116 protein-coding genes (2 of these 116 cut by a window edge) are annotated in these 115343 nt (G+C 39.7%); 35 read left to right on the top strand and 81 right to left on the bottom strand.

Annotation, left to right across the window (positions count from 1 at the left end; all coding sequences use genetic code 11):
* The 7 genes from PaeCFBP13512_RS07345 to leuB form a co-directional block, all read right to left on the bottom strand.
* On the bottom strand, positions 1-54 hold the beginning of the coding sequence (locus PaeCFBP13512_RS07345; RefSeq protein ID WP_069327267.1) for an aldolase catalytic domain-containing protein. 918 nt of this gene lie to the left of the window's left edge; 54 of the gene's 972 nt are visible here — the first part of the coding sequence; its start codon is at positions 52-54; its stop codon lies beyond the left edge, outside the window.
* 113 nt (positions 55-167) lie between these two features.
* Positions 168-1502 carry a hypothetical protein gene (locus PaeCFBP13512_RS07340; RefSeq protein ID WP_137222234.1) on the bottom strand — a complete coding sequence of 445 codons (1335 nt, stop codon included), beginning with the start codon at positions 1500-1502 and terminating at the stop codon, positions 168-170.
* Positions 1499-2662 (bottom strand): DUF58 domain-containing protein, encoded by a 1164-nt coding sequence (locus PaeCFBP13512_RS07335; protein ID WP_137222232.1) that lies wholly within the window; start codon positions 2660-2662, stop codon positions 1499-1501. The genes PaeCFBP13512_RS07340 and PaeCFBP13512_RS07335 overlap by 4 nt, the downstream gene beginning before the upstream one ends.
* The gene (locus PaeCFBP13512_RS07330) at positions 2663-3661 is read right to left on the bottom strand and encodes an AAA family ATPase (protein WP_137222230.1); all 999 of its coding nucleotides are present in this window, start codon (positions 3659-3661) and stop codon (positions 2663-2665) included.
* Between the two features lie 126 nt (positions 3662-3787).
* Positions 3788-4192 carry a hypothetical protein gene (locus tag PaeCFBP13512_RS07325; RefSeq protein ID WP_137222228.1) on the bottom strand — a complete coding sequence of 135 codons (405 nt, stop codon included), beginning with the start codon at positions 4190-4192 and terminating at the stop codon, positions 3788-3790.
* A gap of 182 nt (positions 4193-4374) precedes the next feature.
* Complete coding sequence (locus PaeCFBP13512_RS07320; RefSeq protein ID WP_069327262.1) at positions 4375-4923, bottom strand: peroxiredoxin; 549 nt, start codon at positions 4921-4923, stop codon at positions 4375-4377.
* A gap of 265 nt (positions 4924-5188) precedes the next feature.
* On the bottom strand, positions 5189-6283 hold the full coding sequence (leuB, locus tag PaeCFBP13512_RS07315) for a 3-isopropylmalate dehydrogenase (RefSeq protein ID WP_137222225.1): 1095 nt from the start codon (positions 6281-6283) through the stop codon (positions 5189-5191).
* Between the two features lie 377 nt (positions 6284-6660).
* Here leuB and PaeCFBP13512_RS07310 point away from each other — a divergent pair, with 377 nt between their 5' ends.
* Positions 6661-7641: an aldo/keto reductase gene (locus PaeCFBP13512_RS07310; protein WP_069327260.1), complete on the top strand. Its 981-nt coding sequence runs from the start codon at positions 6661-6663 to the stop codon at positions 7639-7641.
* 296 nt (positions 7642-7937) lie between these two features.
* Here PaeCFBP13512_RS07310 and PaeCFBP13512_RS07305 read toward each other — a convergent pair whose 3' ends face one another.
* From PaeCFBP13512_RS07305 to PaeCFBP13512_RS07245, 13 genes are all read right to left on the bottom strand, one after another.
* Positions 7938-9017, bottom strand: coding sequence for a hypothetical protein (locus PaeCFBP13512_RS07305; protein ID WP_137222223.1), 1080 nt, complete (start codon positions 9015-9017; stop codon positions 7938-7940).
* Positions 9018-9208: 191 nt separating this feature from the next.
* Positions 9209-10753, bottom strand: a complete 1545-nt coding sequence (locus PaeCFBP13512_RS07300) for a 2-isopropylmalate synthase (RefSeq protein WP_069327258.1) — start codon at positions 10751-10753, stop codon at positions 9209-9211.
* 146 nt (positions 10754-10899) lie between these two features.
* Positions 10900-11892 (bottom strand): ketol-acid reductoisomerase, encoded by a 993-nt coding sequence (ilvC, locus tag PaeCFBP13512_RS07295; protein WP_069327257.1) that lies wholly within the window; start codon positions 11890-11892, stop codon positions 10900-10902.
* Positions 11893-12064: 172 nt separating this feature from the next.
* Positions 12065-12553 (bottom strand): acetolactate synthase small subunit, encoded by a 489-nt coding sequence (ilvN, locus tag PaeCFBP13512_RS07290; protein ID WP_069327256.1) that lies wholly within the window; start codon positions 12551-12553, stop codon positions 12065-12067.
* Positions 12550-14298 (bottom strand): biosynthetic-type acetolactate synthase large subunit, encoded by a 1749-nt coding sequence (gene ilvB / locus PaeCFBP13512_RS07285; RefSeq protein WP_137222220.1) that lies wholly within the window; start codon positions 14296-14298, stop codon positions 12550-12552. The genes ilvN and ilvB overlap by 4 nt, the downstream gene beginning before the upstream one ends.
* Positions 14299-15268: 970 nt before the next feature.
* Positions 15269-16231, bottom strand: a complete 963-nt coding sequence (locus tag PaeCFBP13512_RS07280; RefSeq protein ID WP_069327254.1) for an ABC transporter permease — start codon at positions 16229-16231, stop codon at positions 15269-15271.
* A complete protein-coding gene (locus PaeCFBP13512_RS07275) occupies positions 16231-17310 on the bottom strand; it encodes an ABC transporter permease (protein ID WP_069327253.1) in 1080 nt (359 codons plus the stop codon). The genes PaeCFBP13512_RS07280 and PaeCFBP13512_RS07275 overlap by 1 nt, the downstream gene beginning before the upstream one ends.
* Positions 17303-18841, bottom strand: a complete 1539-nt coding sequence (locus tag PaeCFBP13512_RS07270; RefSeq protein ID WP_069327252.1) for an ABC transporter ATP-binding protein — start codon at positions 18839-18841, stop codon at positions 17303-17305. Before PaeCFBP13512_RS07270 ends, PaeCFBP13512_RS07275 begins: the two co-directional genes overlap by 8 nt.
* A gap of 202 nt (positions 18842-19043) precedes the next feature.
* Positions 19044-20081, bottom strand: coding sequence for a BMP family lipoprotein (locus PaeCFBP13512_RS07265; protein ID WP_137222218.1), 1038 nt, complete (start codon positions 20079-20081; stop codon positions 19044-19046).
* A gap of 408 nt (positions 20082-20489) precedes the next feature.
* Positions 20490-20849 carry a 50S ribosomal protein L20 gene (gene rplT, locus PaeCFBP13512_RS07260; protein WP_069327250.1) on the bottom strand — a complete coding sequence of 120 codons (360 nt, stop codon included), beginning with the start codon at positions 20847-20849 and terminating at the stop codon, positions 20490-20492.
* Between the two features lie 26 nt (positions 20850-20875).
* Positions 20876-21076 (bottom strand): 50S ribosomal protein L35, encoded by a 201-nt coding sequence (gene rpmI / locus PaeCFBP13512_RS07255; protein ID WP_069327249.1) that lies wholly within the window; start codon positions 21074-21076, stop codon positions 20876-20878.
* A 15-nt stretch (positions 21077-21091) separates the two neighbouring features.
* A complete protein-coding gene (gene infC, locus PaeCFBP13512_RS07250) occupies positions 21092-21586 on the bottom strand; it encodes a translation initiation factor IF-3 (protein ID WP_069327248.1) in 495 nt (164 codons plus the stop codon).
* 455 nt (positions 21587-22041) lie between these two features.
* Positions 22042-23289: a glycosyltransferase family 2 protein gene (locus PaeCFBP13512_RS07245; RefSeq protein ID WP_069327247.1), complete on the bottom strand. Its 1248-nt coding sequence runs from the start codon at positions 23287-23289 to the stop codon at positions 22042-22044.
* Positions 23290-23985: 696 nt separating this feature from the next.
* Between PaeCFBP13512_RS07245 and PaeCFBP13512_RS07240 the strand changes: the two genes are divergently transcribed.
* A complete protein-coding gene (locus PaeCFBP13512_RS07240; RefSeq protein WP_069327246.1) occupies positions 23986-24513 on the top strand; it encodes a phosphatase PAP2 family protein in 528 nt (175 codons plus the stop codon).
* A gap of 119 nt (positions 24514-24632) precedes the next feature.
* Positions 24633-25766 (top strand): MGDG synthase family glycosyltransferase, encoded by a 1134-nt coding sequence (locus tag PaeCFBP13512_RS07235; RefSeq protein WP_069327245.1) that lies wholly within the window; start codon positions 24633-24635, stop codon positions 25764-25766.
* Positions 25767-25803: 37 nt separating this feature from the next.
* Here the strand turns inward: PaeCFBP13512_RS07235 and trmB are convergent, their stop codons facing one another.
* Complete coding sequence (trmB, locus tag PaeCFBP13512_RS07230) at positions 25804-26511, bottom strand: tRNA (guanosine(46)-N7)-methyltransferase TrmB (protein ID WP_137222215.1); 708 nt, start codon at positions 26509-26511, stop codon at positions 25804-25806.
* Positions 26512-26980: 469 nt separating this feature from the next.
* On the opposite strand from trmB, the gene PaeCFBP13512_RS07225 reads away from it, so the two are divergent.
* From PaeCFBP13512_RS07225 to PaeCFBP13512_RS07205, 5 genes are all read left to right on the top strand, one after another.
* Positions 26981-27937, top strand: coding sequence for a TIGR01212 family radical SAM protein (locus PaeCFBP13512_RS07225; RefSeq protein WP_137222213.1), 957 nt, complete (start codon positions 26981-26983; stop codon positions 27935-27937).
* Position 27938: 1 nt separating this feature from the next.
* On the top strand, positions 27939-28532 hold the full coding sequence (locus PaeCFBP13512_RS07220; protein WP_137222211.1) for a class I SAM-dependent methyltransferase: 594 nt from the start codon (positions 27939-27941) through the stop codon (positions 28530-28532).
* A gap of 54 nt (positions 28533-28586) precedes the next feature.
* Positions 28587-28976, top strand: coding sequence for a VOC family protein (locus PaeCFBP13512_RS07215; protein WP_137222208.1), 390 nt, complete (start codon positions 28587-28589; stop codon positions 28974-28976).
* An 85-nt stretch (positions 28977-29061) separates the two neighbouring features.
* A complete protein-coding gene (locus tag PaeCFBP13512_RS07210; protein WP_137222206.1) occupies positions 29062-30030 on the top strand; it encodes a type I phosphomannose isomerase catalytic subunit in 969 nt (322 codons plus the stop codon).
* A 154-nt stretch (positions 30031-30184) separates the two neighbouring features.
* Positions 30185-31141: an alpha/beta fold hydrolase gene (locus PaeCFBP13512_RS07205; RefSeq protein ID WP_137222204.1), complete on the top strand. Its 957-nt coding sequence runs from the start codon at positions 30185-30187 to the stop codon at positions 31139-31141.
* A 56-nt stretch (positions 31142-31197) separates the two neighbouring features.
* Here PaeCFBP13512_RS07205 and PaeCFBP13512_RS07200 read toward each other — a convergent pair whose 3' ends face one another.
* The 20 genes from PaeCFBP13512_RS07200 to PaeCFBP13512_RS07115 all read right to left on the bottom strand — a co-directional run bounded on the left by PaeCFBP13512_RS07200 (position 31198) and on the right by PaeCFBP13512_RS07115 (position 45865).
* Positions 31198-31836: a LysE family translocator gene (locus PaeCFBP13512_RS07200; RefSeq protein WP_137222201.1), complete on the bottom strand. Its 639-nt coding sequence runs from the start codon at positions 31834-31836 to the stop codon at positions 31198-31200.
* A 178-nt stretch (positions 31837-32014) separates the two neighbouring features.
* On the bottom strand, positions 32015-33415 hold the full coding sequence (locus PaeCFBP13512_RS07195) for a phytase (RefSeq protein WP_241669306.1): 1401 nt from the start codon (positions 33413-33415) through the stop codon (positions 32015-32017).
* Between the two features lie 126 nt (positions 33416-33541).
* Positions 33542-34006 carry a GNAT family N-acetyltransferase gene (locus PaeCFBP13512_RS07190; protein WP_137222199.1) on the bottom strand — a complete coding sequence of 155 codons (465 nt, stop codon included), beginning with the start codon at positions 34004-34006 and terminating at the stop codon, positions 33542-33544.
* Positions 34007-34025: 19 nt separating this feature from the next.
* A complete protein-coding gene (locus tag PaeCFBP13512_RS07185; RefSeq protein ID WP_137222197.1) occupies positions 34026-34331 on the bottom strand; it encodes an antibiotic biosynthesis monooxygenase family protein in 306 nt (101 codons plus the stop codon).
* A 165-nt stretch (positions 34332-34496) separates the two neighbouring features.
* Entirely contained in the window at positions 34497-35234 is a 738-nt protein-coding gene (locus tag PaeCFBP13512_RS07180) for a Bax inhibitor-1/YccA family protein (RefSeq protein ID WP_137222195.1), read from the bottom strand.
* Positions 35235-35321: 87 nt separating this feature from the next.
* A complete protein-coding gene (locus PaeCFBP13512_RS07175) occupies positions 35322-36050 on the bottom strand; it encodes a hypothetical protein (RefSeq protein WP_137222193.1) in 729 nt (242 codons plus the stop codon).
* A complete protein-coding gene (locus tag PaeCFBP13512_RS07170) occupies positions 36047-36541 on the bottom strand; it encodes an NUDIX hydrolase (protein WP_069327234.1) in 495 nt (164 codons plus the stop codon). The genes PaeCFBP13512_RS07175 and PaeCFBP13512_RS07170 overlap by 4 nt, the downstream gene beginning before the upstream one ends.
* A 13-nt stretch (positions 36542-36554) precedes the next feature.
* Complete coding sequence (locus PaeCFBP13512_RS07165; RefSeq protein WP_069327233.1) at positions 36555-37325, bottom strand: hypothetical protein; 771 nt, start codon at positions 37323-37325, stop codon at positions 36555-36557.
* Positions 37326-37352: 27 nt separating this feature from the next.
* The gene (gene msrA, locus PaeCFBP13512_RS07160; protein ID WP_069327232.1) at positions 37353-37883 is read right to left on the bottom strand and encodes a peptide-methionine (S)-S-oxide reductase MsrA; all 531 of its coding nucleotides are present in this window, start codon (positions 37881-37883) and stop codon (positions 37353-37355) included.
* Positions 37884-38054: 171 nt separating this feature from the next.
* The gene (locus PaeCFBP13512_RS23575; RefSeq protein ID WP_273593517.1) at positions 38055-38177 is read right to left on the bottom strand and encodes a hypothetical protein; all 123 of its coding nucleotides are present in this window, start codon (positions 38175-38177) and stop codon (positions 38055-38057) included.
* 141 nt (positions 38178-38318) lie between these two features.
* On the bottom strand, positions 38319-38630 hold the full coding sequence (locus PaeCFBP13512_RS07155; protein WP_137222191.1) for a hypothetical protein: 312 nt from the start codon (positions 38628-38630) through the stop codon (positions 38319-38321).
* Positions 38631-38661: 31 nt separating this feature from the next.
* The gene (locus tag PaeCFBP13512_RS07150; RefSeq protein WP_137222189.1) at positions 38662-39093 is read right to left on the bottom strand and encodes a GNAT family N-acetyltransferase; all 432 of its coding nucleotides are present in this window, start codon (positions 39091-39093) and stop codon (positions 38662-38664) included.
* Between the two features lie 96 nt (positions 39094-39189).
* Positions 39190-39690 carry a DinB family protein gene (locus PaeCFBP13512_RS07145; protein WP_137222187.1) on the bottom strand — a complete coding sequence of 167 codons (501 nt, stop codon included), beginning with the start codon at positions 39688-39690 and terminating at the stop codon, positions 39190-39192.
* Positions 39691-39729: 39 nt separating this feature from the next.
* Positions 39730-39885 carry a hypothetical protein gene (locus PaeCFBP13512_RS23195; protein WP_161594234.1) on the bottom strand — a complete coding sequence of 52 codons (156 nt, stop codon included), beginning with the start codon at positions 39883-39885 and terminating at the stop codon, positions 39730-39732.
* Positions 39886-40053: 168 nt separating this feature from the next.
* Positions 40054-40767, bottom strand: a complete 714-nt coding sequence (locus tag PaeCFBP13512_RS07140) for a DUF4309 domain-containing protein (RefSeq protein ID WP_137222185.1) — start codon at positions 40765-40767, stop codon at positions 40054-40056.
* Positions 40768-40871: 104 nt separating this feature from the next.
* Positions 40872-41942: a hypothetical protein gene (locus PaeCFBP13512_RS07135; RefSeq protein ID WP_137222183.1), complete on the bottom strand. Its 1071-nt coding sequence runs from the start codon at positions 41940-41942 to the stop codon at positions 40872-40874.
* A complete protein-coding gene (locus tag PaeCFBP13512_RS07130) occupies positions 41939-43777 on the bottom strand; it encodes an HSP90 family protein (RefSeq protein WP_137222181.1) in 1839 nt (612 codons plus the stop codon). The genes PaeCFBP13512_RS07135 and PaeCFBP13512_RS07130 overlap by 4 nt, the downstream gene beginning before the upstream one ends.
* A gap of 23 nt (positions 43778-43800) precedes the next feature.
* Complete coding sequence (locus PaeCFBP13512_RS07125) at positions 43801-44238, bottom strand: DUF7716 domain-containing protein (RefSeq protein ID WP_069327225.1); 438 nt, start codon at positions 44236-44238, stop codon at positions 43801-43803.
* A gap of 30 nt (positions 44239-44268) precedes the next feature.
* Positions 44269-44895 carry a hypothetical protein gene (locus PaeCFBP13512_RS07120; protein WP_137222179.1) on the bottom strand — a complete coding sequence of 209 codons (627 nt, stop codon included), beginning with the start codon at positions 44893-44895 and terminating at the stop codon, positions 44269-44271.
* A gap of 298 nt (positions 44896-45193) precedes the next feature.
* Positions 45194-45865: an HD domain-containing protein gene (locus PaeCFBP13512_RS07115; RefSeq protein WP_137222177.1), complete on the bottom strand. Its 672-nt coding sequence runs from the start codon at positions 45863-45865 to the stop codon at positions 45194-45196.
* A 317-nt stretch (positions 45866-46182) separates the two neighbouring features.
* Here PaeCFBP13512_RS07115 and PaeCFBP13512_RS07110 point away from each other — a divergent pair, with 317 nt between their 5' ends.
* The gene (locus PaeCFBP13512_RS07110) at positions 46183-47091 is read left to right on the top strand and encodes a methyl-accepting chemotaxis protein (RefSeq protein WP_441343322.1); all 909 of its coding nucleotides are present in this window, start codon (positions 46183-46185) and stop codon (positions 47089-47091) included.
* Between the two features lie 172 nt (positions 47092-47263).
* Here PaeCFBP13512_RS07110 and PaeCFBP13512_RS23570 read toward each other — a convergent pair whose 3' ends face one another.
* From PaeCFBP13512_RS23570 to PaeCFBP13512_RS07095, 4 genes are all read right to left on the bottom strand, one after another.
* Positions 47264-47395: a hypothetical protein gene (locus PaeCFBP13512_RS23570; protein WP_275094484.1), complete on the bottom strand. Its 132-nt coding sequence runs from the start codon at positions 47393-47395 to the stop codon at positions 47264-47266.
* 65 nt (positions 47396-47460) lie between these two features.
* Positions 47461-48255, bottom strand: coding sequence for a protein phosphatase 2C domain-containing protein (locus tag PaeCFBP13512_RS07105; RefSeq protein ID WP_137222175.1), 795 nt, complete (start codon positions 48253-48255; stop codon positions 47461-47463).
* Between the two features lie 14 nt (positions 48256-48269).
* Positions 48270-48920 carry a DUF3885 domain-containing protein gene (locus tag PaeCFBP13512_RS07100; protein ID WP_137222173.1) on the bottom strand — a complete coding sequence of 217 codons (651 nt, stop codon included), beginning with the start codon at positions 48918-48920 and terminating at the stop codon, positions 48270-48272.
* Positions 48921-48928: 8 nt separating this feature from the next.
* Positions 48929-49399 (bottom strand): VOC family protein, encoded by a 471-nt coding sequence (locus tag PaeCFBP13512_RS07095; protein WP_137222171.1) that lies wholly within the window; start codon positions 49397-49399, stop codon positions 48929-48931.
* A gap of 129 nt (positions 49400-49528) precedes the next feature.
* Between PaeCFBP13512_RS07095 and PaeCFBP13512_RS07090 the strand changes: the two genes are divergently transcribed.
* Positions 49529-50065 (top strand): hypothetical protein, encoded by a 537-nt coding sequence (locus PaeCFBP13512_RS07090; protein ID WP_137222169.1) that lies wholly within the window; start codon positions 49529-49531, stop codon positions 50063-50065.
* Positions 50066-50223: 158 nt separating this feature from the next.
* On the opposite strand, the gene PaeCFBP13512_RS07085 is transcribed toward PaeCFBP13512_RS07090, so the two are convergent.
* The 4 genes from PaeCFBP13512_RS07085 to recQ all read right to left on the bottom strand — a co-directional run bounded on the left by PaeCFBP13512_RS07085 (position 50224) and on the right by recQ (position 55666).
* Entirely contained in the window at positions 50224-51993 is a 1770-nt protein-coding gene (locus PaeCFBP13512_RS07085) for a B12-binding domain-containing radical SAM protein (protein WP_137222167.1), read from the bottom strand.
* On the bottom strand, positions 51990-52715 hold the full coding sequence (locus PaeCFBP13512_RS07080) for a thioesterase II family protein (RefSeq protein ID WP_161594233.1): 726 nt from the start codon (positions 52713-52715) through the stop codon (positions 51990-51992). Before PaeCFBP13512_RS07080 ends, PaeCFBP13512_RS07085 begins: the two co-directional genes overlap by 4 nt.
* Positions 52716-52793: 78 nt before the next feature.
* Positions 52794-53618 (bottom strand): hypothetical protein, encoded by an 825-nt coding sequence (locus PaeCFBP13512_RS07075; RefSeq protein ID WP_137222163.1) that lies wholly within the window; start codon positions 53616-53618, stop codon positions 52794-52796.
* Positions 53619-53782: 164 nt separating this feature from the next.
* A complete protein-coding gene (gene recQ, locus PaeCFBP13512_RS07070; protein WP_137222161.1) occupies positions 53783-55666 on the bottom strand; it encodes a DNA helicase RecQ in 1884 nt (627 codons plus the stop codon).
* A gap of 168 nt (positions 55667-55834) precedes the next feature.
* Between recQ and PaeCFBP13512_RS07065 the strand changes: the two genes are divergently transcribed.
* From PaeCFBP13512_RS07065 to PaeCFBP13512_RS07045, 5 genes are all read left to right on the top strand, one after another.
* The gene (locus tag PaeCFBP13512_RS07065; protein ID WP_161594232.1) at positions 55835-57499 is read left to right on the top strand and encodes an AraC family transcriptional regulator; all 1665 of its coding nucleotides are present in this window, start codon (positions 55835-55837) and stop codon (positions 57497-57499) included.
* A gap of 86 nt (positions 57500-57585) precedes the next feature.
* On the top strand, positions 57586-58566 hold the full coding sequence (locus PaeCFBP13512_RS07060; RefSeq protein ID WP_137222500.1) for an ABC transporter substrate-binding protein: 981 nt from the start codon (positions 57586-57588) through the stop codon (positions 58564-58566).
* An 18-nt stretch (positions 58567-58584) separates the two neighbouring features.
* Positions 58585-59592, top strand: a complete 1008-nt coding sequence (locus tag PaeCFBP13512_RS07055; protein ID WP_137222157.1) for a FecCD family ABC transporter permease — start codon at positions 58585-58587, stop codon at positions 59590-59592.
* Positions 59585-60610, top strand: coding sequence for a FecCD family ABC transporter permease (locus PaeCFBP13512_RS07050; protein WP_137222155.1), 1026 nt, complete (start codon positions 59585-59587; stop codon positions 60608-60610). The genes PaeCFBP13512_RS07055 and PaeCFBP13512_RS07050 overlap by 8 nt, the downstream gene beginning before the upstream one ends.
* Positions 60611-60651: 41 nt before the next feature.
* Positions 60652-62262 (top strand): alpha/beta hydrolase, encoded by a 1611-nt coding sequence (locus tag PaeCFBP13512_RS07045; protein WP_137222153.1) that lies wholly within the window; start codon positions 60652-60654, stop codon positions 62260-62262.
* A 73-nt stretch (positions 62263-62335) separates the two neighbouring features.
* Here PaeCFBP13512_RS07045 and PaeCFBP13512_RS07040 read toward each other — a convergent pair whose 3' ends face one another.
* Both PaeCFBP13512_RS07040 and PaeCFBP13512_RS07035 read right to left on the bottom strand, forming a co-directional pair.
* A complete protein-coding gene (locus PaeCFBP13512_RS07040) occupies positions 62336-63262 on the bottom strand; it encodes an alpha/beta hydrolase (RefSeq protein WP_137222151.1) in 927 nt (308 codons plus the stop codon).
* A gap of 39 nt (positions 63263-63301) precedes the next feature.
* Positions 63302-64219, bottom strand: coding sequence for a LysR family transcriptional regulator (locus PaeCFBP13512_RS07035; RefSeq protein WP_137222150.1), 918 nt, complete (start codon positions 64217-64219; stop codon positions 63302-63304).
* 112 nt (positions 64220-64331) lie between these two features.
* On the opposite strand from PaeCFBP13512_RS07035, the gene PaeCFBP13512_RS07030 reads away from it, so the two are divergent.
* Positions 64332-65645: an APC family permease gene (locus PaeCFBP13512_RS07030; protein ID WP_137222148.1), complete on the top strand. Its 1314-nt coding sequence runs from the start codon at positions 64332-64334 to the stop codon at positions 65643-65645.
* A gap of 123 nt (positions 65646-65768) precedes the next feature.
* On the opposite strand, the gene PaeCFBP13512_RS07025 is transcribed toward PaeCFBP13512_RS07030, so the two are convergent.
* Complete coding sequence (locus PaeCFBP13512_RS07025; protein WP_137222146.1) at positions 65769-67733, bottom strand: fibronectin type III domain-containing protein; 1965 nt, start codon at positions 67731-67733, stop codon at positions 65769-65771.
* A 243-nt stretch (positions 67734-67976) separates the two neighbouring features.
* On the opposite strand from PaeCFBP13512_RS07025, the gene PaeCFBP13512_RS07020 reads away from it, so the two are divergent.
* The 7 genes from PaeCFBP13512_RS07020 to PaeCFBP13512_RS06990 all read left to right on the top strand — a co-directional run bounded on the left by PaeCFBP13512_RS07020 (position 67977) and on the right by PaeCFBP13512_RS06990 (position 74449).
* Positions 67977-68723: a hypothetical protein gene (locus PaeCFBP13512_RS07020; protein WP_193555941.1), complete on the top strand. Its 747-nt coding sequence runs from the start codon at positions 67977-67979 to the stop codon at positions 68721-68723.
* A gap of 200 nt (positions 68724-68923) precedes the next feature.
* Positions 68924-69667, top strand: a complete 744-nt coding sequence (locus tag PaeCFBP13512_RS07015; protein WP_137222144.1) for a response regulator transcription factor — start codon at positions 68924-68926, stop codon at positions 69665-69667.
* A complete protein-coding gene (locus PaeCFBP13512_RS07010; protein WP_069327204.1) occupies positions 69667-71028 on the top strand; it encodes a sensor histidine kinase in 1362 nt (453 codons plus the stop codon). The genes PaeCFBP13512_RS07015 and PaeCFBP13512_RS07010 overlap by 1 nt, the downstream gene beginning before the upstream one ends.
* A 37-nt stretch (positions 71029-71065) precedes the next feature.
* Entirely contained in the window at positions 71066-72094 is a 1029-nt protein-coding gene (locus PaeCFBP13512_RS07005) for an RluA family pseudouridine synthase (RefSeq protein ID WP_137222142.1), read from the top strand.
* Positions 72095-72207: 113 nt separating this feature from the next.
* The gene (locus tag PaeCFBP13512_RS07000) at positions 72208-72723 is read left to right on the top strand and encodes a hypothetical protein (protein WP_137222140.1); all 516 of its coding nucleotides are present in this window, start codon (positions 72208-72210) and stop codon (positions 72721-72723) included.
* A 391-nt stretch (positions 72724-73114) separates the two neighbouring features.
* Positions 73115-73936: an adenosylmethionine decarboxylase gene (gene speD / locus PaeCFBP13512_RS06995; RefSeq protein WP_069327202.1), complete on the top strand. Its 822-nt coding sequence runs from the start codon at positions 73115-73117 to the stop codon at positions 73934-73936.
* A 6-nt stretch (positions 73937-73942) separates the two neighbouring features.
* Positions 73943-74449, top strand: a complete 507-nt coding sequence (locus PaeCFBP13512_RS06990) for a DUF6985 domain-containing protein (protein WP_137222138.1) — start codon at positions 73943-73945, stop codon at positions 74447-74449.
* A 96-nt stretch (positions 74450-74545) separates the two neighbouring features.
* Here the strand turns inward: PaeCFBP13512_RS06990 and PaeCFBP13512_RS06985 are convergent, their stop codons facing one another.
* Positions 74546-75202: a cyclodeaminase/cyclohydrolase family protein gene (locus PaeCFBP13512_RS06985; RefSeq protein WP_161594231.1), complete on the bottom strand. Its 657-nt coding sequence runs from the start codon at positions 75200-75202 to the stop codon at positions 74546-74548.
* Positions 75203-75478: 276 nt separating this feature from the next.
* On the opposite strand from PaeCFBP13512_RS06985, the gene PaeCFBP13512_RS06980 reads away from it, so the two are divergent.
* A complete protein-coding gene (locus tag PaeCFBP13512_RS06980) occupies positions 75479-76465 on the top strand; it encodes a Gfo/Idh/MocA family protein (protein WP_069327200.1) in 987 nt (328 codons plus the stop codon).
* Between the two features lie 80 nt (positions 76466-76545).
* Here the strand turns inward: PaeCFBP13512_RS06980 and PaeCFBP13512_RS06975 are convergent, their stop codons facing one another.
* The 4 genes from PaeCFBP13512_RS06975 to PaeCFBP13512_RS06960 all read right to left on the bottom strand — a co-directional run bounded on the left by PaeCFBP13512_RS06975 (position 76546) and on the right by PaeCFBP13512_RS06960 (position 79028).
* Complete coding sequence (locus tag PaeCFBP13512_RS06975) at positions 76546-77289, bottom strand: HAD family hydrolase (protein WP_137222134.1); 744 nt, start codon at positions 77287-77289, stop codon at positions 76546-76548.
* Positions 77286-77723, bottom strand: coding sequence for an HD domain-containing protein (locus PaeCFBP13512_RS06970; RefSeq protein ID WP_069327198.1), 438 nt, complete (start codon positions 77721-77723; stop codon positions 77286-77288). The genes PaeCFBP13512_RS06975 and PaeCFBP13512_RS06970 overlap by 4 nt, the downstream gene beginning before the upstream one ends.
* A 101-nt stretch (positions 77724-77824) precedes the next feature.
* Entirely contained in the window at positions 77825-78532 is a 708-nt protein-coding gene (locus PaeCFBP13512_RS06965) for a DUF4241 domain-containing protein (protein ID WP_083243431.1), read from the bottom strand.
* Between the two features lie 94 nt (positions 78533-78626).
* Entirely contained in the window at positions 78627-79028 is a 402-nt protein-coding gene (locus PaeCFBP13512_RS06960) for a hypothetical protein (protein ID WP_137222132.1), read from the bottom strand.
* 29 nt (positions 79029-79057) lie between these two features.
* Between PaeCFBP13512_RS06960 and PaeCFBP13512_RS06955 the strand changes: the two genes are divergently transcribed.
* Both PaeCFBP13512_RS06955 and PaeCFBP13512_RS06950 read left to right on the top strand, forming a co-directional pair.
* Complete coding sequence (locus PaeCFBP13512_RS06955) at positions 79058-79783, top strand: threonine/serine exporter family protein (protein WP_137222498.1); 726 nt, start codon at positions 79058-79060, stop codon at positions 79781-79783.
* A gap of 29 nt (positions 79784-79812) precedes the next feature.
* Complete coding sequence (locus tag PaeCFBP13512_RS06950; protein ID WP_069327196.1) at positions 79813-80235, top strand: threonine/serine exporter family protein; 423 nt, start codon at positions 79813-79815, stop codon at positions 80233-80235.
* 65 nt (positions 80236-80300) lie between these two features.
* On the opposite strand, the gene PaeCFBP13512_RS06945 is transcribed toward PaeCFBP13512_RS06950, so the two are convergent.
* From PaeCFBP13512_RS06945 to PaeCFBP13512_RS06935, 3 genes are read right to left on the bottom strand one after another with little or no spacing between them, the layout of a single operon-like run.
* Positions 80301-80672 carry a hypothetical protein gene (locus PaeCFBP13512_RS06945; RefSeq protein WP_069327195.1) on the bottom strand — a complete coding sequence of 124 codons (372 nt, stop codon included), beginning with the start codon at positions 80670-80672 and terminating at the stop codon, positions 80301-80303.
* 24 nt (positions 80673-80696) lie between these two features.
* Entirely contained in the window at positions 80697-81197 is a 501-nt protein-coding gene (locus tag PaeCFBP13512_RS06940) for a hypothetical protein (RefSeq protein ID WP_069327194.1), read from the bottom strand.
* Positions 81198-81206: 9 nt separating this feature from the next.
* Positions 81207-82175, bottom strand: a complete 969-nt coding sequence (locus PaeCFBP13512_RS06935; protein ID WP_137222130.1) for a DUF4261 domain-containing protein — start codon at positions 82173-82175, stop codon at positions 81207-81209.
* Positions 82176-82397: 222 nt separating this feature from the next.
* Here PaeCFBP13512_RS06935 and PaeCFBP13512_RS06930 point away from each other — a divergent pair, with 222 nt between their 5' ends.
* A complete protein-coding gene (locus tag PaeCFBP13512_RS06930; RefSeq protein WP_069327192.1) occupies positions 82398-82904 on the top strand; it encodes a DinB family protein in 507 nt (168 codons plus the stop codon).
* 224 nt (positions 82905-83128) lie between these two features.
* Positions 83129-84217: a M24 family metallopeptidase gene (locus PaeCFBP13512_RS06925; protein WP_137222128.1), complete on the top strand. Its 1089-nt coding sequence runs from the start codon at positions 83129-83131 to the stop codon at positions 84215-84217.
* 155 nt (positions 84218-84372) lie between these two features.
* Here PaeCFBP13512_RS06925 and PaeCFBP13512_RS06920 read toward each other — a convergent pair whose 3' ends face one another.
* Both PaeCFBP13512_RS06920 and PaeCFBP13512_RS06915 read right to left on the bottom strand, forming a co-directional pair.
* Positions 84373-85128: a queuosine precursor transporter gene (locus tag PaeCFBP13512_RS06920; RefSeq protein ID WP_137222126.1), complete on the bottom strand. Its 756-nt coding sequence runs from the start codon at positions 85126-85128 to the stop codon at positions 84373-84375.
* A 302-nt stretch (positions 85129-85430) separates the two neighbouring features.
* Positions 85431-86828 (bottom strand): L-cystine transporter, encoded by a 1398-nt coding sequence (locus tag PaeCFBP13512_RS06915; protein WP_137222124.1) that lies wholly within the window; start codon positions 86826-86828, stop codon positions 85431-85433.
* Positions 86829-87339: 511 nt separating this feature from the next.
* Between PaeCFBP13512_RS06915 and PaeCFBP13512_RS06910 the strand changes: the two genes are divergently transcribed.
* The 3 genes from PaeCFBP13512_RS06910 to PaeCFBP13512_RS06900 all read left to right on the top strand — a co-directional run bounded on the left by PaeCFBP13512_RS06910 (position 87340) and on the right by PaeCFBP13512_RS06900 (position 91469).
* Complete coding sequence (locus PaeCFBP13512_RS06910; RefSeq protein WP_137222122.1) at positions 87340-89031, top strand: methyl-accepting chemotaxis protein; 1692 nt, start codon at positions 87340-87342, stop codon at positions 89029-89031.
* Between the two features lie 608 nt (positions 89032-89639).
* A complete protein-coding gene (locus tag PaeCFBP13512_RS06905; protein WP_137222120.1) occupies positions 89640-90641 on the top strand; it encodes a lipoate--protein ligase in 1002 nt (333 codons plus the stop codon).
* 30 nt (positions 90642-90671) lie between these two features.
* Positions 90672-91469: a Cof-type HAD-IIB family hydrolase gene (locus PaeCFBP13512_RS06900; protein ID WP_069327186.1), complete on the top strand. Its 798-nt coding sequence runs from the start codon at positions 90672-90674 to the stop codon at positions 91467-91469.
* A gap of 111 nt (positions 91470-91580) precedes the next feature.
* Here PaeCFBP13512_RS06900 and PaeCFBP13512_RS06895 read toward each other — a convergent pair whose 3' ends face one another.
* The 11 genes from PaeCFBP13512_RS06895 to cysT all read right to left on the bottom strand — a co-directional run bounded on the left by PaeCFBP13512_RS06895 (position 91581) and on the right by cysT (position 102220).
* On the bottom strand, positions 91581-92501 hold the full coding sequence (locus PaeCFBP13512_RS06895) for a response regulator (RefSeq protein WP_069327185.1): 921 nt from the start codon (positions 92499-92501) through the stop codon (positions 91581-91583).
* A 1-nt stretch (position 92502) separates the two neighbouring features.
* Positions 92503-93870 carry a sensor histidine kinase gene (locus PaeCFBP13512_RS06890; RefSeq protein WP_241669305.1) on the bottom strand — a complete coding sequence of 456 codons (1368 nt, stop codon included), beginning with the start codon at positions 93868-93870 and terminating at the stop codon, positions 92503-92505.
* A gap of 158 nt (positions 93871-94028) precedes the next feature.
* On the bottom strand, positions 94029-94679 hold the full coding sequence (locus tag PaeCFBP13512_RS06885; RefSeq protein ID WP_069327184.1) for an amino acid ABC transporter permease: 651 nt from the start codon (positions 94677-94679) through the stop codon (positions 94029-94031).
* Between the two features lie 71 nt (positions 94680-94750).
* Positions 94751-95404: an amino acid ABC transporter permease gene (locus tag PaeCFBP13512_RS06880; RefSeq protein ID WP_069327183.1), complete on the bottom strand. Its 654-nt coding sequence runs from the start codon at positions 95402-95404 to the stop codon at positions 94751-94753.
* A gap of 115 nt (positions 95405-95519) precedes the next feature.
* Positions 95520-96362, bottom strand: a complete 843-nt coding sequence (locus PaeCFBP13512_RS06875) for a glutamate ABC transporter substrate-binding protein (protein WP_241669304.1) — start codon at positions 96360-96362, stop codon at positions 95520-95522.
* Between the two features lie 49 nt (positions 96363-96411).
* Positions 96412-97140 (bottom strand): amino acid ABC transporter ATP-binding protein, encoded by a 729-nt coding sequence (locus PaeCFBP13512_RS06870; protein WP_069327181.1) that lies wholly within the window; start codon positions 97138-97140, stop codon positions 96412-96414.
* A 233-nt stretch (positions 97141-97373) separates the two neighbouring features.
* Positions 97374-98183 (bottom strand): MBL fold metallo-hydrolase, encoded by an 810-nt coding sequence (locus tag PaeCFBP13512_RS06865; RefSeq protein WP_137222118.1) that lies wholly within the window; start codon positions 98181-98183, stop codon positions 97374-97376.
* Between the two features lie 221 nt (positions 98184-98404).
* A complete protein-coding gene (locus PaeCFBP13512_RS06860) occupies positions 98405-99469 on the bottom strand; it encodes a sulfate ABC transporter substrate-binding protein (RefSeq protein ID WP_441343324.1) in 1065 nt (354 codons plus the stop codon).
* 71 nt (positions 99470-99540) lie between these two features.
* Complete coding sequence (locus PaeCFBP13512_RS06855; RefSeq protein ID WP_069327179.1) at positions 99541-100605, bottom strand: sulfate/molybdate ABC transporter ATP-binding protein; 1065 nt, start codon at positions 100603-100605, stop codon at positions 99541-99543.
* 2 nt (positions 100606-100607) lie between these two features.
* Complete coding sequence (locus PaeCFBP13512_RS06850) at positions 100608-101405, bottom strand: sulfate ABC transporter permease subunit (RefSeq protein WP_069327178.1); 798 nt, start codon at positions 101403-101405, stop codon at positions 100608-100610.
* Positions 101405-102220, bottom strand: coding sequence for a sulfate ABC transporter permease subunit CysT (gene cysT / locus PaeCFBP13512_RS06845; RefSeq protein WP_069327177.1), 816 nt, complete (start codon positions 102218-102220; stop codon positions 101405-101407). Before cysT ends, PaeCFBP13512_RS06850 begins: the two co-directional genes overlap by 1 nt.
* Before the next feature lie 304 nt (positions 102221-102524).
* Between cysT and PaeCFBP13512_RS06840 the strand changes: the two genes are divergently transcribed.
* Positions 102525-102926, top strand: coding sequence for a secondary thiamine-phosphate synthase enzyme YjbQ (locus PaeCFBP13512_RS06840; protein WP_069327176.1), 402 nt, complete (start codon positions 102525-102527; stop codon positions 102924-102926).
* Between the two features lie 195 nt (positions 102927-103121).
* Here the strand turns inward: PaeCFBP13512_RS06840 and PaeCFBP13512_RS06835 are convergent, their stop codons facing one another.
* The 3 genes from PaeCFBP13512_RS06835 to PaeCFBP13512_RS06825 all read right to left on the bottom strand — a co-directional run bounded on the left by PaeCFBP13512_RS06835 (position 103122) and on the right by PaeCFBP13512_RS06825 (position 105932).
* Positions 103122-103703, bottom strand: a complete 582-nt coding sequence (locus PaeCFBP13512_RS06835; protein ID WP_069327175.1) for a TetR/AcrR family transcriptional regulator — start codon at positions 103701-103703, stop codon at positions 103122-103124.
* 38 nt (positions 103704-103741) lie between these two features.
* A complete protein-coding gene (locus PaeCFBP13512_RS06830) occupies positions 103742-104383 on the bottom strand; it encodes a YigZ family protein (RefSeq protein WP_137222116.1) in 642 nt (213 codons plus the stop codon).
* Positions 104384-104576: 193 nt separating this feature from the next.
* Positions 104577-105932 carry a glucose-6-phosphate isomerase gene (locus tag PaeCFBP13512_RS06825; protein ID WP_069327173.1) on the bottom strand — a complete coding sequence of 452 codons (1356 nt, stop codon included), beginning with the start codon at positions 105930-105932 and terminating at the stop codon, positions 104577-104579.
* Positions 105933-106057: 125 nt separating this feature from the next.
* Between PaeCFBP13512_RS06825 and PaeCFBP13512_RS06820 the strand changes: the two genes are divergently transcribed.
* Positions 106058-106954 carry an NAD(P)-dependent oxidoreductase gene (locus PaeCFBP13512_RS06820; RefSeq protein WP_137222114.1) on the top strand — a complete coding sequence of 299 codons (897 nt, stop codon included), beginning with the start codon at positions 106058-106060 and terminating at the stop codon, positions 106952-106954.
* 167 nt (positions 106955-107121) lie between these two features.
* Here the strand turns inward: PaeCFBP13512_RS06820 and ppnP are convergent, their stop codons facing one another.
* Together ppnP and tkt are read right to left on the bottom strand one after the other, a co-directional pair.
* Positions 107122-107433: a pyrimidine/purine nucleoside phosphorylase gene (ppnP, locus tag PaeCFBP13512_RS06815; RefSeq protein ID WP_137222112.1), complete on the bottom strand. Its 312-nt coding sequence runs from the start codon at positions 107431-107433 to the stop codon at positions 107122-107124.
* 105 nt (positions 107434-107538) lie between these two features.
* Positions 107539-109599 (bottom strand): transketolase, encoded by a 2061-nt coding sequence (gene tkt, locus PaeCFBP13512_RS06810; RefSeq protein WP_137222110.1) that lies wholly within the window; start codon positions 109597-109599, stop codon positions 107539-107541.
* Positions 109600-109998: 399 nt separating this feature from the next.
* Between tkt and PaeCFBP13512_RS06805 the strand changes: the two genes are divergently transcribed.
* The gene (locus PaeCFBP13512_RS06805) at positions 109999-110445 is read left to right on the top strand and encodes a hypothetical protein (RefSeq protein ID WP_241669303.1); all 447 of its coding nucleotides are present in this window, start codon (positions 109999-110001) and stop codon (positions 110443-110445) included.
* A 202-nt stretch (positions 110446-110647) separates the two neighbouring features.
* Here PaeCFBP13512_RS06805 and purU read toward each other — a convergent pair whose 3' ends face one another.
* Positions 110648-111547, bottom strand: coding sequence for a formyltetrahydrofolate deformylase (purU, locus tag PaeCFBP13512_RS06800; RefSeq protein ID WP_137222108.1), 900 nt, complete (start codon positions 111545-111547; stop codon positions 110648-110650).
* Between the two features lie 148 nt (positions 111548-111695).
* Entirely contained in the window at positions 111696-112817 is a 1122-nt protein-coding gene (locus PaeCFBP13512_RS06795; RefSeq protein ID WP_137222106.1) for a deoxyribonuclease IV, read from the bottom strand.
* Between the two features lie 370 nt (positions 112818-113187).
* Here PaeCFBP13512_RS06795 and PaeCFBP13512_RS06790 point away from each other — a divergent pair, with 370 nt between their 5' ends.
* Entirely contained in the window at positions 113188-114090 is a 903-nt protein-coding gene (locus PaeCFBP13512_RS06790; RefSeq protein WP_137222104.1) for a TIGR01777 family oxidoreductase, read from the top strand.
* 220 nt (positions 114091-114310) lie between these two features.
* On the opposite strand, the gene PaeCFBP13512_RS06785 is transcribed toward PaeCFBP13512_RS06790, so the two are convergent.
* Positions 114311-115343, bottom strand: partial view of a DUF6382 domain-containing protein gene (locus tag PaeCFBP13512_RS06785; RefSeq protein WP_137222102.1) — the 3' portion only. 848 nt of this gene lie beyond the right edge of the window; only the last 1033 of its 1881 coding nucleotides appear in the window; its start codon lies beyond the right edge, outside the window; the stop codon is at positions 114311-114313.

Here is a 115343-nt window from a genome sequence, read left to right as displayed (position 1 = left end):
CAGACCTCCATCACGAATCGTACAGTCTACAATTTTGCTTGGATTAAGTTTCATTGTTAATCTCCTTTCAGCCTTTTCATTCTCTCCATGATACTGTAAGCATCCTTTAAAAGTAAAGAATTTTCTAACACGCTTTAAAGCTTCACATGAATAAATTCATTAAATATTCAATCTTTTTTCTCCCAGACTTTCAGTTCTTCGGCATCTATAGACTTAGCGCCATAACGAATCTGATTGTACCAACGAATCAATACAGATATACGCTGTTCAGAATCCATCGATGTCTCTTTTTTATTTAAATGAATCATTTTGCGTCCAAGTATAGTCGGTGTATCGCCTTGATGTTGATCTAGACCTTGTTTGAGTCCACGACGAATCAATTTCTCATAATGATAACGAACTCGCTCAGCAGGATCGTCCGGTACTTTTCTTTTCAAAGGAATGCGTAAAGGCGATGGTTTGGAATGAATCTTCTCTGTCTGATCTACATATCCAGCAGATGGTTCCTCAGCCGGTAAAGGAATAGCACTTTCGATCCCCAGAATACGCAATAACCATCGCCAGAGTGGTGGGCCATACTTACGAATTAGACGATATATAAATAGCCCTACGCCAATCATAAAAGCGGCTAACGCAGCAATCATAATGATCTGAGCGATTCGTTCAATCCAAGCAGGGTCCAGAATAGATGGGCTTTGCTCAGGTAGATCCATTGGTGGTAACAAAGGTGGCGGGTTCATCGGCTCAATCATTTGACTAGATATAACTGTTTCATTAGATTGAAAAAGAGAAAGTATCTTCTGCCACAACCAGCTCAGCATCATAGATAATTGTGTACTGCCCCCAATAATAGCAATGACTCCTATTAAGATCCATGTCCAGCGCCGACTTCGACGGATAACCAACTGTAATGCTGCGATTGGAAATCCATCTTCCCATACCGAATAGTTAATCTGACGTGCACCACACCGCATAAGAATAGCAAATAAATGAACCATACCTGCGATATAAATAGAAAAGTGCGCAGATGACAGATCACCCGCTGAACCTGTAATCACATAAAATATCCATGCTACGATCAGCAAAATCAATTGTAATGTTAATGGAAATAACCGATCCCAATCGCCCATCACCAGCATATTGCCCCGGAATAATCCGACGACTAATAGACTTATGCTGGCTATCCCTATAGATGTCCAACTTACATGATTTAGTATCATCCAACATACCAAGGCTCCTATAATGATCCATACTACAGACCAGCTTATCGTTTTCCATTGAACAGCAGATCGTCTGACAGCGATACGTAATGTCATACCTAGCCCCCCTGCACATAGAAGCCACAATGCCCATAAAACCGGTTGATCGGTATGAAATAAATATCCATCTAGCAGAACAAGAATAGGAAAGCATGCCGCTACTTCTGCCAGCATATAAGCAAGAGGTTGCCAGTGACTAGAGATCGAATAACCTACTGCTTTGGAAGAATCCTGAGTTGTCATCCGCTCACCTTCCTGCTTGGTTTATCGTATACACTCTGATTCCAGTGGGACTTCTTCAACTGCTCTATATCAGGTACATTCAAAATACTAACTGTTGACCCCGCCTGCTCTAATATCGTAATCGCCTCCTTGATCGATTGAGATACATGTGGAGTGACGATTAAAATATCCATTTTGTGGATCGGTTCATTTTCCTGACTCGATTGGGGTACAAAAGATTGTAAAAATTCATGAAATGGCTGTCTGCTTTTTAATTGTACTTCTGCCATACATTGAAGTAATGCAGATAATTGTTCACTACCATAAGCAGGTAGAATCCGGGCATCTTGCTCATCTTCTGTCGCTATAATCGCATTGTGTCCAAATCCTGCTTTCATTCCTTTACCAATGAGATCAGCAGCAATCGTTGCACAACAACTCAAACCGTACTCTGCTACCATCGGTTCTGTTACGACTCTCCACATCTGTTCATTGATTTCAATATTGAATAGAATCATGACTTCTGGATCAGCACTATACCCTTGACGATATACTTGTAACTGACCTGTACGTGCTGTCGCTTTCCAGTGAATCTGATTCATCGGATCACCTGAACTGTATTCTCGCACTCCTGTAATCAAAAAAGGATCTTCATTTGTCCAGCGTCTCACTTCGACTTCTCCTTGCCAGCTTCGATAAGCTTCTGGCATGTCATCTATCGCTGTATAAGCAGGATAGACAGTCATACGGGTCTCAATACGTAGTGGACGATTGGCACGAGCAAGTCCAAATACATCGCCGGCACTCATTAAAGCGCTATCCATATGAAAAACACCACGTTGTCGGCAAGTAATCTGATGTGTGCGTGTAATACGTGTCTGCGCAGATAAGCTAAACAGACTGGTATGATTCTGGTATAGCGTGCCTTCACTGATCGCTGTCTCTGCTTGATGTCCAAATTGGAACCCCGCAGGTAAAATTGATTCTAATCGGAGCCAGGGTACAGGAATACGGCGCTTATTTTGAATAATCTCAATCATCTCAATATCATCGCCCACATGACAGTGACTTCGAGATAATTTGCGTTCATAGTCAATCTGCCGAAGAGATCGTCTGCCTAGGACTAGAGCTTGAAGCAATACAACGACTCCAGCAATCAGAAGTAGCCAGAAAAACTCCATTTACTTCACTCTACTTTCCAGATTAGCTTCAGTCGGTACAACTTCAGTTTCCAAAATCGATTGAATCAATACATGTGCTTTATTTTTATCATTTTGATGTCTATTTTTGAATACGAGACGATGAGACAATACCGGCGAAGCCATTGTCTGAATATCATCAGGCAATACATAATCTCTACCTTGTATAGCCGCATAGGCTTGAGCAGCTCGCAGTAAGGCTTGTGTTGCCCGCGGACTAGCCCCTAGAGCAATCTCTTGATGCCCACGGGTTGCTTCTGCAATACGAACAATATAGCTTAACAGGTCATGGTGAATAGTCACTGTCTGACATTGCTCTCTGGCTTCAATAATTTGCTCACGACTGACTTGTTCGAAAGTAGTCATTTCACCAGATTCTATAGCTACTTCTTTGTTCACTAATGAAGATGATGCTGTTCGACGCAAAATCTCAACACCTTCTTCTGCTGAAGGATAACCCATCGACATTTTCAACATAAATCGATCCATCTGTGCTTCGGGTAATGGAAACGTTCCTTGATTATCGACCGGATTCTGAGTGGCAATCACCATAAAAGGATGTTCTAGTTTCATTGTCTCTCCATCGACACTAATCTGCTGTTCTTCCATACATTCCAGTAGACTGGATTGAGTACGTGGTGTTGCACGATTGATCTCATCCGCCAGTACAATATTGGCAAATAAAGGCCCTGCTCGAAACGTGAATTCGCTTTCTTTTTGATTGAAAAAGTGAATTCCTGTAAGGTCAGAAGGTAACAAATCCGGTGTAAACTGAATCCGCTGAAAGTGACAACTCATCGCTGACGCTAGTGTTTTGGCAAGCATCGTTTTACCTGTGCCTGGCACATCTTCCATCAATACATGACCGGAAGCAAATAAAGCCGTGAGTAGCAATTGAATCTCATGATCTTTCCCTACGATCACTTTACCTACTTGTTGTTGAAGTCGATTCGCTAAATGTTGAACTGTATATGTATCCATCGTATTGATCTTCCTTTCTCTACTTATCTCGTTTTATCATACCTTGATTTGGATGAAATGCAAAAAAGAGAAGCTTGATATCGCTTCTCCTTTTTAATATATTCAATTATGGCTTACATCTATAACTTACTTGTGTTGAAGACGAGAGCGACGTAGACTCATGACAGCAAGGCGTCTTTTCAGATCACGTTCCCATTTTTCATCATTGATCTTTTTGGCTACAGCAAGCAAATCCAGCCCCATATCGATCTGACTTTGAACCATAGTCATAGGATCATCTTCTTCCATATTCACGCAGTTCTCGAACATGGTCGCTTCATCTTCCATAACATAGTCCTGAAAATCGATCTCAGGTGTACCGTCTCCATGCGCATACTCAGCCAAAATCTCATATTCACTTTCTACTTTGTAGTGAACTTCAACACGCTCACATACAGGACATACGAGTAGGGGAACATTATGAACCTGGGTTCGAAAATGTTTTAACGTCCCTTTCGTACCTATCATACTGCCGCCACAGCAAAAGCTCATGTTGCTCACCCTCCATACATTATTCTATGATTTTCAACCTTACCCCAATATCATCAAAATAATTGATTGTGAATGATTATTAACCAGCTTGTGTCCATTCTACACTTTTTTGGGAGAAGACAAAACCCCCCCATTCGTAGAATATACGAATGAAGGGGCAAAATAGATTACTTTTTCTTATATTAAGAAGTAACTAAAGTTTTTTGTCCTGGTTTCCAGTTCATAGGGCATAGTCCACCGGATTGTAGAGCTTGCAATACGCGAAGAGTTTCTTCTACGCTACGGCCTACATCGTTATGGTTAACTACTTCATATTTCAATTCGCCTTCTGGATCGATGATGAATAGACCGCGAAGTGCTACGCCTTCTTCTTCGATCAATACGCCATAATCAGAAGCAACTTTTTTCGTAATATCGGAAGCCAATGGGAAGTTCAATTGACCTAGACCATTGTTTTCTGGAGCAGTGCTAATCCAAGCTTTGTGACTGTGAATAGAGTCAGTACTTACACCAACAATTTCAGTATCCAATGCTCTGAATTCTTCTGCTGCATCACTAAGTGCAGTGATTTCTGTAGGGCATACAAAAGTGAAATCTAGTGGATAGAAGAAAAATACCAACCATTTACCTTTGTAATCGGACAATTGAACGCGTCCAAAATCTTTACCGTCACCAGAAACGGTCTCCATGTTAAAATCTGGTGCTTGTTTACCTACTAAACGATCTGCCATAATCCAGTATTCCTCCTTTTATATAAGAAAAGCTAACAAACACTTTTCTTTCCTATCATTATCATAACTCTAAAACGCTATGACAAGAATGTTATCATCGACCTAAATCAAAGTCAAGATTAGAAGAGATACTTTATTATAATAATTCTAAATAAGGATTTTTTCGTACAATTTAATGTCTTCTGGCTCTAGCGAAGAGAGCTTTATTCACACTTTGATCACATTTTGCAACTTCATTCTGCTTATACAAATCATAAAAGGTAGATTATGCTTTTTGCATGGCTGCTACGATCAAATCACCCATTTGTGAAGTGGATAATGCTTGGCTCTTATCAACAGCAATATCAGCTGTACGATGACCTTCATCTAATACTTTAGCTACTGCTGCTTCAATAGCATCTGCTGCTTCTGCATAGTTAAAGGTTAGACGGAACATCAACGCTACAGACAAAATAGTTGCAATCGGATTCGCTAATCCTTGTCCTGCGATATCAGGTGCTGATCCGTGTACCGGCTCATACAATCCAAAGCTACCTGCATCTGTGCTATCTCCCATAGACGCAGAAGCTAACATTCCGATCGATCCTGTCAACATAGCTGCTTCATCACTCAAAATATCACCAAACATATTTTCAGTCACGATCACATCAAAACTAGATGGACGACGAAGCAATTGCATCGCACAGTTATCAACCAATACGTGCTCTAGTTCTACATCTGGATAGTCAGGAGCAATCCGGTTAACTGTCTCACGCCATAGACGAGACGTTTCAAGTACATTGGCTTTATCTACAGAAGCTAGTTTCTTGCGACGTTTTTGAGCAATTTCAAAAGCTTGACGTGTGATCCGTTCAATCTCAGTTACATTATATACACATGTATCTACAGCTTCTTCCCCATGCTCACCTTGTCTTCTTAGCTTCTCTCCAAAATAAATGCCGCCTGTTAATTCACGAACAACCATCAAGTCTGTTCCTTCAAGCACTTCTGGCTTGAGTGTAGATGCTTCTTTCAGACAATCGAATACAACTGCTGGACGTAAGTTAGAAAATAGTCCCAAAGCTTTGCGAATACCTAGAAGACCTGTTTCTGGACGAAGTTCTTTAGAGTTGTTATCCCATTTCGGTCCACCGACAGCTCCAAGCAATACAGCGTCTGCGCTTTTACAAATTGCTAGTGTTTCTTCTGGAAGTGGTGTTCCTTTTTCATCTATTGCGATTCCGCCAAATAAAGCATGTTCCGTTTCAAAAGAATATCCGTATAGTTCTTCTGCTTTTTTTAATACTTTTTCAGCTTCTGCTACAACTTCTGGTCCGATACCGTCACCGGCAATTACTGCGATTTTTTTTACGTCTGTCATATTAGAAGTCTCCTTTTATGTTGAGTTCGTTCATTTCACCTATACACAGTTTTATCATACATGTCAGGTCTTAGCCAAGATATACAAACTATGACCTTCATAGGCAAATCCTATAAGCTTCTTTTCATAGATAGATTGATAGATTTTACTACGGCATAAATCGATATCAAATGATCTGTAATTAGATGGATAAGCTATCTGACAAACCATTGATATACTCTTCTTCACTTCCGTATTATTATATGCTATAGCAACATAGGAATTTGTACCAAATATTGGATAAGGAAATTTGCTGTTCACAGATACAAGGTCTAAAATAATACAAGAGCGCATTTGGTTATGCAGTTCAATATTTTAAAAACAGAGGAGTGCATATTATGGATTATTCATATCTTGGTAAGTCAGGGTTAAAGGTCAGCCGTATTTGTTTGGGCACGATGAATTTTGGACCTGTTACAGATGAGAAAGAATCATTCCGAATTATGGACGCTGCTCTTGATGCAGGCATCAACTTTTTTGATACTGCCAATGTATACGGATTTAAAGTAGGTGTTGGAACAACAGAAGAGATTATCGGACGTTGGTTCAAACAAGGCGGTAATCGTCGTGAGAAAGTGGTGCTAGCTACTAAAGTATATGGCACAATGCATAAAGATTTAGATGGCCCTAATAGCGATGGTGGATTATCAGCTTACAAAATTCGTCGTCATCTTGAAGGTTCTCTCAAACGCTTACAAACCGATCATGTTGAATTGTATCAAATGCACCATATTGATACCAATGTAAGTTGGGATGAATTATGGGGTGCATTCGAAGTCGCTGTTCAACAAGGTAAAATCGGTTATGTCGGTTCAAGTAACTTTGCAGCATGGCATATTGCAATCGCTCAAAAAGCTGCTGAAAACCGTAATTTCTTAGGTTTAATTTCAGAGCAACATAAATATAGTCTATTATGTCGTCAACCTGAATTGGAAGTTCTTCCTGCTGCTCATGCGCTTGGATTGGGCGTTATTCCTTGGAGTCCACTCGATGGCGGATTATTGGGACGTAATGCACTACAAAAAATCGAAGGTTCACGCAGTGGTGGAGATGCCAAAAGAGTGGATCAACATAAAGAACAACTAGAGCAATACGCTGAACTATGTAAAGAACTAGGCGAGCCTCAAGATGTGGTCGCTTTAGCATGGGTTCTTGCTAATCCAGCAGTAACTGCTCCAATTATCGGACCACGTACAGCAGAACAGTTTGAAAGTTCTTTACGTATTATCGATGTGAAGCTAGATGAAGCTACAATGACTCGTCTGGATGAAATTTTCCCGGGTCCAGGTGGAGCAGCTCCTAAAGCATACGCTTGGTAAATCTTGCTTTTCAACATAAAGTAATTGTTTTTAATATACATGTATGATGATATAAAGGCAGTAATAACAACTACTCTCTCAAACTAGATCATCCTAAGATGAATGCAATTATTTCTTTTGGATGATTTAGATGATGCAGAAAATCATCATTGTGTAGACAGTTATTCGGTAAATCATTATTTTGATCAAAAAAAGCTCTTCCTAAGTGTCTGCAAAGACAAAGGAAGAGCTTTTTTGTTATTATTTATACGAATCTATCGGATGACTCTCATACACCATTTTGGATTTGATATATTTTATAATGTTTCTACCAAAATACCTAGCGGTGTAGACGAAGCACCTGCAATCATCAGAGCAAACGTATATTTACTATTTCCGGGAGGAGCATTAACCGTATAGACAGGACATGCTTGTGTGTTGGTACGCATTAAAGGCACACCGTAAGTCTGCCCATCTTTACGAACAGCACCACCATAACTACCACCACGTGGATTCAGTGAAATTTTGATCGTACGTGCTTGTGAAGACGGGTTATTTACAGGAACAGTGACATTGTATACAGCTCCGAATTGAGCACGATTATCAAGAGAAGTAGGTAATTCACTATTAACCGCTGTAAATAATTGATCCGCAGGCAATGTTCCATCTTTTTTCAACTTGGTAGCCGTTGGATAAATAACACGTGCTGATCCTACTGTATATACAGGTGTGATCGCATTGGTTTCTGAGAAATTCCAACTGCCACGCGGATGCGCTTGTGGTGCAAGCGGTAACGGAGCTGACTTAATTAATGTCAGATCATAGGCTGTATCACGCGAAGCGACTGTACGTACTTCGTAACTGATCTGCCCGCTATCTGTACTTTCAACCGTAAAGTCATACATAAATCCAAGCAATTTACCCGGTGGTACAATAAAGCTTTCGATTAAGCCTGATTGCAACTGTTTAATCAATGGATTTTCAGCAGTACGTTGATCTGCTGTTCCTCCAAGTGTCGCTCTTGAAATACAAGTACCAATATCACTGATCCAATTTACATCATCTCCACCAACTCGATACTCACGAGCAATCGATGTGATTCGAAGAGCGCCATGATTTGCTTTATTTTCAAGCGTAATACCCACTTTAACTGGATCTTTAAGCACATTGTAATGCCATGCAAAAATGCGATGTTGTACTGTTTTGTTATTCGTCTGCACAACATCATGCCATAATGTACCATGACGTACAGGAAAATTGGCTTCACTCAATGTCTCAGGATTATCACTTACCATTAAACGGCGAGTGCCTCCCTTGGTTGCAGAAGCAATATCATACTGAACAATTCCGGTGGTATCTACTACTTCGATAGGCAAGTCTTTACCTTGACAAGTCATACTGTATTCCTCCTCTGATTGAATATGATTTGAACTGGGCGACTGACTACATTTCTACTTCTCACTCTACTTCTGCTAAATAAATAACCACACTGTCATTTACAACAGTGTGGTTAAAAGGTCTTTCATTATATAAAGTAAAAAATAACAGTCTTTTTACAACCTAAATCATTATTTTTTGTAAATCTTTTTTAGATCATCGAAATATTATCACGTCTACCGTATGTTTTACGCTTTTCGACAAGACGATTCAAAGAGTCTACATAAGCACGTGCGCTGGCTTCTAGAATATCTGTACTCACGCCACGACCTTGCGCAGTAATACCATCTTGAGTAAGTGCTACATGAACTTCACCCAGTGCGTCTTTACCTTGCGTTACCCCTTTGATCGAGTAATCTGCTAGCTTCACTTCTTCTTGTGAAGCTTTATCAATAGCGTTGTAGATCGAATCCACAGAACCGTTACCGCTAGATTCTTCTTCACGCACTTCACCATCGGATGTCGACAAACGGATCTTCGCTGTTGGAGAACCTTCACTATCAAAGGAAACAAACAACGAATCCAATTGGAACAATTCAGGTGCATCTGCAAGACGTTCTTCTAACAAGGCGAATAGATCATCATCCGAGATTTCTTTTTTCTTATCTGCCAAAATTTTAAATTTAGCAAATGCTTCATTCAATGCTTCTTCTTCCAAGTTATAACCGAGTTCAATCAAATGTTCACGGAATGCATGACGACCTGAGTGTTTACCCATCACTAACTTGGTTGCTTTAAAGCCTATCGTTTCTGGACTCATAATTTCATAGGTTGTTTTCTCTTTCAACATACCATCTTGATGAATACCAGATTCATGGGCAAATGCATTAGCTCCAACAATAGCTTTATTCCCCGGGACGACCATACCTGTCAATTTGCTCACCAAACGACTTGTACGTGCGATTTCCGAAAGGGTCAAGCTTGTTTTGGCATTAAAGAAATCCTGACGTGTTTCCAGTGCCATCGCTACTTCTTCTAACGATGTATTACCAGCACGTTCACCGATCCCATTAATCGTACCTTCAATCTGATCCGCACCATTCAAAATTGCGGCTAATGCATTCGCTGTTGCCATACCTAGATCATCATGACAGTGAGCGCTCAATTGTACTTTTTCGATATTAGGTACATTTTCTTTCAGATGTTTGAAAATATTACCGTATTCATAAGGTGTCAAAAAGCCGACCGTATCTGGAATATTTACCACATAAGCGCCTTCTTCGACCGCCATCGTTACCATTTCCACCATAAAGTCATACTCTGTACGTCCTGCATCTTCCAATGAAAATTCCACTTTGTCAAAATACTGACGTGCATAGCGAATAGCTGAACGTGCTGTATCTTTAACCTGTTCTTTTTCCATACGAAGCTTATACTGACGGTGAATCGGTGAAGTCGCCAAGAACAGATGTAGGCACGGATCTTGCGCACCTTTCAGTGCCTCGCGTACCGCATCGATATCTTGTTCTCTAGCTCGTGACAGACCAATAATACTTGCATTTTTGACTGCACGTGCTACAGCATTAACCGCTGCCAAATCTCCAGGCGATGCTGCCGGGAATCCAGCTTCTATCCGATCGACACCCAACTTTTCGAGTTGATAAGCAATCTCTACTTTCTCGCGAGTATTCAAGTTCACTCCCGGCGATTGTTCTCCATCTCTCAATGTGGTATCAAAAATATAAATTTTGCGCATCATCGCACCTCCTTGTTTTTTTGAAAAAAATACCGGTATGCAGTAAGGCATATATATTCCTATTCCCTACTACATACCGGTCTTTACTCTACTTTTTACTTCAATACAACCGTCATAGACAGTCTAACGTTATAGATTAAAATTCTTTATTTTTTGATCCAGTGCATCATACCGCGAAGTTCTTTACCTACTACTTCTAGTTGGTGCTCGGATTCGTTACGACGAGTCGCTGTCAAGAATGCACGACCGGATTGGTTTTCAAGCATAAAGTCACGAGCGAATTTACCTTGTTGGATATCAGACAATACTTCTTTCATTGCTTTTTTCGTGTCTTCAGTAACAATACGAGGACCTGTTACATAGTCACCATATTCTGCTGTGTTACTGATGGAATCACGCATTGTGGACAAGCCACCTTCATACATCAAGTCAACGATCAATTTCAATTCATGCAGACACTCGAAGTATGCCATTTCAGGAGCATAACCCGCTTCTGTCAATGTTTCGAATCCAGCTTTAACCAATGCACTTACACCACCACATAATACTGCTTGCTCACCGAACAAATCAGTTTCTGTTTCTTCACGGAATGAAGTTTCGATAACGCCTGCACGTGTACAACCGATACCTTTAGCATAAGCTAGACCGATTTCTTTAGCAGAACCTGTAGCATCTTGATGAATAGCGATTAGGCCAGGTACTCCAAATCCTTCTTCATATGTACGACGTACCATGTGTCCTGGAGATTTAGGAGCGATTAGCAATACATCGTTACCTTCTGGAGCTATGATTTGTCCAAAGTGAACATTGAATCCGTGAGCAAATAGTAATGCAGCATCAGGTTTCAAGTTTGCTTCGATGTCGCTTTTGTATACACTTGCTTGTGTTTCATCAGGCATCAAAATTTGTACAAGGTCTGCACGTTTTGTTGCCTCTGCTACAGATAGTACTTCAAAACCATCATTTTTTGCTTTGTCAAAAGATTTACCTTCACGAAGACCAATAACTACAGACAATCCGCTGTCACGCAAGTTTTGTGCGTGAGCATGTCCTTGACTTCCGTATCCGATAATTGCGATTGTTTTACCTTTCAATACGTTCAATTCTGCATCATTTTCGTAGTAAGTTGTTATAGCCATTTTTTTCTTCCTCCTCTAATGTATGAAGCTGGTTTTCGGTATAGACCGATAGTACATAGTACGCAACCCTCTGACAAGAGCGGGTATTTCAAAAGACAACCCTATCCAAATTGTATTTTATCTAGCAGTTATCTTTTCAAATTACCCGCTCTTGCCGGAAAAAATAAATCTTTTATACGTTACCGCGTATCATCGCTGTCGCGCCTGTGCGGGAAAGTTCACGAATACCATAAGGCTTCAGTAATTCAAGCATAGCATCAATTTTATGCGTATCGCCTACAACTTGAACCATAAGGCTATTTGGACCGATATCGACAACAGATGCACGGAACGTTTCCACAACACCCATAATTTCTGGACGTTCTGCTGGCTCTGATTTTACTTTAATCAATGCCAGTTCACGTGTAACCATTGGTTTTGAGCTAAGGTCAATAACTTTGATAACATCGATAATTTTGTATAGTTGCTTTTCAATCTGTTCTAGTGTTTTCTCGCCGCCTGTAGTCACAATAACCATACGTGACAAGCCCACTTCTTCCGATTGACCTACAGTGATACTTTCGATATTGAATCCCCGACGGCCAAAGAGTCCTGAGACTCTTTGAAGAACGCCGGGCTGATCATTTACTAAAACTGCGATAGTATGCTTCATGATATTCATTCTTCATCCCCCATTAACATTTGATCAATGGTAGATCCCTGAGTAACCATTGGATACACGTTCTCATGTTTGTTGACTACAAACTCAACAACGACAGGACCCGGTGTATCCATAGCTTCTTTCCAAGCTGCTTGTGCTTCTTCTTTATTCGTAGCCCGTAGACCTTTTACGCCATATGCTTCTGCTAATTTCACAAAATCAGGGCTTCCTGCAAGATCGATATGACTGTAACGGTTATCATAGATCAATTCTTGCCACTGACGAACCATACCCAACACCTGATTGTTCAAAATAACAATTTTGACTGGAATATTATTGATCGCGCAAATTGCTAATTCTTGAGAACACATCTGCATACCACCATCACCGTTGATCGAAATAACCAGACGTTCTGGATTAGCCATCTGTGCACCAATTGCTGAAGGGAAACCAAAGCCCATTGTTCCAAGTCCACCGGACGTTACCCATGAACGAGGTTGGTTAAAGCGATAATACTGTGCAGACCACATTTGATGCTGTCCTACATCGGTTGTTACGATCGCTTCACCATTCGTTGTATCATTTAACATTTCTACAACCCATTGTGGCTTCAACACTTCTTCTGAATCATCATAGCGGAAAGGTTTGTCTTTTTTCCAGCCTGCTACTTTTGCACGCCAGTCATCTGCTTTTGCTGCATGAGGTACATTAACATTGAGCATTTCCAATACGGTTTTCACATCGCCTACGATAGGAATATCAACGGCTACGTTTTTACCGATTTCAGCAGGATCAATATCGATATGAACAATTTTGGCATGTGGTGCAAATCCATCTAATTTACCTGTTACTCGATCATCGAAGCGTGCTCCGATATTAATCAGTAAGTCAGATTGTTGAATTGCATTATTAGCAGTATAAGTTCCGTGCATCCCGGGCATTCCGATCCATAGATCATTACCACTCGGGAATCCACCTAGACCTAGCAAAGTTGTAGTAATCGGGATACCTGTGGCTGTAATGAACTTGAACAATTCTTCATGACCACCAGAGTAGACAACTCCACCACCTGCAAGAACCAATGGACGCTCTGCTTCAGTAATCGCTTGATGCAATTTATCCAATTGTAATTTGTTAGGCGTAACTCTTGGATTATAACCACGCATAGCTACCGGTTCTGTATGTGGCTTGAATAATGCTTTTGCCGCAGATACATCTTTCGGAATATCGATCAATACTGGACCTTTACGACCTGTATTGGCAATATGGAAAGCTTCATGAATCACTCTTGGCAAGTCTTCTACATCACGTACAAGATAACTATGCTTGGTGATTGGCATTGTAATCCCTGTAATATCTGCTTCTTGGAAAGCATCCGTACCGATCAATGTAGTAGCTACGTTACCGGTAATCACAACCAATGGTGTTGAATCCATATACGCTGTTGCAATACCTGTTACCAGATTCGTTGCTCCTGGACCCGAAGTAGCGATACACACGCCAACTTTACCACTAGCACGAGCATAACCATCTGCTGCATGAATAGCACCTTGCTCATGACGTGTTAGTAAATGTTTGAAATCTTCAAATCCATGCATAGCATCATAAATATATAATACAGCTCCACCAGGATAGCCAAAGACACAATCTACACCTTCAAGTAGTAAGCTGCGAAGTAACATTTCCGAACCTGTAATCACTTCCGGTTTCATCCATTTCTCACGTAATTCTTCTGTTGACTGCACATTAGGTATTTTCGTGCTCATTAGTCATCCTCCTCCCAAAAATTCACATCAATCTTACATTGGCAAATGAACGATATCCCTTATGCTGCTTGGGATGAACAGTACAGATTTTCTGTTATAACTGGAAGAAAGACATCAAAAAAGCCTTTCGCCGCCTCAAACAGAAAAATCTGTTATTGAGGGACGAAAGGCTAAGCTTCCGTGGTACCACCCATATTTGCGCACAGCTTCACAGCATAAGTACGCCTCATAAAGTAAAGTAGATTAAGACTTTACTTGTCGTCTGTAACGTAGACCTTACGATTTTCCCTAATAATCATATGGGTAAGATACAAATCAATGCGATTTATAACTATTGCATATGCCTTTCAGGAAAACAGCTCCGAGGTGAGCTCGTATATAAGGGATTCTGATGAAGCTTACACCAAATGCTTCACTCTCTGGACAAAAGAGCCCTTAAAACTTCGTCCTCTTCATTGCCGATACATAGTATTCAATGATTACTGCCGCTTACGCTTGTCAGCGACTCAAATGATTTAGGAATATTATATGACTCATTTTCGATAGAGTCAACACTTCTTTTTTGTCATTCTTTACAATCCGATTTTGACATATCATTTGTTACATACTTAAGAAAAGTAATTATAGCAAGCTTTATAGCATTTTTATAAAACCTATTATACCTAGTAACTAACTATGTATTATGTCACTTAAGAACAAACGTATTAAATAGTGTAAAAGAAATCTTTGTCTAATAAGCACTAAAAGTTGGAAAAAATGCTGTTTAACTTGCTTGAGAGTTAGAATGCCTATGTATCTCCTTTTTCTTTTTCTGCTCCTTTAATTGCTCACAATGATCTATATAAAATTCAATCTTTTATTTTAAATATCTTTTATTGCATACAAGATAGAGATAAAAAAAGCCGAAGTTCGGAAAAATCCAAACTTCGACTTGATTCAATTATCTAAAGATAACCGTTTAATGATCTTATTAACGTTTACTTGGATCATACGGCTGTCCGAGTGCAGAAGGTGCACTTGAACGTCCTACTGCTGCAACCAATACAATAATCGTTAATACGTATGGCAACATGTAGATTACTTCTTGCGGAATGCTCTGTGTCCAGGCAAATAGCTGCACATAGTTACGCACCGCTTGAGCAAGACCAAAGAATACAGCCGCTCCAAATGCTCCCCATGGATTCCATTTACCAAAGATCATCGCTGCAATCGCAATATAACCTTGCCCCGAAATCGTATTATGCGAAAATGTACCTGTGGTTGTGAGTGTAATTGTTGCTCCACCGATCCCAGCAAGCGCTCCACTTAGCATAACTCCGATATAACGTAACCGATTTACTTTGATCCCTACGGTATCTGCTGCACTTGGATGTTCCCCAACAGAACGTAGACGTAGACCAAATGGTGTTTTGTACAAAACAAAGTAAGTCACAATCACAGCTACTACTGCTAAATAAGTGGTAGGATACGCATGGAAAAACACATCACCAATCAATGGAATCGTAGATAGATAAGGAATATTCACTTTATCAAATCCAGAGATCAATCCCGTTTCACCCGCACCGTCAAATAACAATTTAACCATATACAATGTACTACCTGCCGCTAAAAAGTTAATAACGATACCACTGATAACCTGATCAGCTTTGAATGTGATCGAAGCAACCGCATGGATAAGAGAAACTAAAATTCCAAATACCATCGCTGCCAACACACCGACACAAGCAGCACCGAAGCCGCTTAATCCTGCATCTTGAGCATAAAAACCTGCTACCCCCGCTGCAAATGCACCAAAAATCATCAAACCTTCTAACCCTAGATTGGTTACCCCAGATTTCTCTGAAAAGATACCGCCTAAAGATGTAAAGATAAGTGCTGTAGCAAAGACTAGCGTCGTATTAATAAGCTGTCCAATAATAGTCAACACGTCCATTACAACACCTTCTCTTTCTTACGTTTTGCATAAAAAGGTTTTAAGACCCAACGTACAATGCCTTGTGCTGCAATAAAGAAAATAATCGCTCCGATAACAATACGAACAATCTCTGGTGGAACATCAGCGCTAAAGCTCATACCTGCTGAACCATACGTTAAAGTACCAAACAGAATTGAACCTAAAATAATACCAAATGGATTATTCAAACCAATAAGAGCAACTGCAATTCCATCAAATCCAGTACCTGGCGAACTTGCCATCACCGATTGATATTGGAATACGCCCAATACTTCAAAAGAACCGGCAAGACCAGCAAACATACCACTGATAAACATCGCTTTTACAATATTACGATTCACGTTCATCCCTGCATATTTGGAAGCATCCTGGTTGAAACCAACAGCACGAAGTTCGTACCCTTGTTTTGTTTTCCACATAAATACATAAAAGAATACAGCCGCAGCCAAAGCAATGGCTGTTCCCCAGTGTACACGAGCATTACCCATCATTTCAGATAACCACATGATCGCAATCGATGCACTTGGTTGAATATCTTCAGAACGGTTTTGCCCTTGTAACAACATAAAGTGATTAATCACAAAGTTGGCTAGATACAGACCGATCCAGTTCAACATAATACATGAGATAACTTCGTTTACTCCCCGAACCGCTTTGAGGAAACCAGCGATAGCCGCCCATAGCCCTCCGAAGATAGCTCCTGCGATAATCGCAAGCGGTGCATGAATATAAGCAGGAAGACCGTGTAATTGAACAGCAACCACTGTAGCAGCTGTCATTCCAATCAGAAACTGTCCTTCTCCGCCGATATTAAATAGCCCTGCACGTGCTGCAAAAGCAAAAGCCATACCTGTCATAATCAAAGGCGTCATTTCACGAATAGCTTCACCGAAATCATACGGATCACCGTATACACGGGTCAGCAATGCAGAATAAGCATCAATCGGATTGTATCCACCAATCAACATCACAATCGCACCCAAAATGAGTCCCATAATAATCGCTACAATTGGTAATACAAACGAATCTTTGGTTATAGCTTTGAGAATATTATTCATGTGCTGCACCTCTCTTCGCGGTGCTTCCTGCCATCATCAAGCCTAATTCCTGATCATTGGTTTTCTCTGGTAGCACTTCGCCTACAATTTGTCCTTCATAAATAACAGCGATGCGATCAGATACATTAATAATTTCATCCAATTCAAAAGAGATCAATAATACAGCTTTACCTTGATCACGTTGTGCAATCAATTGTTGTTGAACAAATTCAATCGCACCTACGTCCAGACCACGAGTAGGCTGAGCAGCAATCATTAATGTAGGATTTTTATCAATTTCACGCGCAATAATAGCTTTCTGCTGATTACCACCGGATAGTGAACGTGCATGAGTAGCAATACTTGGTGTACGCACATCAAAGCGTTCAACTAAACGTGTAGCATGCTTATCAATCGCATCAAAGTTCAAAAATCCACCTTTGTTAAATGGAGGCTTATAGTACGTTTCCAGTACCATATTCTCACTTACAGAAAAATCGAGTACCAGACCATGTTTGTGACGATCTTCTGGAATATGAGATACGCCTGATTCTGTAATTTTACGAGGAGACATATTCGTAATGTCTTGACCTAGTAATTTTACCGTACCACCATCCACATGTCTTAGACCCGTAAGTGCTTCAATCAGTTCACTTTGACCATTACCATCTACTCCAGCAATCCCTAGAATTTCTCCAGCTCTTACTTGTAGATTCAAGCCTTGTAATACCGCAGTACCTTCTTTGTTGTTAGAAACGATATTTGCCATTTCCAATACTACAGATCCAGGTTCAGCCGGCTTTTTGTCAACTTTGAACGTAACATTACGACCGACCATTTTCTCAGCTAATTCTTGTGGAGTCGTTTCTGACTTTTTGACAGTATCGACTACTTTACCACGACGAATAATGGTTACATTGTCGGCAATTTGCATAATTTCTTTAAGCTTATGTGTAATCAGAATAATCGATTTGCCTTCAGCCACAAGACGCTTCATAATCTCCATTAATTCTGAAATTTCTTGAGGGGTCAAAACGGCTGTGGGTTCATCGAAAATCAAAATTTCTGCACCACGATATAATGTTTTCAGTATTTCTACCCGTTGCTGCATACCTACTGAAATATCATGGATTTTGGCATTTGGATTAACTTGTAGACCATATTGTTCGGAAAGCTGGCGAATCTCTTCGGTCGCTTTTTTATAATTGATTCGGGTTCCTTTTTTCGGTTCTGAACCCAGAATGATATTCTCAGTAACTGTAAATGGTTGAACGAGTTTGAAGTGCTGATGCACCATACCAATCCCGAGCTCAATCGCTCTGTTAGGACTGTCAATGATCACAGGTTCTCCATTAACTTCGATACTACCTTCTTCAGGCTGATATAAACCAAATACAATATTCATCAATGTTGATTTACCTGCACCATTTTCACCTAGCAGAGCATGAATTTCTCCCTTGTGCAGCTTAAAACTAATAGAATCATTGGCAATAATACCAGGAAAGACTTTTGTTATTTGTTTCAACTCTACCACAGGGGTTGCTGCACCCATGAGATCACCCTTATAAGCGTATTGATTGGCATAGACTTATGATTAAAGTCTATTACCGAAAGCTAAAAACATCGTATTTTCCCAAACGACAATCAACATTATACTGAGCCATCCGGCTGTAAACGTGACAACAAGGCTAGTATCTGCTAACCAGCCTTGTTGTTTGTTATTTATTTAAGAACATTCCATCATGAAAAAGAAATTACTCGCTAGGAACAGTCAATTCGCCGCTAACAATTTTAGCTTTGTATTCATCAGCCAATTTGATTACATCAGCAGGAACGTTTTTGGAAGAAGTATCTGCTAAGCCTACGCCATCCTCTTTAAGTCCCAATACTTCTGTACCACCAGCAAATGTACCGTCTACGACTTCTTTAGATACTTTCTCTACAGCAACGTCTACACGTTTAACCATAGAAGTTAAAGTCACTTTATCACCAAATTCTAGTGATTGGTCTTTATCTACACCGATAACCCATGCTGTTTGACCAGAGTTAGAACGGGAAGCTGCTTCATTAAATACGCCTGTACCTGTACCACCAGCAGCATGGAAAATGATATCCGCGCCATCGTTATACATTGTAGCTGCTGCTGCTTTACCTAGATCAGGCTTATCAAATGCACCTGTGTAGTTTACAAGCAATTCAGCATCAGGGTTTACTGCTTTAATACCTGCTTTAAAACCAACTTCGAATTTTTTGATCAATGGACTATCTACCCCACCGACAAATCCGATTTTGTTGGATTTTGTCATTTTACCTGCTACAACACCTACTAAGAAGGAACCTTCGTTTTCAGAGAATGTTACAGATTTAACGTTAGGAGCATCAACTACACTATCAATAATAGCTAATTTTGCATCTGGGTTTTGTTTAGCTACAGTAGCAATACCATCTGCTAAGCTAAAACCAATTCCCCAAGTTAAGCTGTAATCGCCTTTTACAAATTGATTCAAGTTAGGAATATAATCCTGATCGGATTTACTTTGCAGATATTTCACTTCTGCTCCGCTTTCAGTTTTTACTTTTTCAAGAGCTTCCCAAGCAGATTGGTTAAATGATTTATCATTTACGCCACCTACGTCAGTTACCATACCAATTTTAACATCGCTTTTTGCTGCTCCGCCTGTAGCATCGCCACTCCCTGCGTTGTCAGTACTGTTGCTTTTGTTCCCACAAGCTGCTAGTACCAATGAAAATGCTAGCAACATAATGAGTGAAAGTTTGTACGCCTTCTTCATGAATCTTTTTCCCCCTTAGAAGTATAAGCTATGATCTGCTGCCTCTCTGTCTGGATACGAACATTTTTACCCTTATCGAGCTCAATATTCGTTATAGGTGCAGATTTAACAGTCGATGAACAAATTATACAATCAAGTGGTAAGAAAATCTACTATTTAAATTACTATTGGTTAATTAATTTACGATTTTATTTTCTGAAAGCGCTTTATTATGTAAAAATATACTATTTAATGTTAATCTCGTGTAACATTATCGTTCATAGTCTTTACACGTTTTACGTTTTAATGCGTTAAACTGCTATTTATGTGTTATGTTTTATTACTATGTATACTTTTTAGAATAATTTGCGTATAAAAAGAGCCACCGGATCATCCGACGGCTCTTTATGCAACACAGAAGAATAAATCTTATGCGTTAATTTTTTCTTTAGCTACAGTAGCCAATGAGTTAAACGCGTTAACATCATTTACAGCCAATTCAGCTAACATTTTACGGTTAATATCAACACCAGCCAATTTAAGACCGTGCATCAATTTGTTGTAAGACAATCCGTTGATACGTGCTGCTGCGTTAATACGAACGATCCACAATCTGCGGAAGTTACGTTTTGTCTGACGACGGTCACGGTAAGCATACACCAAAGATTTGTTAACTTGCTCTTTTGCTGTTTTAAAAATACGGTGTTTGGAACCGAAGTAACCTTTTGCTAATTTAAGAATTTTCTTATGTCTGCGACGTGTGACGAATCCGCCCTTCACTCTTGCCATATCAGTAAACCTCCCAGTAAATTAAATTATTTAAGATTAGATAATTGTTGTTTCAAACGTTTTACATCGCCGCTAGACATCAACGGGTTTGTTCCCAAAACGCGTTTTTGACGTTTGGATTTGTGAGAAAGCAAGTGGTTTTTAAACGCTTTATAACGTTTGATTTTACCTGTTCCTGTAATTTTGAAGCGTCCTTTTAAACTACTATGAGTTTTCATTTTAGGCATTTTAATATCCCCCTTTTAATTTTTCGGCGCCAAGATCATGATCATGCTACGGCCTTCTAATTTTGGTTGGCGCTCAACTGTGCAAAGTTCTTCAACTTCAACTTTTACACGATCCAATATTTTTTGACCAATACTTGCATGTGTAATTTCGCGACCGCGGAAGCGGACCGAGCATTTCACTTTGTCGCCATCTTTTAAGAATTTTACAACATTGCGGAGTTTAGTTTGATAATCATGCTCCTCAATGTTAGCACGGAACCATACTTCTTTAAGATCAACGATCTTTTGGTTTTTACGTGCTTCTTTTTCTTTCTTCTGTTGCTCATAACGGAATTTACCGTAGTCCATAATGCGACATACAGGTGGTTTCGCTTGTGGAGCTACATTTACAAGATCCATGTTCAAATCGATTGCCATCTGCAATGCTTCACGAGTAGGCGTAATTCCGATCTGTTCACCTTCAGCACCAACCAGGCGTACTTCTTTAACCCGGATTTCGTCATTGATCATATGTTCTTTACTAATAACTTTCCACCTCCATATTATGATCGTGCAACTATAATAAATATACAAATTAAAAAGGGATGCAGGTCTAGTCACCCGCATCCCTTGATCAGCTAATATCCATAACAAGACAAATCTTGTCAATAAATCTCAGATCAATGAACCAGCCGACTATTATCGGGCAGGTGAGAAGCAAAGCTTCTACTTTATATATTCTCAATCACGTACTAAAATATTGTATCATATCTATTTGATATATACAACCCTTTTTATAAAATAAATTAAATGCCTATCAAACATACATTTAGACTCATCGTATTCATCACATTCTATTACATAAACCATCTATCTAATTATAGTAGAAATTATGTTATAGGCCATGTATAAACAAAAGACCGATATAACAACTTAGCTGTTATATCGGTCTTTTTTAATTGTAGCTATATTGCATTACATGGTTATTAACCTTGTTTGCTTTGTACTTCTTCCAAACGTACAACACGCGTATGTTGAGTGTGACTCCATTGCTTGTTGTTTTGTGTGAAGAAAGCATAGAACGTAATTGGCCACCAAGATAGACCGTAGATTGGGAATAACAACAAGTATAGATATACTTTCCAAGACTTCACTTTTTCTAATGCCATTGCAAGAATAAAAGTAACAACATTGGCACCAATTGCTGTAATAGCTACCCACATTGGCAAGTAGTTATAGATTGTAGCGATATGTGGTCCACCTAGAATAGCTGTATCAATCCACATTGCCGCAGTCATTAAGAATGTAACTAAAACAATATATACGTTGACACTATACAGTGCCAAGTCGAATTTGATAATACTCATTTCTTTTACACTTTTCCATAGTAGCGGGAAGAAATAACGACGAGCTACTGTAAAGTGACCTTGCATCCAACGCAAACGTTGACGAGAAGAAGCTTTGAATGTTAACGGCTTTTCATCAAATACTTTTGCATCATAGCTAAAACGTGGGTAAATTCCTTTTTCTGCACAACGCATTGTAAATTCTAAATCTTCTACAAGACTTGTTGCACCCCAGCCGATTTCTTTCAATAGTTCATTTTCAAAACACATTCCTGTACCACCAAGGAAGTTCGCCATATTTAAATTATGACGAGACAATTGCCATAGACGGTTGATGTACCAGTAAGATACGCCATAAGCAGCAGTGATCCAAGAATCTTCTGGATTCTTTGTATCAATATAACCTTGAATAACGCGTGCACCTTCACACATGTCGTTGTTCATTTCTGTCAAGAATCTGTGGTCTGCCAAGTTATCAGCATCAAACATAACGATACCATCATACTGACGAGGCATACTCCACAATTCTCTTAGCATCCACTCGATCGCGTATCCTTTACCGCGTTCTGCTGGATTAGTACGTACACAAGCATTCATTCCGTGACTACGTACGATATCTGCTGTACCATCTGTACAGTTATCACAGATAACAAACACATCATATAATTCAGCCGGATAATCCATATTTTTCAGATTTTCCATTAGTGCTCCAATAACGGTTTCCTCATTATGCGCTGCAACAAGTACCGCGAATGATTTCTGTGGAGCATGATCCGGTCTTTTTTTCCTTTTAACAATTCCAAATAGCGAGAATGAAAACTGATATACACCGATAACTGCCAGCATAACCTGGAGCACGATAAATATAGCATCAATAACGTTTCCCATAATAACTGTGAACCTCCTTAAATTTTAAAACCCCAATATAACAAATTCACTCTTTTTCTCTAGATCACTAATTTCAAGACGTCACATTTTAAATTTAATTTTTAGCATGAGTCGCTTTAAAACTTTTCACCCCAGATGATTATACTATGACGAACATTAAAGTTATGTTACAAAACGATTACAAGCGACATTAAGATTTTGCACATTTTTTGTGGATTTGTCAAAATTCTAAAAGAGGGTATACGGTTAAAAACCATGGAATTACGACCAGTTATATGCAATAAATGTTACAGAACAAGGTTTAACGCCATTTTATGCCTGTTTATGTTCTATTTGCTTATTTTTATTGCTAATGGTGTTTGATTTGTATGAGGATCAATAATGGAGCTATAGTGACTTTGAAGCTTGTGGTTGTATTTCTTTGAATTTTTAAACGTATTTAATTAGGTTGAACCATCTTATTGATAACGATTTACATATTGGTTGAACTCGATGTGAATGACTTTAGCCATTCTCGGGTAAGGGTAATAAGAAATACTTTTGGATTATTTTGCAAATCAGGTTTAAACTATTGGGTAACTTACAAAAGTTGTATCTATTTTAACACTCTGTTAACGTTATAAAGCTTGAAAAGCGCACTGAATAAAAATATGATGAATATAAGCCGAAAATTGGCAATTAATACGGGGGTCTCTCATGCGTCATTTTCTTATTCGCCTACAAACGATGGAGCAACACATTTTCAGATGGTTTAACTCAAGACTTCATAATAAGTTTTTAAATCTTTTCTTTTATTACTTAACAAATCTAGGCGGAGCGACATTCACCATTATAGCTACTCTGGCGGTATGGCAATTTGCACCCGCACCTTGGGGCCGCGCAGGACTTCAAGCTGCTGTAGCATTAGCCATTAGCCATGTCCCTGTAGCTATCGTCAAAAAGCTGTACCCACGTATTCGTCCTTATCTGGCTATCCCAGAAACGATTACGTTCCGCAATCCATTAACAGACCATTCGTTTCCATCAGGACATACGACAGCGATCTTTTCTGTTACCGTTCCATTTATGTTGACAGATCCACTCATGATTCTGTTGCTGTTGCCATTCGCACTGATTGTTGCTGTATCACGTATGTACTTGGGATTACATTATCCTTCAGATGTACTGGTGGGAGCTGCGATCGGAACATCGGTAGCGATGGGTACATTTGCATTATGGCCATAAAAAAGCTATTCTAGCAATATTACCGGATTGTTACAGTAGTGTTACAGAGAAGGATTAATACTTATCCTTCCTCTACTCCATTTTATTAGAGAATACCTTGCAGAAAAGGTGAATTGGACGTGTCAAAATATAGAGTGCTGCTTTTGTCGGAAGGTTTTGGTTCGGGTCACACACAGGCTGCTTATGCATTAGCGAGTAGCTTACGCAAAATCTCGCCGAATATTCAGACTAAGGTACTGGAACTCGGTAGTTTCCTTAATCCTAAAGTGGCTCCATTGATCCTAACCGCATACAAAAAAACGGTCATCTCGCAACCAAGACTTGTGCGTATGATGTATCGTAGCCAATACAAAAAATCGATCAATCGGCTAGCTACGCTAGCTTTGCATCGTCTTTTCTATACACATACTCATAATGTTGTTCGGCAGTTAAAGCCAGATGTGATTGTATGTACGCATCCGATTCCCGGAGCAGTGATTTCACGGCTTAAACGTTTGGGACTGCGTACCCCATTATGTATGGTCATTACAGATTACGATGCTCATGGAACATGGGTGAGTCCAGAAGTGAACCGTTATCTAGTCTCTACACCTGATGTACGTTCCAAATTAATACAGCGTGGTGTACCTATTCAGAAAATTGAAGTCTCTGGTATTCCTGTCCACCCTAAGTTCTGGGAACATACAGGCAAAGTCGAATTTCAACAGAAGTTTGGACTCAAAAATATGCCGACTGTGTTAGTGATGAGCGGTGGTTGGGGATTGATGAGCGATGATGTGGTCAATGCGTACCTCACCAGCTTCAGTGATAAGATCCAATTTATTTTTTGTTTTGGTAACAATGATAAAGCGTATCGCAAAGCTGAGCAGAATGTAAACTTTAATCATCCTAATATTCATTTAATTCGATACACCAATGAAATTGATCAATTGATGGAAGTTTCGGATCTTCTTGTAACCAAACCGGGAGGAATGACATGTACAGAAGGATTAGCCAAAGCGATCCCGATGTTATTCTATAATCCTTTACCCGGACAAGAAGAAAAAAATTCTCAGTATTTCACGCAACAAGGTTGGGGAGAACCGATTACATCGATTGATGTGGTTACCGAATGGATGGAATTGTTGATCAATGATTATGATGCTGTGGTAGAACAACGTAAGCAAAATATAGCTCAGATTGATCGTTATAATCCAACGCAAAGTGCCCATAGTATTGCTGAAATGGTAGAAAAAAGTAAGGTCTTATCCTAAGTCGATGGATAAGACCTTACTTTTTTTGTGGTACAAATCAATATTTATCTAAACGCATCGCTTGATATTCACGCAGGACTTCTTCACCGATCAGTACTTCACAACGATGAATATTCATGCCTTTACCCATAAATTTAGCTTCGTATTCTGTCATCACATGCTCTTCATTGATCCCATCGCGATGAAGATTCAGACTCAAATTAGTCATTTGTAGACCATAATCTGCAAATGAATTCAAAGAGAACTCAAACAATGTTTCAGAATCGGTTTTGAAATGAATTTCACCACGAGCATTTAACAATTTACAATACATTTCCAAAAAGCGTGGATGTGTTAAGCGACGACGACCGTGCTTCTTTTTCGGCCATGGATCACTAAAATTAAGATAGATTCGCTCGATCTCACCCGGTGCAAAAACCTCTTCAATCTTCTCAATATTCGCGCGAGCTAGCTGAATCGTTGTGGGTTCACCACGCTCTGCTTCTTCCCAAGCTATTCTTGTTTTTTCACTGGCACGGCGTACCAATTCATCGTACATATCAAATCCAATATAATTGACGTTTGGATGCTTAACGCTCATCTGGCTAACAAATCTTCCTTTACCCATGCCAAATTCAACATGAATCGGTAGATCATTATCGAAACGTTCTTGCCATTTTCCTTTATATTGTTCAGGATTCAGCACGACTAAATCTTCCTGCTGCTCCAATCCTTCACGTATTCCTTTTCTACCTCGTAAACGCATGTCGTTCCTCCGATTTCAATGGTGTATATAGTTATCCTACTACTAAGGCATTATTGTGACGAAGAAATGAGAAAAAGTAAAGCATTTATCTGCATATCTATCTGTAAATAGGAAAAAAGGATCTTCCTTCTCTGCAAGCAGATTAGAAAATCCTTTTCTCTATATTTGGAATTGGGGTCCAACAAATTTAGCAATCATAGTCTACCATTTTTTGCTCAAAAATTAAATGGTTTGTTGTAATAAACTATGAAAAAATAAAGCTTTTAAGTTGTTTCTAACAATGATTACCCCTTTTTTAGTCGAATGAAGCGAGCCTTACTTTTAAAACATTTATTTTGTAGATAATATTTGGAAGTTCGTCACCTGCCGCTATCTTTTAAATAAAAATGTTTGTTACAATATAATCTGAATTAGACGTATGATTCATACTTTAAATATCGTAATCAAGAACGATCGAAGGAGCTTCACTATGCTTACAACTCAAGCTACCTCCACTCCCTTATTATGGAGTGATAAAAGGTTCCATACGTGGAATACCGAAATGCGTGAACAATTTGGAAATAAAGTATTCAAAGTCACATTAGATGCTGGATTTACCTGTCCCAATCGTGATGGATCAATCGCCAAAGGGGGTTGCACATTCTGTAGCGCTCGCGGTTCAGGAGATTTTGCAGGCAGTCGTCGTGATGATCTGGTCACTCAATTTAATCATATTCGTGATCGTCAGCATCAGAAATGGCCTCATGCTCAGTATATTGGTTATTTTCAGGCGTATACAAATACATATGCTCCTGTCGAACAATTACGTGAGTACTTTGAAATTATTTTGCAGCAACCAGGTGTGGTCGGATTATCAATAGCGACTCGTCCTGATTGTCTACCTGATGATGTAGTCGATTATTTGGCTGAATTGAATGAACGTACTTATCTATGGGTCGAAATGGGATTACAAACGATTCATGAGTCTACTTCAGAGCTAATCAATCGTGCTCATGATAGCCAATGTTATGAAGAAGCGGTCGCCAAGTTACGTGCTCGTGGTATTCGTGTCTGTGCTCATATTATATACGGACTGCCTCAAGAAACGCATGAGATGATGTTAGATACAGGTCGTGCTGTAGCCCAAATGGATGTACAAGGTATCAAAATTCACCTGCTCCATCTTATGCGCAAAACACCGATGGTTAAGCAGTATGAAGCGGGATTATTACGCTTTTTGGAAAAAGACGAATATATTAAGTTGATCGTAGATACCCTTGAAATTTTACCACCAGAGATGATCGTGCATCGTCTTACAGGAGACGCACCTCGTGATCTATTGATCGGTCCGATGTGGAGTTTGCGAAAATGGGAAGTGCTTAACGGGATTGATGATGAATTGAAGCAACGGGACACATGGCAAAGCAAATATTGGAGAGCACTTTGATATGGGATTTCTATCTGTTTTAAGTTATGCTCATAAATTAGTATTGGAACGTCTGGATGCTCATTCAGGTTATGCGATTGATGCGACTGCTGGCACAGGTGTAGACACGCTGATGCTTGCTAAAGCCGCTGGAAGACGTGGACAGGTATTTAGCTTTGATATTCAACAAGATGCACTGGATCGTACACAGGAGCGTTTAGATAAGGAAGACCAAGCTAAGCTTGCTTCTGTGCAATTGATTCTGGATAGTCATGCTACAATGAGCCAGTATATTCCTGAAGCTCAGCATGGTAAGATTCAAGTGATCATGTTTAATCTTGGGTATCTGCCTACAGGGGATCTGAGTATTATTACTGAACCAGATTCAACATTGACGGCTTTGGCTTCTGCTTTTGACTTATTAGCTATTCGGGGAATACTCACGATTGTTCTCTATCCCGGACATGCTGGCGGAGCAGAAGAAGCAGAGGCTGTGCAAGCTTGGGCTTCTTCTCTGCCTGTCGCTGTAGCACAATCGATTATTTATCGACAATTGCAACGGCAAGATGCACCTTATCTCATTGCGATTGAGAAAAAAGGATCATCAACACCATGAATAAGTATCCACTGCTGTATTGGAAGTAACATTATATTGAAGGAGTGAGTATTGATGGCTGTACGCAAACTAGAGCATGTAGGTATTATGGTAAAATCGATCGAGGTGTCGATTGCTTTTTATGAAGATGTTATAGGTTTGAAACATCTCGAAAATGCTGGACATATCGATGAGCATATCAAACTCGCTTTTCTTGCTTTTCCAGATCAATCGCAAACGGAAATCGAATTGGTTGAAGGATACACAGGTGAGCTCGCTAATGAAGGCAAAGTACACCATGTGGCTTTTGCAGTAGATGATATTGAACAAGAATATGTACGAATTCAAGCCTTAAATTTGCAAGAATTAGATGCAGAGATTACCACTCTTCCTAATGGCAGTCGCTACTTTTTCTTTAGTGGTCCTGATGGAGAGCGTCTGGAATTTTTCCAATCGTCACGTTAAGATAGAAACAGACCGCTTGGAGACACAGACGGCATGGGATACATAGAACAGTTGTATACCTATTACACTTGAAGGAGAGATAATAATGACTAATCCATACCCGCTTCAATTTCAACCGGAATTTAAAGAACGTGTGTGGGGCGGACGTGCCCTTGAACAATTTGGCTGGGATATTCCTGAAGGCGTGATCGGTGAAGGCTGGATGATCGCAGATCACCCGAATGGTACCACTTCTGTTATCGGTGGCGAATTAGATGGTGTAAGCTTAACTGAACTTGGACAACGATTCGGACGCGATTGGTTCGGCACCAAAGGTGTATCTGAAGTCAACGGACGTTTTCCATTATTGATCAAACTATTGGATTGTAATGACGACCTTTCTGTTCAGGTTCATCCTACAGATGATTATGCAGGGCTTCCTAAAGGGGAACTCGGCAAAACAGAAATGTGGTATGTGCTTGCGGCGAAGCCGGGTGCTAAGATCATTTACGGTCTTAAAGAAGGCGTGACTCGTGAATCCTTAGCAGAAGCGATTGAGAATAATAAAATTACAGATACATTGCAAGAGGTTTCGGTAGAAGCAGGCGATACATTCTATATTCCTGCCGGTACTGTACATGCTTTGTGCGCAGGAGTACTGGTTGCTGAAATCCAACAAAATTCAGATACAACGTATCGTTTATACGATTATGATCGTCCTGGATTAGATGGTAAACCTCGTGAACTCCATATTGAAGATTCACTCAATGTCATCGCTTATGAAGGCGCTGGCGCAACGACGATGAAAACAGATGGTCTTACAGCTGGAGAATGGTTAGAACTCGCTGCTTCTCCTTACTTTATTGTTGAAAAAGGGGTCGTAGATGGTGCTTGGTCATTATCAACAACCGCAGAAAGTTTTACTATTCTAGTCATCGCTGATGGTGAAGGTTCGATTGCATGGGGCAATGAAAGTGTCCCTGTCAAAGGTGGACAATGTTTCTTATTACCTGCTAATCTAGGCGACTACACATTAGATGGTCATTGCACGGTTATTCGTTCTTATTTGCCTTAAAAAGACAGAACAGTTCTAGTTAGCTTTGATTCAATAATGGGAATAAATGGTTAACATTAGTTAGATTATAAGTTCGAAATGAGACAACAATAGACCTGTACAGACCTACATCAATCATGTAGATTTGTACAGGTTATTTGCAAGGAGGAATACGATGCTAGAGCGTACATTTAAAATGACTGATCCTGAAAATGTAGCTGTCCATGTATATGAATGGCTTCCAGAAGATGATGAGAATCACCGACCTTTACGCGGAATTGTTCAGATTACTCATGGCATGTCTGAAACTGCCAAACGATACAAACGATTTGCAGAATCGCTAACTGAGCAAGGATTTATAGTCTATGCTCATGATCAACGTGGACATGGATTAACGGCTTCAGGGCCTGAATATTTAGGCGATCCAGGAGATAACGGATTTTATTGGATGACTCAGAATGTGATGCAATTATCTGAATGGATTCGAGATCATCATCCGAATATGCCTCTTTTCATTATGGGACATAGTATGGGTTCTTTTATTATTCAAAAGGTGATGTATGAGCAACCTGATCTGTATGATGGATTTATGTTGTCCGGTACAAATGGAAAGCGTAATCTACTCCGTGTAGGTAAGCAGATTGCTCATCTTCAGCAACGACTGCGTGGACAAGTACATCGTAGTCTATTGTTAAATATCATTGTGTTTGCTTCATACAATAAAGGGCTCCCACGTCCACGTAAAACGTTTGATTGGTTATCACGTGATCCTGAAGAAGTATCTTTATTTATGAATGATCCACTTTGTGGGAAGTTACCTTCTGTTCGTTTTTATGTTCACTTTTTTGAATTGTTGTTAGAGATTCATCAACCCGATCATATGAAGCGTATTCCACCGAATAAGCCTGTGTATTTATTTAGCGGTGAACGTGATCCTGTCGGACAATATGGTAAAGGGGTCAAGCAGTTGTATCAACAATATCTTCAGTTGGGGTTAGAAGATGTGAAGCTCGATTTGTATCCAGACAGCCGACATGAGACGCTAAATGATACCAATCGTGATGAAGTGACTGCAAATGTGATTCATTGGCTAAACGCACACCTATCTACTCAATCCGTGACATCCAAATAAAGCCATCTCTCCTATGTAGGTAGAGACGGCTTTATTTTTTTCAAAATGATAAAGAATTACGATGAAACATTACGCGAAGTACGTAACAGATTCAGACCTAATAATATAAAAATACTACCTGTAATCTTGTTCATATATGTAGAGATACGACTGGATTGAAGACGCTTTGCCATTTTACTAGAAAACAGAACCAATAACATACACCATAGTATTCCGGTCGTGCTAAAAGTAAGTCCGAGCAGGATAAAAGGAACCGCTCCATACGTCTGTTCAGGGCTGACAAATTGAGGGATAAACGCTAAATAAAACAGCGCAACTTTGGGATTCAGTACATTGGTCATCATGCCTTGCAAATACACTTTACGATTGCTTTGTGACTCTACAGCTTGCATCGATGGTTTATCTTCGTGCCGAGCCATAATCGAACGAACACCCAACCAGATCAGATAGGCAGCCCCAATCCATTTAACAATATTAAAAGCAAGCGCAGATTGCATAAGAATAAGAGAAAGTCCAAGACCCGCAAGTAATGTATGTACTAATGAACCTGAGACAATACCATATACTGACATGATCCCTGCCTTTTTCCCTTGAAAAATACTACGACTTAAAATATAAATCGTATCACTGCCCGGTGTTATATTGAGCAAAATACTAGACAAAATAAAAATCCAATAATGTTCGATTCCCCACACGGTTCCTCACTCCTATCTTTTTTATATCTGAAGATTATATCTGCTTTGAAGTGAAATGGGTATAGATAATATATAAAAAATACAGACAACAGCATCTTAAAAGATACTTTTGTCTGTATGTGTAGAAATAAAGCCTACAACTATTTAATAAATCAGTGTATGGCGATACATGTATACCTTATTGACGATTTTCTAATTTTCGTGGATCAGGGCTAGTGTTGGTCGTCATCTCTACACCTTCATGTAGACCTGCATCAATCGACTGCCATGGTACAAGCTTGAAGTTTTGATTAAGCTTTTTGCCATTTTGCAAATTCTCATCATCTTGAGCAATAAATACACCATACGGATACTGGCTACCCATATTCGCACCTAATACATCAATACCATCGGTTTCTGTCGTGCCATCGATACCTTTACCATCGTTAATCGTAAAGTTAGCGATGTATGCATTGTTATTCTGGCGATCATAGACAGCATACGTGTTATTACCTTGACTTGAAGCCATCAAGTAACCTGTTCCATCTGCACCATAATAAAGGGTTAACCCTTCGATATCATCATGGAGACGACGACCATCTGCAACATCAACTGTGCCTAAAGCTTTGGTACCACCATCAGGTTCTGCACTGTATTTCCAGATCGCTGCATCTTCTTCAGCAATATATAATGTGCCATATTCATCATCAGCAACCATACCTTCTGATTGCGTATCCAGCTTGAATTGACGTACCAATGATCCTTTTACTTTGCCTTTACCATTATCCATTAATTCATATTGTTCGAATTCGCCTTCTTTACCCAAAACAAGCGCATAGTATTTGTTTGTTTTTACACTATGGTACAAGCTAAATCCGTATACTTCACCCATTTTGGATTTGATTGGTGTAGCAAGGATATTTTGAAGTGCGCCTGTTTGACCATTAAACGAAAAGATATCAATCGTATTGCTTGAACGATTGGTCGCACCAACAATATCCACTTTTTTACCGTTCAATGGAAAATCGTAACGAAGGTCGGTATTGTTCATTTTACCTGTAGGATAAGATTGTAACTCTTTGCCTTTCAGATCATAGACCAACATGCCTCCGCCTTTGTTCGTAGCAATAATCTTGCTGTTGGCTGCGTTGGATGGATCAAGCCAGATCGCTGGATCATCTGCTGCATCTTCACCTGACTCTACAGCAGCTGTCTCGCCTGTAGGCTGAACCGAAAATACAGGGATAGCATCAGCAGGATCATTGAATTTGGCATTTTCAGCAGTGATCATTGTCAGCAAGCTTTGTGGAATATAGGTAGCTCCCTGTTGTAAATGAGCAGCTTGTTCCAATACGCCACTTTTGCCAGCCAGTCGGTATTTCTTCTCACCCACTGTAATCGAACCTGTAATTCCATTTTTCAATTGGAAAAAGGCTGCTTTATCTTCTCCGTCCCAGTACATTTTGCCACCGATAGCCTCGATCGATTGTCTAAGCGGAACGGATGAACCTTCTGCTGCATGTACCAGCGGACTCGCTACCGCTGCTGTAATACTGATTCCTGCCATCAATAAAGCCGTTTTACCTATGTTCTTCAACATTTCATCTGCTCCTTGTCGCGATTACGCTATGTATGGCGTGTCATACCCATCGATTTAAATATAGGCGATGATTGTTAGCGTGGAGTCTGTATTGTGTAAAGTTCAGGTAAAGCGCTAGAATAGTATTTATTTATCCAAATCAAGCTTTTTCTCATAGCATAAACTAATACCATCATCTTTATAATCCGCAAAGACAGGAATACGATAATAACCATTGCGTTCGTAAAAAGCTGTCGCTTCAAATTGTTCTGCACCTGTCTCCAAGCGAATCCATTGACAACCCTGTTCAATCGCTCTCTGCTCTAATGCTTGTAGCATTTTACCAGCAATCCCTTGTCTACGATATGTAGAGTCGACGAAAAATCGTTTCAATTCTACACTGTCTGCATCCAATGAACGAATAGCACCACAACCTGCCGGTGTATCATCTACATAAGCCACCATAAAAGTAGTTTTAAGGGTATCAGGATGATCCAGATCAATTGTATAAATATTTTCTTCATCATACCGCTGTAGTAGATCTTTATCTAATGCCAGAATTAATCTTCTCAAATGCTGATCAGTAGGCAGAACTTGTTCTATACGAACCATAGATATAACACTCCTTTGATTATAGGGATTGAGAAGATTCTACGGTTTTATAATGATGTACCGTCGGGAATGGATCATAGTAATGATGAAGTAATTGCTTCCACTCCTGATATTCTGCTGATCCGCGGAATCCTTCAGTATGATCGGCTAGTGTCTGCCAACGGACTAACAATATGTATTGATTGTCAACTTCAAGGTAACATTGTAACTCATGTGATATGTACCCTTTCATACCAGATATAATCTGAGAAGCTTGACGGAAACTTTGCTCAAAATCTTCGGTTTGACCTGCTTTTACTTGTAAAATAGCTACCTCTAATATCATCACATCACTCCTCCATATCTTTTCCTTATAGCACTATATAAATAATTGGGCACTACCCATAATGGGTTTGATTTAGTATAAAGGTGTTCGCTCTTTCATTCAACTGAACAATACAAAAAGTCTTGCTCCTACGATCAGGAACAAGACTTTAGATTTACCTACCCGTTAGTTACGACTATTCAGCTTAGATAACAAACGTAGAATTTCCATATACAACCAGATCAAGGTCACCATTAGACCAAAGGCTGCATACCATTCCATATACTTAGGTGCACCTGATTGAGCTTCAGTCTCAATGAAGTGAAAGTCTAGCAATAAGTTCAGTGCAGCAATCGCTACGATAAATAAGCTAATCCCGATGCCGATCCAACCGGTTTCATGAATAAACGGTACACTGATTCCAAAAAATCCTAAAATAATATCAATTAGATAAACAAGTGCAATTGAAGCCGTACAAATCACGATGCCAAGTGTAAATCCTGGTGTGACTTTGATAATACGTAATGTATAAATAGCTAGCATCAAGAATAATGTCCCTACCGTAATCAGAATCGCATTGATAACAATTCCCGGATAACTATAATCGGTCCACGCCGAGATTGCCCCTAACATTAATCCATTCAAAATCACATATAAAGGTGCTGTTACAAAGGCTGCTCTTTTGAAAAAAATAGTAATTAGCGAAGTCACCAGACTACCGATCAAACCTACGATCAGAAAACCAGTCACATCTTGTCCTTGATAATACAAATACCATGTGTACACTGCTGCAACCATTAGCAAAGCAAGAAGTACCATTGTTTTTCCAACAGTACCGCCAACCGTCATTGCTCCTGCTTTAAAATCACTTTCTTTAAAATCCGAAAATGCTTTTTCACTAAGTGCTGGATTGTTTAACGCCATACGATCATCTCTTTTCTGTCTAAAATATAAATAACCCCTCTACATCATCGTTCTACGGATGACTTGTCCATTATAGGTGGGAATGATTCATTTGGACAACCCCACCCATTTGGCACGTAACACAAATACTTCTTTGTTATTTTTGATCGTTTCAGCTAGATTGCTACTTGTCATAGTGTGTTGACCATCATTGTTGACACGCATAGAAAGATCAACCGTCGTGTTGATCGGAATTGATCGCTGATCCAACAAGGTACTCGACATGGATGTAGAAGCATGTACTGGAAGATATGTATACTCTAAGCTGGTAGAATTTAATCCCACTTGAATCATAATCACAACCGTCTCATGGCGATCATCTTCTCTTTTAGAATAAGAATGAATCGACATTTCTTTTTCTCCGTCTGGAATAGCAAAATTGTTATACAGCATTTGTTCTTTGAACTGTCCATTACGATAATGATCGATCCATGTTCGCACGGTACTTACTTTTTGCTGATTTATATTCACTTTCGCGATAACGATATTATCCCATGTCTGTGCTTGTAACTTTTGATATTCAGCATCGGTATTCGGTACAACATGTAATTGGATCATTTTCTGTTGTTTTTTCGCTTTTTTTGTAGCTTCTTTGGCTTCATACTGTTCGATCAGATCTGTGGTTAATCCTTTTTCTGAAGTGGGTGCCTCAGTAGTATTGGTTACAGGTCGATCAGGTGTTCGAATGACTTTAGCTGTTACCGGTTGTGTGGGAGTAGACTGATTTTCACATCCAACCAATACAATAAGCAACAATACGATAATGGTTTTTTTCAATCGTTTGGATTCCTTTCGGTGACAGCATCACGATCACTTCCTAGAAATGATTGCGTAAAAGATTGAATAATAGGACGATCAGGTGGATTGATCATCTGTGGTAATACAAAAAGGTCAAAAAATTGTAATTCTTGGACTTCAGAACATTGCGCTTGAAGTGAACCTGTATACTCTCTACATACGTAAGCTGCTACAACATTATAGACTTCATCCCCATGCGGATATTGATAATATAGATCAGGGCCGGAGAAAATATCCAGTAGCTGCAAATGCACAGCTACCAAACCTGTTTCTTCTTCTAGTTCTCGCTTAGCGACTTGTTCTAATGTCTCGCCAAGTTCCATACTTCCACCGGGTAATCCCCAGCAATGATTATCTACACGCTTTTGCAAAAGGATCTGTTGTTGATCATTTACTAATATAACAGTAGCACCAGCCATAATAAGAGGTCTGCTTCCTACAACTGCTCTTAGTTCAGTGATATAGCTCATCCACCTTTGCTCCTTATTGAACAGCTATAATTTGCTGTTTGGTCTGTCGTGCTATTTCTCTGCCTTCTTCATCCAGCGAAGCATCTAACATCGCAAACCATGTATCAATATCCATTTTATCTTTGCGAGCTGTTAAAATAATTTTGGCGGCTTCCATCGTATGAGGTAACATAGGCACTCCACGCATATATAAGAACGTATCATCTGTAATATGAAGTTGCTTATGGATATCAACTAATTCATTTAATACTTTAAATGCACGATCATATTCCTTAGCATCTGCAAGTGCACGGCAAGCATAGTACATCATCTGCGGAATAGGTACACCTTCATCATTTTCAGCGTGTGCACGTAATTCTTTGGCTTGTGTATAAGCTTCCATGCCCTGATCGATTTTACCTGCCAGAATAGCCGAAGTCATTAAATTAAACCAATCATTGATATCTCCATACTCATTGCATAACCATTCAAATGTAGCTCGTGCTTGTTCATATTGCTCTAATCGAAAATAAGACAAAGCAGTCAAACCATACGCTTCTTTCACCACATACGTATCTAGAGAGGAACGATAAGGTTCAACTTCTTGCAAAACTTCACTAAATTTCTCTTGTTGAAACAATTCACGCAACCGATCCATTTCTTGAAATTCAGGATTGGCTAGATTCACTTTCTGTGGTTCTGTAGCAGACTCTGTTGGAGAAGTGGAAGTCTTTGGTGTAGACTCTTCATGAGATTCATTCGTGTCATCTGACTTTTTACCAAACAGTGAACGTAACTTTTTCATTATCTATTCTCCTCTACTCTTGCTATTTTAAGACTGTTGCCAGTTGCTATCAATAAATTCGTCCCGACCGGATTGCTCACGATCTTCTTTATAATGTTTTGGATTCTTTTTGTGATAATCTTGATGATATTCTTCAGCAGGATAGAACACAGATGCAGGCAAAATTTCAGTGACAATCGGTTGTGTAAATCGACCACTTGCTGCCAGTTCTACTTTGGACTGAAGTGCTAATTCTTGCTGTTCTTCATTATGATAAAAAATAGCGGTACGATACTGTGTTCCACGATCTTGGAACTGTCCGCCATCATCGGTTGGATCGGTCTGTGGCCAGTACAATTCTAACAATTTCTCGTAAGCAAATAATGACGGATCAAATGTAATTTCAACGACTTCATAATGACCGGTATTGCCTGTTTTGACTTGTTCGTACGTTGGATTTTTGATATGCCCACCTGTATATCCAGATACGATTCCATGAATACCTGGTAATTCTTCGAATGGAGTAACCATGCACCAGAAACATCCTCCGGCAAATGTAGCTTTTTGTAATTCTGACATGTACATAATCCCCTTCTGTGTATGAGTAGGTTAAATATATCTTCATTATACGTATGTTTAGAAAGCATTACAAAAGCCGCAATACTTAGATGATCACTCATCTATGCTTGCGGCTGATTCTCAAAAAAATCATATGGCTTATCGATTGATAAGACGATTATAGACTACCTGCTATTTCTGTTCAGGAATATAGACGACAAACCCGCTATCTTCACAAAACACATCACTGAATTGATATACCTGTTTGTTATCGACAAACAACCATTCCAGCACTCTACGGATGACTTGCAGCATGATAGTCCCCTCTCTTCATTTCAACTTCGCCAATGTGGCTTATCGTCATTTTAAGGGGGAGAACTATCGTTGTCAATCCAGATTTGTGTAAATAAAAATAGAAAATATCAACGCAGTGTAAACGCTCTAATATATACAGCTTTATGAGGAAGATATATCAAAGTAATGACCAAATATTCCTAACGATTTGATCGTCAAATTTCCTTTATTGGTCGAGTATTCATCTGTCGTTTTTTTATAAAGAAACAAATGACGTTCTGTTTTGTCTTTCCATTCAATCGCTTGTCCATTAATACTACAATCTCTCGTTACTGTATCACTTGTACACTTTAGATTGTATTGAGTGGCTAACCATTGATTATAAGACTTTTCACTTGGGACAGTAGCCACCATACTCAAAATCAGTGCAAAAAAGATCAATATCAAAATCCATTTTTTTCTTTGTTTCGGCAAAACAGAATCAGCTCCTATACATGTGAGAACATTATAATACTTTGTAATGAGTACGATGTGGATCATGAGAATCTGGCTTAAATCCTAGCGCTAGATAGAACTGACTGGCTTGCTCACTATCTGCACGCAGTACCAGTATATTATAGAACTTGTTTGCTTCAGAAGTCACTTTTTGCACCAATTGCGTACCAATTCCTAGATGACGATAGTCTGGATGAACATACAATCGGCGTACACGACCTGTAGATTGATCGGAAAAAGGATCTTGATTCAGTCCAATGACACCGACAATCTGCTCTTGTTCGTGGGCAATATACAGTGCTTCGCCTTGACCTGAAAATGTATTTTCTCCTGACTGATATTCGTTAACCAACCGACGGATATGTCTAAATCCTTCTTGTTCACTTTGGAGCACCAAAGGTTCAAGTTCCTCTACTTTCAATTCTTTAATCACAGAGATCATCGTATGTATAACCTACTTTCCTTATCAAATAAATGCAAATAGATCATATCCCTGTATGACAGTAGGAATATGATCTGTATGAATATACTATGTTATTTAACTATGTTCAACTTTGGACTTTTTACTTTGGTTAATCATCGTCTCAATGCGTTCATTACCAAGAATCTGACGGAAATGATGAATCATATGTTCAATATAATCCGCAGCTAACCAGTCGAGTGTCGCACTTTCACCGGAAGGCAAAATACCTTCTTTGGTATAATCTTCTTCTGGAATCTGTGCCAGTACAGTAGCAATCTGAACATTACGATTGATCCAGAGCTGAATCACATCATATGGATCATAACTATTATGATAATCATTCAGTTCTACCCAGCGATCTTGATCATATCCTTCCAGTGGAATCGGATAATCCGACAGAGCTATTTTGACAAAGCGTATATAATTATTCGCAGCCGAATCACACAAGTGACCCACAATTTCTTTTTTAGACCATTTGGCAGGATGCGCTTTGGCGCTGAATTCGTCTTGAGGAATACGATTCAATTCGGTCTGAAAATGCAACACCAGATTCTGAAGTCGTTGACTATAATTCATTTAAAATCCTCCTTTGACAAAATAAGATCCTTTTTGAGCTTAACGAATATGCACGCCAAAATAATACTGACTGTTGTTATCTTTATTCCATGTTGCAGAAAGTGCATACTGCACATCATCATCAGACTTTTCAGGTAGTGAATACTGTCCAGATTGATTTAGTCCTACTGGAAAGTACTCCCCATTTTTTACCATGTATAATTCTATTTTAGCAGGCTTCATTGGAAAGTCGACTTTTATTTGAGATCGAGGGGCAATTGAAATCGACTGACTCTTTATCTGTTGATTTAACAATTTATAATCAAAACAAAAAGACACTCGTAAAGAGTGCCTTTCTATATCTATATGTTGCTTATTTGTGTATTACTGAATCTCTTCATACAACCGAACATATTGTATCTTTTGAGTTTGAGTATGATACGAAAAGACAAGAAAATACTTAGGAATATCTTGATTGGTCAGTTGATATGTAGCTTCTGCTGTATAAGCTACATCTTTAGACGTATCATTTTTTTCATCAGGCTTACCCAATTCAGTGATAATAGTATCCATTTTCAACTTTTTATAAGCGTCTGCACTAGATGTGAGTTCCACTATTTTGTCTTTTCCATCGAAAGCCACATCGAATGTACCATAACTCAACATTGGAACATCCGTATCACCTAATTCTGGCTTCCCTTTTAATTGAAATAATGTCTCACGGCTTGATCCTAATGCTAGACCTTTAGGCAAATCAGGCAATGTGCCTTCTTTAGCAGCTTTGAGAATTGTTGTTCCTGAAAAGGGATCTGTATCGTCTGTATCTTCACTTTGTGTTGACTGTTCGGGAATAGTCTCTTCTGAAGATTGTGGCTCTGCTGTCGCCGGTGTAGACGCTGTGACCGACGGTTCTACAATATTATTGTCAGATGGAGTCGTGGATCCAGAAGTTGTAGGTGTTGCTTGTTGCTGAGAATTACCACACCCTGCTACGATCATCAAGCCTACGATCAATAGACTGATTTTCCATAGACCTGATGATATCTGCAATCGACTCCATTGTTGGTTATCGTTATTTTTACGTGTAGACCTATTCATTCTCTGTTCTCTCCTCTTTGTCAATGATTCGTTAGGTTTAGTATATAGAGAACATGTATCTGCAATACGAACGAATGTATCTAACTTGTAAATAATAGCCTGATTTATAATTGCTGAATCAACGTCGTATAATAGCTGTTACCATTGCGCTGATCTAATCGCCCTGCTGTTTCTAGTGCCATTTGTTCTAGACGACTCGCTATAGCTGGCAAATCATTAGCTTCTTCTGGATAGGGATAGCCAGCTGGTAATTTGACAGATGTCACATTGCCATCAGCAACCAGACGCTTGAACAGGACAACCGCATACGCATTAAACATCATCTTATCACGCGGATTCTCATGATCCAAAGATAATCCAACCCATTGTTCAAATACTTCCAAAGCCTGCAAAAGATCGATATTTAACAGGTAATACATATGCTCACCTGAATGAAGTACAAAGTCACGATTGCCTTTGATCAGGCGATAGCCTTGTTTTTGATATTTCTCTGCTTCTTCTAATTTGCCCAGACGATACAATGGCATTAACACTTTCGATAATGTCAGATGAGGAACTTCGCCACATGTCATTCGACCTCTCAAAATAGGTCTAGCTGTGCGAATAATCTGCTCGTCATTGCCTTTCATCACTTCAAACTCTACAAATTGATGTTGTTCACATGCTTCACAATCGCTCATCTCATCACGATCCATCGCTTTGGTCTTATCCAAAAATTGTTGAGCTTCTTCTACTTCACCATAATCTTTGAGTAGTGAAAAGCGATAGTAATAATAAGAACGCTCACTGTATCCGAATTGTTCGTAACGTCTACGCATATCAGCTAGCAATTCTTCAATTTGTGCCCGGTTAATTTCTGGAAACGAAGCAATCGAATCTAGAATCCATTTGTAAGACCATAATAATGTAAAATCATCGTATTCATCCGGTTGTTGATCAAATTGTCCAAGTAACCATGAGAATGCAACCAGTGCTTTCATCGGATGACCGCTAAAAGTACATGTTTCTACTAATTCTTCACGTGCACTATAGCCCTGTTCAACATCACCAAGACTATCTGCAATCCGAATCGCTTCTTCTAATAAAGCAATCTTGGCTCGTCCATTTGGTAAACTATAAGCTTGATCCATAATATCTTCAAAATCTGGATTTATCTGTTCTGGTTGATGATTCATTCCGTATGTCCTCCTTGATCGTTATTCGCCGATAATCCCCAATCCAAAAAGCGAACAATTCCTTGATTTAATACTTGCATCTCTTGTCTGTTCATCGGGTAATGTCCCATCATTAATGCATTTACATATAACATCTCAATAGCCACAACGATCATACTTTCGTTTTTGGCTTGGAAAATACGTTCTACGACCGAATTGTTAATATTCAGATACAGTGTCGAATAAGCAGATTCTTGTAGCGAAGAACTTAAGCTCTGCAAGACCGAAGTTAATGCTAGCGGACTGACTGATTTGGATGTTTCAATCGAGCGCAGATCAGAAGCTTCTTGCGACAAAGTAAATAATGCTGGCAAATCTTCCGGCTTGAACCGTTTAAGTTGAATCTGACAGCGGAATCGTTGCAAAGCCACATCCGCATAGCGAACAGCTTCATAATACTGCTTACGTTCATCTGCGGTAATATCGGTAAAAGCAAGCGACACATCTTCTGGAATCAAGCGCTCTGTCTGCGCTTCTGCACACACTTCAGGAAGTAAAGCAATCAGTTCGGCATCATACACATAACCACCATTGACCACTAACAATGATTGAGCAGAAGCCACATGTGTAATCTGACGATATTCATCCAGACTTGTCGTATAATACATCTTCTGTCCATCTGCCATTAATTCATGCACTTTACGGCGACCGTATGTTGTCTCAAAAGGCAACCAGCGATAGATAATCTGGAAAAAGGATGTATCTTCAACCGCCAGAGCTTTCATCGATAATGCATGTAATTGAATAATCCGTTGCAGTCGATCAGGATCGTATTCAGCCATCCGTAACAATTCAGCACGAATACTATCTCCTAACTCCTGACGTACTTGTTCCAGCTTCTCATTTTCATAAAAATGTTCACGAGATGCTGTCGGCTGTAACTCATCGGTCCAGATGATACTTTTCACAAAAAACGCCCAGTCTGGCAAAATGTTTTCTGCTTTTTCTGACACCAACATATATTTGAGATACACACGATTGGATTTTTTAACATTCAGATTGACCGAGTGTGGCAAAATAAACGCAATCCCACCTGTGCGTCCAGAAGCAGTCTTCAAAGGGATATAATCTTGAAACTTCTCTCCTAGTAAACGTTGTCCCAATTGCAATACTTCTTCACGATGCCCACGTGCTCGCTCTGGATCATCTAACCATAACGGACGCTGATCGTTCACAATACGCTGAGTCTGTTCATCACGGAATGTAATCGGGTATGGCAATAGCGCACCATAATCATAGATCCATTGTTGTAACAACTCCGATTCATAATACATTTCACAATCAGGCTTACAACGTAAATATACTTTGGTTCCTGGAGATAACTCTGTCTCTAACTCACGAATATGATATGTACCATCTGGATTACCACGCCATTCTAGTGCTTTGCCACCTTTGGCAGATTGAGTCACCATCACAATCTCATCACTGACCATAAAACAAGATAACAATCCAATCCCGAATCGTCCGATAAATGAGGTCTCTTGTGTAAACGCATCTGCTCCACCACGCTTAGACGATTGACCGATCATTGCCAAAAACTCATGCACATCTTCTCTAGTTAAGCCAATTCCATCGTCTTCGATCATCAATGTCGACCCAGCACCTGTACCGGTTAATTCAAGATGGATACTTCCTTGATACGTAGGATCTTGCTGAGAACGAGCGGTTACAGCATCAACTGCATTCTGCAATACTTCACGTAAAAACACTTTGGGATTACTATACAAATGATTGGATAAAATATTGATCATTCCACTAAGATTTACTTGAAACCGATATGTATCTGATTCACTCATACCATACAACTCCTTCAATAATATTAATGATTATCCATTCTAGCGACCACGTCATCATATTCTAGAAAAGCATCGTATTCATAATAATAATTAATCGCAATCACCATCATTTCAGGTGTTGGTGTCTGCCCGGTATTGCTCAAAATATCAATAATATCTTCAAACGTCGCTAATTCTAACCATGTCTGTATCGCATGATCATCTACCCAATCCGGAAAAATATCCTCACGAGCGTTGGTAATGGTTCCACCTTGATACTCCAATTCATTGAGCCAATCTTCATTAAAATAATAAATAGGTGTAGCCAGCGGATTCTGTTCCCATTTCTTCACATTGAGATATAACCATTGATTTTCAATCTTATTCATCACAGGCAACAGCTCTACAAAATGATCAAATTGAGCATGCTGTAATTCTCCTTTTTCATGCAAATCAACGATGTGCTGTTGATGTGGATTCATAGAATATTCCTCCTCTTTGGGCAAATAGCATCACACCATACTATGGGTATGTTCGTACTTATGCTGTAACTTGTGTAACGCTTTGACGATTCCATCTCTATTTTTAGCGTCTTTCATATACTTGGGTAATCGATAAGACGCATGACGCTTAATATACAGAGAAGGCTTAACCCGTAGATCAGCCGAAATATAATCAATCAGATAATTTAAATGTTCATGATTGAGTGCCCAGATTAATTTGCCCCGATAATGGGTCAGCAAATATAGGTTCAGTTGAAACAATGGATCTTTCCCATCTCTAATCTCAAATCCCAAAGAATATCGGTTGGATGTTTTCTTGTTGAGAGGTACTTGATTAGTGGTCTGACAATACGGACAGCGAATATGTACATTTTTATGATGATGCTGTCCTTTATCTGTGACTGACTCATTAAACCAGCGCTCACAAAAGGTACATACACCGCTTGCTGTATAATCATAGTCTATTTGATACGTTTGACTATAAAAACAATGAGAACATTGCATTTCGATTGATTCATTATCGGTGATAGAGGCAGGGCCTGCACATTTGGGGCACTCTACCAGTACAGGTTTGCCATGATGTAATGAATACCAGAAACTATATGGTTCTCCTAATTCATCAAAAAAACGTTTCATGTTGCATCTCTCCTTGGTGTAGTATTTCTTGTAGATTGATCTCTTTAACTATCCATCTCCCAAGAATAATATCAGCTAGAAGTAGGTATTGTAACAAAGTAGCACTTCAGTAAATACACATAGAATTTAATATCAATTTTCGGTAAGATCTTACTTTCCAGTATACCGTTTCATAAAGAACAGAACAACCGAGCGACATCAGTAGTGTACATGATCTTTTGCCTATATCGTTGTGTATACAAAAAGACCTGTGAAAGGTTATTCTCTTTGCACAAGTCTTTGTATAGGATGTCTACATTTAGATTTCGCCATTCCATTCTTTATAAAAACGATCTACATACTCTTGCATATAGCGGTGACGCTCTTCGGCTATAATACGGGCAGCAGGCGTATTGATCTTATCTTTTAATTTGAGTAATTTTTCATGAAAATGATTGATCGCTGTACTCTTCTCATTGCGATATTGTTCAGGTGTCATGGATGTACGTACCGGAATAGCTGGATCATGAATCGGACGACCCGTATGCCCTGAATACACAAAGACACGCGCAATAGACATCGCTCCAATCGCATCCAAGCGATCCGCATCTTGTACAATCTGTCCTTCCAGTGTACGCACAGGAGGATTATTTCCTCCGTTGTAAGACATCGTAGCAATAATATCCACAATATGTTCTGTATCTTGTTCATCGATTGGTTGAGTCTCTAACCAGTCGGTCACTTTACGCATACCTGCTTCTTTGGAATCATTTAACTTCTCATCAGCTACATCATGAAGTAAAGCCGCCATTACTGTAATGAATCGATTAGCTCCTTCAGCCGCTGTAATCCGTTCTGTCATTTGTACCACCCTATGGATATGCCACCAATCATGACCACTGGTATCTTCACCAAGAACAGATTGCACAAATTGTGCTGTGTCCTGAATGATTTGCTCTTGTGCTTGTTGATTCTGATCTGCTGTTGTCATTATATATGTAACGTCCTTTCGCTATCTAGATAATAAAGATGACTTGACCGAGAATGAAGTATACATGACTTTATATAAACTGTATATCACTACACTATTTTATCTTGCTCCAATAATTCCTCCAAATCAAACGATATGTCATTCTTTTAATGAAATATATGATTTAAATGCTCATTAAACATTTAGAAACGGTCGATATTATAATAAATATAAATTTTTTACCTCTATCCAAAAATAATACCTACTTATAATCGTATCTACTTTTAAAAAAAAGAATAGCTGAATTGGATGATTTTATTTGTGAGAGGGAGTTACTTGTGCAAAATTACAATCAAGAAACAATGGATACTTTAGTCGTCAAAGCTTTGGAAAATAACCTTGCTATTATTCGGTTTGATGTTCATCGACGTGTAGCTTATGTAAATGATATTTTTGCGCGGACGATGGGATATACACGCGAAGAAATGCAAGGTATGGAGCATCAAAGATTTTGTTTTCCTGCATTTGCAAATAGTCCACAGTACGAATTGTTTTGGAAAAGCCTGTTGTCTGGAGAAAGTTTTCAAAATAAAATCGAGCGTATGGATGCTCAAGGTCAGCCGATCTGGCTAGAAGCTACGTATATGCCTATTTTTGAAGATAGTACCCGGAAAGTGATCGGGGTCTCCAAGATTGCTACTAATATCACTCAAAGACAAAATCATATGACTCATGTAGTGACTGAACTGCAACATATGGCGGATAGTATGAGCGAACGTGCGAATAAAGGGATTCAACGTAGTCAAGAACTGCTACAAAGTATCAACAAAATTGCAGATGTCTCTGCTGAAAATAAACATACACTCGTTAATCTTCAACAACAAGCACAATCGATTCAAGGAGTTGTACAGACGATTCGTGAGATTTCTTCTCAGACTCATTTACTTGCGCTCAATGCAGCGATTGAAGCGGCTCATGCTGGTGAATTTGGACGTGGATTCGATGTGGTTGCCAAAGAAGTTCGTAAGTTATCAACCATGGTTGAAAAATCAATTATTGAAGTACGTGATAGTGTAGATTCAATTACTCAAGAGATTGAGAAAATCGCTAAAGGCACAAATGAAGCACAATCAACTGTAGAACAAAGCCAACAACAGATTCAAGTAGCGATGAGTGACTTCACTAAAATTTCGTCAGCTGCGCAAGAATTAGATATTCAAGCACGCGAAGTATCTGTCATCATTTAATAAGAGTACAAGCCCTTGGCAGTATAAGGATGGCTTTTTCTGGTCTAATTTAAAATCATTTTGTACAAAATAATATAGCTCACGTTAAAAAGACCGTTCAATTATAGCAACGGTCTTTCATTTTATAACCAAACAGCAAGTACTCCACCTCACTCTAAGATTCAAACTATACTTAATTCGGATTTTGCTGTGGTTCTTCTTCGATTTTCTGCTGTTTCTTAACAGTCATTAGCTGACGTTTACGCTCATTGTCTTCTACTTCTGCTTGATATAGATACACAATTCCCGCTGCTCGTTTGTTCATCACAATCTCCATTCTTGCTCGCTAGTATAGTTGAGAATGTAGTAATCACTGAATCTTATCTTCATTTAGGGCATATCTGATGGCATCTGTGGAGCTTGAGAATTGCTATACTCCCAGCTTATGATGGTGGCGCTATCTTTTCCGCGTTGGGTATGAATATGGTCTAAGATCGACTGCATATTCGGCTTGAGCTTATCATCATTGACCAATGCTTGATACAGATGTTCAGGACGTTGAAAATACTGATCAGGCGTATCGAATACACCGTCAGTCATTAAGACGATAATATTATGCCCTGCTCGCAGTTGTCTTTTGCCAATCGTGTAACAAGGAACTTCCAGATCGAACGTATTGACCTGTCCGATCCATTCGTAGAATTGCCGTTGATTAAGACCATACTGTCCCCAGTGAGCTAGATCGGGATGAAGCAAATACGCTATACAATCGCCTACCGAGAACCACCATAGATACGATTCTTTTTGCAAAACAATTAGACAAGACGTTTCTCCGGTGACCTGCTGACAAGCTTGGCGAAATGCAACACTTGAGAACAAGTCCACAATATACTTTTCAAATACGTCTAATACATCAGGATGCTCTAATATCAATTGAAGTTTAGCTTCATCCTGTTGCAATGTCTGTACAATCAATGCTGCACTGGTTGCTGTCTGATGAGCATCTAGCAGAACAGCTAATTTGACAGAACCATCTTCACTTTGCATGATGAATAAACCATCTTCATTTTTATTCGCCCCTGCTTCTGTGTGGCCACCGTACCATCCTATATGTATCCCTTGTTGCTCTATCGTCGTTGGCGTATCTAAAAAAGTTCGCTCACTTCCGATCCATGTATAGCTCATAAATACCTCCTTTTTTATATACCAAAAACCTGATTCATCTTTTCCAAATCATAAGGTAAAAGCCAATCATAATATTGGTGATACAAGCGCTGTAATGACTCTTGTTGCATACCTACAATATCCAATCCACGATCATCGTACATATGGAAAATGATTTGGTGCTTGGGTTCTATAAAAAATACTCTTTCTACTAAAGAAGCTTCTCGCTCTGGAAAATCAGTATAACCAATTGCTTTCAAAATACCTGCATAATCAAGATCACCAATCGTACACCATACATATTTACTTTGAATATATCCCATTAATTCTGCTGTATCTTCATCATAATCAGGTTGTTCAGAGTGAATACTAACCTGTGAAACATATTCTGGTTGTAGATAATTTTCTAACACCTGAACTTCATTGCGCTCAATATGCTCAATATCCGATAATGCAGTCTGATAGGTAAAAGTCATTACACATACTTGTTCACTTTCAGCAAATACAGCTTCAAATAAAGAGATAGCACGCTGCTCAAGTTGTTCAAAATAAGTCGGATCATCAATCCCCCGATAAGGTACTCCTAATTCAAACCGTAATCCTAAAGGAAAGTTATAAAACAAAGGCACTTCTAACTTCATTTGCGGAAAAGTCTGCTCTAACCATTGATTAAAATCATGATTCATAAATGCGCTCACTCTTTACCGCGCTTGGACTGCAATTCTTCCCATTCATGCAAATACATCATCTGTTCTTGATCCGATGTGTCTAATTCGATAGGACAGATAAATTCTAATAAGTTGCCATCAGGATCATCGAAATAAATAGCGGTATGCGCTTGAGGTCTATTCGGTAATACAATCGGCGCAATCGGTTGAAAACCAAATACTTCACGTACAGCGATTCCTTTGGCTTCTAACCATTCTTTGGCTTGCTTGATATCTTCATAATCGACGCGAAATGCAATATGACGCAAAGAAGGATGATATGGAGTATTGACCTGTTCACCTTCCCATAAGCCTAACCAACTGACCCCTTTTTCGATCCATACAAAACTCAAACTTTCGCCATGATGAGCGATTTCTAGCCCTAACTTTTCATAAAAAGCGAGCGATCTATTCATATCTTTGACAGGTAACAAGGCTTCGTACAATCCTTTAATCATGATAATCCTCCATTCATATAGGTGATATTCAACTTCTATCTACCATTCTACCTCAATATTAAAACTTGTCTAATTTCACAAAATAGGGTTATATACAAATATATCCGTTTACGATGAGGGGGCATTTTGATGAAATCCAATTCATATACCACTGTACCTTATGGACAAGAACCTGTGATTGAAAAAAGCAAAGGCACGCTAATCTACTACGACTCGTTTGAACATACAACAGATGACGATCTCAATCTGGCACTACGCACGATGGATCATATGCAGTTCACACGCTTGGTGCTCTATCCACTGCATGAACTGACGGTTAAACGCATGTCCAAAGAACCGGTATCCGCTTATTACAAACGTGAAGATCGGCTTCATGCCTGGAAAAGAGAAACTGGTCGTAAAAGTATTACGGTTGAAAATTGGGACGGTAAACGTAAAAAGTACACCCCGATCGAAGCGGCATTACGTACATTAGTCGATCACTATCAATCGCCTTATTTTCTACTGATGACTCCTGAGATGGCGAACTTATTTGCATCGTTTTCTTCATTTGAAGAATGGATCAGCAAACTCAAAATCGTTTTGACCGAACAACCCAAAACACTACATCCACGGATGGAAAAGTATAGCAAGCGTTGGGTAGTGGCAGGAGTCGAACCGGAGTAATCGCTTTCAATACATCTATGGCTAAACCATCCTTACGGGTGGTTTTTTATTATTGATAACGATATGTACGATCAAAAATAATAAAAAGATGCTACGTGTCATTGATACACGAGCATCCTTTTATTATCTTATTAAGATGAATATTGGACTACTATATCTTACATTGCTGCCCCTTTAGGCGATAAAGCAGTGGTGAAGAATATTGGTTTTTGCTGTTCATTCTGTTGATACGCTACCAGTAACAGACTGCGTCCTTCGCTAGCTGATAACGGTTCGCCAGCAAGAATTTTATCCAGACGGAATGGTAATTCTTCCATGACTGTATGCTTGTGAAGTTCTTTGTCATTCAATTTCAATTCGACAAACTCGGTTGAAAAGTCTTCCGGTTGTTGAATCGCATGTCTGATATGGCTAGACATCTGGTCTTTGTTCATCGTAAAGTCCCACCAGATTTTGCGTGGTTTGTATTTGTGATTAAGGAAGTAGTCTAACTTCATCAGTCCCAGTACAACATCCATCCGCGGGGTCTGACGATCCATTAAGAATGCTTGTAAATGGGTAAATAAATCTTCCAGCTGATGACCGATCTTTTGCCAGCCTTGTGCTTCCCAGTAATTCCCGAACTCTTGGAAAAAGTCGAATGGCGACTGGAATTCGTTATATAGCAGATAGTTCAGCGTATAATCCATCCGATGTGCATTCCAGTACTTCTCTAACACATCTTCCAGACGCTTCAAGCGCACGATATCGTCAAACGTCAGCTTATCGCTACTCAAAATCTCATACGGTGCATGATCCATGTACGTGTACTGATATTTCTCGGCATCGATCCGAAGCCCTGTTCCCCGTAACATTTTGAGGAATCCTAATTGCAATTCTTCCGGACCTAATGCAAACACATCGTTAAATGTTTTGCGGAATGTATCGTAATCTTCGAGTGGCAATCCTGCGATTAAATCCAGATGCTGATCGATATTACCTGACTCTTTGATCTTCGTTACGGTACGACTGAGCTTGGTAAAGTTCTGACGACGCTTCACCAATTCGTTGGTTGGATCATTGGTCGATTGCACACCAATCTCAAAGCGGAATACACCTGGAGGTGCATGTTCTGCCAGATAATCCAACACTTCTGGACGCATAATATCTGCGGTAATTTCAAATTGGAAGGTACATCCATTATGATTAGCAATTAAGAACTCAAACATTTCCATCGCATAGTCACGCTTAATATTAAAGGTACGATCGACGAACTTGATTAATTTGGCTCCTTGTTCGATCAAGTACAGAATATCGCTTTTGGTACGTTCGATATCAAAGTACCGTACACCCACTTCAATACTCGATAAACAAAATTGACAGCTAAATGGACACCCACGACTCGTTTCAAAATAAACAACACGCTTCGCAAGTTCAGGTACATCTTCGACAAAGCGGTACGGGGAAGGCAATTCATTCAGATCAAGCTTCGGACGACCGGGCATCATAATCAGTTCTTCACCTTTACGATAAGCAACTCCATAGACAAAGTGATACTTGCCTGCGCCTTCGATCTCTTGCAGTAAATGATGGAACGTTTCTTCGCCTTCACCAATTACGATAAAGTCGATATTGTTCACACGCTTCATCCAGTATTCAGTATCATAAGACACTTCGGGACCACCGAGCACAATCTTCACTTCTGGCATTACTTTTTTGAGAATATCGATCACTTTAATCGTTTCTTCAATATTCCAGATGTAACAAGAGAATCCGATTACATCAGGCTTACGTTGAAATAAATCAGATACAATATTCATCACTGGATCTTTGATTGTAAATTCAGCAAGTTCAATATCAAAGTCCTTCTCACTAAAGGCTTTGAGACAACGAATCGCCAGTGATGTATGGATATACTTGGCGTTCAATGTGGATAATACGACTTTCATAGCGATAAGCTCCTCTCATGCTCTAACAAAATCATTCGGATATCGGCAAGCACCTGTTCTGCGCAAGTATTAATAAAGAAATGTCCACCATCATAAGATTTAAATGTCGCATCAAGCGATGAATACTCACTCCATGCTTCGATATCTATCGTTGTCATTTGATCCTGTTTCCCGGTCAACACTATGATCGGAAATGGAAATACTTTATACTGCCTGTCATAGCGATATTGCTCTACAAGGCTAAAATCTGCACGCAATACAGGAATAATCATCTCCAATAATTCCTTATGTTCCAGTATAACATCCGGTATTCCGCCGAGGGTAATGACTTTTTCAATAAACGCTTGATCGGGTAGCTTACTCCATTGTTTTTCACTACGGATATGGGGAGCAACTCTGCCTGAAAATAGACTTGTTACCGGATAACGTCCTGTTTCGGTATACACTTTATGTATCATTTCAAAAGCAAGAATACTGCCCATACTATGCCCGAAAAAGGCAAATGGACGATGGTCTTGAAAATAAGGTTGTATATGTTGCCAGATATCATTCACGATACTTTGTGTATCGCTAACTAAAGGCTCAGATATTCGTGCTCCATGACCGGGAAGTTCTATCGGGATCAATTCAATCTGCGGTTGCAATGACTTTTTCCATGAATTATAAATATAGGCGTTGCCACCTGCATAAGCTAACGTAAATAAACGAATTGCATTATTCATGTGTATACCTCCATAAGGTTGTTTGGATATCGCGATGCAGTGAGTTGGCATACTGATGTTGAATGTAGATCACATCTGCTATAAGCAGCCCAGTACCCATCCTTCTAATAGACTTAGTTGATCCTCTGCTGGGCTTAATGTAGGCAATGCAAGATAAGGTGCTAACGTATCTTCTTGATCACGTTCGCGCATCCACTCTGCAATATAATAAGCATCCCGTTCATGTTCACTGTAAGTCGAAACATTGAATAGATGAGGTTCTGTTATCATTCTTCTTTTATATAACGATGGATAGCCTTCGACGATCACATGATGGTGTTCCGGTATTATTTTACCATTAAATGGCCAGAAGTGGATGTTCATTCCATGTCTTTTTTGCCAGTATCGTAGCCGATAGATCCATGGTAATCCAGTATGGGTGGAATAAGAGACTGCACCTTGCATCCCTGAGACCCGATCCAGATCGACGACACTTTTGGTAGAAGGTACAAATTCGCGTTCAACTAATCGCTTAGCGGTCGAATTGGTGTAATGAGCTTGGTCTTTACTTTGCTTCATTGTAAGTCTGGTTGTCTGCCATGTCTGATTGCTCCATTTGAGAAAATCATCCCACTGATTCAATTCTAGTTGTTGCAACACAGATAAAGGATAGGATAGCCCATGATCGATCCCAATAATCATTCGTTCTTGGCTAGAGAGTAGCTGATTCCGTAGCCAGAAATAGACTTCTTCTCTCGACCACAAACGTTCTTTGTCTGAAGCTGAATGCTGAGCAGTAGATGGATAGACTAAAGACGCAGCTGATCCTTGACTGGATTGCACTACCGCTAATCCTTTAATTTTGGATCTGGGCTTATCTGCGCCGGAGTAATCTATTCCGATATATTTGTCAAATAAAGGCATGTCTATTCCTCCGAATCATTGATTCTACGATGTATTTTAAATTATGTCGTTTTAGTACATATATATATAGCAAAAAACCGATACTTGTTACGATTAAGCTCTTTTCAATATACGTTGTGAAAAGAAACTGAACCAGACAGAGTATCGGTTGTTGGATGTTTAATTTAGAATTCTTCCATATCGTAACGCCCTTGATCAAGTTCCAAACTTTCCTTCTGGAAAAAAGCAAGGAATGGTTCACCATACTTACGGAATTTCACTTCACCGACACCTTTAATCTCCAGCATTTCGCCTTCGCTTTGTGGTTCGACGACACTCATTTCACGTAAAGTAGCATCATTGAAAATGATATAAGACGGTACACCTTCACGTGATGCCAGTTCACGGCGAATGAGGCGCAATTGCTCGAAGATCGTCTCATTCACTGCTGAAGCATCATTATTACGGCTTGTTGTACGGCTACGGCTAGAACTTGAACTGCTAGAAGCAGAAGCCGCCATTGGACGTGGCGCACGTTGCATCACTTTACGCTGTCCTTTAAGAACTTCGGCTGCGATCGGTTGTAATTTCACCACTGGATATTGTCCTTCTGTTAGGAGTAGATACCCTTCTGCCGCCAGTACATTGATACGTTCTGAGATTTCTTTTTCCGACAAATGGGACATTAATCCATGGGTGGGCAATTGATCGAACTGGTATTGCAGTACTTTTTTATTGCGTGAACCTTTAAGGACTTGCGCAACCACAGATACACCGAATCGCTCACGTAAACGATGGATACACGAGAATATTTTCTGCGCATCTATCGTCATATCGACTAACTCGCGCGCATCCCGGCAAGAACTGCATTGTCCGCAAGGTTCACCGGAATGTTCTTCATGAAAGTAATCAAGCATCGCATTACGCAGACATTTGGTCGTATAGCAGTAATCCACCATCTGTTGCATTTTGCGATAATCGTTATGCTTGCGATCCCCTTCATGCATATTTTGTTCGAGTAGAAATTTCTGTGTCATGATATCTTGCGGGCTAAATAGCAAAATACATTCACTAGGATCGCCATCACGACCAGCACGACCGGCTTCTTGAATATAAGCTTCCATATTTTTGGGCATATTATAATGAATAACATACCGAACGTTAGACTTATCAATACCCATTCCGAATGCATTGGTAGCGACGATCACACGAATATCATCATAAATAAAAGCTTCCTGACTCTGATCCCGTTCATCATCGCTCATTCCTGCATGATAACGTCCAGCCGCTACACCACTACTAAGCAGACGACTGTACAGATCATCTACATCTTTACGAGTAGCTGCATAAATAATACCGGATTCATTATCATGAGACTTGGCATAATCAATGACAAAATCACGACGCTGTGTACCACGCATAACCGCCATTGCTAGATTATCTCGACCCAGCCCTGTGATAAAAACTTGCGGATCATCTAATCTCAATAAACGCAAAATATCGTCACGTACTTCCGGTGTAGCTGTTGCTGTAAAAGCAGCTACGATCGGACGCTGTGGCAATTGATTCACAAAAGGCGAAATTTCAAGATAACTGGTACGAAAATCATGACCCCACTGAGATACACAGTGTGCTTCATCAACAGCGATACATGTAATATTCACACCGTTCATTTCTTCACGGAACCAATCCAGTTCTAATCGCTCAGGTGCTACATATAGTAACTTCAGGTCTCCACGACGTGAAGCACGAATCCGTTCATTCACTTCTTTACCTGTTAACGTACTATTAATATAAGCCGCAGGAATCCCTGCTGCTGTCAGAGCATCGACCTGATCTTTCATTAATGAGATCAGCGGTGAGATCACTAGTGTTACTCCATCATTGACCATCGCTGGAATCTGATAACAGATCGATTTACCGCCACCTGTTGGCATAATTCCAAGGGTATCTTGACGTTGTAACAGACTATTTACTATCTTCCGTTGACCTTCTCTAAAGTCTTCATATCCAAAATACTTCTGTAACAAAGTCTGTGCTTCCTGCATCACAGGCGCTTGCACGCTCATTGCCAAAACTCCTTATCCTGATTCTGTAGTGATGATATAACTTTCTTCTGCTTCAAATCTATCCTTCTATTTTAACAGAGAATTCATGATAATTCTCAGCAACTTATACAATCTGATATAATAATCATGATAATGATTATCATTTTCATATGTAAAGGAGAATCAACATTGAACTTTCCAGATTCACTATCGTTAACAGCTCCACCACATCCTTATCTATTACAACTGCATCATGCAGATATTCATCATATACAGCCTCATTCTTCATTAGCTTTGACACAGATTATGGCGACACATCTCACCATTCTTGTGCTGATTGAAGGAGAATGTGTGTTGAAACGTGAAAATCATCCTTATCCTATGAGACAAGATACCGTCTATATCTGTCATGCTGGAAGTACATTTGCTTTATCTTCAGAACATCTCCATACACATGTAGCCATGCTCCATATCGAACTGTATTTTCCACATCCAGACGATGCGAAGCAATTACTATCAGCTCGTGATATACAATCTCTTTCTTTACCCGAAGAAGCTACATTTCTATATGCTAGTGCGAAATGTCAGCAGATCTGCTCTGCTTTTCGTTCGACTCATGCGTTACATCGCTGGCGAGCACAGATCGATGCGACTGAATTGCTATTTGAAATGGTGACGGCGGTCCATGCCAATCCAGTGTATCACTCACAACCTGAAGATGGGCTGGTACGTGCTCGCAACTATATAGCAGAACATCCTGAACAGACGCTGACTTTGGAACAATTAAGTCAGATCGCTGGATTGAGTGCCAAGCATTTCTCTGATGTTTTCAAAAAAACATACGGGCAAAGTGCGCATGACTATATAACAGAAATTCGGCTTACGAAAGCCAAACAACTTATGCTTCGTTCAGGTTACAAGCTCAAAGATATCGCTCATGAAGTTGGTTATCGAGATGAGTTTTATTTTAGCCGTGTATTTAAAAAAGAAACCGGAGTCTCTCCTTCACAATACATAAACAAGCGGAAGCAAAAAGTAGCCGCTTATGCTTGTGTTTCTACACTTGGGTACTTGTTGCCACTTGATATTGTGCCGTATGCCGCACCTTTACATCCGAAATGGTCAGGCTATTATTTAGAACGATATGGTGCAGATATCCCTTATCATCTGGAATATGGTCATGCAGATCCGCAGGATCATGCTGTAATGAGGCGAATCGAAGAAGTGAACCCTGATTGGATACTATGCTCCCATGCTATTCAACCATGGGAATATCATCGGTTAAGTCAATATGCCAAAGTGATAACATTGCCTCAAGAACAACAAGGATCATGGCGAACAGGATTGTATGAACTAGCTGATCTATTCGATATGCATACAGAAGCAAAGCAATGGATTCATACCTTCGATCAGCGTACGGCTCATGCCCGCTCTTTACTCACACGTTCAGATGGTTCCAGACCTTCTGTGCTATTTGTTCGTATGCTTCGTGAGCAGTTATACAGTCTAGGTTCAGCAGGATTATTAGATTATGTTTATCACGAATTGGGGGTACAGCGTCCTCAAGATGCACCTACAGACAATAATGAAGACGACTTAGTGACATGGGAACAGCTACAAGCAAGCGATGTAGAACACATCTGTATTTTAATTCGTCAAGACTCGGAGACCTTAGAACACTGGCATCGGTTACGTCAATCTTCCCGATGGCTGGATCTTCCTGCTGTTCGTCAACATCGATTGCATATTCTAAGTTCCAGTCCATGGCGTGAATATTCTCCGATAGCTTTAACCAGAATACGTGAAGAACTGATCCAGTATCTGTCCGCCAAAAGTCCATGTACGATCCGCTAATTGTCTATGGAAAAGAAGAAACATAACCTCTATCATAGCTATTGAGAATCTTTCTCACTGATAACGAGGGGAGTTATACTATTATGATGAAAAAAATATCTATATCTATACTTATGATGGTCATGTTTGTGTTATTGGCCGCATGTGGCAATAGTGCCAACACCACAGCAACACCAGCAGGAGCGAACGCTACAACAGCTTCTACCGATGCCACTTCTACAGCTACACGAACGATAACGTATCTGAATCAGTCATATACGATTCCAGCCCAAGCCAAACGAATAGTGATTACAGGTTCTTTGGAAGCGATGGAAGATTCGATTTTACTTGATATTCATCCAGTTGGGGCTATTTCTATTTCTGGAAAATTCCCGCCTTTATTCGCTTCGATTACAGATCAAGCTGAATCGATAGGTGAAAAAGTTGATCCTAACTTTGAAAAGATTTTGTCACTCAAACCAGATATTATTCTGGGAACGACCAAATTCGATCCTGCGGTACTGGAAAAATTAAAACAGATCGCACCGACTATTCCATATTCGCATGTCGCTACCAATTGGGAAGCGAACTTGAATCTTTTGGGTGACATTAGTGGCAAGCAACAACAAGCTACTCAAGAAATTAATGAATACAAAGCCAACTTAGAAAAGGCTAAAACATCCTTACAACCTACACTACAAGATAAGCAAGTCTTGCTCGTTCGTATCCGTGAAGGATCGGTCTGCTTGTATGGCCCTGACTTGTATTTTAATCCTGTATTGTACAGTGATCTAGGATTGGCTATTCCAACTGAAGTTTCATCTGCACAATCACAAGAAGCGATATCGATCGAACAATTTGCTCAGATGAATCCAGATGTATTGTTTATCCAATTCTCTGAAGACGAGAATCCAGATGCTACAGGCGCACTGGAAGATTTGCAGAATAACCCGATTTTCCAAAGTATTCAAGCGGTTAAAGATGGCAATGTATTTGTCAATGTAGTCGATCCACTGGCTCAAGGTGGAACTGCCTATAGCAAAATTCAATTTCTGCAAGCATTTGTCGACAAGTTACAATCCAAATAAGAAAGTAATGAATCTAATATGTATAAAATAAACAAACTACCGGCAGTGATTTTCACACTTGCTCCGGTAGTTACTATTTTAATGATGATCTTATCTGTTCTATATGGAGCCAAAAATATCTCATCACTGGATGTCTGGAATGCTATATTTCATTTCGATGCTGGTAATGTAGATCATCAGATTATACGTCATTCTCGATTACCTCGAGCCATCGGTGCACTATTGATCGGGGCTTTTCTAGCGATGTCTGGAGCGGTTATGCAGGGTATTACTCGTAATGATCTGGCTTCCCCATCGTTACTCGGTGTACTTGATGGGTCTGTATTTGCGATTACATTATGTATGATCTTTGCTCCTTCTGTGCATGGAAGCAGTCTGATTGTCGTATCTATGCTGGGTTCAGCCTTTGGTATGTTGCTGGTATTCGGGATGTCCTCATTGATTCCAGGCGCACAATCACCAATTGTACTCGCGATTCTTGGAACATTGACCGGTATGTTTTTGAATGGATTGGCTGATGCGATAGCAATGTACTTTCATGTGGCTCAACGAATCAGTTATTGGTATAACGCTCGCTTGTATCAGATTGATCCTGAACTGATTCAGTTGTCGATTCCATTTGCTATCGTAGGTTTCGTTATCATTCTGTTACTCGCTCGCTCAATTTCGGCACTATCGCTGGGTGATGAGATCTCTAAAGGTCTCGGGCAACGGGTCAAACTCGTTAAATTTGCTGCTTTTATCGCTGTTGCTTTGCTATCTGGTATCTCTGTCGCTTTAGCTGGAAAAATTGCATTTATCGGACTAATCGTTCCTCATATCGCTAAAATGATCGGCGGTACTGATTATCGACGTATTATTCCACTATCCGGCGTTCTTGGAGGTATTTTTCTTGCTTGTTGTGATATTTTATCTCGATTTGTGAATTATCCATTTGAGACACCGATTGGTGTGATCACCGCTTTGTTCGGTGTTCCTTTTTTCCTGTATTTGATTCGTCGCAAAGGAGGAAAAAGCCATGGATAAGTTCGCTCAAAAACGGTATCTCATCCTAATGGGTGTAGGTATAATAGCGATCTTGCTTATGATCTGTATCGGGCTAACGTATGGTGAAATGAAACTCTCACTGATCGATGTTATATCGACTTTGTTTCATACATCAAACGATCCTTCTTATACCGTAGTCATTTTTCAATTTCGCTTGCCTCGTATTGTATTAGGGTTGTTGATCGGTATCTCGCTGGGTATCGCAGGTACGGTTGTTCAAAGTCTAACTCGTAATCCACTGGCTGATCCGGGGATTCTAGGTATTAATGCAGGAGCCGGCATGTTTATTGTGCTATTTATGTTTTTGCTTCGCGATCAGATTGATCTGACAGGCAATCTAGCGATTATGCTTATGCCTTTATTCGGGATTGCAGGCGGTCTTTTGTCTGCACTGCTTATCTTTTTGCTAGCCAAAGATCAAAATGGGTTAAATCCGCAACGACTTATTCTGGTCGGCATAGCGATCACCACTGGATTCTCGGCGATTACTTTATATGCTTCACTCAAAATGGACCCGCAAGATTTTGAAAAAGCGGCTTCATGGTTATCAGGTAGTCTGAACTCTGCCAATTGGTTATTTGTGATCTCTCTACTTCCCTGGATGATGATATTGCTTCCATGGTTACTGTATCAGACACGTCTACTGGATGTGATGCGTCTGGGTGATCATACCTTGTTAAGTCTAGGAATCCCTTTGCGTCAAAAGCGAACGATATTGATGTTTATCAGCGTAGGGCTTGTCGCCTCAGGTGTGGCTGTGTCTGGAAGTATTGGCTTTGTAGGCTTGATTGCTCCGCATATGGCAACTCAACTTGTTGGACTGGCTCATCGGCGTGCGCTTCCACTTAGTGGTGTGATCGGAGCATTATTAGTATTAATTGCGGACTTTATCGGACGGACGTTATTTTCACCTGCTCAATTGCCTGTCGGGATTGTGCTTTCTATTATTGGAGCTCCTTACTTTGTCTGGTTGTTAAGTCGGCGGCGTAAAGTCTAAGACCACCTTCATAAATTCATCATAGAAAGGAATACGACGCTATGAAACATAAAGATGAACTTGATATTCTAGGACGCAAAGTGACGGTATACTTGCCTCCTTCGTACCATTTGTCTGAACGTCATTATCCTGTCGTGTATGTGCATGATGGCGGTCAACTGATCGCTAACTGTCAGAACTATCTAGATCGTTTATTTCGCGAAGGATTACTTACCGAATTGATTTTAGTAGGAGTACATACAGATCGACGTACGTATGAATATACGCCATGGGTTGCCCCTGCGTTAAAGCCCTCCTTCCCTGATTTTGGTGGGCAAGGTAAGGTCTATATCCATGAACTTGCAGATCAGGTCAAGCCTCATTTGGATCAGCGATATCGTACTTTGCCAGAAGCTGAATCTACCGGGATGATTGGCGGTTCTTTGGGAGGATTGGTGACCATGTGTACGGCGTACTGGAGAGCTGATGTATTCGGTCGTCTGGGTATGCTTTCTCCTTCTTGCTGGTACAAAGGGTTAATGGACTATATCGAAGCACAACCTGCGCCTGCTTCACAGTCCAGATTATATATATCTGTAGGCAATCGTGAAGGATTTTATAAGCACAATGAGCAACAAGCGATGGTCAAAAATATTCTGCGGGTATGTCAATTATGGCAAGATAAACGTTTCCCTGATCAGCACCTTTTGTTAGATATTGAGGACGGTGGTACACATGATCTTATGTTTATGACGCAATATTTTGTCAAAGCATTACAGTTTCTTTTTCCTCAATCTTCCGATCATTCTGTTATGTATTCGGCTTCTTCTGCTACTGCTCTAGCACAACAGCTTACACCGTCTGATCGCTACGCTATACCGGGAACAACTACTTTTGTGATGCGTTCCAAGCAGACAGGATTAGAGTATCAGATTTTTGTCTATCTGCCCGTAAAACCTCCTTCTGCTGAAGGGTATGCGGTTCTTTATACGGTGGATGGAAATGCTTATTTCGGGTCGATTGCAGAAGCGATGCGGTTGCAGACACGTCACCCACGCGGACTACTCTCAGGCATGATTGTCAGTATTGGTTATGTCACAGATGAACCTTTTGTATCTGAACGTCGCTTTCGTGATCTGACGGTACCTGATATTCAATCTGGCTTACGACCGGATGGCACACCATGGCCTTGCAATGGAGGAGCCGATGATTTTCTAGACTTTATTGAACAAGAATTAATGTCTGAGATTCAGCGCCGTTATCCAGTAAATCCGCAAAATCAGGGATTATTTGGACATTCATTAGGCGGATTCTTTACCTTATATACATTGATCACACGTCCATCCTTATTCCAGACGTATATTGCAGGAAGCCCTTCCTTCTGGTGGAAAGATCGCATTTTATTTGATCTATTGCCTGCACTGGAGAATACTTTTGCCGAACAAAACGTGAACATCCATCTTATGCTGGCGATAGGAACAGATGAGCATCAAAGTATGCTTGATGATACTCGCTTATTTTATGAAAAGATAAAGCCTTACCAAAACACACATGATATTCGTCTAAAACATATCGTATTTGAGGGTGAAGGGCATATGTCCGTGTTGCATCCTTTGATCAGTCCGATGATTCGATTTATGTTTGCTCAAGAAGGCGTTAAGCTTTATATCTAGATATGTATAGTATACAAAGAAAGCAGACCTGATCGATGTCAGGTCTGCTTTTGATCATCATATGAATCTTGTGTTAACGGTAAATCATCGTCGCTACATCGTGTAAGGATTGTCTGGCTGCGATACTGATTCCGGCTAATTGGAAAAACCCATGATTCACACCTAGGTAACGACGACAATGTGCTTGTACATCTGCCTCTAACAATTTACGATAAAAGGTTTCATTTTCAAATAATAACGGATCAAATTCAGCAGTTAACATATACGTTTCTGGCAGTCCGGTCAGATTCTCTGCATATAATGGACTGACTTCTGGATGATCCAAAGGTAAATCTCCAAAATAAGCTTCATATCCACTAATTAACACATCTCTTGTTATGATATAATCATTGCCATATTGTGCATACGTGGTGCTTGTACCGCTTGCGTCCAGCATAGGATAGATTAGAATCTGACGCTGAGGCAACCAATCACCCTGTTCTTTCAATCGTAAACAGGTCACAAGTGCCAAATGTCCACCTGCACTATCACCAGCGATTGTGATTCGATCTGTATCTCCGCCCCACTCTGCTAGATGTTCACGAATAATATGCACAGCGTGTAGCGCATCATCATGTGCTGTTGGATATGTATGTTCTGGCGCTAATCGATAATCCACTGCAATCACCAACGATTGACTCTCTAGCGCCAATTGACGCATCTGCTGATCATGTGTCTCCAAGTCTCCACTGACAAAACATCCACCATGATAATAGATCAATACCGGTAGATTAGACTGATCGACGGATTGATAGATGCGGAAAGTAATCTCATCTATCTTAATATCGTGAACTGCGTAAATATCTGCTTTGTCTCCTGCTAAAGCAATTGTACTCAGATATCCTGCACGACGTTCTTCGATACTTTGATGAAGAACCGAAGGACGACCTGCTTCTACAAACTCTTCTACCAGTGTACGTATCCCTTTTTCCAAATGATCTAAATGTTCTACTTTATGCATAATTGATTACTCTCCTTCATAATTCGAAATCATCTGTATTTAACTTGTATGAATAAAAGCCTCTTCTTGCCAGCTCTCTGCATGACGATGAACGATCTCCAAGAAAGCATCTAAAGCAGGCGATTGCCACTTTTTCAAATGATAACTCAGTTGTGTATATACTTGTTGTTCACGATCATCCCAATCTAACCGTGCTAATTTGTTCTCTCGCAATTCACGCTCAACAGCTACTAATGGTAAAAAAGAAATACCTAGTCCAGCCATCACGCACTGCTTAATCGCTTCCAGACTCCAAAATTCTAGACTAGGATCAGGAAAAATGCCATGACTATTTAAATATTGTTCGAATAATGTGCGATACGTACACCCTGATTCTGTATGCAAAATTGTCTCATGGCGTAAGTCTTCAGGTACAATATGCTTTTTGCCTACAAGCAGATGATCGATTGGCGCAATCATCGCCATTTTCTCATGCGTCAGTGTCTCCATATGCAGTTCACGATCTTCCATCTCAGGTTGCAATAGAAATGCGATATCTAAACTTCCACTACGAATCATCTCTAGCAATTCTGCGCAGGCACCTGGTTTGAGAATGATTTTGACCAATGGATGATGCTTGCGATATTCACGAATAATATTCGGCAAGCGAAAAGCAGCCAACGATTCTGGAGCACCTATCGTTAATGTACCCGACAGATCGGCATCCGAACGAATTGCATCTTTAGCAAGAGCATGCATTTTGGATATTTCTTGTGCATAAGGTAACAAGCGTCGACCTGCATCTGTGAGCAAAATCTTTTTGTTCATACGATCAAATAAAGGTGTACCCAGCTCTGCTTCAAGCGCTTGAATCTGCGCAGTAATACTGGATTGCGCATAATCTAGTCGCTGGGCTGCACGTGTGAAACTTCCGACTTCAACCACAACTAGAAACGTAAATAAATGTCTAGATTCCATTATTTGATCTCCCATCGGTTTTTTAGATGGATCACATTTAAAATTTCTGTTTTTCCGATAACACTATTATCTGCTACGCTATAGCAAATGACAAGGAAAGCGGGAAAATAAAATGACAACGTCTCATTCATCGGGTTTGCAACGTACGATAGGGCTCCCTCAAGCGGTTGCTCTATATATTGGAGCGGTTCTAGGATCAGGTGTATTGCTTGTTCCCGGACTTGCCGCTCAGATGGCTGGCCCTGCTTCATTAATAGCATGGGGATTTATGACCTTATTGATTTTGCCAATGGCTTTGTCGATGGGATTATTGTCTGCCAAGTTCCCTAACGCTGGAGGCGTTTCTCATTTTGTCAGTCTAGCCTTTGGTCCACGTGCAGGTGCTCTAGTCGGGTGGTTTTTCTTAATGTCGGTTCCGATCGGTGCTCCTGTAGCCGCCCTAACTGGAGCAGGTTATATGACTGCTGCGATGGGATGGAGTGATTCGGTTCGAATCTTGATCGCTGTATTGATGTTATTAGCAGGGCTCATTACGAACTGGTTCGGGATGCAAGTCGCTGGCAAAATACAGATTGCGGTTGTGATTTCGATTGTAGCTGTACTTACATTTGCGATTATAGCGGCTGTACCTGAGATCCAAGTGGTTCATTTTACTCCATTTATGCCTCACGGTTGGAAAAGTATCGGTCAAGCAGCTGCCATTCTATTCTGGTGTTTTATCGGCTGGGAAGCTGTTTCTCACATGTCTGAAGAATTTAAAGATCCTCGTAAAGCCGCTGTGCGTGGCGTTGTGATTGCTGCGATTGTAGTAGGAATTTTATATTTTCTGACTGCACTAGCGACAGTGGGGACACAAAGTTATTTGTTAGGCGGGTCTGATGCTTCCCTTGTGTGGGTAATCAGTCGTTTGCTAGGTTCGTGGGGTGCTGTGTTAGCAGGGGTTACAGGAATTTTTATTTGTACAGCGACTATTATTGCTTATGTAGGTGCTTCTTCTAGGGTCGCTTTTGCATTATCCAGACAACATCATGCTCCCAAATGGATGAGTCTACTATCTGCCCGATACAATACACCTATAGGTGGGATTCTTTTTCTAAGTGTTTGCTTTGGATTAATCACTATTCTATATGCTAGCAACACTGTCTCTTTAACTACACTGATTCAATTGCCTAATGCTACTTTTATTCTGACCTATTTAGGAGGATGTGCGGCAGGGATTCGATTGTTACGTGAAATTCGATTTGGCGTTATTATTAGCTGGATTTCTTTTGTAGCGACAGCGATTATTTTTCCATTTACAGGCTGGGCGATTCTGTATCCAGTCGCTATCACTTTGCTTTTCGGAATCACCGTTTGGGTACGATCTAGATATTCATTACACAAATCGATCATTTTGGATAAAGAGTTGAAATCCGATATCGAATAATAAAAAGCTGTTTTGTACGCAATTGCCTACAAAACAGCTTTTTTTGGATAGATTACTATTGTACTGTTGGGACTCCTGACTTCAATTGACTATTCCTTTTTAGAATGTCTGTGTGACTTCCAATTAATACGTATCTGTACTTACCGTAGGTATAGATAAAGGACTATACGTATCAGTCAGCACCGTACCGTTGGTATTAGCGTCATAGAATAATAATAATTCTTGAAAAGTCACCCATGTGGTTGTCGTTTCAGTCAAAATCATAATTCCTTCATATTTGCCGGGTGGTACAGGAATAGCTGGTAGAACTCCACCGAAAGGATTAAAGTAAGCTTGGATTTTGCCATCATATAATAGATTCCAATTGTTTCCTTGTAGACCATAGATAGTAAATGCTTGTTTACCCGGTACATTCAGCATACTGACTAACTGAATCGCACTTAATTGAACAGGCTTAGGGAAACGGTAGTTAATCGTCCCACTCTTATGATCACCTGTATTCGGTATCCAGTAGGTCGATAGATCGCCATCTATCGTATTTTCAGGCGGTTTGTTATCGTAATAACCGAGAGTGGTGACGGTGGTTCCTTTGGGTACAGGATCACCTATCGCATAACTCATCGGTGTGGCATGGACGAGATTGGAATAGTTTTGATTTTGCCCATTGATTACAGCATTCACAACAAAATAATAAGGTACACTGTTATTATCAAGCCCTGTCACTGTATAATCTTGATACGTATCTGCTTGAACGGTAATCGTCTGACCATTTAACACATCAGGGTACTGCTTCATATACGTAATTCGATATTCATCCGCTTCGGGAACCGCATCCCATGTCAGATGTACCTGTCCATTTTGGGGTGTAGCTTGTAATCCTGTCATCGAAGATCGATCGCTGATATATAATAACTCGTTGACCTCTACTGGTGCGGCGGTTGAACTGATTTCGATTTTAAGTAATTGATACCAATCCGGTTCAATCGGAATACTCTCGATACGCACAGGCGATAAGGAACCAGCTACATGCACTGTTTTTTGCCCGATCAAGGTATTACCATTTCGCCCTTGTTCATATATTTTGTATGTGATATCACTTTCAACAGGAGCAGTGATCACAAATTGTAATTCGTCAATATACAAGGGATAGCGTATCCCATAACTTAGCGTTGCATTTTTACTGTTATTTTGTGTTTTCCATTTGGATAGTATATCTCCATCCATAGTATATTCAACCGGATTACGATAGTATTCGCTACTTGCACCCTTACCTGTATTTTCTGGAAAAGGATTGCCACGTATACGCATTCCACCGACTTCATTGGAATAATTCGTTCGGATGCCATTGCGTACTCCTGCTACTGCAAAATAATAAGTGACTCCTGTAGCTAGGTTAGGAACGGTAAAGTTGTTATATGTGTCTGAGGCTACGGTAACTGTATCTGTATATTGACCCGAAGTGGTACCGTAACGTATTTGATAATGATCTACATCTGCAATCGGTTTCCAAGAAAGAGAGACTTGTTCATTTTTGTTGAGGGCTGGGAGTTGTGCTGGAGGAGTACTTGTTGTTGTAGGTACAAGATGAACTTCACTCATCATCACCCAATTACGTGTAGAACTAACGGCAATACTAATCCCATCATACCAGCCTATTTGTACGGAAATAGGGGTTAATGCTTGATTGCCGCCTGTAGTGACATGAAAGGTACGCGTAGCGATATTACGCCAGTATCCATTTTGTAGACCTCGAATCGTATACGTTTCATAACGATCTCCGATTCCACCTGTAGAGACTTGTACACTTTTGAGATTCACCGCCTCGGCAAACTTCATTTGTATTATTCCTGTATTTGCAGATACTTTCCATATACTGTACCAATCACCATCTCCAATATTTTGAGGCTCAAATGTAGGATCATACGTACTTGATGTATACGTTGTACCCACAGGAATCCGATTGCCTACCAGTCCTTCACTTCCATCTAATGCCGCTTCCGCTGTCTTCGCTTGAGGAACACAAATAACAAGCAAACTAAAGATACATACATATAGCCAACCTTTACGCCACTGAGATTGATTTTGCATTATTACCCTCCTTTTTTGATCGTTATGAACTACAGATGCTGTTATCAACGGGTTATGTATACAAGTAAGTGTTTAATTAATAGCACAATATGGGTTTAATGTATATTTTTATTTTATTATATTTTTGAAAAAGAAAAGATTATCGCTGTATTATCATTTAATACACTTTTCACACATCTATTCCACGATTCTCACATAACCTCTTGATAAGATAAATTTACATTCTAAGAAGAGGTGATTCCAATGAAAAAATGGACAAAAAATGCAGCAGTATTATTAACAACAATTAGTGTATTAGGAGGCGCAACAAGCGCATTCGCAGCTACACCAACAACAGCAACTTCAACTACACCGAAAAACACTACACCTGTCACTGCCACTCACAAAGCAGCACCTTCTACAATGACTACAGCAACTCCAGCTAAAAAAGTAACAACGACTACCAAAACGACGCCTACAACAGCCAAAGCGATGAAAGCCAAACACAGAGCGACCAAAGCTAAGCATAAAGCGACAAAAGCGGCTCATAAAGTAGCTCACAAAGCAACAAAAGCCAAACATAGAGCAACCAAAGCCGCTCATAAAAAAGCGACTGCACACAAAACAGCCGGTACTACCAAACATAAAGTAGTAACAACAACTCCCAAACACAAAGCTACTCGTCATGTTAGCCAATCAGTAGCTACCAAACACCATGCTAAAAAAGTAAATCATAAAAAAGTCACTCACCAAAAAGCTACTGCTCATAAAAAAGCAGGCACTACACACAAAGTAGTAACAACAGCTCCAAAACACAAAGCTGCTCGTCATGTTAGCCAATCGGTAGCTACCAAACACCATGCTAAAAAAGTAAATCATAAAAAAGTAACACATCATAAAGTCACTCATAAAAAAGCCGTTGCTCACAAAGCTACGACTACTAAATCTACTGCTAAAAAAGCGCCTGTAACTGCATCTACATCTTCTGCTAAAACAACGACACACAAGTAAAATAATGTATTAGGTAGCGCTCGTTCTTTTCATTCATGAACACAAGCTTGATAAGTTATGACTAAAACTCACTCTTAAAGACGGGGACTGCCTAGCAGGTCCTGTCTTTTTGCTTTAGCGAACTTTGATATTATATATACCGCTCTGCTACATTAAGAATAAGAACATTTATATTTCTGGAATGATAAGGAGTTCCCCCTATGACCAAACTATTTGTTGTCGATGATGATCCGTCTATTTTGCAATTAATTTCTGAATATTTACGTAAAGAACAGTATGAAGTGTTCTCGTATGCGCATGGACAACAATTAATTGAACATGTACAGCATGAACATCCGGACTGTTTGATTTTGGATATTATGATGCCCGGTATTGATGGGCTTACCTTATTAACAGAACTTCGTACATTTACAGGTATTCCTATTATTATGATCTCAGCGCGGGGTGAAGAAGTGGATCGAATCAATGGATTGGAGTTAGGTTGCAATGACTTTTTGAGCAAACCTTTCAATCCACGCGAATTGGTTGCCCGTGTAAAAGCAATGCTACGCTTAATCGACACTGGCAAACGTACAAGCAACTCGATCAGTCTATCTAGTGTTGCAGATATGACTCCCCCAACCGTACCTGACACGTCTACCTCTTATGTCTATGCAGGCAATCTATCCATTTCAGAAGAATTTCGGCAAGTACTCATCCAAAATAATGAATTGTATTTTACCTCACGCGAATTTGAATTGTTATTATTTTTGGCGACCCATGTACAGCGTCCATTCAGTAGAGAACAATTGATTCAGCAAGTATGGAATTATGATTTTTTTGGCGAATTACGAGTGGTTGATGATCTGGTCAAACGGATACGCAAAAAGCTAGTCCAATACCAATCGACACTTACGATTGATACCGTATGGGGATTCGGCTACAAAGCCGCTATTCATGAATAATGAAAACGATTCGTGGCAAAATGTTGCTGTCCCTCTGTGTAGGTATGCTGATGACGGTAGCTATTACCGTCTTTTTCTTCGTGCAATTAATGGATGATATCTTACTCAATCAAGTGAAACAGCAGTTATCTGCTCAGACGATCAAAGCAGCACATATTTTGAAAGATCAAGATATTGACGGATTGGATAGCACAGATTTTCGCTTTTTTATTAAAGACATTTTGTTTTACGCAGACTATTTTGTACTCGATAAAAATAATAAAATCGTTACTTCCAGCGACACTCAAAACAATGGAAAAATCCTCAAAAACTTTTCCAGCAATCATCAAGGATATATGCAGTTAAATGGTAGCAAAGTGTTGTACAGTGAAGCTCAATTAAATCATCAGCCTTTTCGCGTGATTCTATATTCTCCTTTATCATCGGTACGTGCACTATATATCCCTTTATTACGAACGACTTTGTTATCAATAGGCGCTAGTTTTATCGTTATTTTGTTTATCGCTTTGTTCGCTGTCTGGCGTATGGTACAACCACTGAATCGTTTAAAAGAAGCGGTAAGTCGGTATGAACCTCATTTACAGCCGAACGAGCACTTCTTACAAGCTGATCATACCGAAATTGGCGAATTAATCAGTACTTTTCAATTAATGGCCAATCGATTACAACGACAGCATCAATATCAGATTGAATTTCTGCAAAATGTATCGCATGAACTCAAAACACCATTGATGTCGATTCAAGGATATGTGTATGCGATTCAGGATCAAGTGGTTACCACAGAGCAAGGGTTAGAGATTATCACCACTCAATCGAAGCGATTAATTCATATGGTTGAGAAATTACTGCAATTATCTCGACTCGAAAGTGTCGATGAAGTATGGCAACAGACTACGATTGATCTCAAAACGATGGCAGAAGAAGCGATTCATTTGCTATTACCAGCGGCGCAACCGCGCAATATACAGCTACAATTAATGGGCCCTTCGCTGATGATCACTATTGCTGCGGAACAGGTATTTCAGATCTTGCTGAATCTGCTTCAAAATGCTATTCGTCATACCTCTACACAAGTACAATTGACGATTGAAGTGTCTGATGATCATGAGATCTGTCGTATTCATATCGACGATGATGGTGAAGGATTATCCAGCGAAGAACAACAACAGATTTTTCAACGCTTTTATACAGGTAAAAGTGGAGTCACCGGTCTAGGACTGGCGATCTGTCAGCAAATTGCTTCCCATTTACAAGCAGAGCTCGTATGCACTTCTTCCCCACTTGGAGGCGCTAGATTTAGCTTAATCTTGCCCAAAAGCACAGAATTAACAAATACGGGTGCAAGATCACTTTCTCCATGATATAGTGAAGGGGTTAATTACAGGAGGCTTACAGCTTATGCAAAAGAATAATTCCCGTTCAAATTCATCTTCAAATCGCTCAAAACCAACAAAATCCGGTCATAAAGGTAAACCGACCGCTCATGCATCCAAAGCGAAAAGCACGTCTTCTCGCAATGGTTCCTATCGCAGTAAACCGATTCCACCTACGATCTATACAGTCAAAGAAGCGACAGAACTTCTTCCTTTTTTACTGGACAATCTTACAAATATCAGCCGTAACTCGGTGAAATCGATATTGGCGCGTGGTCAGGTCATTATTAATGAAAAAACCGTTACAGCGTACAATCATATGCTTCGTCCCGGTCAAGAAGTGATGGTTCATAAAGAACCACCGGTTGCCGCACCTGCTATGGTCGGTCTATCGATTATGTTTGAAGATGAGCATTTAATTGTGATTCACAAAGATGCTGGACTACTCTCTATCGCATCAGATAAAGAAAAAGATGTCACTGCTTATCGTCAATTAACCGAGCATGTTCGTGCGACTGATCCTGAGCAACGTATCTTTGTGGTTCATCGGTTAGATCGAGATACATCCGGTGTCATGATGTTTGCCAAATCTCATGATGTTCAACAACAATTGCAGAACACATGGCGTGAGAGCGTAGAAGAACGTACTTATGTGGCTCTTGTTGAAGGCGAAGTGAAAAAGCCTGAAGGAACGATCTCCTCTTGGCTGAAAGAAAGCAAAACGCTCAAAATGTTCTCCAACTCGCATGATAATGGTGGGCAACATGCAGTCACTCATTTCAAACGATTGCAAAAAACAAGAGAATACTCCTTATTAGAAGTTCGCTTAGAAACAGGACGCAAAAATCAGATTCGTGTTCATATGGAAGATCTAGGACATCCTATCGTAGGTGACAAAAAGTACGGTGCTCGTGCTCAAGGTGTGGGTCGTCTTGGACTCCATGCACGCGTACTCTCCTTTATTCATCCAGTAACAGGTGAAACGATGCGCTTTGAAACGGATATTCCTAAAAGCTTCAAGCATCCTTTTAAAGATGCACCTGAATCCAAATAAGTCATCATGTATGCTGTTACGAAAACAGGTGCTGAATTGCACCTGTTTTTTAATGCTTATCGCTTTTTATCTATGTTATAATCACCACTACTCAACACTCACAGGAGGCAATTATGCTTAATTTTGAACAAAAGCTTGAACTGCTACAATCGTATCCGCAATTGCAACGCAAAGATGTTTCTCTCGGTCGTGTGAATTTCCATTATGAAGACAGTGCCTATGAGAAAAAGATTGTCGCTTTCCATATTCATCCGAACGGTAATGGTTACATTTATGCGGGTCTACTGCATAACTACCAGACTGATGATAAAGGATTCGTCAATATCCGTGATTATTCAGAAGAACAATTACGCACATTATTAGATGAAACGATCAAAGCGATGTCATATAACCACAAAGCAGTAGAATCGAAAGAGCAAGCAGAAGCTACAGCTTCTTTCAAATTAGCTACTACCACTTCTACAGGCGGTACATGGATCGATGAAGATGGACATATTTTAACGCTGAAATATGAAGATGAGATGTGGTGCGTGTATTCAGGTCTGAATTTAGATATGGCTTTCGAATCTCGTAGTGAAGCAGGCAACTATCTCAAAGACGAAGGATTTAAGCCACAGACTCAAGCTTAATTTTGATAGTGCATGTTTACGTTACAGCAAAAGACCATTTTCTTTGTACGTTAAAGGAAATGGTCTTTTCGTTATTAAATTGGTTATAAAACGCTATAAACATAGGCTTGGTGTATGTTCTACTTTTATTCTACATTTTACACACTTCATTGACAGAGAAAATAAAATCGGTTTTTCTAGTGCAGATATATCCATATGGAGTGTTATGTTATAATATAGGTTTTAGTGCCTGCTGTTTTTATATGTACAGATTGGGTATAGTAAAAGTATTTGATTCTTTCCTTATTAAAAGTACAACATCACTGTATATACTAATAAGACATATAGAATCATCGTTAAAATAGCATTTTATCGCCATTTCTATGGAGATCAACACTGAGGGGGAATACAAATGGGATTGACACCGCAACAGCGAATTCAGCTTCATAATTTTAACAACTTGACTAAATCATTAAGCTTTAATATGTACGATATTTGTTATACACGCACGAAAGAAGAGCGTGAAGCATATTTGGCTTATATTGATGAACAATACAATGCAGATCGTTTGGGCAAAATCTTAACGAATGTATGTGATATTATTGGAGCTCATGTGCTGAATGTGGCGAAGCAAGATTATATTCCACAAGGTGCAAGTGTAACGATGTTGATCTCTGAAGGTCCGGTAGAGACAGCACCTAACGCTTCTTTCGAAGAATCACCTGGTCCATTACCAGAGCATGTACTCATGCATCTGGATAAGAGTCATATTACCGTGCATACGTATCCTGAATACCATCCTGATGAAGGTATCAGTACGTTCCGTGCGGATGTTGATGTGTCTACTTGTGGCGAGATTTCACCACTTAAAGCGCTAAACTTCCTCATTCACTCTTTTGATACTGATATTATGACAATGGATTATCGGGTACGCGGATTTACGCGCGATATTCATGGACATAAACTCTTTATCGATCATGATATTAGTTCTATTCAGAACTACATTCCATCTGAGATCAAAGACACATACGATATGATCGATGTGAACGTCTATCAAGAAAATATTTTCCATACGAAATGTAAATTAAAAAAATTCGATCTGGATAATTATTTGTTCGGCTATACCAAAGAAACATTGACTGAAGAAGATCAAGATCAAATCACTCAACGTCTCAAAATGGAAATGGACGAAATCTATTACGCCAAAAATATGAATACAGATCGTTCCGTATAGTGAATCATGAGTGAACATTTAACTCATATTCAGCGCCATGAGCAGGACTGGGAAGCTCAGTTTCACTCTTCTCTTTTTCAATCTGAGGTGTCTGTGATCGCTTACGATCTGGATATTTCTACAGAACAAGCAGAAGTGGCTGTACTGGCTTTTAACCATTTAGACGAACACGTTATTGCTTCATTATGTCAGTTTTCTTGGGATTACTGCATTAGCTTTTGCGAATATGTGGGTGATGTTGAAGCCCCTTCTATTCAGGAGCCGTTGGAGATTTTGAAATATATCAAGCCTACTGCTTTGATCGTCGAAAACCTCCCAGAGCAGACAGAACCTATTGTTCATGTTGAACTCGAATGTGATTGGGAAGTAGAACACGGGTTAGAATGGCTTGTTCGTGGACAGCAGATTCTATATGTAGGTAGTTTTGACGGTGTAAACTCGCTGGAAAATGAAAGTTATTATCAAAACTATAGCTTGAACTTTGCCTATGGCAATACCTACGATAATCTGTAACAAAACATCAAAAGCTCCAAACGACTCCCTTTCGGTACAGTGAGTCCGTTTGGAGCTTTTTTTAACATTTGAAATCCATTTGATGATTTGGATCGTCTATGCATGATCACTAACGATACGTTGTTGCACTTGTACTAATAATGTTTGTTTAAGTTTGTTTATTTTCTGCATTAACAGGTCTGCACGTTGCTCATAATAACGTTGTTGTTCTTCATTGGAAAGCGTCACCAGATTAATCTGTACAGTTAACGATAAAGACTGTGCTGCCGCTTCGAACAAAATAAGACTAATGCCTACATCAGAGAGCACTGTTCGATTACAGATCTCAATCAGCGGTGAAGCGCTATATAGACCATACAGACAGCATTCCATTAATTGAAGTGGAATATCGATCGATTGGATTTTCATCGTCTGAAGTGTTTCTTTGCGGTCATGCTGTTCTTTTTCCGTACGATGTGGGAGTCGTAATGCTTCAATATATTGTCCGAACGATTCCATATCTTCATCCATCAAGTGTTCACAAGCACTTCTGATCTTCGCCATATCTTGTAATGCTTGTTCCACTTCTACTTCTACTTCTTTATACTCTTCTCCTTGTGAAAAGTGGGCGGTCATCGAAGTCATTGCCGCACCTAGCGCTGCTACAATCGCAGATACACTACCTCCACCGGGTGTGGGTTCTGCTTTACCTAATTGTTCCATCACTTCACGTAAAGACTGATCCCAAGATACTTTATTCACTTCTGTATTCACTGATATGCCCTCCTGATCAATCATCGTATACTGTATTTTACCCTGTTTGATCACGATTCACTTACTACGCGACAAAAAGATTAGCAAATAAGATCAATATCACTGTTTATTTACTCAGATCAAACAACTAGATAAGATACTTCTAATGAATCTTGTTTCTTTTTCAAACATGCTTTGTCATATCACGGGTGACTCGGGTATAATATTGTATATTGAATACATGTATCCGTACATATTTCGGGGTACCCATATATGACGAATAGAGAGGACGATTCCATGATCCGGTTTGGTATTATAGGCACTAATTTTATAACAGAGCGATTTATTGATGCTGCACAACGTAATGATGACTTGCAGATTACTTCCCTTTACTCACGTACGCTTGAACGAGCAGAACAATTTGGTGGTAAACATGATATTCCACATGTGTTTACAGATATTACAGCTATGCTAGAAAGTGGACAGGTAGATGCCGTCTATATTGCTAGCCCTAATTCTTTTCATGCCGAGCAAGCGATTCTATGTATGAATCATGGCAAGCATGTCCTATGTGAAAAGCCACTGGCGTCTAATGTAACGGAAGTGACTGCTATGATCGAAGCAGCGAAGCAAAATAACGTTACTTTGATGGAAGCCATGAAATCAACGATGATGCCGAATCATATTGCGATTCACGATAATTTGTATCGTATCGGGCAAGTCCGCCGTTATTTTGCTAATTATGGTCAATATTCTTCTCGTTACGATGCTTACAAAGAAGGCAATATCCAAAATGCGTTCAAACCTGAATTCTCCAATGGCGCTTTGATGGATCTCGGGGTTTATTGTCTGTATCCGCTTGCAGTGATGTTTGGTCGTCCGAATGAAGTGAAAGCGACAGGTGTCATGTTAGAATCCGGTGTAGATGGTGAAGGCAGTATTATTTTGTCTTATGATGAAATGGATGCTGTAGTCATGTATTCCAAAATCACCGATTCTTCGCTTCCGTCTGAAATTCAAGGCGAATTAGGTAGTGTACGCATCGACAAGATCAGTGAGCCTCAACAAATTACGATCACGTATCGTGGAGGATATGAAGAAGAGATTAATGTAAGTCAATCCGAGCCACCAATGTATTACGAGATTCGTGAATTCTTGAACCTGATTATAGAAGGTAGACAACAATCAAGTATTAATTCATGGGAACATTCGTTGATTACGTTTGAAATTATGGACGAAGCTCGTCGCCAACTTGGTCTGATCTTCCCTGCTGATTCCAAATAGTTCTTAACTAACAGAATAAGATAAAAAAAGCAAAGACATGATCTATGTCTTTGCTTTTTTTAAATTTACTTATTTCAAATTCAATCTATTGACGATGAATCGAACTGCTTGGCAATCATCGCTAACAATTGTGTACGAATTTCAGTATAATTTACGGCTTCTGTATCCGGTTGATGATTTGATTCACGAGCAGCATGACGGGCATTGAACCAGATCATATGCCAGTGAGCACTTACTGCACCCACAACATCATTACGCCACGAATCGCCAATAAAGAAACTATGTTCAGGCGTGGTATCCGTCAACCGATTAACATAATTAAATATAGCTGGATCTGGTTTTTCTAGACACACCTCACCTGAAATAAATATTCGATCACGCGCAAAAACTTGATCCATATGTAATGCGCAAATCTTTTTCCATTGATGCTCCGCAGGGCCGTTGGTTAATAGACCAACTGTATAGCCTTGATCCATCAATTCATGAATCAACTCTACAACTCCGTCGTAAGGACGAATATTATACTGTGAGCCTATATATACAGCCTGCATTTGCTTCGCTTGTTCCTCCGTAATCTCAATTTCAAATTCCTTTAACGTCAATATAAAGCGCTGGTAACGCATTTCTTCTAAAGGAAGTGCCTGAGGATTCTGAGGCGATACTAATACTTCACTATAATAACGAAAACGTTGATATACATCACTATACGACAACGATTCCTGTTGCTGTGGAATCACCTGTTGCAACGCTTCGAATAGCGGTTGCAAATGATCGTATAATGTATCATCAACGTCAAAAAAGATACCTATTTGTTGTGGATTCAATGGGTCGGATTCTCCTCGGTCATTAATTCATCCAGTGCTTTGCCATACTTACTGATCCGTTCCATATCTTTGTCGGTTGAACTCAAAATACGAGATGGGTCCATATTATCTTCAATATCAGCAATTTTTACTGGACGAGCTAACGAATTTTTTTTGGCACGCTTTACAAATTCATGATAGTCCTCGTCTTCGCTACGACTTAACGCTTGTACAGCTTCTACAATTTCATCGGAAAAGCCTTCAGCAGATAGATCATGAGCGGTTACATCTGTATCTTCTAACACATCATGCAATACAGCAATAATTCGTTCTTCTTCTGTGGTCATTTTTAACATCACACGCAATGGATGTAAAATATAAGGTAGTCCTGATTTGTCTATTTGTCCGGAATGCGCTCGGGTTGCAAGAATAATAGCACGATCTAAATTACTCATTGACATTCACATCCTTTTTTATGGTTACTTTCGTATCACCCATGTTATTTATTACACACGTATAGCCGGATGAATCACTTCACCCGGCTTCACTTTATGATTTAATCAGGATATACATTAAAGTCTGTTAACAATTGTACACAATTGCCTTCACTATCATAACCGATATAACTATGATAAATTCCATTGCCAAACCCGCTAGAAAACAGTGCAATATTGTGTCCATTATCCAGTTCTTGAACAAGCCAGCTTCGTGTATGAAGATATGATTCTTCGGCTGCAAGTTCCCATGCTTCCATCAACTCTTGAGCCACTTCAGGATTTTCTTGTTCTTGTTGAAAAGCAAGCCATGCATACGCTTCAGCATCCAAAAAGCTACCTGTGCCTGAATCGACTGCATATCCCCAACGTGCATGTTCATCGAGCTGATACAAATTAGCATCGGCTTGAACTTCACGCTCTGCGCCTACCCATCTTGCTACAGGATTGGAATTAAAGGTAATGCGTGCAAATGCAATGCGTTCATCTACATGATCTTTATGCCGATCTGTAGGATCGGTAATACGTGCAATCGATAATTCTATTGGAAAAGAACCTGTGGGGAAAGTCTGTACAAAAGGTGTCGATTCGATCAAGCTGTATGGATCATCGGCTACAATCTTGCCGGTTATCACACGCAGTTCCCCGATAGACTTGGTATAAAAAGCAAGATTACGTCTCTGGCCTCTCCATAATTTGACTTGTTCTAAGGCAAATCCGTCTTTGAAAACTTCTTCCAGCACCTTACTTTCTTTAAGAACCTCGCCCATCTTCTTTTCCTCCAATCAGATGTAGATTATTTTCCATTATACTCCTATTTAAAGAATACGGTACATGTTCTCTGCAAAAAATTTGAATTTTCGCTTAAAAATTTTGGATATTGTCCACGATATCTTCATTACTCGCATAAACCTCACATTTTCCATTGAATGATTGTGTAGAATCAAGCATAATATGATACGATGCTGTAACATGAAATAATAGAAGAATTGTGATTGTACTGCCAAGCGCTGATGTAAGATATTTTGCTTTGCAAAAATCATTTTTGATTGAAATAGAAGAATCGCGCTTATATTGCCAAGCGCTGGATGTAAGATATTTTGCTCTGCAAAAATCATTTTTGATTGAAATAGAAGAATCGCGCTTATATTGCCAAGCGCTGGATGTAAGATATTTTGCTCTGCAAAAATCACTTTTGATTTGAATAGAAGAATCGCGCTTATACTGCCAAGCGCTGAGAACGGAGAATAGCTTTGGATCAACCATCAACGATCAGTCGGGCGATTTTTGAAATTATGGATACCTGTCTGCTTGCCGGTAAAATTATGTTACAAAGTGGTGCGGAAACGTATCGTGTAGAAGATACAATGATTCGGATTGCAGAGACGCTGGGGATTCCTGGATCTCATAGTTATGTTACGCCGACGGTAATTATGTTTTCTACAAATGGAACAGACCCTGCGAAGTTAATACGGATTGCAGAACGTACAACAGACCTGCACAAGATTGCACAGGTGAATCTGGTATCACGCCGCATTAGTAGTGGCGAACTGAATGTACATGAAGCTTATGAATTGTTAAAAGTGATCGAGGCGGCACCTGGTGAATATAGTGTTCGTATGCGGATTATCGCTGCTGCAATTGCCAGTGGATGTTTTAGCATTATGTTTCAAGGAAGCTGGGCTGATTTCTTACCTGCGGTGGTTGCAGGTGGTGTGGGCTATGCGGCTTCGCTGTATTTACATCGCTGGGTACAAGTGAAATTTTTTGCAGAGTTATCTGCGGCTTTTCTGATCGGATTACTGGCGGCTATCTTTATCAACTGGGGTTGGGGTAATCAATTGGATAAGATTATTATCGGTTCGATTATGCCGCTTGTGCCCGGTCTTCTTATTACCAATGCGATTCGTGATCTAATGGCAGGTCATTTGGTATCCGGTATTTCCAAAGGAGCCGATGCGCTATTAACTGCTTTTGCCACTGGCTCAGGGGTAGCGATTGTGCTGACATTTATTTATTGAATTTAGAATGAGAGAAGGTTATATGAATTATGCTGGCGCAGTTAATCACCAGCTTTATTGCTTCGGCAGGATTTGGCATTATTTTCAATGCTCCCCGAGCTTCTTTACTACAATGTGGTATATCAGGAATGTTAGGCTGGATGGTCTATATGCTACTGTATGAATCGTTGACTCCAGTGTCTGCTTCATTGATTGCGACGGTAATTGTAGGTGGAATCAGTCAGGTTTTTGCTCGCATTTACAAAACACCTGTCATTATTTTTAGTGTAGCGGGTATTATTCCACTCGTTCCGGGAGGGCTTGCTTACAATGCGATGCGTAAGTTCGTCGAAAATGATTATTCAGTCGCTATGGAATTAGCAGCTCAAGCGGCTATGATATCAGGTGCTATTGCTCTTGGTCTTGTGTTATCCGAAGTATTGAATCAAATGATACGCCGCGTGATCAAATAGATCCCGGCGTATTTTTTATACTCATCTATATACAACGTTCCATATACAGCCCAAGTCTACTGACACTATACAGGTAAACGCTCATCTATATACGATTCTACTAATCTATCGATAAAATGATCTTCTACTTCTAATGTAAATGCGGTAAAAATCATATCCATATCGTCACTCACATAAGCTGCTAGATCAGCATCGCCGCCTTCTTGCATCACATGGACAAAAGCTAATCGACTCCATTCAGTGAGCTGTACTTGCTCGGCTTCTGTCAGACTGTCCCGTTGTAATTTCTGATATGCTCCTATCCATTCGGTATCAAAATCAGCACGATCTCGATATGCAAGATAAGACTCAGCATCTAAATCTTGCAGAAATGAAGCAGATAGTAATGATCCTTGATGCAGTTTGGTTTGCAACGTTTCTATCGATTGCTTGTCCATCAGTAGCCTCCTTTGGTTCGATCGCTATACAACCGTCCCTTGCTCTAACTTGATCCATAGATTCACATGATCAAATCCAGCAACGACTGCTTTTAACAGATGACCTGGATATAAGCTTTCTGCCGGGATTCCTTTGACACAATCGCCTACATTAATAATTCCCAGTGCATCATTAGGTAAGCTCAAAATAATGCCTTGCGGATAGATCACTTCGACAATCCCTTTAACATGATCGCCTACTTTAAACATCTGTTGTGTCTTTTCCCAATCTTTCATATACGGTTTCATTGCTTCCTGCCATACTTCTTCAAATTCAGCAGCAGAGATATCTTTGCGCTCGCCTTGATCCAGATCTTGATCAAACTGCTGATCATACAGGCAGAAATGCAATTCTTCATCTCGTTGACTCGATACAATCCAACGTTCTTCATCTTCGATTACTTCACGCAGTACCGTCTGTTCTTCATTAATCTCAAAATAATAGTTCTCATCATTCTCTTCATAGCTCAAACGGTAATATTCCATAACCTTGATCTACTCCTGACTTTGGGAACGACTGGATTCCTGTACTCCCGCATAATAGAGATTACCCGGATTCAGATCAATCACCACTCTACGTGGTGCTATCAATGAAAATTGATGCTCACAGGTCCATCGCTGTTCTTCATCTTGTCCAATCGTTTCTCCATCCGTAATAATATCGCCTTGTTCATATAGATAATGCGAAATATCCATTAAGAAACCAGCAACTTCATTTGGATTCATATCATAAAAGTGGCACTGCACATCCGGTACACCTAATGCAGCTAATCCACAACTATCCATTACCATCTCTTGACGTTCTTGCTCAGATTGAATATTGTATAATCTAATATTCAATGCTCCATACAAATCTTGTCCTTCTTGTAGCGCCGCTAAAAAAGCTGCAGGTTCCATCAATTTATCACTACTACGCCAGTAAATTGCATCACATGGAGCAACTTCAAGTATAGCACGTAATACTTGATTAAATAGCTGTAGCCGTTGCTGATGTGGTAGCCCTCTTGCCATCATATCCGTTAACATGAGTTCATAATCACAGGCTTGAAGCACTTCTGAAGCTTCTTGCCAATGCCATGATTGTTGCAGTGCAGTGGTATATAATTCAGCTTGAGGCTCCATTTCAGAAGGCATCAACACCGTCTGCGCTGGCAAATCTCCATCTTCATAGTGAACCATATGATTGAGATGAAAAAAGTGATAATGATCTCTCGGATCGGCTTCTGCATTGGGATCATCTGTAGGATTTGCTTCCCATACAGCGAGTGCCTCCTGCTCTTCTCCTTGGTCATCTAAAACGGTATGCAGTGGGCCTGTATATTCTTGTACTTTGGCATACAAGGTGTCTCGATCAATCGTTGGCTTCGTACGATATAATAGTTGGGCAGAATATATATCAAAAAATCCAAAATCCTCATCGGCTTGTTCATTTTGTTCGTTATCATCGTATTCGTGTGTACTCATGGTTTATTCTTTCTCCTTTCGCTCAATCGCTCGCTTAACTAGTATTAACCTAATTTTATGTAGACGGCGCACTTATTTAACGATTTAGTTATCATCTATGTTCGCCTCTTATCATACAATTCCTATGGGTTAACGTAAACCTATGATTTGGCAAGATTGGATTGTAAAGTCTCAAGTATGTTTAAATATACTTATAGGTTAATAGCCAAGGAGGTCATGAATATGATTCATCCCAACACCATTAAAGTAAGACAAGACATCTGGGATTTTGCCCATTCCTTAAATGAAAATGTGATGAATGAACACAGTCAGCCTGATAAATGGACGATAGCACAGGTGTTAGAACATTTATATCTGATGGAAATGGCAATCACTGCTCGATTGCGAATAAAAGTAGATGAAGAAAATCCTGCTCCTTCTTCTATGCCGTCGATTCCTTTTCATCTTACGCTGGATCGTAATCGTCATACACCTGCACCATTAGCACTTGTTCCCGCAGATAAACATTGTACCTTAATCGAATTGCAGACAAGACTGGTGCGTTCACGCGAACTGTTTACTGAATTGATCGAAAGTATAGATCCAGTGATGCTGGAACATCGGACTATGGATCATCCTATATTTGGGCCACTGACTTTACAACAATGGACTGAATTTATTGGACTTCATGAACAACGACATTTAGAACAAATGCGAGAAATCGAAGCAGAGTTATCTCAATATCATTAATTTGCTTCTAGCTCGTACTAAATATATACACAAAGCCTTCTCTATAATGGAGAAGGCTTTTTTACATTCACTATTTTCACATTCAATAATAACGGTCTAGGATTGATCTTATTTATTTGATTAAAAGGAAGTGAATGCTGTGTCTATTTGTCCTAATGGATATTCCACGTTAAAATAGATATAGTCTGGTAATGCATTCTATAGACAATAAGGAGACTACACTCATGGACGACAGAATCGCCAAAATTCGTGGCCATATGCAAACGAACGGATTAGATAGCTTATTGATTACTGATCCCAAACACGTATACTATCTCACTGGATTCGCCAGTGATCCACATGAACGCTTTTTAGGGCTTTTTATTCCCGATGGAGACGAAGCCTTTTTATTATTGCCTGCACTGGATGAAGACAAAGCTCGTAGCTCTTCTAGCGTATCACGCATAGAGACTCATACCGATACAGATAATCCCTATGTACGTTTGAAAGAATGTGTCAAAGGCAGTATTGGCAATCTAGGTATCGAAAAAGAAAACTTATCGGTAGCGAGATATGAACAATTGTCTGAAGTATTAGAAGCGACTTCGTATCAGGATATTGGTAGTATGCTCAATGCAATGAGATCACGTAAATCACCGGATGAAGTCAAACGAATGAAACATTCGATCCAATTGATTGAAGAAGTATTACGTCGTGGTCTGTCTAGCGTACGTATTGGAGTGACCGAGATTGAATTGGTTGCAGAACTTGAATACCAGATGAAAAAAGTAGGTGCAGAAAAGCCTGCTTTTGATACGATGGTTCTTTCTGGTTCCAATACCGCTCTTCCTCACGGTGTACCCGGTACTCGTAAAATCGCAGCCAATGAACTGTTAATGTTCGATCTAGGATTATTTGCAGACGGATATGCATCTGATATCACGCGTACATTCGCTATTGGGGAACTGGATGCTGAACTGAACAAAGTCTATCATACCGTTCTAGCGGCGAATGAAGCAGCTATTCAAGCGATCAAGCCCGGTGTTACTTTTGCCTCAATTGATAAAGCGGCTCGTGATGTCATTACTGAAGCCGGATACGGTGATCGTTTTGTTCATCGCCTGGGTCATGGACTGGGTATGGATACACATGAATATCCTTCAGTACACGGGCAAAATGAAAATCTATTACAAGAATGTGTATTGTTCACTGTAGAACCAGGTATCTATATTCCGGGTCTTGGTGGCGTACGCATCGAAGATGATGTTATTGTAACTGCTGATGGCGTTGAAGTCCTTAGCTCGTTCCCTAAAGAATTAACCGTTCTCGGATAAGCGACAGCTACTCTTGATCTATTCAATACGTATAATGAGTACTATTTATTTTCAATATTAAGATCGTTAACTAACACGTTCTATTCAAAAAAGACACGCTACAGATCGTATGACTTGATCTGGTATGCGTGTCTTTTGCTATAAGCTTATTTTGTTCATTCTTGTTCTTGTGTTTGTTCTTCCTTATCTTTGGCAATTTGATAACTAATCATTAATGGCTTATCTTCTTCGGCTACTTTCATACTGCGCGCAAGGTATAAAAATGGTGTTCCTGCTGCTGTCAGTACAAATTTAAGAATATACGTCGTCAAGAAAATTTCAATCCAGACTTGCCATTCGTATAGACCCAAGAAAGCAATACTACAAAATACAAGTGTATCTACAAACGAACTAATCATCGTACTTCCGTTATTACGTATCCATAATTGATGCGGTGCAGGAAATAATTGACGCAACCACGTATACAGACGTACATCTAGAAATTGACTGATTAGATAAGCAGATAGACTGGCTATCATCAATCTAGGAAGCTGCCCAAAAACAATTTCTAATGCTGATTGTGCCTCACTCGTACCATCGACTCCATATGCTTTAAATTCTAAAGCCATTTGCATAACGATAGTTGTCATAATTAAAGTGAAAAATCCAAACCAAATCGCTTTGCGTGCTACTTTCGGTCCAAATTTCTCATTTAAAAGGTCGCTTGCTAAATACATACTGACATACATTGTGTTACCCAATGTGGTTACTATTCCGAATAATTCAATGGTTTTGATTACTTGAACGTTAGCTAATACTGTAGCAACCCCGATCCAAGCATACATCCCTTTAATCCCAAATAATCGATAACATAATGTAAACAAACCATAATTAACGATAACAAATAAAATACCCCACCATATATTAAACATGACCTTTTCCCCCTAGTTTTGATAACGCGGGATGGTTACGAACCGCGGATCAATCACTGAAAACCTGTTTTACTTTATCATATGAGCAAGCAAGCTGCCAACTATTATCACTAATTTTCCCATAAATGATATGTCATTATCGATATGGATCTTCTTTTGAATTGAAAATAACAGTCGTCATATCAACGCAAACACTCCAATAAAGCCCAAAAAGTCTACTCCTTATTCATAATGATAAGGAATAGACTTTTGAATGTTTATCTGTTATTCAATGTACACTTCAATAGATTAATATTTATGAATTATGAAGCTTCCGCAGTATCGAGATCACGATCTGGTTGGTTGTAAATGTCTTTGTTTTGTTCTTTCAACCATTTACTGCTGAGTACACCTGAAGTCATCGAACCACTAACATTCAGTGCTGTACGTCCCATATCGATTAAAGGCTCTACAGAAATCAACAATCCTGCTAAAGCTACTGGTAGATTCATGGTAGATAATACGATCAATGCTGCAAATGTTGCTCCACCACCAACCCCAGCTACACCCAAAGAACTAACCGTTACCACTGCAATTAATGTCAAAATAAACTGCCAGTCTAATGGATTTACGCCTGCCATTGGTGCAATCATAATCGCAAGCATCGATGGATAAATACCTGCGCAACCATTTTGCCCGATAGTAGCTCCAAAGCTCGCAGATAAGTTAGCAATCCCTTCCGATACACCTAACTTTTTCGTTTGCGTTTCTACATTCATCGGGATCGTCGCTGCACTAGAGCGAGAAGTAAATGCAAAAGTAAGTGTTGGAATAATTTTTTTCACATATTGAATTGGATTAAGACCTGAGATCGCTAGAATGATGAGATGAACAACAAACATTGCAATCAAAGCCACATAAGAAGCCAGTACAAAGTTAATCAATTTCAGTATTTCTTGACCACTTGTCGTGGCAACCATTTTGGCGATAAGCGCTAGAATACCATAAGGGGTTAAGCGTAGAATAATGGTGACCATTCGCATCACTACTCCGTAGATCGCTCCCATCATGCTCTGGAACATTTCACCTTGTTTTGGATTTTTGCGTATAAGACCCAGTGCTGCAACTCCAACAAAAGCGGAGAAAATAACGACTGCTAATGTAGAAGAACGACGAGATCCTGTCATATCTGCAAAAGGATTAGTCGGAATAAATTCTAGTAACTGTGCAGGCAATGACATATCTTCGACATCACCTAGACGTTCTTGCAATATCACGCCACGTTGTTGTTCAGCTTCACCTGCTGGAATATCCAGAGCCGTTAGATTGAATCCAAGTGCTACTGTAATTCCTATCGCTGAAGCAATCGCTGTCGTAAATAACAATACACCTATAATAGAACCACTGATTTTACCAAGATTTTGCTTACCACTTAGCTTCAGGATCGCCATAATGATCGAGACCATAATCAGTGGAATAACAACCATTTGAAGTAACCCAACATAGCCACTACCTATCAGATCGAACCATTCCATCGAATCTGAAATGACTTCTGAATCCGGGCTATAAATCCATTGCAATACTACACCGTATGCAATCCCCAGAATTAAGCCAGTAAATACTCTCTTTGTAAATGAAATATGCTTTTTCTGCATCCAACCTAATAAAACAATCAGTAAGACTAGAACAGCTATATTCACAATAACTAGCAAAACATTCATTTTGACACCCCTTTTGATATATATGTAGTGACCTGAATATTGAGTCGCATTTCATTTTAGCATAATGTCGAGTAAACAGGTAGGGTTATTTGTAAGATAGTTTTAACATGTATTTTCTACATTTTTTGCACTTTTTATAGAAAAAAATTAGGTTTATGACTAATTAAATGAAAAAATACCTATTCAAACAGTGGTCGATTGATATAATATAGATAATTATTTGAACCTTTTTACTCAGTACTTTAAGATCATATACGCAATTATTCATGTCATATTTACAGGAAAACCTGTTGAAATAGGATGAATACCGGGAGGAGTCGAATAAATATAGTTCTTTTTGCTTAAAATATTCAATATATTGTATGCGTTGCTTCATATTTCGATGGGAATCAGATAAGACTCTGTGTCACATTTTGTCACGTCGCTAAAAGTTTGATTGTATCTGTAGATAGCTACATGTTGGATGAGAGAAAAGTAACTGTTTTTCAAGTATGGGAAGGGGCAAGTTTGCATGTTTAGAATCAATCAATTTATCAGTCGTAAAATTATGGTGACGTTCGCTGCACTGATAGTAGCAGTATGTATTGTACTCAGTCTTTTCTTTTTCTTTATGACTCAAAGAGTAATTAATCAAAATGTAGTTCCTCAATTCCGTCAGGTCTTAAATATTGCGATGGATGGTATTATCAAAGGCATGGACAGCACACAAGCTATGCAAGCCGCTCAGGGAAACAGTGGCGAAATTATGAAAATCGAAACATACTTAGAAACCCAACTTCAAGCTTACCAACTAGATAATCTATACTTACTTCGAATTGAAGATAACAAAGCCGTTGTAGCAGCTGTAGCTAATAGCTCCAAAAATTTCAAAGATAAACAAGAAGTTCAACTAAGCGACAATATCAATAAAGCGATGACTGATGGCAAACTGTTAACAGACCTTTATCAGACCGATGCTGGTTCTACAGTTACCTACTATTATCGTGTACCCGGTAGTTCGGTAATTGTAGCAGCGAGTATGGATGCTAGCTTTGTAAATAGTATTATTTCGAATCTGATCTGGACTACAGTGATTGTAGCTATTGTTGCTCTTGCCGTATGTCTATGGGTCGCTTACAAATTTAGCCGTAAAATCACCCTTCCACTTGCACGCCTTGTTCGTCATACTCGCCTTGTTGCAGAAGGTAATTTACAACAAGATATCAAAATGACAGGTAATGATGAGATTGCTCAATTAGCTCGTGGATTCCGCTTAATGACCGAAAATTTACGTACGATGGTGCATCAAGTCTTAGATAGCTCAGATAAAGTAGCTGTCGGTACAGAAGCGTTAACTACACGATTAAATAAAATGCAACGTATGGTCGATCAATCTGTTCAATCCGTGACTAGTATTGAATCCGGCAGTGAAATGATTGCTAATACGACTTCTGAAAATGCACGAGCAATGGAAGAAATCACAACCGGTATCCAGCATATCGCTTCATCTACAGCTGAAATTTCAGAACAAATCGGTGATGCTTCAGATAGTGCAATCACTGGTAACCAAATGGCTCAACAAGCAGTCACTCAAATGGGATCTGTTGAAAAAGCAGTTATGGACACCAAATTATCTGTACAAACATTAATCGAACGTTCGGAATCGATCAGTGAGATTCTTGTAGCAATGAGCGATATCACCAAACAAATCCGTATGCTTTCCCTGAATGCTTCGATTGAAGCAGCTCGTGCAGGCGAGCATGGTCGTGGCTTCGCAGTCGTCGCTCAAGAAGTAGGCAAGCTTGCCGAACAATCTCGTGCATCTACCTACGAGATCGAAGAAGCACTCGAATCGATTCGTCAAGAATCTCAAAAATCCACCGAATCGATGGATAGCGTGACTAATGAAGTGAAATCAGGAACAGAATTAGTACAACAAGCAGGTGATGCGTTCAATCGCTTTGTGGAAATGATGCAACTAGCAAACCAAACGGTTCAATCTGCTTCAGCGGCAACTCAAGAAATCTCAGCCGGTTCTGAAGAAGTAAGTGCTTCTGTAGATGAAACTGCCGAAATCACTCACAAATCCCTGACCAACGTCAAAGCAATCGCCAAAAACGCTGACCGCCAATCCGGCGAAATGCTAGCCTACGTCGAAATCATGCGCGAACTCAACAACGAAGCCCTATCCCTACAAAACATCGTCAGCAAATTCAAAATCTAACTCCATCCCATTCCCTACTCAAAAAATTCCCAAGCCAGTATAGCTCCCCGAGCCTATACTGGCTTTCTTCATACTAATACCGCTACCTACTTTTTTCCATAATGCTTCTACCTTAACCACTTTCTTCAACAAATCACCTCCTTCCTCTTCCTTTACTAATCCCTACCGCGATCTCTTATATCCTTACCTCTTAAATTTATCTTTTTTACTATTCACCTTTCTCTTCGCCAATCCACCACTTCATCACTCTTAAACTTCCTAACCAATCTACTCTATTCTCACATTTCTTACTAACTACTCTTTTCTACTCCTCCCTCCCCTGGGACTAGGATTGCCTCCCTAACCACAGTTGCGGAGGGGATCGATTCTTCTGAAAGAGCGAAGCGCTCGCCTTTGTAAAGGAATCCCTACCGCCCAGCGGTTATTCAAGGGATTCCTTTACAACAGCGACGACAAGAAGAACCGATCCCCGCAGCTCTCCCACCACTCCCCCTTCAATCCTTCCCCCTTATATTTTCATAATGTTTGGTTTACAATAAGAAAGCAGGCTATTTATCATCTTTTTTGATAAAAATCTGTTAATGATGAGTACAAACGGAGGAAGAATCATGCTTTTTATTGATAATCAGGGAATTCACGATCCAACCATCAATCTGGCAATCGAAGAATTTGTACTGAAACATTTGCCAATGGATGATAGCTACCTGCTTTTTTATATTAACGAACCCTCGATCATTATCGGTAAACATCAGAACACGATCGAAGAGATTAACGCTGAATATGTCAAAGAAAACAATATTCATGTGGTACGTCGTCTGTCCGGTGGTGGAGCAGTATATCACGATCTAGGCAACTTAAGTTTTAGCTTTTTGACCAAAGATGACGGTCAATCGTTCCATAATTTCCGTAAATTTACCCAGCCTGTTGTGGAAGCATTACACCAATTTGGCGTGAATGCCGAATTATCAGGACGTAATGATCTTCAAGTGGGCGAACGCAAAATTTCGGGAAATGCTCAATTTTCGACACGTGGACGGATGTTTAGCCATGGTACACTGATGTTTGATTCAGAACTGGATAATGTGCAATCTGCGCTTAAAGTGAATCCAGAAAAGTTCAAATCAAAAAGCACCAAGTCAGTACGCAGTCGTGTCGCTAATATTACTGAATTTTTGGAAAAACCTTTAACCATGGATCAATTCCGTGACGATATTTTGCGTCATATTTTTGGTGTAGAACCTTCAGAAGTTCCTCAATATGTACTGACAGAAGACGATTGGAAAAAAATCCATGAAATCTCGGCGGAACGTTATCGCAATTGGGATTGGAATTATGGTCAATCACCAGAATCCAATATCAAGCACACTCGCAAATTCCCTGTAGGGATTATTGATTTACGTATGGATATCAAAGATGGTCATATTCATGAGATCAAAATCTATGGTGACTTTTTCGGTATAGGTGATGTGGCTGATATTGAAAACAAATTACGTGGTCAGCGTTATGAAGAGAGTGCCGTTCAGACTGCTTTAGCAGGTACAGATATTAAGCACTATTTTGGAAATATTGAATTAGAAGAGTTTGTGGGATTGGTATTTTTGCAAGACTAGAATGAGATAGATAAAAGGAGAGTTACCTACATGTATAAATTAATCGCAATCGATATTGATGATACACTGATCAACGATAACAAAGAAGTTACACCGGCTACACAGACGGCTCTAGAACAAGCTGTCGCTAAAGATGTGGTTGTTACACTAGCAACAGGTCGTGCGTATGCGTCTGCTCAAGCTATCGCTCGTCAAACAGGTCTTAATGTACCGATCATTACGTATCAAGGGGCTTTAGTCAAAAACTTGATGGATGAAAAAGTATTGTATGAGCGTTATGTGCCGATCGAAGCTGCTCGTAAATTATTCGAATATTGCATCGAACATAATTTGCATTTGCAAACCTATATTGATGATAAATTATATGCTCGTGAAGTGAATCAACATTTGATTGATTATGCAACTTTGAATGGTACTCAGTATCATATCGAACCGGATTTCAACAAATTGATCGAGCAACCTACACCTAAGATGCTAATTATTGATGATCCTGCATTCTTGGACGAATTACAACCGATCTTACGTGAATTGCTTGGCGATAGTGTTCATATTACCAAGTCCAAACCTCAATTCCTTGAAATTATGCACAAAGAAGGAACCAAAGGCGCAGCGCTTACTTTCCTTGCTGATTATTTCAATTGTGATCTAAAAGATGCAATTGCTGTAGGCGATTCATGGAACGATCATGAAATGTTAGAAGTTGCAGGTTTAGGCGTAGCAATGGGAAATGCCATCCAACCGCTCAAAGATATCGCTGATTATATTTCAGCTAGCAATAACGAAGACGGTGTTAAAGAAGTGATTGAGAAATTTATTCTTAACGCTTAATCTGTAATAGCTACCAAAGAAGCACCTTGCCAAGGAGTATAGGATCATCTGCGTAATATATGCTAGATAATCCTATACTCTTCGGAAGGTGCTTTTTTACATACTCTTCATTTATCTATTTTTCATCTGATCCAATGCTTCCAGATACAAGACTTGCAAAAACTTTTTGATACTCACTTTGCTTTTACCATCATCCCGTTCTTCATCAATCTCTTTCATTTTGGCACGAATATCTTCAAAGTCAAAATAAAGCGGAGCGTAATGTTCAAACTTAGGATTGCCGTAGTCTGTCAGTCCTATTGATGCTAAATGATTAAGTGCAGTCGTGACCGTTCTTCTGATACGTTGCTCAATCGCCTTAGCTTCTTTATCCACTTCACGCGGCGTATGCTTATAACGGCTAGCTGCGGCTTCATACAATTGTCGCAGCGGTGGGAATGAACCCGGTTTACCCTGCTGTTCCAGTAATATTTCCATAATCGCTGTCAAATCACCACAACCGGATTCGCCAACAATGCCTAGATTCATATAAATCGGTCGCACCATATCATCTACAGTTCGTGGTTTTATTGATGTGGAAGACGCTGTATTGGGCGAGAACTGACTGAGTGTATCGAGTTTGGACAAAGAAGATTTTAACTCATTCAAATAGTGTTTAATCTCTGTATGCTCGGTCACTCGGGAAAGAACAGACTCAACTTCAATACGGTTAATAGGCTTTCGAATAAAAAATTCAATCCCAGATTGATAAGCTTCGCCAACCATTTCTTGATTTTCGATCTGCGAGATCATCACGTATTTGCCATGATAACCTTGACGTTTCAATTGCATAATTGTTTCTAATCCATCTTGATCAGGCATCAACCAATCAATTAAGACCACATCAGGATGTGTCTCCAAAATAATACGTGTACCTTCTTCTCCACCTCGCGCTGTACCGATCACTTCGCCAAGCTGACTTTCTTTGATGATATTCTCAAGCATAGCACGAGTTGCTGGATCATCATCTACAATACAAAAAGATAAAGCCATCTTATTCCCCCTTTTTCAACAATAACGTTGGTAATTTCACTTCAAAAATCGTCTGCCAAACGGTATCTTCTGCTTCTTGTAGTTGGATCGTTCCTCCTAGCGAACATACAATATCATGCACATGAGAAAGCCCTATTCCTGTAGCTGCGCTTCCACCTTGAGCGAACTTGGTCGTAAAACCAGGTTCAAAAATTAATTCACGTGCTTGCTGGTCGATCCCTTTACCCGAATCATAGACAGTGAGTATCGTATCTTGCCCTTGTTCCCACACACTTACTTCGATCGAACCAGTTTCGCCTAACGCTTCAACAGCATTGGATGTCAAATTATTCAGTATCGTCAGTAATGGAATATATTCAGAAGTAATATAATTCACTTCTAAGCGAGCTGTAAACGTCACTTTTTTTGCTAACATTGTCGCATATTTGCGATTACCTCTTATTGTATAATCCAGTATTTCAAATAGGGATAAAGCAGTCTGTGATTTTTGATCAAATAATTTGAGCAATCCAGCGGCGATACGTTGTGAGTCTTTTTTGACTTCATGTATTTCCTGGGTAATACTCAGTTGCCTTTGACTATACTCGGTTAGACCTTCACGCTTCATATCCATATATAAGCGGTAACTACTGCTGGTTAGATGCTCGATCGTATCCATCGATTTGCGCAAATAAAACACTTCACCATATAGACCCGCATTTACAGCTAACATCTGTTCCATCCGCTTCTTCTGTTCACTATGAAGAGCTCGAATCTGGCTCACTGAGATACTACTATATAATCCTGTTGTAAAAAATCCACGAATCACAGCGACTAGAAAAATATAGCCCCATGTTGCTGGAATCATAATATCACTACCTGTAAGAATCCAGCGACAGATCATCTCAATCGTATTGGAGCCAAAATCAATACAAGCGGTTACTCCACTTAGCAGCAATAGGTTCATTCGGGTTAATCGACTTTGAATACAAAACATACCAATCGCAAACGTCATATAATACAAACCTGCTGATGTATGCACACGTGCACTCTCATCTATAGAGAATAGATGCGGAGCCGAAATAAAGTCCAACATCATACGAAAAACAACCACTGTTAAAGCTGTAAATATCCCTGTTCGCAAATACGGAAGCCGATTCATGAGTAGCATCAATAATAGAAAAGCACTACCACCTAGACCAATCCGAAATAGATCACCTTGTACTGGATTGATTTTGAATTCACCGGCTACTGCTGTACCGATCGCTACAGTAAGCATCTGGATTTTTTCATTTTTAAAAAAAGTCGCCATCCGTCCTTCCGCTCCTCTGGAACTGGTTTCTGCTGCGACTTGATGATAGGACAATACATACTTAAGTTTGTTCCACATGCGGTAAAAAGGTTTATGAAATTGTTTATATGGTATCATACATTTTCCCTTTCAGGCTGTATACTTTTACAAATCGATAACAAATCTTGATTTCACATACCAAAAACCGGCTTCCCTGCGGAAACCGGTGATTTACATCGTCGATATCTTTGCCGAATTTAAGCTGTTTTTGTTTCTAATCGTTTGGAAATTAGCGATAGTGCATAATTGATCACAAAGTAGATCACAGCGATCAATAATAAGATTGGAATCGGATAATTAGAATTTTGTCCCATAATAATCTGTGCATTGTGTACCAATTCAGCTAACGAAATAATAACCGCTAATGAGGTATCTTTAAGAAGCGAGATAAATTGACTCACTAATGGAGGAACCATTTTACGTAATCCTTGAGGCAATACAATATGCCATAACGTCTGCATTTGCGTAAGCCCTGAAGAACGTGCAGCTTCTACTTGTCCTTTGGGAACCGATGTTAGCCCTGCACGAACAATCTCTGAGATCATCGAAGCTTCGAAGGCAGTCAGCGCTACAATAGCACCAAAGGTAATCGTCATTTTGATCCCAATCTCTGGCAAACCGAACTGTACAAACAAAATAATAAGCAATAATGGCAAATTACGCAAGACTTCAACAATAACCATTAATATCGGTGATAAAATGGGGACTTTGGCATAACGAATCGTTCCTACAATACAACCAATCACAAAGCTAAGTATAATCGCAATAAAGGCAACAAAAAGTGTTATTTTCAGCCCTTCCATAAGAAAGCGCAAGTTATCCGGTGAATATGCTCCTATGAAATCCATCAATTGCCCTCCTTTGGTTCATCTGACTCTGACTTCTGAGGTCTATCTTCATTCGATTAGGGTAGAAGAAATTATGAATTTTTCGCCCATTTACGTTCCAATACAGAAGCCCCATAACTCATTGGTAATGTCAGTACAAGATAGAACATCGCTGCAAAGATATAAGTACTGAAGATAACATACGTTTCGCTACTGATTTTGTCTGAGAAGTACATCAGATCAAGACCCGCTACGATTGTAAGTACTGAAGAGTTTTTGATCAAATTGATAAACTGGTTACTAAGCGGTGGAATGACTAACTTAATCGCTTGTGGCAAAATCACATGAATCATCGTCTGGATATACGTCATTCCCGCAGATCGTGCGGCTTCGGATTGCCCTTTAGGAACCGATTGAATCCCTGCACGGATCGCTTCAGCTATAAAGGCTGATGTGTATACCGTTAAGCCTAATGTTCCTGCGGCAAAACCATCTAATTTGACACCGATCGAAGGAAGTCCCCATGAGAAAAATAATACGACGATCAAAATAGGAATATTTCGTATAAATTCAACATATGCTGTACCGAACCATTGCAATAGCTTTACACCGCTAATTCGGAAAATAGCAATTACTGTTCCTAATAAAAAGCTACCGATCAATGCCAATACGCTCGCTTTGATTGTATTTAGAAAACCTTCCAAATATAAAGGGAAATACTCAGTGAGAATCGAAAAGTCCAACATATTTTCTGTACCTCCTTAGCCTGTGTATACATGATCAAACAAAAAAGGTAGGCAACGATTGCCGGTTGCCCACCTTCTGTATGCATTACTAATGATCGCTTGAACAGATCACGATTTAGGTTGTTGGCTCTTTACCAATCCATTTTTTATAAATCTCATTGTACGATTTGTCAGCTTTCATATCTGTTAGTGCTTTGTTGATCGCTTCAACAACTTTGGTTTCCCCTTTTTTCACAGCGATACCGTAAGGCTCATCTGTAAATGGTTTACCCACAACTTCATAACCAGGATCTTGTGCAGACATACCATATAGAATCGCATCATCAGTAGTTAAAGCATCACCTTTACCTGCTTTAAGTGCATTAAATGCATCTTGATAATTATCAAATTCCAATACTTTGACACCCGGTACTTTTTCTTCAATATTTTTGATTGATGTTGCACCTTTAGAAGCAAGTACTGTTGTATCTGCGGTTACATCTTCAATGCCTTTGATTGGGCTACCTTTTTTCACTAACAATGATTGTCCCGCTTGGAAATAAACATCCGAGAAATCAACTTCTTTTTTACGCTCATCGGTAATCGTCATCGTTGCAATAACCATATCGATATCACCATTATTAAGCATCGGAATACGTGTTTTGGATGTTACTTCTTTGAACTCCACTTTGCTTGCATCACCTAAAATACTTTTTGCTAAAGCATGAGCTATATCAATATCGAATCCTTCTACATCACCTGTAGATGGGTTTTTGAGGCCGAATAATTTAGTATCGTATTTTACGCCTACGATCAATTTATCACGTTCTTTAATTTGATCTAATAATTCGTTAGAACTTGCTGTAGAAGAGGACGTTGGCTTGGTTACGCTACATGCTCCCAGTACTGTAACAATAGCTACCATACATGCTAACAACATCGCTAATTTTTTAACATTGTATCTTTTGTGATTTTTCATAAGTAAATCCCCTTTTCTTTTTTTATATTGGTGGATACAAATAACAGAATTAGTGATTCAATAAACGACTCAAGAACAATTGAGCACGTTCTTCTTTGGGAGCGGAAAAGAATTCTTCCGGCGTGGCTTCTTCTACAATTTTGCCTTGATCCATAAAGATGACGCGGTCTGCGACTTCGCGAGCAAATCCCATTTCATGAGTAACTACAACCATCGTCATTCCTTCCCGGGCGAGTGCTTTCATCACATCAAGCACTTCACCAACCATCTCAGGATCTAAGGCAGAGGTTGGTTCATCAAACAGCATAATTTCGGGTTTGACAGCAAGTCCTCTAGCGATAGCAACACGCTGTTGCTGTCCGCCTGATAATTGTGAAGGATAAGCATTTGCTTTTTCAGCGATACCGACTTTTTCTAAATAATACATAGCGGTCTCTGCGGCTTCCGCTTTGGATACACCTAGTGCTTTGATCGGTGCGAGGGTAATATTATCAATTACTTTTTTATGAGGGTATAAATTAAAATGCTGAAAAACCATACCGATTTTGCGACGTAACTTATTGAGGTCTGTTTTGCGATCATCTACCCTTACATTGTTCACTGTTAATTCTCCACTACTTGTATCTTCAAGACGGTTGATACATCGTAGCATTGTACTTTTACCAGAACCGGAAGGTCCGAGTACAACAACTACCTCTCCTTGTTTGACATGAAGGTTAATTCCAGTCAACACTTGAAAATCTCCATAGAACTTGTTAACTTCATGGAAGGTAATCATTATATTCCTCCTTTTAAATTCCATAAATAGTATATATTATATTTCTCTTGTTAGTTATACTTACATTTTATATAATCTTAACCTACACCTATGTAAAACTACATAATCCTACAAGAAATTATTTTAAATTTCTGTTTTATTCTAAATAATGATCCTAAAAATGCAAATAAACCGATAGACAATCTATCGGTTCATGCTGGTTATGCTATATAAGTGTAATCGCAATATCGTTATTATTCGGATAGTAATGAAGAATAATTGCCCAGATCGACTGTCATTCCTGTGCGAGCCACACTGATACTTGGAGCCAGGTTCAAATCTTCACGCAAATCCACATAATGAGACATATGTGTATAGATCGTTTCCGAAGGAACCACTTCATCTATCAATTCAGCCGCTTCACGCATATCGTATACAGAACGAGTAGCATATTCTGTTTCTTCATGTACAAAGCTTGTTCCCAAAATCAACAAGTCTAACATATGCAGAGGCTTCTTCTGTGTGTCATTTAGTCCTATCGCATCCGGGCAATACACCCATGCAAAATCATTTTTTTCAAAACGATACGCATAAGAATAACCGTTATGTCCGTGATGTACTTTCCATGGAGTAATACTCCAGCCATTGAGTTCCATTCCTTGATCGTTTGCTATGAATTCAATATGACTACTAATCCATGGAAATTGCTTGCTGATCATATCCAAAACTTCTTGTGGTGCAAATAATCTACCTTTTAATTGTTGCCACTTACAAGCATCTGCCCATTCAGGCAAACCACCGATATGGTCAAAGTGTGCATGCGTCACAACAATATCGGTGATATCTGCACGGCGATTAATCATTTCCATCTGTGTGCGCCAATCAGGCCCACAGTCTATTAAGAAATCTCCCCCGATTCCTTCGACAAGCACAGAAGAACGCAGACGGCGATTCATTCCACCACTTCGTGCTTCTTCGCATATGGTACACTCGCAGTATACTCTAGGTACTCCCATTGCATCGCCTGTCCCCAAAAATGTTAATCGATCTACTCTTCCGTTCATTATTATATTCTCTCCTTGAGCGTTGCTATCTAATATCGTACAGTATATCATTTTCTTGTATCTTTCGACATATTAATCGTGACCTTTGACTTAGTTAAAAAGGTAAGGTATTTAGTCCTTGTTCTGCTTTTACCCACAAAAAAACTTCTTTAAGCGTGAAATAAGCTCCACGTAAAGAAGTTTTTTGTATTTACCACTGAATAAAATCTATTTCTACTATTTTATATGCCAGCTAGAACCTGATACCATATTCCACGACTAGAATATAGATTTTTCCGTACTTCACTCCAACCACCTAGATAATCGATATTAAATAATCCTTTAGGTGTAGGATACTCACTTACGTGTTTTGCCATCACCTGTTCGTTAACCGGGCGAAATCCATGCTTTGCAAATACTTCTTGAGCTTCAGGTGTCCATAAGTAAGCAAGAAAAGCTTCAGCTACTTTACGTGTGCCATGCTCATCAACATATTGGTCTACAACAGCTGCTGGATTTTCGATAAGTATTGTATCGTCAGGTATAACCACTTCATACTTAGCCCCTTGTGCCATCCGTGCTAACAATTCATTTTCATACGTTACAATCACATCGCCCACACCATATTCAAATGCCGCCATAGATGCACGTCCACTTTTATCCAAGGACTCTACATTTTGATGTACAGCTTGTAAAAAAGCTTTGGCTGCTACAGGATCTTTTTTGCCTTCATCCCGTTCGGATTGCTTGAGTCCTGCACCGTATATTGCATTAATATCCCATTGTGCCCCACCTGATGTTTTGGGATTAGGATATAATACTTTGACATCAGGCTTGGTCAGATCGTTGAAATTATGAATACCGAGTGGATTCCCTTCACGTGTGCCTAATACAACAATAGAGCGTGTGATCATTCCTTTATGCGGCTCGTCTCTCCATGTATCTTTGACTAGCCCTGCTTTGACTAATTTATCAATATCGCCTTCAAGCGATAATAAGGTCACATCCGCTTCAAATCCACCTGCAATAGCACGGGCTTGTGTACCAGAAGCTTCGTACGATTCTTGGAATTTTACATTTTGCCCTGTTTTGGCTTTCCATTCAGCTTGAAATTTGGGTAAAATCTCTCCGACTGCATCTTTAGCCACACTGTACGCACCGATCACAAGTGTAATATCTTTGCCATCATTAGATACGGCACTGGCTGAAGCTGTAGATTCGGTATCGCTTTGATTACCACATGCAGATAAGATCACACTTACTATAAGCAATACAGACAGCAATATCTCATTACGCTTTATCCTTATATTCAAACGATTGTTTTTCAAGCCCAATCCCTTCCTTTCCCACGTTCACAGAACGGGCTGAGATCCTTTGGTTAAATAAACATTGATAAGGTATCTTGTTTGAGACGATTTTCAGCAATCCAGCTTTCTTGATCATTAAATAGATATGCCCGATGCACCATCACATGTACTGATTGTCCAATTTCTAGTGTTTCTTTTTCCAGTGAACGATATGTGATCAATGAATGCTGACCGACCTGTACTTCGACCAACCACTGACTGCCGCGAAAATGTAGATGTTTTACGGTTCCTTTCTCTGTAGCAGATAAGAAAGGGAACTCGCTAGCATGTCCCACTTCAATATATTCAGGACGAATCAAGGCATGAATACCTGGATGAGATTGTTCATGGTCAAATCCTTTTAGTAAAGAAACTTCATCAACAATCGTAGATTCTCCAATAAATGAAGCTACAAAAGGTGTGGATGGTTGTTTGTAAATATCCCACGGTGTTCCTTTTTGCTCTAAACGACCGCCATTAATAATCATAATCTCATCAGCCACTTCTATTGCTTCATCCTGATCATGAGTGACAAAGATCGATGTAATCCCAACCCGTTCAATCAATTCACGAAGCCATGTACGTAGTTCTTGCCGAATCTTGGCATCGATCGCTGCAAATGGTTCATCCAACAACAATAATTGAGGTTCAGGGGCAAGAGCTCTGGCAAAAGCCACCCGTTGTCGTTGTCCACCGGATAACTGATGCGGATAACGATGTTCAAATCCAGCTAAACCTGTCAGTTCTACTAATTCCTGCACACGTTCCTTGATCGCAGGCTTTTTCATTTTTTTTACCGTCAGACCAAAAGCGATATTATCGAAGACCGTCATATGTTTGAACAACGCATAGTTTTGAAAAACAAAGCCAATCTCACGTTCTTGGGGAGGCAATTGATTGACTTTTTGTCCATGAAAAATAATATCTCCACTATCCGGTGATTCCAATCCAGCTAACATACGTAAGATCGATGTTTTACCTCCACCACTTGGACCTAACAATCCGATCAAATGACCTTTTTGTACATTGAAGCTAACATCTTGTACAGCGTGAAATTGTCCGAAATGCTTATCCAAATTACGAACTTCCAGATGCATACTCAGTGCACTCCCTTTCTCTTTTTGGCGCGTTCCATTAACAATAATAACCCTACCGAGAATATAGCCAACACCAGTGCAACCCCATTGGCAGCTGTTACATTGAAGTTCTCCATATCTTGATACACCAGCGTCGTGGCTGTTTGTGTTTTGTTAATGATATTGCCCGACACTACCAATACCGCTCCAAATTCGCCTAGAGAGCGTGCAACTGTCAAAATCGTACCGTAAATCACAGCCCAGCGGATCGAAGGCCATGTGACTTTCCAAAACGTTGTCCAACTATACGCTCCAAGTGTAGAAGCCGCTTCTTCTTGATCATTTCCCAGTTCTTGTAGCACAGGCATCACTTCACGTACCATCAATGGAAAGGTCACAAATAGTGTTGCAATCACCATACCGGGAAAGGCATAGACTACTTTAAATCCAATCTGTTCAAAAAATGTACCGATAACGGTATCTGGCCCTAACAGCAATACAATCATTAATCCTCCAATAACAGGTGAAACAGCATACGGTAAATCGACAATACTATTGAATAATTGTCTGACTCTACGGCTTAGCCATGTCCCGCGTACCAGATAGATCCCCATCATGATTCCGAATAGACCATTTAAAATCGTTACAACTAATACAATCAATCCAGTCATCATTAATGCATGTCTGGCTTCAGGGCGACTCAGTGCAGCAATAAAACCGCTTGTCCCTTTGTCAAAAGCTCCTGTCGCAAGTACAGCTAATGGAATCAAGATCAATATGCTAAATACAATCCATGTGAGTGGAATCCAATATTTTCTCATTAGCGTGTTCTCCTTGTCTGTACTGCATTAATCAGCCAAAGGATAAGAAACGATAATGTCAATAAAATAACAGAAATAGCGGCTGCTCCAGCTTCGTTATCACTTTCTACTTCACCAAAAATATACACAGAAGCTGTCAATGTACGTCCGGGAATATTACCTGCCACCAGTACAACAGCTCCAAATTCAGCCAATGCTCTAGAGAAAGCTAACATCGCTCCACTAATAATGCCTGGAGACATAGATGGCAATATCACGCGAAAAAAAGTATCTCTTTTAGAAGCTCCTAACGTATACGATGCTTCTTCAGCAGAATGATCCATTTCTTCCAGTAGTGGCTGTATTGCTCGAATTACAAATGGAAAGGTTACAAACACCATCGCTATAATAATCGCTGGTTGGTGAAAAACGAACTGAAATCCTAAAGTATCTGCTAATTTGCCCATCCAACTGTTCGGCCCTAACAACACCAGAATCATCAGTCCACCTACAGCTGTTGGCAAAGCAAATGGCAAATCAACAATACTGTTCAACAAAGATTTCCCGGCAAAATCATAACGCACTAATACCCAGGCAGACATTGTACCGATCAACACATTAATCACTGTAGCAATTAAGGCTAATTTTAATGTCAATAGCACAGCTTTCCAAGCAATAGGATCACTGATATTCTGTACGAATGCTGCCCAACCTTCTGAAAATGAGTTCACATACACGCCTGCAATCGGTAGTACAATCAATAGTAGAAAATACAATAATACGGTCGAGCGAAATCCCCAAGTCCATCCTTTATGACGCAGCAATGTACGATTCACGATATGACTCCTTTGCTTTAACCTTTTTTTCCTATTAGTATACTCGGCTTTAAATCTTAGCAATACTTTAGCAAATTGTCATACCTACCGTCAATTGAAAGAGTACTTTTTGTCAAAATGATTAATAGTACTCAATCTACTGATATGATAAGCATTCTGTTGAAAACGGGTAATAGAGAAGTAGACGGTTGTTTAAGTGGTACTCTAATTTCAAATATATTTTTGTGATATTTTGTCTATATATGTAAAATAACAATCGTTGAATACCCAATTTGAAAAAAAGCATAGAAAGAAGGAATAATGGATGCTATATACCTTACCGATCTCAACCAGTAAACGTGATGAAATGAGAGATATTACGCGTGACGTCTCTTCTTTAATTTCCCAAAGTGGAGTCAAAGAAGGCATTGTTGTTGTCTATTGCCCGCATACAACAGCAGGAATAGCTATCAATGAAAATGCCGATCCCGATGTAAAGCATGATGTAATTATGCGACTCGATGAAGTGTACCCGTGGGAACATCCCAAATACCGTCATATGGAAGGCAATACTGCTTCTCATCTCAAATCGATCACTACCGGCCCTTCCCAAACGATTATTATCCAAGAAGGTCGGATGCTACTTGGACGCTGGCAAGGGATTTACTTCTGTGAATTTGATGGTCCACGTAAACGTGAATATATGGTCAAAATTATAGCAGGTTAACTTAAAAAGGCGATGTATCCATCGTATGCGTTCGTGGATACATCGCCTTTTTAAATCATATACAACTTTTACGACTTTACTATAGGAGTTTACCGTTTTGACAAGGGAAAGCCTTAAAGTATGCAGATACTTTTGAGCTTGATCTGAATAGCTCACCTTATCTTGATCCATATACGCAATCATTTCATTGTCCCTTCACAGTACACGACATAGTGTCTTGACATGGGCAACTACAGCAGGCTTAATATCATCGTAGCCTACACGATCTTGAATATAATACGAGATAAAGCCATGAATCGATAAAAATAAACTCAGCGGAATAGTATTCATTTCTTCCCTCGTATGATCTGATGCGGTCATTGATTGACGAATGATTGACGCAAATAAATCAAAACATCGTGCTTGTTCTGCCCGGCAATAACTCAGTAATTCTTCATCACGAGTCATAAACATAATCTCATACTGATGCGCATTGTCTAAGCCAAAGCGAATAAACTCGATAAGCAACAACTCTACTTTGGACCATTCCCCGTGTTCAGGCTGATCTTTAACTTCTCGAAACAAAAAGCATAAATGATCAAAGTCTTCCATCACGATCGCATAAAACAGCTCTGCTTTTTCTTTAAAGTGATAATATAACGAACCATGGCTATACCCCAAATGTTGACCAATACTCCGCATTGAAATTGCCCGATATCCTTTGGTGACGAACAGATGTCTGGCAGCTTCGAGAATTCTTTCTCTGGATAGTTCTTGTTCTACCGCTCTTCGTGCCATGATTACGATTCTCCTTCAAGCATTTTGCATAGTCTGATTCAAAATGCAGCTTCGATAAAGTAACGCTGTTCACCTTCAGTGATCACAGACTGTCCTTGCGTGACATCTGTAATCCATGCTTTGAATGCTTCGGCTTCGCTTGCTACAGGCAAACAATTCACAATCACCTTATCGGTAAAATCCGTTTCGGCTGTGCGAATACCGCGATTACGCAATTCGTTTTCGACTTTGCCTAGCCAGGTGTAATCCAATTCTACTGCAACTTCTTGATGAAGTATACGAGTAATTGCTTCACCTGCTTCAATAGCCGCTACAGCGCCATCGGTATAAGCCCGAATCAACCCTCCTGCACCTAACATAATTCCCCCAAAATAACGAGTAACCACAATCGCTACATCTTGAAGTTGCTGATTCTTGATCACCTCCAAAATAGGTTTTCCTGCTGTACCGCTAGGTTCTCCATCGTCCGATTGCCGCTGTATCTCTCCTCGTGAACCGATCAGATATGCCGAACAATTATGAGTAGCATTCCAGTGTTGCTTTTTAATGCGTTCTATAAAAACGATGGCTTCTTCTTCTGTCTGTACAGGCATAACATGCCCTAAAAAACGAGATTTTTTAATAACAATCTCTTTGACACCTTCTTGCTTGACTGTGCGATAACGTTCAGGTTTGTCCATTTTAATCCTCACTTTATTGATAAGACACTACCCTATTCTGCTTTGATTTAATAGGTATGTACCAGACAGAATAGTTCATGTGTTTCCAAAGATATAATACACTATATTTAAGTATCAAGAAAGCAGCCCCCTGACATTACTGTCAAAGAACTGCTTTCTCGTATTGATTTATTCTATTTTAACTTAAAGTGACTTATTCGGAAAGTCTTGCTTCAAGTTCTGCTTTTTGTTTTTCAAATCCTGGTTTACCTAGCAATGCAAACATATTCTTTTTGTAAGCTTCTACGCCTTCTTGGTCAAATGGATTTACACCTGACAAGTAACCGCTGATACCGCAAGCTTTTTCGAAGAAGTAGACAAGGTATCCGAAAGAATAAGGTGTTTGATCTTCGATATTCACGATCAAGTTAGGTACTTGACCATCTGTGTGTGCAAGTAGTGTACCTTGGAATGCTTTTTTGTTGACGAAATCAAGTGTTTTACCTGTTAAGAAGTTCAAGCCATCCAAGTCATCTGGATCAGATTCGATTGTAATGTGGCTAGCTACATTTTCAACTTGTACAACCGTTTCGAAAATGTTACGGCTACCATCTTGGATAAATTGACCCATAGAGTGCAAGTCTGTTGAGAAATCTACAGCTGCTGGGAAGATACCTTTAAAGTCTTTACCTTCACTTTCGCCGAATAGTTGTTTCCACCATTCAGATACAAAGTGCAAGGAAGGCTCATAGTTTACCAAAATTTCGATAGCTTTACCTTTACGGTACAATGCGTTACGCACTGCTGCATACTGGTAGCTTTCGTTTTCAGCAACATTAGGATTACTGTATTCTTTCGCTGCATCTGCTGCACCTTGCATCATTTCTTCAATATTGATACCTGCTGTAGCGATTGGTAACAATCCTACTGGAGTCAATACAGAGTAACGTCCACCTACATCATCAGGAATCACGAATGTTTCGTAACCTTCTGCATCTGCCAATGTTTTCAAAGCGCCTTTTGCACGGTCAGTTGTTGCATAAATGCGTTTTTTCGCTTCTTCTTTACCATATTTTTTCTCTAGTTCTGCACGGAAAATACGGAAAGCGATCGCTGGCTCTGTAGTTGTACCTGATTTGGAGATTACATTGACAGAGAAATCTTTACCTTCAATATTTTCTAGCAACTGGTTTACATACGTAGAACTGATATTGTTACCTGCAAAATAAATTTCAGGTGTTTTACGTTTGTCTTTAGGTAGTGTGTTATAGAACGAATGAGTTAACATTTCGATCGCTGCGCGAGCACCTAGATAAGAACCACCGATACCGATAACGATTAGTACTTCAGAATCGCTTTGAATTTTTGCTGCTGCTTTTTGGATGCGAGCAAATTCTTCTTTATCGTAAGCTGTAGGCAAGTCAATCCATCCTAAGAAATCAGAACCTGCGCCTGTGCCGTTATGCAATTGTTCGTGAGCCAAACGAATCGGCTCTGCAAAATAATCCACTTCGTGTTGAGCGACAAAAGAAAGAGCGTTACTGTAATCAAATTTAACTGTTTTAGCCATAATATTGTTACCCTCCCAAAATAAATTATGATACGGTCCCATACCCAATTCGCTATTGAACATGCTACACTAAATGGATAAGTATAGATGTTCTAACCCACTCAGGATATGGAGGAAATCAAGCTATGAAAAAAATCGGATTTATTGGCCTTGGCACGATGGGTCTACCTATGGCAGCCAACTTGCTCAAAGCAGGTTACACATTAACTGTATACAATCGTACAGCATCCAAAGCAGAATCTCTAGTTCAGCAAGGAGCCCATCAAGTACATACGCCGCGTGAAGCAGCTACAGGTCAAGATATGGTCATTACGATCATTAGCGATGATACTTCGATTGTTGATGTATACGAAGGCGAAGATGGCATTTTACAAGCTGTTCAACACGGATTAACGGTTATGGATTGCAGTACCATTTCTCCATCACTTGTCAAACAATTAGCCACTTCGATTACAGATAAAGGCGGTCAATTTCTAGATGCCCCTGTCACAGGTAGTGAGCCTGCGGCTATTGATGGTACTCTTGTATTTATGGTTGGCGGTGACACGCACGTTATTGATGCACATCAAGATGTATTTGAGACACTGGGTCGCAAAGTGATCCCGATGGGTGCTAACGGTAGCGGTGCTACTGCCAAATTAGCTCATAATACCATTGTAGGTATTCATACTGTTGCCCTTGCTGAAGCTTTTGCTGTAGCCGCAAAAGGTGGCATTGATCCATCGGCTTTTTATGAACTGGTACGTATGGGCGCAGCAGGTAGTCGTACCGCTGAACTCAAAGGTCAAAAAATTATCGATGGTGATTATACCAACCAATTTTCACTGGCATTGATGCTCAAAGACCTTAAGCTTGCCTCTGTGCTTAACGATAATAATGGTGTACCTTCGCCTATGCTAAATCTGGCAAAAAGTATGTTCCAGATCGGTCAGACCAAAGGATATGGTGATGATGATCTTTCGGTTATCGCTAAATGCTATGAAGAATGGATCGGTCAAACGATCAATGGCAAAGAGCTGTAATCCTATATTCTTAGTACAGTATAACTTTAATTCTTGATCTTCCGCATGATGTATCGCACAGGTGATAGATGAGTCTATAGTACACATGAAAAGGGTAAGTTCTCAGTATGATTGATACTGATGAGCTTGCCTTTTTTGATAGCTACTTTCGATGCTATTGATGTTGATTAAGCATAAGAACAGCAGTAATCCGTGACTACAGCAATCTCAAGTTTGAAGCGAGTATTAGCAGGAACTTCAAATGTTGCCTGTCCCTTAATATCTAACCATTCTTCTTTATCTGGTAACAGGACACGAAGTTCTCCCGATAGAATTTCCATCGTCTCATGTTGATCTGTTCCAAATTCATAAGAACCTGGCAACATAATGCCTAATGTGATTTTGCTACCATCTGGCAAAATGACTGCACGGCTAGTTACTTTACCCTCGTAATAAATATTAGCTTCTTTTACTACAGTTACCTGTTCTAATTGCGTCATGAATCAGACCGCTCCCCTGCTCATCATTTGAAATACAGAAAATAGTTATAAAAAGGTGCAGAAATGGCGCTTTGCCAACTTCTGCACCTTTAACAGTACTTTTAATTATTTAGACAATAGACCTTTAACATGTTGAACAACGTTCTCAACTGTAAAGCCGTACTCAGCCATTACGCGATCTCCTGGAGCAGAAGCACCGAAAGTTGTAATTCCGATAATTCCACCTTTGTCGCCAGTGTAACGTTCCCAACCGAATGTTTGAGCCATTTCGATTGCAAGACGTGGTTTAACATCTGGTAACAATACAGAATCTTTGTAAGCTTGGTCTTGTTGTTCGAACAATTCCCAGCTTGGCATACTGATAACACGCACTTCGATACCTTCAGATGCTAATGCTTCTTGAGCACGAACAGCTAATTGTACTTCAGAACCTGTTGCAATCAATTGTGCTACTGGTTGTCCCGCTTTAGCATCAGATACCACATAAGCACCTTTTTTGATGTTTTGACGAGAATGTTCTACCGTACCTGGCAAGATCGGCAAGTTTTGACGAGTCAATACAAGCGCGATAGGACCTTTTTGGTTTTCCATAGCATGAGCCCAAGCAGCAGACGTTTCATTACCATCAGCTGGACGAATCACTGTCAAACCTGGAATGATGCGTAGAGAAGCCAATTGTTCGATCGGTTCGTGTGTAGGACCATCTTCACCAACAGCGATACTATCATGAGTCAACACATACGTTACAGGCAAGCCCATAAGAGCAGCTAAACGTACAGCTGGACGCAAGTAATCTGTAAATACGAAGAATGTACCACCGAAGATTTTAACGCCTGTATGAAGAGCAATACCGTTCATTGCCGCAGCCATACCGAATTCACGTACTCCGTAATAAATGTTACGACCCGCATAACTTTCAGGAGTAAAGCTATCCAAACCTTTCAAGTGAGTCATTGTTGAACTCTCAAGGTCAGCAGAACCGCCTGCTAATTGAGGAACACCATTGATTAGACCATTCAACGCATTACCAGAAGCTACACGAGTTGAAACTGCTTTGTCTTCTGTAGTGTAATGAGGAAGTTCTTTGTCCCATCCTTCGCTTAATTCGCCAGCAATTACTGTTTCGAATTGAGCAGCTAGTTCAGGGTTAGCTTTTTTGTATTCAGCAAATTTCTCGTTCCATGCATTGTTCGCTTCTACACCACGCTCTTTTACTTTAGCGAAATGTTCACGAACTTCGTCTGGTACATAGAAATCTTCTTCATAAGTCCACTCGTAAGCAGCCTTAGTTAATTTAGCTTCAGCAGAACCTAGTGGAGAACCGTGAGTACCGCCGTGGCCGCCGATACCTTGTTTGTTCGGGCTACCGTAACCGATCACTGTTTTCACTTCGATCAATGTTGGACGAGAAAGATCCGCTTTTGCTTCTTCCAAAGCAGCTGCAAGTGCAGGAAGATCGTTACCGTCTTCTACACGAATCACTTGCCATCCATAAGCTTTAAAACGGTCTTCTACATTCTCAGAGAAAGAAAGACCTGCTTTACCATCCAATGTAATATCATTGGAATCGTACATCATGATCAATTTACCTAGTTTCATATGACCCGCCATAGAAGCAGCTTCACTAGAAACGCCTTCCATCATATCGCCATCACCACAGATTGCATATGTGAAATGATCGACAACATTGAAGTTACCTTGGTTATACGTTGCTGCCAAGTGAGCTTCAGCAATAGCCATACCTACAGCCATACCTACACCTTGACCTAGAGGTCCAGTTGTAGCATCAACACCAACAGTATGACCAAACTCAGGGTGACCTGGAGTTTTACTGCCCCATTGACGGAACTGTTTGATTTCGTCCATTTCCAAGCCATAGCCGGAAAGGTGTAGCAAGCTGTACAATAGCATAGAGCCATGTCCAGCAGAAAGTACAAAACGGTCACGGTTGATCCAAGTTGGATTAGCCGGGTTATGTGTCATTGTTTTTGCAAATAATTGGTAACCCATTGGTGCAGAACCCATTGGCATACCAGGATGTCCGGAATTTGCTTTTTCGATTGCATCGATAGAAAGCGTACGGATTGTTGAAATCGCCAGATTATCCACGTTGGAGTTCTCTGCTTTACTTATACTTTGTTCTTGCTCTTGTTTCTTGTCAGTCATGTTAATCCTCCTCATTCTTCTTGGTAAAGCGAGGTGCTTGAGATTCTATTTCATCTGAATATCAGATCTTAGCAAAGTTGCAAATGAAATAAATCCTCTTGAGTCTTTCAATTTGACTTATTAGCCTTCAACCATTGTAACACTTGTTTGAGAAGTTTGCCAGAACGTTATTTAACTTCATCCTTATTTATACCCAAACTGGCTATAACGAAAAGGAAGTTCATCATTTTGTTTTGGGAAAATCACTTTTTGTTACAGCTTTTTATATGTGGTGATGGAGGTTTTTTATTGGGATCATGTATTGCTGAGTGCTGGGATGTAAGATATTTTGCTTTGCAAAAATCACTTTTTTATTAAAATAGGTCGCGCTTATATTGCCAAGCGCTGGGAGATGAAGGTTTGAGAATAACACGTAATCGTACACAAAGATCGAAATGGCTACCTATTTTGTTGGTTGGTTTACTCAGTGGACTTATTTTAGGTTTGTTTTTGAGATGGATTCAGTATGCAACAGGTTCATTAGTCTATACACTTTTATTGAATATTGATTTTGTTCCTTTTTTACCAGATCGCTTACCTGAACTGATTGAATTTGCTTTACATCTTGTGGTTTCGGTGATTATTGCATGGATCTATAGTATATGGATTCGTTTGTCTCCACATCCATGGAGGTATGGCCTATTGATCGGTATTGCGTCTTCTCTTTTATTTATTCCGTTAACATTAATGTCAGATCGAGTTCCAGCGATCACTGATATGACAGCTTATGGTTACTGGTTAATCGGACATTTGTTGTATGGATTATCTTTAAGTCTATTAGCAAAAGTATTATTGATACGCAAATAAGTGTTCAAAATAACATTTGGTATCTGCGTTCTCTTTAGCATACGTTATCTGTATTAACAGAACATTAACGTACCAACAAAAAAAGCACGAATGATCTTCTGCCAGCTAACTGCAAAAGATCATTCGTGCTTTTTGTATATTTATAGTATAGCTTGTCCTATACGATTAACATTGAACAAAAGCTACTGACTTGAAAGAAAAATTAATTAAAAACGACTGTTTTGTTCTGATGTACCAGTACGCGATCTTCTGTGTGCCACTCTACTGCTCGTGCTAGAACCACACGTTCAATCGTGCGACCAATACGCTTCAATTCATTCACATTATCGCTATGACTTACACGTTGAACGTCTTGTTCAATAATCGGTCCACCATCTAATTCTTCTGTTACATAATGAGCGGTTGCGCCGATAATTTTGACACCACGATCATATGCTTGTGCATACGGCTTACCCCCTACAAATGCAGGTAGGAAAGAGTGATGAATATTGATAATACGATTACGGAAGTGTTCAATAAACAACGGTGAAATGATCTGCATATAACGAGCCAGTACAATCAGATCAATATCGGAGCCGATCACTTCTAGTTGCTTTTGCTCAGCTTCTTTTTTAGTATCAGCTGTCACAGGAATATGATGGAAAGGAATACCGAATGATTCCACATAGCTACGCATATCATTGTGATTACTGATCACCATAGCAATATCTGCATCTAAATCCCCTGCTTGCCAGTGCCACAACAATTCCACCAGACAATGATCTTCTTTAGATACAAAAATCGCTAGTCTTTTTTTGCGACTCACCTGATTAATAGTCCATTCCATTTTGAACTGATCTCCTACCGCTTGAAAATCACGTTCAAGTGCAGGTAAGTTTTTACTTAGTTCAGGTAGATCAAATTCGACACGCATAAAGAACATACCGCCAGCTGGATTCATCGTATATTGATCAGATTGAACAATATTCGCTCCATGTTCAAATAAAAAGCGTGATACTGTTGCAACAATTCCGGGGCCATCTGGACAAGAAATCAGCATCCGTGCGCGATTTTCCTGTTGTTCTTCTCTTGCTGTTTGATTTTGTTTTACATGTACTTCCATTGAATCTTCGTTCCCCCTTCAAATATCTTATATTACAATCTATGTCATGATGCTAAGAAAGTAAATATATTTATTCAAATTTATTAATATTCATTCAATATCATAAAGATTTATATCATTTTTGATAGCATCATGTAGACATTCGATTTTATGAAAGGATACTTTTTCCTGCGAAATAAGCAGTCAACCGATGATTTAATGCTTCTTCACTTAATTCTGTAAATAGACCTTCTGCAATTACCATATCGTACAATCTTTCCATCGGTTCACGAGGATCTGCTTTACGAGCTTTGGCATCACCTTTTAGCATCTCCCATGTTTCCAAAATATATGGACGTGCTTGAATATTCTGCCCTTCAAAGAAATGATGCAATTTTTCTACATCTTCTAAGAATCCTGCACCAAATCGACCTGTCACATCACCACGTAGCAAAGCAATCTCTGCTTCATACATCGGACGCTGTGTTTTAGCATCTTTACCGATCCAAGGCGTTTCCAGTATAAAAGGACGACCTTTCAACTGATCATGATGAACAATCCGGCTAAGCGCTTCATAACCGATCCAACCAGATCCAAGTGTTGTATGGCGATCTTTACCGGCGCCTGTTGGGTTTTTACTATCATTGATATGCATAACTGTTAAACGATCCAATCCAATCAGACGGTCAAATTTTTCCAACACTCCATCAAAGTCATTGATCAGATCGTAACCAGCATCATGTGTATGACACGTATCAAAACAAATCGTTAATCGTTCATTATGAGGTACCATATCTATAATCTGTGCAATTTCTTCAAAGCTACGCCCTACTTCAGTGCCTTTACCAGCCATCGTTTCTAGCGCAATATTCACATCTGTTTCAGATACGCCAGCTAATACTTTTTCAAGACCTTCTGCAATACGTTTGATACCAAATTCAGCATCCATATCTGTAAAAGCACCTGGATGAAGCACGATATTACGTACACCAATTTGATGTGTACGGCGAATTTCTTCTTGTAGAAAATCAACAGCCAATTCATAAATATTTTCTTTGTACGAACCTAGGTTAATAATGTAAGGCGCATGCACAACGATTTCTTCAACACCCATCGTTTGCATTTTTTCTTTGCCTTCTTCAATAAATAACGTATCTATAGGTTTACGGCGCGTATTTTGTGGCGCTCCGGTATATATCATAAATGAGCTTGAGCCATATGTATCTGCCTCATTCGCTGCACTAAGTAACCCTTTACTGGAAAGTGATACATGAGAACCGATCTTTAACATAGTGTGTTTCCTCCTTAGTGTTCCGCTATTCGCGAATCTCACCTATTTTAACGTGAATAGCAAAATAAATCTAGAAATAGCTGTGCCTTTCATCGTAAATTCATCGTTTGCTAGCTTATATTCAAATGGTTATCTCAGATCATCTGACTTCATAATGGGTAATTAAAATATAGAAGAATGATAACTGCTTAACATCGGCGCAAATAGATTAATGTAATCTTATACATTTCTAAATTTTTTTAAATATATTCAGTAAGATCGATATAGGTTTTGAAGCACATAGATTCTTTGTGGATATAGACTGATTTGAAGATATACATCGTTTATCAGACATAGTGAACTCACTTTAGCTTAAATTAGGAGGATTTATATGAATATCGTCGTTTGTGGAGGTACAGGTCTAGTAGGTAGTCATCTCGTTCCATTTTGGTTACAAGAAAATCACGATATTACAGTAGTGACTCGTAAACTTCCAGATGCGTCCAAATCAAATCCAGCTGTAGAATATATTACGTGGAATGATATGGAACAAAACCCTACGCAATTAGAAGGTGTAGATGTTATCGTTAATCTTTCCGGAGAAACATTGAATCAACGATGGACTACCAAAACCAAACTTGAATTGGTAGAATCGCGCATGAGAACCGTAAATATCGTTTCCAAAGCGATAGAAGCATTGAAGAAAAAGCCTGAAGTGGTGGTTCAAGCCAGTGCAATGGCGATTTATGGTACTTCAGATACGGAAACATTTGATGAACGCAGCCCAAAAAGAACGATGAACTTCCCTTCTAGCCTTGCTGAACAATGGGAAGCCGTAGCTGACAGTATTAAAGGTGTACGCCTGATTAAGCTTAGAGTGAGTATTGTACTGGACAAACATAAAGGTGCTTATCCATTGATGCGATTACCTTATATATTAATGGCTGGCGGTAAACTAGGTTCAGGTAAACAATGGAATTCTTGGATTCATATTGATGACATGGTGAGATTAATCGACTTTTGTGTTAAAAATAAAGCTATTGAAGGCCCAGTGAATGCTTCTTCTCCTAATCCTGTACGCTATGCGGATCTTGGAAAAACGATTGCTAAAGTGACTCATCGTCCACACTGGTTCCATGTTCCAAGTATCGCCCTCAAACCTACATTAGGCGAAATGTCAGATATTTTATTGGATGGACAACGTGTCATTCCGAAAAAAGCTTTGGATCATGGATTTACTTTTCTATTTCCTGAAATTCTAGGCGCTTTAGACCATATCGAAAAAACACAATAATCAGCGTTATCATGTAGTCCTTATTATCTAATGATGAACGTTATCATTATAAGTCGATAATAATAGCTATTGATAATGTTTACTTGTATATACTTAAAAAAGAATAAAAGGCGATTTCTTTTAATACGTACTAAAGAAATCGCCTTTTTGCTATATTGTACTACTGTTTGTCTATCATCATTTTTGTACATAATGTGGGTGTATACAGTTAACAATAATCTTAACTTAATCGTAATGTATATACCGCCTGCGCAATAGTAAAAGAATCTCCTTCATGTAAAGGGTATTCTTTATAAGGTACAATAGGTTCTCCTTTTAACATCGTTCCATTACGCGAACTCAAATCTTTGATCGTAATCTGCTGATCATTAATTTCTAATTCAACATGATTGCGAGAAGTTCCAGTCGACTTTTCCAAATAGTGAACACCTTCTGCTGCTCGACCGATAATAAAACTTCCCCGAGTCAAACGTACAGGTTCCATCTGCATTGTTCCATTTTCTCTACGTTCTAGATATCCTGTAAATGCTTGCACTTTAGAATGACCATATTCTTGATCGGAAGAAGCATCCTGCCCTAACAGAACAGTAGCCATATGAGGAGAAAGCATTTCTGTACTATGATGAGACGAATGTTGTGAATAAGTGTCTTCATGATCATTAGGCATCGAAGAAGCTTGTGATGAACGACCAAATTCTACAGGTGAACCTGTATTAGAATAAGCAACTGACTGTTGTTCATATCCATTCACCATCGAATGTTGATGACGAATAGGTGATGGCTCTGGCGAATCAGAACCAAAAATAGCAGCAATATTCTCATCCCGCCAACGCATCGGATCGGGTGTAGGTGTGGAAGAGACTGTTGCTGAAGCCAGTGCTCCACCCCCTCCTGCTAAAATAGGGTCTGCTTGCCATCGCCAATTTTCACTTCCTTCTTCCTCTTCCGACTTTTTATTACGAATAAAAGAAGGCATTTGAAGCCCATTTTTAAGCGGTGATTTACCTTTTAAGATCATATAGATCACTAAAGCAATCGCTATAGTCAAAGCTGTACAGCCATACAACATAAAGTCATTACTGTGCGAAAGGTATCCAAATTTCCAGATCATCGCTGTTACTAAAGCTCCTCCTGCTAGCAAATAGGTTCGATGCGCTGAAGGCATTGGTTGCGCTTCTTGATCAGGTACCGATTGTGTTGGCATCAATGGGCTTGGTGTAGCAGAACTTTTATCTTTAGATAGTTTTGTTGAT

Source organism: Paenibacillus sp. CFBP13512 (genome assembly GCF_005233705.1).
Taxonomy (GTDB): Bacteria; Bacillota; Bacilli; order Paenibacillales; family Paenibacillaceae; genus Saccharibacillus; species Saccharibacillus nuruki.
This window is presented reverse-complemented; position numbering and strand designations above follow the sequence as displayed.

What these genes read in the sequence shown, in the direction of transcription:
- PaeCFBP13512_RS07340 (WP_137222234.1), bottom strand. Translation starts at nt 1,502, where the DNA reads ATGACAACTCAGGATTCTTCCAAAGCAGTAGGTTATTCGATCTCTAGT.
- PaeCFBP13512_RS07335 (WP_137222232.1), bottom strand. Translation starts at nt 2,662, where the DNA reads ATGGAGTTTTTCTGGCTACTTCTGATTGCTGGAGTCGTTGTATTGCTT.
- PaeCFBP13512_RS07330 (WP_137222230.1), bottom strand. Translation starts at nt 3,661, where the DNA reads ATGGATACATATACAGTTCAACATTTAGCGAATCGACTTCAACAACAA.
- PaeCFBP13512_RS07325 (WP_137222228.1), bottom strand. Translation starts at nt 4,192, where the DNA reads ATGAGCTTTTGCTGTGGCGGCAGTATGATAGGTACGAAAGGGACGTTA.
- PaeCFBP13512_RS07320 (WP_069327262.1), bottom strand. Translation starts at nt 4,923, where the DNA reads ATGGCAGATCGTTTAGTAGGTAAACAAGCACCAGATTTTAACATGGAG.
- leuB (WP_137222225.1), bottom strand. Translation starts at nt 6,283, where the DNA reads ATGACAGACGTAAAAAAAATCGCAGTAATTGCCGGTGACGGTATCGGA.
- PaeCFBP13512_RS07310 (WP_069327260.1), top strand. Translation starts at nt 6,661, where the DNA reads ATGGATTATTCATATCTTGGTAAGTCAGGGTTAAAGGTCAGCCGTATT.
- PaeCFBP13512_RS07305 (WP_137222223.1), bottom strand. Translation starts at nt 9,017, where the DNA reads ATGACTTGTCAAGGTAAAGACTTGCCTATCGAAGTAGTAGATACCACC.
- PaeCFBP13512_RS07300 (WP_069327258.1), bottom strand. Translation starts at nt 10,753, where the DNA reads ATGCGCAAAATTTATATTTTTGATACCACATTGAGAGATGGAGAACAA.
- ilvC (WP_069327257.1), bottom strand. Translation starts at nt 11,892, where the DNA reads ATGGCTATAACAACTTACTACGAAAATGATGCAGAATTGAACGTATTG.
- ilvN (WP_069327256.1), bottom strand. Translation starts at nt 12,553, where the DNA reads ATGAATATCATGAAGCATACTATCGCAGTTTTAGTAAATGATCAGCCC.
- ilvB (WP_137222220.1), bottom strand. Translation starts at nt 14,298, where the DNA reads ATGAGCACGAAAATACCTAATGTGCAGTCAACAGAAGAATTACGTGAG.
- PaeCFBP13512_RS07280 (WP_069327254.1), bottom strand. Translation starts at nt 16,231, where the DNA reads ATGGACGTGTTGACTATTATTGGACAGCTTATTAATACGACGCTAGTC.
- PaeCFBP13512_RS07275 (WP_069327253.1), bottom strand. Translation starts at nt 17,310, where the DNA reads ATGAATAATATTCTCAAAGCTATAACCAAAGATTCGTTTGTATTACCA.
- PaeCFBP13512_RS07270 (WP_069327252.1), bottom strand. Translation starts at nt 18,841, where the DNA reads ATGGGTGCAGCAACCCCTGTGGTAGAGTTGAAACAAATAACAAAAGTC.
- PaeCFBP13512_RS07265 (WP_137222218.1), bottom strand. Translation starts at nt 20,081, where the DNA reads ATGAAGAAGGCGTACAAACTTTCACTCATTATGTTGCTAGCATTTTCA.
- rplT (WP_069327250.1), bottom strand. Translation starts at nt 20,849, where the DNA reads ATGGCAAGAGTGAAGGGCGGATTCGTCACACGTCGCAGACATAAGAAA.
- rpmI (WP_069327249.1), bottom strand. Translation starts at nt 21,076, where the DNA reads ATGCCTAAAATGAAAACTCATAGTAGTTTAAAAGGACGCTTCAAAATT.
- infC (WP_069327248.1), bottom strand. Translation starts at nt 21,586, where the DNA reads ATGATCAATGACGAAATCCGGGTTAAAGAAGTACGCCTGGTTGGTGCT.
- PaeCFBP13512_RS07245 (WP_069327247.1), bottom strand. Translation starts at nt 23,289, where the DNA reads ATGGGAAACGTTATTGATGCTATATTTATCGTGCTCCAGGTTATGCTG.
- PaeCFBP13512_RS07240 (WP_069327246.1), top strand. Translation starts at nt 23,986, where the DNA reads ATGCGTCATTTTCTTATTCGCCTACAAACGATGGAGCAACACATTTTC.
- trmB (WP_137222215.1), bottom strand. Translation starts at nt 26,511, where the DNA reads ATGCGTTTACGAGGTAGAAAAGGAATACGTGAAGGATTGGAGCAGCAG.
- PaeCFBP13512_RS07225 (WP_137222213.1), top strand. Translation starts at nt 26,981, where the DNA reads ATGCTTACAACTCAAGCTACCTCCACTCCCTTATTATGGAGTGATAAA.
- PaeCFBP13512_RS07220 (WP_137222211.1), top strand. Translation starts at nt 27,939, where the DNA reads ATGGGATTTCTATCTGTTTTAAGTTATGCTCATAAATTAGTATTGGAA.
- PaeCFBP13512_RS07215 (WP_137222208.1), top strand. Translation starts at nt 28,587, where the DNA reads ATGGCTGTACGCAAACTAGAGCATGTAGGTATTATGGTAAAATCGATC.
- PaeCFBP13512_RS07210 (WP_137222206.1), top strand. Translation starts at nt 29,062, where the DNA reads ATGACTAATCCATACCCGCTTCAATTTCAACCGGAATTTAAAGAACGT.
- PaeCFBP13512_RS07205 (WP_137222204.1), top strand. Translation starts at nt 30,185, where the DNA reads ATGCTAGAGCGTACATTTAAAATGACTGATCCTGAAAATGTAGCTGTC.
- PaeCFBP13512_RS07195 (WP_241669306.1), bottom strand. Translation starts at nt 33,415, where the DNA reads ATGTTGAAGAACATAGGTAAAACGGCTTTATTGATGGCAGGAATCAGT.
- PaeCFBP13512_RS07190 (WP_137222199.1), bottom strand. Translation starts at nt 34,006, where the DNA reads ATGGTTCGTATAGAACAAGTTCTGCCTACTGATCAGCATTTGAGAAGA.
- PaeCFBP13512_RS07185 (WP_137222197.1), bottom strand. Translation starts at nt 34,331, where the DNA reads ATGATATTAGAGGTAGCTATTTTACAAGTAAAAGCAGGTCAAACCGAA.
- PaeCFBP13512_RS07180 (WP_137222195.1), bottom strand. Translation starts at nt 35,234, where the DNA reads ATGGCGTTAAACAATCCAGCACTTAGTGAAAAAGCATTTTCGGATTTT.
- PaeCFBP13512_RS07170 (WP_069327234.1), bottom strand. Translation starts at nt 36,541, where the DNA reads ATGAGCTATATCACTGAACTAAGAGCAGTTGTAGGAAGCAGACCTCTT.
- PaeCFBP13512_RS07165 (WP_069327233.1), bottom strand. Translation starts at nt 37,325, where the DNA reads ATGAAAAAGTTACGTTCACTGTTTGGTAAAAAGTCAGATGACACGAAT.
- msrA (WP_069327232.1), bottom strand. Translation starts at nt 37,883, where the DNA reads ATGTCAGAATTACAAAAAGCTACATTTGCCGGAGGATGTTTCTGGTGC.
- PaeCFBP13512_RS23575 (WP_273593517.1), bottom strand. Translation starts at nt 38,177, where the DNA reads ATGCTGCAAGTCATCCGTAGAGTGCTGGAATGGTTGTTTGTCGATAAC.
- PaeCFBP13512_RS07150 (WP_137222189.1), bottom strand. Translation starts at nt 39,093, where the DNA reads ATGATCTCTGTGATTAAAGAATTGAAAGTAGAGGAACTTGAACCTTTG.
- PaeCFBP13512_RS07145 (WP_137222187.1), bottom strand. Translation starts at nt 39,690, where the DNA reads ATGAATTATAGTCAACGACTTCAGAATCTGGTGTTGCATTTTCAGACC.
- PaeCFBP13512_RS23195 (WP_161594234.1), bottom strand. Translation starts at nt 39,885, where the DNA reads ATGGTAAAAAATGGGGAGTACTTTCCAGTAGGACTAAATCAATCTGGA.
- PaeCFBP13512_RS07140 (WP_137222185.1), bottom strand. Translation starts at nt 40,767, where the DNA reads ATGAATAGGTCTACACGTAAAAATAACGATAACCAACAATGGAGTCGA.
- PaeCFBP13512_RS07135 (WP_137222183.1), bottom strand. Translation starts at nt 41,942, where the DNA reads ATGAATCATCAACCAGAACAGATAAATCCAGATTTTGAAGATATTATG.
- PaeCFBP13512_RS07130 (WP_137222181.1), bottom strand. Translation starts at nt 43,777, where the DNA reads ATGAGTGAATCAGATACATATCGGTTTCAAGTAAATCTTAGTGGAATG.
- PaeCFBP13512_RS07125 (WP_069327225.1), bottom strand. Translation starts at nt 44,238, where the DNA reads ATGAATCCACATCAACAGCACATCGTTGATTTGCATGAAAAAGGAGAA.
- PaeCFBP13512_RS07120 (WP_137222179.1), bottom strand. Translation starts at nt 44,895, where the DNA reads ATGAAACGTTTTTTTGATGAATTAGGAGAACCATATAGTTTCTGGTAT.
- PaeCFBP13512_RS07115 (WP_137222177.1), bottom strand. Translation starts at nt 45,865, where the DNA reads ATGACAACAGCAGATCAGAATCAACAAGCACAAGAGCAAATCATTCAG.
- PaeCFBP13512_RS23570 (WP_275094484.1), bottom strand. Translation starts at nt 47,395, where the DNA reads ATGAACAAACGAGCAGCGGGAATTGTGTATCTATATCAAGCAGAAGTA.
- PaeCFBP13512_RS07105 (WP_137222175.1), bottom strand. Translation starts at nt 48,255, where the DNA reads ATGAGCTATACATGGATCGGAAGTGAGCGAACTTTTTTAGATACGCCA.
- PaeCFBP13512_RS07100 (WP_137222173.1), bottom strand. Translation starts at nt 48,920, where the DNA reads ATGAATCATGATTTTAATCAATGGTTAGAGCAGACTTTTCCGCAAATG.
- PaeCFBP13512_RS07095 (WP_137222171.1), bottom strand. Translation starts at nt 49,399, where the DNA reads ATGATTAAAGGATTGTACGAAGCCTTGTTACCTGTCAAAGATATGAAT.
- PaeCFBP13512_RS07090 (WP_137222169.1), top strand. Translation starts at nt 49,529, where the DNA reads ATGAAATCCAATTCATATACCACTGTACCTTATGGACAAGAACCTGTG.
- PaeCFBP13512_RS07085 (WP_137222167.1), bottom strand. Translation starts at nt 51,993, where the DNA reads ATGAAAGTCGTATTATCCACATTGAACGCCAAGTATATCCATACATCA.
- PaeCFBP13512_RS07080 (WP_161594233.1), bottom strand. Translation starts at nt 52,715, where the DNA reads ATGAATAATGCAATTCGTTTATTTACGTTAGCTTATGCAGGTGGCAAC.
- PaeCFBP13512_RS07075 (WP_137222163.1), bottom strand. Translation starts at nt 53,618, where the DNA reads ATGCCTTTATTTGACAAATATATCGGAATAGATTACTCCGGCGCAGAT.
- recQ (WP_137222161.1), bottom strand. Translation starts at nt 55,666, where the DNA reads ATGAGCGTGCAAGCGCCTGTGATGCAGGAAGCACAGACTTTGTTACAG.
- PaeCFBP13512_RS07060 (WP_137222500.1), top strand. Translation starts at nt 57,586, where the DNA reads ATGAAAAAAATATCTATATCTATACTTATGATGGTCATGTTTGTGTTA.
- PaeCFBP13512_RS07055 (WP_137222157.1), top strand. Translation starts at nt 58,585, where the DNA reads ATGTATAAAATAAACAAACTACCGGCAGTGATTTTCACACTTGCTCCG.
- PaeCFBP13512_RS07050 (WP_137222155.1), top strand. Translation starts at nt 59,585, where the DNA reads ATGGATAAGTTCGCTCAAAAACGGTATCTCATCCTAATGGGTGTAGGT.
- PaeCFBP13512_RS07045 (WP_137222153.1), top strand. Translation starts at nt 60,652, where the DNA reads ATGAAACATAAAGATGAACTTGATATTCTAGGACGCAAAGTGACGGTA.
- PaeCFBP13512_RS07040 (WP_137222151.1), bottom strand. Translation starts at nt 63,262, where the DNA reads ATGCATAAAGTAGAACATTTAGATCATTTGGAAAAAGGGATACGTACA.
- PaeCFBP13512_RS07035 (WP_137222150.1), bottom strand. Translation starts at nt 64,219, where the DNA reads ATGGAATCTAGACATTTATTTACGTTTCTAGTTGTGGTTGAAGTCGGA.
- PaeCFBP13512_RS07030 (WP_137222148.1), top strand. Translation starts at nt 64,332, where the DNA reads ATGACAACGTCTCATTCATCGGGTTTGCAACGTACGATAGGGCTCCCT.
- PaeCFBP13512_RS07025 (WP_137222146.1), bottom strand. Translation starts at nt 67,733, where the DNA reads ATGCAAAATCAATCTCAGTGGCGTAAAGGTTGGCTATATGTATGTATC.
- PaeCFBP13512_RS07020 (WP_193555941.1), top strand. Translation starts at nt 67,977, where the DNA reads ATGAAAAAATGGACAAAAAATGCAGCAGTATTATTAACAACAATTAGT.
- PaeCFBP13512_RS07015 (WP_137222144.1), top strand. Translation starts at nt 68,924, where the DNA reads ATGACCAAACTATTTGTTGTCGATGATGATCCGTCTATTTTGCAATTA.
- PaeCFBP13512_RS07010 (WP_069327204.1), top strand. Translation starts at nt 69,667, where the DNA reads ATGAAAACGATTCGTGGCAAAATGTTGCTGTCCCTCTGTGTAGGTATG.
- PaeCFBP13512_RS07005 (WP_137222142.1), top strand. Translation starts at nt 71,066, where the DNA reads ATGCAAAAGAATAATTCCCGTTCAAATTCATCTTCAAATCGCTCAAAA.
- PaeCFBP13512_RS07000 (WP_137222140.1), top strand. Translation starts at nt 72,208, where the DNA reads ATGCTTAATTTTGAACAAAAGCTTGAACTGCTACAATCGTATCCGCAA.
- speD (WP_069327202.1), top strand. Translation starts at nt 73,115, where the DNA reads ATGGGATTGACACCGCAACAGCGAATTCAGCTTCATAATTTTAACAAC.
- PaeCFBP13512_RS06990 (WP_137222138.1), top strand. Translation starts at nt 73,943, where the DNA reads ATGAGTGAACATTTAACTCATATTCAGCGCCATGAGCAGGACTGGGAA.
- PaeCFBP13512_RS06980 (WP_069327200.1), top strand. Translation starts at nt 75,479, where the DNA reads ATGATCCGGTTTGGTATTATAGGCACTAATTTTATAACAGAGCGATTT.
- PaeCFBP13512_RS06970 (WP_069327198.1), bottom strand. Translation starts at nt 77,723, where the DNA reads ATGAGTAATTTAGATCGTGCTATTATTCTTGCAACCCGAGCGCATTCC.
- PaeCFBP13512_RS06965 (WP_083243431.1), bottom strand. Translation starts at nt 78,532, where the DNA reads ATGGGCGAGGTTCTTAAAGAAAGTAAGGTGCTGGAAGAAGTTTTCAAA.
- PaeCFBP13512_RS06960 (WP_137222132.1), bottom strand. Translation starts at nt 79,028, where the DNA reads ATGGTTGATCCAAAGCTATTCTCCGTTCTCAGCGCTTGGCAGTATAAG.
- PaeCFBP13512_RS06955 (WP_137222498.1), top strand. Translation starts at nt 79,058, where the DNA reads ATGGATACCTGTCTGCTTGCCGGTAAAATTATGTTACAAAGTGGTGCG.
- PaeCFBP13512_RS06950 (WP_069327196.1), top strand. Translation starts at nt 79,813, where the DNA reads ATGCTGGCGCAGTTAATCACCAGCTTTATTGCTTCGGCAGGATTTGGC.
- PaeCFBP13512_RS06945 (WP_069327195.1), bottom strand. Translation starts at nt 80,672, where the DNA reads ATGGACAAGCAATCGATAGAAACGTTGCAAACCAAACTGCATCAAGGA.
- PaeCFBP13512_RS06940 (WP_069327194.1), bottom strand. Translation starts at nt 81,197, where the DNA reads ATGGAATATTACCGTTTGAGCTATGAAGAGAATGATGAGAACTATTAT.
- PaeCFBP13512_RS06935 (WP_137222130.1), bottom strand. Translation starts at nt 82,175, where the DNA reads ATGAGTACACACGAATACGATGATAACGAACAAAATGAACAAGCCGAT.
- PaeCFBP13512_RS06930 (WP_069327192.1), top strand. Translation starts at nt 82,398, where the DNA reads ATGATTCATCCCAACACCATTAAAGTAAGACAAGACATCTGGGATTTT.
- PaeCFBP13512_RS06925 (WP_137222128.1), top strand. Translation starts at nt 83,129, where the DNA reads ATGGACGACAGAATCGCCAAAATTCGTGGCCATATGCAAACGAACGGA.
- PaeCFBP13512_RS06920 (WP_137222126.1), bottom strand. Translation starts at nt 85,128, where the DNA reads ATGTTTAATATATGGTGGGGTATTTTATTTGTTATCGTTAATTATGGT.
- PaeCFBP13512_RS06915 (WP_137222124.1), bottom strand. Translation starts at nt 86,828, where the DNA reads ATGAATGTTTTGCTAGTTATTGTGAATATAGCTGTTCTAGTCTTACTG.
- PaeCFBP13512_RS06910 (WP_137222122.1), top strand. Translation starts at nt 87,340, where the DNA reads ATGTTTAGAATCAATCAATTTATCAGTCGTAAAATTATGGTGACGTTC.
- PaeCFBP13512_RS06905 (WP_137222120.1), top strand. Translation starts at nt 89,640, where the DNA reads ATGCTTTTTATTGATAATCAGGGAATTCACGATCCAACCATCAATCTG.
- PaeCFBP13512_RS06900 (WP_069327186.1), top strand. Translation starts at nt 90,672, where the DNA reads ATGTATAAATTAATCGCAATCGATATTGATGATACACTGATCAACGAT.
- PaeCFBP13512_RS06895 (WP_069327185.1), bottom strand. Translation starts at nt 92,501, where the DNA reads ATGGCTTTATCTTTTTGTATTGTAGATGATGATCCAGCAACTCGTGCT.
- PaeCFBP13512_RS06890 (WP_241669305.1), bottom strand. Translation starts at nt 93,870, where the DNA reads ATGTGGAACAAACTTAAGTATGTATTGTCCTATCATCAAGTCGCAGCA.
- PaeCFBP13512_RS06885 (WP_069327184.1), bottom strand. Translation starts at nt 94,679, where the DNA reads ATGGATTTCATAGGAGCATATTCACCGGATAACTTGCGCTTTCTTATG.
- PaeCFBP13512_RS06880 (WP_069327183.1), bottom strand. Translation starts at nt 95,404, where the DNA reads ATGTTGGACTTTTCGATTCTCACTGAGTATTTCCCTTTATATTTGGAA.
- PaeCFBP13512_RS06875 (WP_241669304.1), bottom strand. Translation starts at nt 96,362, where the DNA reads ATGAAAAATCACAAAAGATACAATGTTAAAAAATTAGCGATGTTGTTA.
- PaeCFBP13512_RS06870 (WP_069327181.1), bottom strand. Translation starts at nt 97,140, where the DNA reads ATGATTACCTTCCATGAAGTTAACAAGTTCTATGGAGATTTTCAAGTG.
- PaeCFBP13512_RS06865 (WP_137222118.1), bottom strand. Translation starts at nt 98,183, where the DNA reads ATGAACGGAAGAGTAGATCGATTAACATTTTTGGGGACAGGCGATGCA.
- PaeCFBP13512_RS06855 (WP_069327179.1), bottom strand. Translation starts at nt 100,605, where the DNA reads ATGCATCTGGAAGTTCGTAATTTGGATAAGCATTTCGGACAATTTCAC.
- PaeCFBP13512_RS06850 (WP_069327178.1), bottom strand. Translation starts at nt 101,405, where the DNA reads ATGAGAAAATATTGGATTCCACTCACATGGATTGTATTTAGCATATTG.
- PaeCFBP13512_RS06840 (WP_069327176.1), top strand. Translation starts at nt 102,525, where the DNA reads ATGCTATATACCTTACCGATCTCAACCAGTAAACGTGATGAAATGAGA.
- PaeCFBP13512_RS06835 (WP_069327175.1), bottom strand. Translation starts at nt 103,703, where the DNA reads ATGGCACGAAGAGCGGTAGAACAAGAACTATCCAGAGAAAGAATTCTC.
- PaeCFBP13512_RS06830 (WP_137222116.1), bottom strand. Translation starts at nt 104,383, where the DNA reads ATGGACAAACCTGAACGTTATCGCACAGTCAAGCAAGAAGGTGTCAAA.
- PaeCFBP13512_RS06825 (WP_069327173.1), bottom strand. Translation starts at nt 105,932, where the DNA reads ATGGCTAAAACAGTTAAATTTGATTACAGTAACGCTCTTTCTTTTGTC.
- PaeCFBP13512_RS06820 (WP_137222114.1), top strand. Translation starts at nt 106,058, where the DNA reads ATGAAAAAAATCGGATTTATTGGCCTTGGCACGATGGGTCTACCTATG.
- ppnP (WP_137222112.1), bottom strand. Translation starts at nt 107,433, where the DNA reads ATGACGCAATTAGAACAGGTAACTGTAGTAAAAGAAGCTAATATTTAT.
- tkt (WP_137222110.1), bottom strand. Translation starts at nt 109,599, where the DNA reads ATGACTGACAAGAAACAAGAGCAAGAACAAAGTATAAGTAAAGCAGAG.
- purU (WP_137222108.1), bottom strand. Translation starts at nt 111,547, where the DNA reads ATGGAAGTACATGTAAAACAAAATCAAACAGCAAGAGAAGAACAACAG.
- PaeCFBP13512_RS06795 (WP_137222106.1), bottom strand. Translation starts at nt 112,817, where the DNA reads ATGTTAAAGATCGGTTCTCATGTATCACTTTCCAGTAAAGGGTTACTT.
- PaeCFBP13512_RS06790 (WP_137222104.1), top strand. Translation starts at nt 113,188, where the DNA reads ATGAATATCGTCGTTTGTGGAGGTACAGGTCTAGTAGGTAGTCATCTC.